At 62.4% G+C, this 115343-nt stretch carries 106 protein-coding genes, 2 tRNA genes and 2 pseudogenes (1 of these 110 only partly in view); 37 read left to right on the top strand and 73 right to left on the bottom strand.

Annotated features, from left to right (window positions below):
• Positions 1-54: 54 nt before the first annotated feature.
• The 37 genes and pseudogenes from CBB62_13355 to CBB62_13175 all read right to left on the bottom strand — a co-directional run bounded on the left by CBB62_13355 (position 55) and on the right by CBB62_13175 (position 32739).
• Positions 55-354: a hypothetical protein gene (locus CBB62_13355; GenBank protein OUT39373.1), complete on the bottom strand. Its 300-nt coding sequence runs from the start codon at positions 352-354 to the stop codon at positions 55-57.
• Entirely contained in the window at positions 263-520 is a 258-nt protein-coding gene (locus CBB62_13350; protein OUT39372.1) for a hypothetical protein, read from the bottom strand. Before CBB62_13350 ends, CBB62_13355 begins: the two co-directional genes overlap by 92 nt.
• Positions 517-1191 (bottom strand): peptidase M15, encoded by a 675-nt coding sequence (locus tag CBB62_13345; protein ID OUT39371.1) that lies wholly within the window; start codon positions 1189-1191, stop codon positions 517-519. The genes CBB62_13350 and CBB62_13345 overlap by 4 nt, the downstream gene beginning before the upstream one ends.
• Positions 1192-1265: 74 nt before the next feature.
• The gene (locus tag CBB62_13340) at positions 1266-1556 is read right to left on the bottom strand and encodes a hypothetical protein (protein ID OUT39370.1); all 291 of its coding nucleotides are present in this window, start codon (positions 1554-1556) and stop codon (positions 1266-1268) included.
• 18 nt (positions 1557-1574) lie between these two features.
• Positions 1575-2855 carry a hypothetical protein gene (locus CBB62_13335; GenBank protein OUT39369.1) on the bottom strand — a complete coding sequence of 427 codons (1281 nt, stop codon included), beginning with the start codon at positions 2853-2855 and terminating at the stop codon, positions 1575-1577.
• Positions 2855-6358 carry a hypothetical protein gene (locus CBB62_13330; GenBank protein OUT39368.1) on the bottom strand — a complete coding sequence of 1168 codons (3504 nt, stop codon included), beginning with the start codon at positions 6356-6358 and terminating at the stop codon, positions 2855-2857. Before CBB62_13330 ends, CBB62_13335 begins: the two co-directional genes overlap by 1 nt.
• A 6-nt stretch (positions 6359-6364) precedes the next feature.
• Entirely contained in the window at positions 6365-6829 is a 465-nt protein-coding gene (locus CBB62_13325) for a hypothetical protein (GenBank protein OUT39367.1), read from the bottom strand.
• The gene (locus CBB62_13320) at positions 6819-8429 is read right to left on the bottom strand and encodes a hypothetical protein (GenBank protein OUT39366.1); all 1611 of its coding nucleotides are present in this window, start codon (positions 8427-8429) and stop codon (positions 6819-6821) included. Before CBB62_13320 ends, CBB62_13325 begins: the two co-directional genes overlap by 11 nt.
• A complete protein-coding gene (locus CBB62_13315) occupies positions 8426-9028 on the bottom strand; it encodes a glycoside hydrolase family 24 (protein OUT39365.1) in 603 nt (200 codons plus the stop codon). The genes CBB62_13320 and CBB62_13315 overlap by 4 nt, the downstream gene beginning before the upstream one ends.
• Before the next feature lie 27 nt (positions 9029-9055).
• The gene (locus CBB62_13310; protein OUT39364.1) at positions 9056-11545 is read right to left on the bottom strand and encodes a phage tail tape-measure protein; all 2490 of its coding nucleotides are present in this window, start codon (positions 11543-11545) and stop codon (positions 9056-9058) included.
• Positions 11546-11767: 222 nt separating this feature from the next.
• The gene (locus CBB62_13305; protein OUT39363.1) at positions 11768-12205 is read right to left on the bottom strand and encodes a hypothetical protein; all 438 of its coding nucleotides are present in this window, start codon (positions 12203-12205) and stop codon (positions 11768-11770) included.
• A 10-nt stretch (positions 12206-12215) separates the two neighbouring features.
• Complete coding sequence (locus CBB62_13300; protein ID OUT39362.1) at positions 12216-13487, bottom strand: hypothetical protein; 1272 nt, start codon at positions 13485-13487, stop codon at positions 12216-12218.
• Between the two features lie 39 nt (positions 13488-13526).
• The gene (locus tag CBB62_13295) at positions 13527-13961 is read right to left on the bottom strand and encodes a hypothetical protein (GenBank protein OUT39361.1); all 435 of its coding nucleotides are present in this window, start codon (positions 13959-13961) and stop codon (positions 13527-13529) included.
• Positions 13958-14617, bottom strand: a complete 660-nt coding sequence (locus CBB62_13290; GenBank protein ID OUT39360.1) for a hypothetical protein — start codon at positions 14615-14617, stop codon at positions 13958-13960. Before CBB62_13290 ends, CBB62_13295 begins: the two co-directional genes overlap by 4 nt.
• Positions 14614-14925: a hypothetical protein gene (locus tag CBB62_13285; GenBank protein OUT39359.1), complete on the bottom strand. Its 312-nt coding sequence runs from the start codon at positions 14923-14925 to the stop codon at positions 14614-14616. The genes CBB62_13290 and CBB62_13285 overlap by 4 nt, the downstream gene beginning before the upstream one ends.
• The gene (locus CBB62_13280; protein OUT39358.1) at positions 14925-15260 is read right to left on the bottom strand and encodes a hypothetical protein; all 336 of its coding nucleotides are present in this window, start codon (positions 15258-15260) and stop codon (positions 14925-14927) included. Before CBB62_13280 ends, CBB62_13285 begins: the two co-directional genes overlap by 1 nt.
• An 86-nt stretch (positions 15261-15346) precedes the next feature.
• Positions 15347-17386 (bottom strand): peptidase U37, encoded by a 2040-nt coding sequence (locus CBB62_13275; protein OUT39357.1) that lies wholly within the window; start codon positions 17384-17386, stop codon positions 15347-15349.
• A 4-nt stretch (positions 17387-17390) separates the two neighbouring features.
• Positions 17391-17984 (bottom strand): annotated as a pseudogene (locus CBB62_13270) (portal protein).
• Positions 17974-18231, bottom strand: a pseudogene (locus tag CBB62_13265) (DNA methyltransferase). Before CBB62_13265 ends, CBB62_13270 begins: the two co-directional pseudogenes overlap by 11 nt.
• 1 nt (position 18232) lies before the next feature.
• Positions 18233-19609, bottom strand: a complete 1377-nt coding sequence (locus CBB62_13260; GenBank protein OUT39356.1) for a DNA methylase — start codon at positions 19607-19609, stop codon at positions 18233-18235.
• A 471-nt stretch (positions 19610-20080) separates the two neighbouring features.
• On the bottom strand, positions 20081-20599 hold the full coding sequence (locus tag CBB62_13255) for a GNAT family N-acetyltransferase (protein ID OUT39355.1): 519 nt from the start codon (positions 20597-20599) through the stop codon (positions 20081-20083).
• Positions 20596-20871, bottom strand: coding sequence for a hypothetical protein (locus CBB62_13250; protein OUT39354.1), 276 nt, complete (start codon positions 20869-20871; stop codon positions 20596-20598). Before CBB62_13250 ends, CBB62_13255 begins: the two co-directional genes overlap by 4 nt.
• 54 nt (positions 20872-20925) lie before the next feature.
• A complete protein-coding gene (locus tag CBB62_13245) occupies positions 20926-21381 on the bottom strand; it encodes a hypothetical protein (protein ID OUT39353.1) in 456 nt (151 codons plus the stop codon).
• The gene (locus tag CBB62_13240; protein ID OUT39352.1) at positions 21378-21575 is read right to left on the bottom strand and encodes a hypothetical protein; all 198 of its coding nucleotides are present in this window, start codon (positions 21573-21575) and stop codon (positions 21378-21380) included. The genes CBB62_13245 and CBB62_13240 overlap by 4 nt, the downstream gene beginning before the upstream one ends.
• On the bottom strand, positions 21572-22105 hold the full coding sequence (locus CBB62_13235) for a hypothetical protein (protein OUT39351.1): 534 nt from the start codon (positions 22103-22105) through the stop codon (positions 21572-21574). The genes CBB62_13240 and CBB62_13235 overlap by 4 nt, the downstream gene beginning before the upstream one ends.
• 434 nt (positions 22106-22539) lie before the next feature.
• Positions 22540-24873, bottom strand: coding sequence for a hypothetical protein (locus CBB62_13230; GenBank protein OUT39350.1), 2334 nt, complete (start codon positions 24871-24873; stop codon positions 22540-22542).
• Positions 24825-25592 (bottom strand): hypothetical protein, encoded by a 768-nt coding sequence (locus tag CBB62_13225; GenBank protein ID OUT39349.1) that lies wholly within the window; start codon positions 25590-25592, stop codon positions 24825-24827. The genes CBB62_13230 and CBB62_13225 overlap by 49 nt, the downstream gene beginning before the upstream one ends.
• Positions 25592-25798: a hypothetical protein gene (locus CBB62_13220; protein OUT39814.1), complete on the bottom strand. Its 207-nt coding sequence runs from the start codon at positions 25796-25798 to the stop codon at positions 25592-25594. Before CBB62_13220 ends, CBB62_13225 begins: the two co-directional genes overlap by 1 nt.
• Before the next feature lie 207 nt (positions 25799-26005).
• A complete protein-coding gene (locus CBB62_13215; GenBank protein OUT39348.1) occupies positions 26006-27709 on the bottom strand; it encodes a helicase in 1704 nt (567 codons plus the stop codon).
• A gap of 7 nt (positions 27710-27716) precedes the next feature.
• On the bottom strand, positions 27717-28301 hold the full coding sequence (locus CBB62_13210) for a hypothetical protein (GenBank protein ID OUT39347.1): 585 nt from the start codon (positions 28299-28301) through the stop codon (positions 27717-27719).
• Between the two features lie 17 nt (positions 28302-28318).
• Positions 28319-29206: a hypothetical protein gene (locus CBB62_13205; GenBank protein OUT39346.1), complete on the bottom strand. Its 888-nt coding sequence runs from the start codon at positions 29204-29206 to the stop codon at positions 28319-28321.
• Complete coding sequence (locus CBB62_13200; protein ID OUT39345.1) at positions 29206-29502, bottom strand: hypothetical protein; 297 nt, start codon at positions 29500-29502, stop codon at positions 29206-29208. Before CBB62_13200 ends, CBB62_13205 begins: the two co-directional genes overlap by 1 nt.
• Complete coding sequence (locus CBB62_13195) at positions 29499-29987, bottom strand: hypothetical protein (GenBank protein ID OUT39344.1); 489 nt, start codon at positions 29985-29987, stop codon at positions 29499-29501. The genes CBB62_13200 and CBB62_13195 overlap by 4 nt, the downstream gene beginning before the upstream one ends.
• A gap of 11 nt (positions 29988-29998) precedes the next feature.
• Positions 29999-30208 carry a helix-turn-helix domain-containing protein gene (locus CBB62_13190; GenBank protein ID OUT39343.1) on the bottom strand — a complete coding sequence of 70 codons (210 nt, stop codon included), beginning with the start codon at positions 30206-30208 and terminating at the stop codon, positions 29999-30001.
• Positions 30209-30375: 167 nt separating this feature from the next.
• Positions 30376-31314 (bottom strand): hypothetical protein, encoded by a 939-nt coding sequence (locus CBB62_13185; GenBank protein OUT39342.1) that lies wholly within the window; start codon positions 31312-31314, stop codon positions 30376-30378.
• Entirely contained in the window at positions 31298-32485 is a 1188-nt protein-coding gene (locus CBB62_13180; protein OUT39341.1) for a hypothetical protein, read from the bottom strand. The genes CBB62_13185 and CBB62_13180 overlap by 17 nt, the downstream gene beginning before the upstream one ends.
• 11 nt (positions 32486-32496) lie before the next feature.
• A complete protein-coding gene (locus CBB62_13175; GenBank protein OUT39340.1) occupies positions 32497-32739 on the bottom strand; it encodes a hypothetical protein in 243 nt (80 codons plus the stop codon).
• Positions 32740-32879: 140 nt separating this feature from the next.
• Here CBB62_13175 and CBB62_13170 point away from each other — a divergent pair, with 140 nt between their 5' ends.
• The 5 genes from CBB62_13170 to CBB62_13150 all read left to right on the top strand — a co-directional run bounded on the left by CBB62_13170 (position 32880) and on the right by CBB62_13150 (position 36776).
• On the top strand, positions 32880-33197 hold the full coding sequence (locus CBB62_13170) for an XRE family transcriptional regulator (protein ID OUT39339.1): 318 nt from the start codon (positions 32880-32882) through the stop codon (positions 33195-33197).
• On the top strand, positions 33197-34129 hold the full coding sequence (locus CBB62_13165; GenBank protein OUT39338.1) for a hypothetical protein: 933 nt from the start codon (positions 33197-33199) through the stop codon (positions 34127-34129). The genes CBB62_13170 and CBB62_13165 overlap by 1 nt, the downstream gene beginning before the upstream one ends.
• Before the next feature lie 414 nt (positions 34130-34543).
• Entirely contained in the window at positions 34544-35053 is a 510-nt protein-coding gene (locus CBB62_13160) for a hypothetical protein (GenBank protein ID OUT39337.1), read from the top strand.
• Positions 35050-36387: a recombinase family protein gene (locus CBB62_13155; protein ID OUT39336.1), complete on the top strand. Its 1338-nt coding sequence runs from the start codon at positions 35050-35052 to the stop codon at positions 36385-36387. The genes CBB62_13160 and CBB62_13155 overlap by 4 nt, the downstream gene beginning before the upstream one ends.
• A complete protein-coding gene (locus CBB62_13150; GenBank protein OUT39335.1) occupies positions 36384-36776 on the top strand; it encodes a hypothetical protein in 393 nt (130 codons plus the stop codon). Before CBB62_13155 ends, CBB62_13150 begins: the two co-directional genes overlap by 4 nt.
• Here CBB62_13150 and CBB62_13145 read toward each other — a convergent pair.
• The 5 genes from CBB62_13145 to CBB62_13125 are packed head-to-tail and all read right to left on the bottom strand — an operon-like array spanning position 36773 to position 40620.
• Positions 36773-38221 carry a mercury(II) reductase gene (locus CBB62_13145; GenBank protein OUT39334.1) on the bottom strand — a complete coding sequence of 483 codons (1449 nt, stop codon included), beginning with the start codon at positions 38219-38221 and terminating at the stop codon, positions 36773-36775. The two genes, CBB62_13150 and CBB62_13145, sit on opposite strands and share 4 nt — an antisense overlap.
• Before the next feature lie 20 nt (positions 38222-38241).
• Positions 38242-39597, bottom strand: coding sequence for a hypothetical protein (locus CBB62_13140; GenBank protein ID OUT39333.1), 1356 nt, complete (start codon positions 39595-39597; stop codon positions 38242-38244).
• Positions 39598-39602: 5 nt separating this feature from the next.
• Positions 39603-39845 carry a hypothetical protein gene (locus tag CBB62_13135; GenBank protein OUT39813.1) on the bottom strand — a complete coding sequence of 81 codons (243 nt, stop codon included), beginning with the start codon at positions 39843-39845 and terminating at the stop codon, positions 39603-39605.
• A 20-nt stretch (positions 39846-39865) separates the two neighbouring features.
• Positions 39866-40198, bottom strand: a complete 333-nt coding sequence (locus tag CBB62_13130) for a heavy metal transporter (protein ID OUT39332.1) — start codon at positions 40196-40198, stop codon at positions 39866-39868.
• Between the two features lie 23 nt (positions 40199-40221).
• Positions 40222-40620 (bottom strand): mercury transporter MerT, encoded by a 399-nt coding sequence (locus CBB62_13125; GenBank protein ID OUT39331.1) that lies wholly within the window; start codon positions 40618-40620, stop codon positions 40222-40224.
• A 78-nt stretch (positions 40621-40698) separates the two neighbouring features.
• Between CBB62_13125 and CBB62_13120 the strand changes: the two genes are divergently transcribed.
• On the top strand, positions 40699-41112 hold the full coding sequence (locus CBB62_13120; GenBank protein OUT39330.1) for a MerR family transcriptional regulator: 414 nt from the start codon (positions 40699-40701) through the stop codon (positions 41110-41112).
• Positions 41113-41462: 350 nt separating this feature from the next.
• Here CBB62_13120 and CBB62_13115 read toward each other — a convergent pair.
• A tRNA-Ser gene (locus tag CBB62_13115) sits at positions 41463-41553 on the bottom strand.
• Positions 41554-41890: 337 nt separating this feature from the next.
• Between CBB62_13115 and CBB62_13110 the strand changes: the two genes are divergently transcribed.
• The 7 genes from CBB62_13110 (at position 41891) to CBB62_13080 (ending at position 50372) form a co-directional block, all read left to right on the top strand.
• Positions 41891-42202 carry a 50S ribosomal protein L21 gene (locus CBB62_13110; GenBank protein ID OUT39329.1) on the top strand — a complete coding sequence of 104 codons (312 nt, stop codon included), beginning with the start codon at positions 41891-41893 and terminating at the stop codon, positions 42200-42202.
• 31 nt (positions 42203-42233) lie between these two features.
• Complete coding sequence (locus CBB62_13105) at positions 42234-42506, top strand: 50S ribosomal protein L27 (protein OUT39328.1); 273 nt, start codon at positions 42234-42236, stop codon at positions 42504-42506.
• Between the two features lie 169 nt (positions 42507-42675).
• Positions 42676-43746 carry a GTPase ObgE gene (obgE, locus tag CBB62_13100; GenBank protein OUT39327.1) on the top strand — a complete coding sequence of 357 codons (1071 nt, stop codon included), beginning with the start codon at positions 42676-42678 and terminating at the stop codon, positions 43744-43746.
• A 158-nt stretch (positions 43747-43904) separates the two neighbouring features.
• Positions 43905-45602, top strand: coding sequence for a hypothetical protein (locus CBB62_13095; protein ID OUT39326.1), 1698 nt, complete (start codon positions 43905-43907; stop codon positions 45600-45602).
• A 44-nt stretch (positions 45603-45646) separates the two neighbouring features.
• Complete coding sequence (locus tag CBB62_13090; GenBank protein ID OUT39325.1) at positions 45647-46810, top strand: glutamate 5-kinase; 1164 nt, start codon at positions 45647-45649, stop codon at positions 46808-46810.
• On the top strand, positions 46788-47570 hold the full coding sequence (locus tag CBB62_13085; protein OUT39324.1) for a hypothetical protein: 783 nt from the start codon (positions 46788-46790) through the stop codon (positions 47568-47570). Before CBB62_13090 ends, CBB62_13085 begins: the two co-directional genes overlap by 23 nt.
• A 147-nt stretch (positions 47571-47717) precedes the next feature.
• A complete protein-coding gene (locus CBB62_13080; GenBank protein OUT39812.1) occupies positions 47718-50372 on the top strand; it encodes an aminopeptidase N in 2655 nt (884 codons plus the stop codon).
• Between the two features lie 72 nt (positions 50373-50444).
• On the opposite strand, the gene CBB62_13075 is transcribed toward CBB62_13080, so the two are convergent.
• From CBB62_13075 to CBB62_13020, 12 genes are all read right to left on the bottom strand, one after another.
• Positions 50445-52721 carry a hypothetical protein gene (locus CBB62_13075; protein ID OUT39323.1) on the bottom strand — a complete coding sequence of 759 codons (2277 nt, stop codon included), beginning with the start codon at positions 52719-52721 and terminating at the stop codon, positions 50445-50447.
• Positions 52722-52870: 149 nt separating this feature from the next.
• The gene (locus CBB62_13070) at positions 52871-53347 is read right to left on the bottom strand and encodes a hypothetical protein (GenBank protein OUT39322.1); all 477 of its coding nucleotides are present in this window, start codon (positions 53345-53347) and stop codon (positions 52871-52873) included.
• Positions 53348-53420: 73 nt separating this feature from the next.
• Entirely contained in the window at positions 53421-54947 is a 1527-nt protein-coding gene (locus CBB62_13065; GenBank protein ID OUT39321.1) for a hypothetical protein, read from the bottom strand.
• Positions 54947-55654: a hypothetical protein gene (locus CBB62_13060; GenBank protein OUT39320.1), complete on the bottom strand. Its 708-nt coding sequence runs from the start codon at positions 55652-55654 to the stop codon at positions 54947-54949. Before CBB62_13060 ends, CBB62_13065 begins: the two co-directional genes overlap by 1 nt.
• Positions 55655-55713: 59 nt before the next feature.
• Positions 55714-56196, bottom strand: coding sequence for a hypothetical protein (locus tag CBB62_13055; protein ID OUT39319.1), 483 nt, complete (start codon positions 56194-56196; stop codon positions 55714-55716).
• Complete coding sequence (locus tag CBB62_13050; GenBank protein ID OUT39318.1) at positions 56193-57575, bottom strand: hypothetical protein; 1383 nt, start codon at positions 57573-57575, stop codon at positions 56193-56195. The genes CBB62_13055 and CBB62_13050 overlap by 4 nt, the downstream gene beginning before the upstream one ends.
• Before the next feature lie 193 nt (positions 57576-57768).
• The gene (locus CBB62_13045) at positions 57769-58104 is read right to left on the bottom strand and encodes a thioredoxin (protein OUT39317.1); all 336 of its coding nucleotides are present in this window, start codon (positions 58102-58104) and stop codon (positions 57769-57771) included.
• Positions 58105-58323: 219 nt separating this feature from the next.
• On the bottom strand, positions 58324-61932 hold the full coding sequence (locus CBB62_13040) for a double-strand break repair helicase AddA (protein ID OUT39316.1): 3609 nt from the start codon (positions 61930-61932) through the stop codon (positions 58324-58326).
• Entirely contained in the window at positions 61899-65021 is a 3123-nt protein-coding gene (locus CBB62_13035) for a double-strand break repair protein AddB (protein OUT39315.1), read from the bottom strand. The genes CBB62_13040 and CBB62_13035 overlap by 34 nt, the downstream gene beginning before the upstream one ends.
• Entirely contained in the window at positions 64994-65764 is a 771-nt protein-coding gene (locus CBB62_13030; protein ID OUT39811.1) for a hypothetical protein, read from the bottom strand. The genes CBB62_13035 and CBB62_13030 overlap by 28 nt, the downstream gene beginning before the upstream one ends.
• Before the next feature lie 102 nt (positions 65765-65866).
• Entirely contained in the window at positions 65867-66997 is a 1131-nt protein-coding gene (locus tag CBB62_13025) for a hypothetical protein (GenBank protein OUT39314.1), read from the bottom strand.
• Positions 66994-67482, bottom strand: coding sequence for a tRNA (adenosine(37)-N6)-threonylcarbamoyltransferase complex ATPase subunit type 1 TsaE (locus CBB62_13020; protein ID OUT39313.1), 489 nt, complete (start codon positions 67480-67482; stop codon positions 66994-66996). Before CBB62_13020 ends, CBB62_13025 begins: the two co-directional genes overlap by 4 nt.
• A gap of 138 nt (positions 67483-67620) precedes the next feature.
• Here CBB62_13020 and CBB62_13015 point away from each other — a divergent pair, with 138 nt between their 5' ends.
• On the top strand, positions 67621-68658 hold the full coding sequence (locus tag CBB62_13015) for a ferredoxin--NADP(+) reductase (GenBank protein ID OUT39312.1): 1038 nt from the start codon (positions 67621-67623) through the stop codon (positions 68656-68658).
• 47 nt (positions 68659-68705) lie between these two features.
• Here the strand turns inward: CBB62_13015 and CBB62_13010 are convergent, their stop codons facing one another.
• The 4 genes from CBB62_13010 to CBB62_12995 form a co-directional block, all read right to left on the bottom strand.
• A complete protein-coding gene (locus CBB62_13010) occupies positions 68706-70016 on the bottom strand; it encodes an adenosylhomocysteinase (protein OUT39810.1) in 1311 nt (436 codons plus the stop codon).
• Between the two features lie 169 nt (positions 70017-70185).
• Entirely contained in the window at positions 70186-70470 is a 285-nt protein-coding gene (locus CBB62_13005) for an HPr family phosphocarrier protein (GenBank protein OUT39311.1), read from the bottom strand.
• The gene (locus CBB62_13000) at positions 70470-70877 is read right to left on the bottom strand and encodes a PTS fructose transporter subunit IIA (protein ID OUT39310.1); all 408 of its coding nucleotides are present in this window, start codon (positions 70875-70877) and stop codon (positions 70470-70472) included. The genes CBB62_13005 and CBB62_13000 overlap by 1 nt, the downstream gene beginning before the upstream one ends.
• Positions 70878-70986: 109 nt before the next feature.
• A complete protein-coding gene (locus tag CBB62_12995; GenBank protein OUT39309.1) occupies positions 70987-72171 on the bottom strand; it encodes a hypothetical protein in 1185 nt (394 codons plus the stop codon).
• A gap of 198 nt (positions 72172-72369) precedes the next feature.
• On the opposite strand from CBB62_12995, the gene CBB62_12990 reads away from it, so the two are divergent.
• Complete coding sequence (locus CBB62_12990) at positions 72370-73209, top strand: hypothetical protein (GenBank protein ID OUT39308.1); 840 nt, start codon at positions 72370-72372, stop codon at positions 73207-73209.
• A gap of 6 nt (positions 73210-73215) precedes the next feature.
• On the opposite strand, the gene CBB62_12985 is transcribed toward CBB62_12990, so the two are convergent.
• The 3 genes from CBB62_12985 to CBB62_12975 are packed head-to-tail and all read right to left on the bottom strand — an operon-like array spanning position 73216 to position 74761.
• A complete protein-coding gene (locus tag CBB62_12985; protein ID OUT39307.1) occupies positions 73216-73614 on the bottom strand; it encodes a hypothetical protein in 399 nt (132 codons plus the stop codon).
• A gap of 8 nt (positions 73615-73622) precedes the next feature.
• Positions 73623-74210, bottom strand: a complete 588-nt coding sequence (locus tag CBB62_12980; protein ID OUT39306.1) for a CoA pyrophosphatase — start codon at positions 74208-74210, stop codon at positions 73623-73625.
• A gap of 11 nt (positions 74211-74221) precedes the next feature.
• Entirely contained in the window at positions 74222-74761 is a 540-nt protein-coding gene (locus tag CBB62_12975; protein OUT39809.1) for a hypothetical protein, read from the bottom strand.
• A gap of 304 nt (positions 74762-75065) precedes the next feature.
• Between CBB62_12975 and CBB62_12970 the strand changes: the two genes are divergently transcribed.
• The 11 genes from CBB62_12970 to CBB62_12920 all read left to right on the top strand — a co-directional run bounded on the left by CBB62_12970 (position 75066) and on the right by CBB62_12920 (position 91898).
• Positions 75066-76049, top strand: coding sequence for an AAA family ATPase (locus CBB62_12970; protein OUT39808.1), 984 nt, complete (start codon positions 75066-75068; stop codon positions 76047-76049).
• Between the two features lie 57 nt (positions 76050-76106).
• Positions 76107-77090 (top strand): hypothetical protein, encoded by a 984-nt coding sequence (locus CBB62_12965; GenBank protein ID OUT39305.1) that lies wholly within the window; start codon positions 76107-76109, stop codon positions 77088-77090.
• Between the two features lie 12 nt (positions 77091-77102).
• The gene (locus CBB62_12960; protein OUT39807.1) at positions 77103-79925 is read left to right on the top strand and encodes a hypothetical protein; all 2823 of its coding nucleotides are present in this window, start codon (positions 77103-77105) and stop codon (positions 79923-79925) included.
• 26 nt (positions 79926-79951) lie between these two features.
• Positions 79952-82033, top strand: coding sequence for a hypothetical protein (locus CBB62_12955; GenBank protein OUT39806.1), 2082 nt, complete (start codon positions 79952-79954; stop codon positions 82031-82033).
• 150 nt (positions 82034-82183) lie between these two features.
• Positions 82184-84001: a hypothetical protein gene (locus CBB62_12950; protein OUT39304.1), complete on the top strand. Its 1818-nt coding sequence runs from the start codon at positions 82184-82186 to the stop codon at positions 83999-84001.
• 46 nt (positions 84002-84047) lie between these two features.
• Entirely contained in the window at positions 84048-85847 is a 1800-nt protein-coding gene (locus CBB62_12945; protein ID OUT39303.1) for a thiol reductant ABC exporter subunit CydD, read from the top strand.
• On the top strand, positions 85844-88093 hold the full coding sequence (locus CBB62_12940; GenBank protein OUT39302.1) for a thiol reductant ABC exporter subunit CydC: 2250 nt from the start codon (positions 85844-85846) through the stop codon (positions 88091-88093). Before CBB62_12945 ends, CBB62_12940 begins: the two co-directional genes overlap by 4 nt.
• Before the next feature lie 82 nt (positions 88094-88175).
• Entirely contained in the window at positions 88176-88880 is a 705-nt protein-coding gene (locus tag CBB62_12935) for a hypothetical protein (protein ID OUT39301.1), read from the top strand.
• Positions 88877-89824 carry a hypothetical protein gene (locus CBB62_12930; protein OUT39300.1) on the top strand — a complete coding sequence of 316 codons (948 nt, stop codon included), beginning with the start codon at positions 88877-88879 and terminating at the stop codon, positions 89822-89824. Before CBB62_12935 ends, CBB62_12930 begins: the two co-directional genes overlap by 4 nt.
• Positions 89821-90768 carry a multidrug ABC transporter ATP-binding protein gene (locus tag CBB62_12925; GenBank protein OUT39299.1) on the top strand — a complete coding sequence of 316 codons (948 nt, stop codon included), beginning with the start codon at positions 89821-89823 and terminating at the stop codon, positions 90766-90768. Before CBB62_12930 ends, CBB62_12925 begins: the two co-directional genes overlap by 4 nt.
• A complete protein-coding gene (locus tag CBB62_12920; GenBank protein OUT39298.1) occupies positions 90765-91898 on the top strand; it encodes a mannose-1-phosphate guanyltransferase in 1134 nt (377 codons plus the stop codon). The genes CBB62_12925 and CBB62_12920 overlap by 4 nt, the downstream gene beginning before the upstream one ends.
• A gap of 27 nt (positions 91899-91925) precedes the next feature.
• Here the strand turns inward: CBB62_12920 and CBB62_12915 are convergent, their stop codons facing one another.
• Positions 91926-92636 carry an MltA-interacting MipA family protein gene (locus CBB62_12915; GenBank protein ID OUT39297.1) on the bottom strand — a complete coding sequence of 237 codons (711 nt, stop codon included), beginning with the start codon at positions 92634-92636 and terminating at the stop codon, positions 91926-91928.
• Positions 92637-92806: 170 nt separating this feature from the next.
• Between CBB62_12915 and CBB62_12910 the strand changes: the two genes are divergently transcribed.
• Complete coding sequence (locus tag CBB62_12910; GenBank protein ID OUT39805.1) at positions 92807-93391, top strand: TetR family transcriptional regulator; 585 nt, start codon at positions 92807-92809, stop codon at positions 93389-93391.
• Here the strand turns inward: CBB62_12910 and CBB62_12905 are convergent.
• Entirely contained in the window at positions 93388-94200 is an 813-nt protein-coding gene (locus CBB62_12905) for a hypothetical protein (protein ID OUT39296.1), read from the bottom strand. The two genes, CBB62_12910 and CBB62_12905, sit on opposite strands and share 4 nt — an antisense overlap.
• A 144-nt stretch (positions 94201-94344) precedes the next feature.
• A tRNA-Gln gene (locus tag CBB62_12900) sits at positions 94345-94419 on the bottom strand.
• Between the two features lie 300 nt (positions 94420-94719).
• On the opposite strand from CBB62_12900, the gene CBB62_12895 reads away from it, so the two are divergent.
• The gene (locus tag CBB62_12895; protein OUT39295.1) at positions 94720-97017 is read left to right on the top strand and encodes a hypothetical protein; all 2298 of its coding nucleotides are present in this window, start codon (positions 94720-94722) and stop codon (positions 97015-97017) included.
• A gap of 6 nt (positions 97018-97023) precedes the next feature.
• Here the strand turns inward: CBB62_12895 and CBB62_12890 are convergent, their stop codons facing one another.
• The 3 genes from CBB62_12890 to CBB62_12880 all read right to left on the bottom strand — a co-directional run bounded on the left by CBB62_12890 (position 97024) and on the right by CBB62_12880 (position 101568).
• The gene (locus tag CBB62_12890) at positions 97024-97977 is read right to left on the bottom strand and encodes a 4-(cytidine 5'-diphospho)-2-C-methyl-D-erythritol kinase (GenBank protein OUT39294.1); all 954 of its coding nucleotides are present in this window, start codon (positions 97975-97977) and stop codon (positions 97024-97026) included.
• Between the two features lie 7 nt (positions 97978-97984).
• Positions 97985-99778: a hypothetical protein gene (locus tag CBB62_12885; protein OUT39293.1), complete on the bottom strand. Its 1794-nt coding sequence runs from the start codon at positions 99776-99778 to the stop codon at positions 97985-97987.
• A gap of 161 nt (positions 99779-99939) precedes the next feature.
• Positions 99940-101568, bottom strand: coding sequence for an electron transfer flavoprotein-ubiquinone oxidoreductase (locus CBB62_12880; protein OUT39292.1), 1629 nt, complete (start codon positions 101566-101568; stop codon positions 99940-99942).
• 139 nt (positions 101569-101707) lie between these two features.
• On the opposite strand from CBB62_12880, the gene CBB62_12875 reads away from it, so the two are divergent.
• The 4 genes from CBB62_12875 to CBB62_12860 all read left to right on the top strand — a co-directional run bounded on the left by CBB62_12875 (position 101708) and on the right by CBB62_12860 (position 106543).
• Positions 101708-102571: a hypothetical protein gene (locus CBB62_12875; protein OUT39291.1), complete on the top strand. Its 864-nt coding sequence runs from the start codon at positions 101708-101710 to the stop codon at positions 102569-102571.
• Between the two features lie 116 nt (positions 102572-102687).
• Positions 102688-104766: a hypothetical protein gene (locus CBB62_12870; protein ID OUT39290.1), complete on the top strand. Its 2079-nt coding sequence runs from the start codon at positions 102688-102690 to the stop codon at positions 104764-104766.
• Positions 104696-105283: a molybdenum cofactor biosynthesis protein B gene (locus CBB62_12865; GenBank protein ID OUT39289.1), complete on the top strand. Its 588-nt coding sequence runs from the start codon at positions 104696-104698 to the stop codon at positions 105281-105283. Before CBB62_12870 ends, CBB62_12865 begins: the two co-directional genes overlap by 71 nt.
• 102 nt (positions 105284-105385) lie before the next feature.
• Positions 105386-106543 (top strand): radical SAM protein, encoded by a 1158-nt coding sequence (locus CBB62_12860; protein ID OUT39288.1) that lies wholly within the window; start codon positions 105386-105388, stop codon positions 106541-106543.
• Here the strand turns inward: CBB62_12860 and CBB62_12855 are convergent.
• Both CBB62_12855 and CBB62_12850 read right to left on the bottom strand, forming a co-directional pair.
• Positions 106540-107349, bottom strand: coding sequence for a hypothetical protein (locus CBB62_12855; protein ID OUT39287.1), 810 nt, complete (start codon positions 107347-107349; stop codon positions 106540-106542). The two genes, CBB62_12860 and CBB62_12855, sit on opposite strands and share 4 nt — an antisense overlap.
• A 73-nt stretch (positions 107350-107422) precedes the next feature.
• Positions 107423-107917, bottom strand: a complete 495-nt coding sequence (locus tag CBB62_12850) for a hypothetical protein (protein OUT39286.1) — start codon at positions 107915-107917, stop codon at positions 107423-107425.
• Positions 107918-108060: 143 nt separating this feature from the next.
• Between CBB62_12850 and CBB62_12845 the strand changes: the two genes are divergently transcribed.
• From CBB62_12845 to CBB62_12825, 5 genes are all read left to right on the top strand, one after another.
• On the top strand, positions 108061-109008 hold the full coding sequence (locus CBB62_12845) for a LysR family transcriptional regulator (GenBank protein ID OUT39285.1): 948 nt from the start codon (positions 108061-108063) through the stop codon (positions 109006-109008).
• An 8-nt stretch (positions 109009-109016) separates the two neighbouring features.
• Positions 109017-109637, top strand: a complete 621-nt coding sequence (locus CBB62_12840; GenBank protein ID OUT39284.1) for a ribonuclease HII — start codon at positions 109017-109019, stop codon at positions 109635-109637.
• A 167-nt stretch (positions 109638-109804) separates the two neighbouring features.
• Positions 109805-110938 (top strand): modification methylase, encoded by a 1134-nt coding sequence (locus tag CBB62_12835; GenBank protein ID OUT39804.1) that lies wholly within the window; start codon positions 109805-109807, stop codon positions 110936-110938.
• 14 nt (positions 110939-110952) lie between these two features.
• Positions 110953-112050, top strand: a complete 1098-nt coding sequence (locus CBB62_12830; GenBank protein ID OUT39283.1) for a sarcosine oxidase — start codon at positions 110953-110955, stop codon at positions 112048-112050.
• Positions 112051-112118: 68 nt separating this feature from the next.
• Positions 112119-112559, top strand: a complete 441-nt coding sequence (locus tag CBB62_12825) for a hypothetical protein (GenBank protein ID OUT39282.1) — start codon at positions 112119-112121, stop codon at positions 112557-112559.
• A 15-nt stretch (positions 112560-112574) separates the two neighbouring features.
• Here the strand turns inward: CBB62_12825 and CBB62_12820 are convergent, their stop codons facing one another.
• The 3 genes in view from CBB62_12820 to CBB62_12810 are tightly spaced (each overlapping or abutting the next) and all read right to left on the bottom strand, a layout consistent with a single transcriptional unit that may run on beyond the window.
• Positions 112575-113540 carry a hypothetical protein gene (locus CBB62_12820; protein ID OUT39281.1) on the bottom strand — a complete coding sequence of 322 codons (966 nt, stop codon included), beginning with the start codon at positions 113538-113540 and terminating at the stop codon, positions 112575-112577.
• Entirely contained in the window at positions 113528-114430 is a 903-nt protein-coding gene (locus CBB62_12815; protein ID OUT39280.1) for a hypothetical protein, read from the bottom strand. The genes CBB62_12820 and CBB62_12815 overlap by 13 nt, the downstream gene beginning before the upstream one ends.
• Positions 114288-115343 carry the 3' portion of an A/G-specific adenine glycosylase gene (locus CBB62_12810; GenBank protein OUT39279.1) on the bottom strand. Its footprint extends 108 nt past the window's final position, so the window shows 1056 of its 1164 coding nt (coding positions 109-1164); the start codon falls outside the window, past its right edge — the gene reads right to left on this strand; the stop codon is at positions 114288-114290. The genes CBB62_12815 and CBB62_12810 overlap by 143 nt, the downstream gene beginning before the upstream one ends.

Raw genomic sequence — 115343 nt, 5'->3', positions numbered from 1 at the left:
GCTTTGATGTCGGCTGCCGCAGTCTGCGGTGAGCATGATCGCCTTCGTCCCGACCTACGTGCCGCCACCTCCGATTCGGCCCGGCAGCACCGAAGTCGGTCGAATCCGGCAGGCCGAGGCCTGAGTGCGCAGGACGACATAGTCGCTCAGCATGTGGACCACCGCCGAGCCCGGCGGCAGAAGCGCCACCTCTTCGGCCGCGCGCGCCTGAAACTCCCTGCCGTACTCCACGACCGGCGGACACACCGCCCGCTTGCTCGGATCAGAACCGACCGTTGCGCAGCCGGTCAGCCAGCTCATCGCGATCGCGAGGACGGCGAGCCGCCGCCTCCAGCATCCGGCGTTGGACGTCATTGGCCTTCTCCGTGGTCTCAAGGCGTTCGGCGAGGCGGCCCGTGCGTTCTCCGGAGCGCCGGAGTGAGAGCAGGAACAGGATCACCGTGAGCGCGACGGTGCCGTAGCGAAGCGCCGCCCGGCCCCATGGGCTGGCGGGGAACCAGCCGAGCAAACCGCCGATCATCGCTGCCCTCGCTTCCAGTCGTCGAGCCGGGCGTAGATCGTGACCGCGATTCCGAAAAGCGCCACGGCAATGAACACCCAGCGGAGCGTATCGAGATACGGCACAAGGGGCAGAATGGCCGATTGCGTCTCAGCCAGGACGCTCTGCGCGATCTCGACCCCCGCAGCGCCCAGTGTCGCCACGCCTGCTGCGCCGCTGCCCTTCATCGTGCGGCTGTCTGCCAGGACCTCCCGCACGGGCGCCGTTTCCGCGGCGAACGCCGTCGCCCGCACCGGGAAACGCTCGCCCCATTGCCGAGCCGGGCCGAGATCGATGTGCATGAAGCCCGAGCGCGGATAGTAGCCAAAGCCGAGGAAGCCAACGGCTCGGGCGGCAGCCTCGAAAGCCACCGGATCGTGGTTCGCCATGGTGATGTCAAAGGCCGTGCCGTCCATGTGCTTTGAGCGTGGCGCGCCGCCGACGGCCCGGTTGTGCGCCGGACTGCGGTAGGCCGAACGGACGATGAGGGGCTTGCCAAGTCGGTCGCGCAGCGCCTGGAGCTTGTCGAGCGCTTCCTCGTTTATCCGCAGGGAGCCGCTGCCCCGGCAGGCGATCTCGGCGGGGGAGAAATTCTTCCAGCGCCATGAGCGCTCGGGCACGTCGCGCCAGTGTTTGTAAGTCATGGTCGTCATCGCAGGTCTCCAGGCACAAAAAAGCCCGCTCCTCGGCGAGGGCGGGCGGTGGTCTGATGGGGCGGGCGGATGGGTTAAGGCGTCGGCCCGAAGAGCTTCAGCTTGATGGCGATGCCGGCCATCAGGGCGAGCAGGACGCCGGTGGTGATCAGGCGCACGGCGGTCTGGACGGCCGTCTGTTTCGCGAGGCGGAAACCCGCGAGCAATGAGCGAAGATCGCGGATGTCCTCGGCGGCATCCTGACCATCGAGGCCGACCTCATGCAGGGCGCGCCGCGCCCCTGTTTCGGCCGCGCGCTCCAGCAGGGCTTCAAACTCGGCGGCCGGCAGCGCGATCAACGCCCCGCTTTCTGGTTCCTTGTCCATGACGCAATCCGGGAGTGATCAGAGGACCAGCGTTCCGGCCAGCGTGAACCCGATCCCTGCGAGGGTGGCGTCGGGCGTCGATGGCGCGACTACGCTGAGCACCTGGCCGGGCTCCAGCACGGTTTCGCTGGCGGCGATGAAGGTGGCGCTCGTGGCGGCGGCGGCGAAGCGCATGGTGGCGCTGCTCACGCCATCGACCCGGATGTCGAAATCCGCACTCGCGGTTGCGGCGGACTCGGCGCTGGCATGGCTTCCGGCAAGATCGATCTTCAGCCGGGTGCGTCGCGCCACCGGCACCCGCGCTATCACCTCGTCCGCTGCCGGCTGCCCGGCCTTGTAGCCGCTGATGTCGGCCGGGGGATCGGCCGCATCCGCAGTCTCGACGACCTCGATTGCCAGCCACGTGCGCTCGAGGCCGCGCAGCTCCCCGGCCGTGCCGACATAGACGGCCAGCTCGAACCAGTCGCCCGCCGATACCGGAAGGACCGCGCTCGACAGGTTACGCATCTGGTTGGAGTAGCCGCTGTCGCCGCGCACGATGAAGGACCCGCCGCCCAGCACGCTGTTGCCGTTCTTGCGCACCTCGACCAGCTGACTGGTCGGCGAGGTCTGCCACTCGATGTTGCCGACGATCCGAACCTTCGTCACCCCGGCGGGAATGGTCAGGCGGGAGGGCTGGCCGGCATCCCAAAATGCGTCGCTGTCGTACTCGGCGCTTTGCCATGGCACGGCGACGTAGACGCCGGTCGTCGCGACGCTGAAATTGGTCGAGCGTCGCAGCAGCGCGCCCCGGAAGGGCAGCAGAGCGCGGTTGAAGATGCCGACGCCTGTGGCGCCCCACGCGGCTCCATCGAACTGGAGGACGTCGCCATTGGCGGCGCCGGCGATGGAGACGTCGGTGAGATCACCCAGCGCGCCAGCGCCGCCGCCGACCCCGTAGAGATCGCCGCCATTGCCCTGAACCAGCACCGTCGCGCCCGGAACGATGACGACCTCCGCGCCAGAGCCTGCAAATCTGGCGCGGACCTCCTGGCCGCCATTGGTGGCGTTTCGGATCGCGAGCCGCCGGTGATTGGCGGGCAGCGTCAGGGTCCGCGATGCTGTCAGAGTGCCGGTGAGGATGATCAAGCCGTTCCGGTTGGCTTGGGTGCCAGTCAGCGTCAGGTTGGCGTCGGCCATCGCCAGCGACAGGGCCCGGTTCATGGCGTTGTCGAGGGCATCGACCGCGTCGTTGATCGTGACCTCTTTCTGGTTCTGGGCGGCCGCGACATGGGTCACGGCCAGATTGGGGCTGGGCATCAGTTGATCTCCAAAGTGACGGTGCGCGGGAAGCCGCGGCCCGCGACGGCGCTGATCTGGAAGACGGTGACGGTCAGGGACGACGGGACGGCACCGAAGTCGGCGAGGATGTCGGCATTGGCATAGACGACGCTTGGGCTCGTCGCGGTGAGCGTCCGTTTCACCGCGCCGCCAGGTGCGGAGAGGATGTCGACCTCGTAGGCCTCGTAGGTCTCGCCAAGCGGCACGAGGCCGGTGCCGTCCTTCAGCTCGCCGCCGATCCGCGTCCGTCGCACCCATGAAAGGCTGATGTTGGCCGGACTGCCGGTCAGAGCCGCCTGCACGTTCCAGGGCGCGTAGGGCTTGAGGTCCCGGCCGGTGTGGCTGGCGACCAATGTTTCCGCATCCTCGAAGATCGTGCCGAAGCCGACCGCTCTCCAGGACCGGGGGAGATCGAGATCGCCGAGCGAGGTGACTATGGTCTCGACATCGTCGGGGTCGAGGAGGACAAACAATTCGCCGGCCTCGTGCCCCTCCACGAAGACGTCGGTGCCACGTCTGCCGCGCAAAAGCCCGAACAGGGTATAGGAGCCGTCCGGGTTCAGCGTCACGTCGCGGAACTGGATGATCTCGGGCTCGCCGTTGGCCTTGAGGACGAGGGCCGCGTTGGCGCCGCTGAGCATCGAGTCCTGTGTGACGCTCTCCAGCCGTTCGCCGCCGGTGGTCATAAACACCGTCAGGCTGTTCGTCTCATCGGTCGCGAACGGGGATGTCGGCGTGCCGAGGGCATTCGCCGTGGCGCCCCAGGCCGCCTCGCTCAGGGATCGCCCGACTTGTGCCCACGCCGTGCCATCGGCGCTGCGGTAGAGAGATGCGCCGGGCCAGCCCGGGCCTCCGAAGCCGCCCATGAAGTAGTAGATCCGCGACCCCGGCCCGCCGGTGTCATCGGTGTCGCGCAGTAGCGGAAGATCCGGCAGGATCAGCCGCGTCGCGGCCTGACTGCCGACGATTTGGACCGGTTTGCCGGAGCCGCCATCGGCAGCCACGTTGGAGACGTAGGTGGCGGCAGCCTCCGAAACCCCTTTCACGGCGAGCGAGAAATCGGCCCCGACATCGAGACGGGTGATGCGGGTCCGGAAGGTCGAGCCCGAGGCAAAGACCACGTCCACGACATCGGTCGGATCGAGGCGTAGCCAGTCGGCCGGCAATTCTGCCTCGTAAGCGCTGCGTTCGATCCAGGCGCTGTAGAGCGTCTTGGCTGCGATCTGCTTGGCCGTCGTCGCATCAAGCGCAAGGGCCAGCTCCACGCTGGACTGGTTGCGCGAATGCATGGTCGGCAGCGGCAGGGATGTGCGCTTTTCGCTCTGCGTGCCTTGCTGGTAGTCGGCTTGCGCGTCCATGTAGACGACGCTGACCCGTTCCGGCAGTTCGACCTCCTGCGTGCGACGCTCACGCCAGCTCTCGCCCGTGCGCTCGTCTAGCGGCAGCAGAAGATCCGCTTCGATGGTGGCGGCGGGTGGTCGTCCCCGTGTCCGGAAACGCAGGGCATCGTCGCTTTCCGCAGCATCAAAGAAATAGGCCTGCGCAAGCGGCTCGATCGCGCCCCGCACGGTGGTCTGTCGCCCGATGACATAGCCGGGGACCGTCGCCCCGAGATCGGCGACGTCGATATCGGACAGACCAAGGCCGGCACGGGCGCAAAGGTCGGAGACGATGCCGGAGAGAGTCTCTCCACCACCACCGCCGCGATTGAGGAAGAGTTTCGCCCAGCCCTGGCTGCCGCGAACCAGATGCGTGTCGGTGACGGCATCGTAGACCTGAGCGCCGCCTTCGCTGACGGCGCCCGGCCAGATCTCATTGAGAACGAGAGCTCCCGTGGCGGTGTCCAGCTGGATGACGCGCGTGGCCCGCATCAGCGTCCAACGCTGCCCGCGCAACCGGCTCTGACCGTAGTAAGGCCCTTCGTAGTTGATCTGGATCGGAACGACCGTCTTCCAGACGATGCCGGTGTCGCTGCGCCATTTCAGCGTATAGATCCCGCCGGGTGATCCCCCGTTCGAGATGCGCGCCTGAAAGATGACGCTGTCGTCGGTCGTGTCGTAGGTGAGCCCGCCCGCGCTGCCGTAGAAGCCAGTGGCGCCGCTCTCGACATCCGATGGCGAGAAGGTGGCAACCTTCTCGAAGGTGACGCCGAGGGATTGGCCGGTGAGGCCGTCGTACCCTGCAAGCGCAGAGACCCGCAGGCGATAGAGGCCGAGGCTTTCATGGTTCGTGCTCGTCCCGCTGCCGAGGATCCAGCCATCCCCGAAGCCTTCTCCGACCGCACCACCAATGACGCCTCGAACGCGAGGCTCCGTGACGCTCTGCCCGGCGCCCCAGACATAGCTCATGGTGTCGGCGCGGATGAGTCCGACATCGTCGAAGAGCGATCCGGTTAGAACGAAGTCGACCCGGCCAGAGGGGCCGTAAGCGGAGACCATCCCCATCCACGTCGTGGCGACGAACCGCAGGGTCGAATTGGTCAGGCCGCTGCTGGTGGAGCCAAAGCGGCCGACTTCCTTGATGGCGTTCGGTTCGATGCGCAGGATCGGGCGTGAGTTGCTCGATCCGGTCACGACATAGAGGTGACCGTCCTCACCGCAGAACAGCGTGCTCGGGAAGTTGTTCGGCGCGACGGCCGTGATGTCCGTCATCCGCGCCTGGCGGTCTTCTTTCATGGTCCGCAGGCTGAAGCGGCGGATCCCGGCCTCGGCGGCGTTGACGTCGCTGTCCAGGAAGTAGCCGTATCCGCGCCGCCAATCGACTGCCAGGTCGTCGATCTGGTAGGTCCCGAAATATCCGCCTTCGCCCGTCGTGATGAAATCGAGCAGCTGGTAAGGCTGCTGCGCCGCCCGCTGGTAGGTGATCTCGGCCGTGATGTTCGGGATGCGGTTGCCGAAGTCCGCAAGCGCGAGGTCTTCGAAGACGATGGTGGCAAGACCCCGATGGGCGGGCGCACGGCCCGCGCCGACGTGCGTTTCGATCAGCGGATCGGCCAGCTGATCCTCCGCCCCGGAATGGAAACGGAACTTGAGATCCGGTTTAGCAACGTCGGGGCTCGCGCCGGTCTTGTCGTAGATGAGTTTGCCGTCCGCCCAGATCCGAAGCACGTCCTCGGCCGGCCCTTCGCCGAAGCTGAGGGCGAAGGACGCGAAGTAGGAATACGTGACCGAGGTCTGGGTGGCTCCGCCGCCGCCCTTGCCGCCCGAGCGGGTCCGGGTGACGTTCTGCTGCTCACGGATGCCGGAGGACCAGATCATGTTGCCGGCCATGCGCAAAGTGCCGTAGCCGATGGCGATCGCTGCGCCATAGGCGGACGAGGAAACGGTCAGGTCTCCGAGTCGGGGGCCTTCGGTGGTGACGTTCTGCCCCTTGGCCGGGAACAAGAGGCTGCCGACCACCGAGCCGACGAGCCATCCGGCCTGCCAGCCGACGCCGACCGCGGAGCCGAGCGCGGCTCCGCCCACTGCAACGAGAATGGCCATGGGAGGTCAGGATCCGAGAGAGCGAAAGCGAAATGCGAACTTGATCTTGGCCGGCCATTCGCCGACATAGGGTTCCTCGATCACCTGCCTGCGCGTGGCGTGCGCGTGCAGGAGATGCAGCCGTCCGAGCCGTTCCGTCAGAAAGCCGCAATGGCAGGGATAAGCCTGATCAGCGAAGACGAGGACGTCACCGGGCTTCGCTTGTGTGACAGCAATGCCGTCCATGTGCCCGCGAAAGTGCTCGACGAAGCCCTGTCCCTGCGCGCGGCGCCCATAGGCCGTGCTGTCGTGGTCGGCGAGTTCGAGCGCCCGCGCGACAAGGACCACGAGCCCCGCGCAATCAACACCGGCGCGGCTTCGCCCCTGGTGCCGCCAGGGAACACCCAGCCATGTTCGCGCTTCGGCGACGATCGCATCGGCCAGATCCCCGATCGCGGTGGCGGTCGCTGATGGTGGGCGGTCAGCGTGCATCGGGATAGCTCATCATGGCATCCTGGCCCGGCACGTAGGGTTCGCCGCGAAAGTTCAGGACGTTGGCGAAGCGGTCGATGCAGGTGTCGAGCCGCTTGTCGCAGCCGGGATGAACGCGGAAGGCGTCGCCGGGCTCGATCGCGTATCCCAATGGCAGGAACAGCTCGATCCACCCGCTGCCTTGGATCCAGCCCTTGACCTCGATGGAGCGACCGGCATTGGCGCCGGTCTCCCAGGTCAGCACACCGCCAGCAAACCAGCCATCAACCGCTCGCGGTTCATCGAGCGTGGCATTGAAGACGGCCCGGTCGGTGACTGCCGTCACGATGCCCGACCGGCTCCAGGCTTCCTCGGCCTCGAACACCGCACCGCCATCGGCGGTTTGCGCGCCGATGGCGGTGTCAAAGGTCGGTGGCTCGGATGCGGTCGTTCCGGCCGTCACGCAGCGATAGACGCGGTTCTCGAAATCCGCCGAAGTTGGTACTGATGCCGTCGTGTCCGTGATCGTTGCCATGACGGCGTCGAAGGCCGCGTTCGACTGGCTGCCGGCCGCGAGCTGGTGCAGGAGCCGGAAGCGGAGAAACCTGGTTCCCACCAGCAGCTGCGCCTGCCAAACGCCCCGCTGAACCCAGCTGTCTTCGGGCAGGATCACCTCGAAGCCCGTGTCGAGAAGCGTTGAGAGCAGGTTCGACGAGCCGTCCAGAGCTTCGATGACGACCCGCCCCAGATCGTCCGGGAACGAATTCGCCCGGCTCACCGATGCGTCCAGCCGGTAGGCGTCGCCGTCGATCTGCAGAGGATCCAGTCCCGCGACGAGGAGGTCGAGCGACTGGGTCAGTTCCCCCGATGCCGAGCTTCCGCCTTCCAAATAGAAGCTGCCAACCGCAGGGGACAGACCGCCGTTGGCAGCGTCGTGCACGTCCCAGTCGCCGGACACCTTCGTCCATCCGGTGGGCGTGAAGCTGGAGCCGTCGCCGGCGCCATCCGCCTCGAAGCTGCCGTTGACGATCGGCAGTGCGAAGCTGACCGGCGTGCCGGTCGTGCGCACGCGCACCACGTCACCGACGGAGTACGCCGTCGACCGGGCGATTTCTGGCGGATTGACCGGCACCTTGCAGCGGTGATCTCCGAGATCGGCGCGGCATTCGGGGCTGTAGAGTTCGCCGACGCGTTGCTGCAGCGCTTGGGTCATGCCACGCAGTTCGGTCCGGAAAATGCCCTGCTCGGTCAGAACGACCTCGCCGAACCAGCCGCGGCGCATCCGAAGAGCGCCCATGGCGGGGTCCGCCCAGTTGACCAGGAAAATCCGCACCTCGGCCTGGTCGAAGAGACCCGCGCGCAGCTCTTCCTCGGTGATCGACGCGCTGTCGAAGACGCCCTCGACGTCGAGATTGTCGACGCTCAGGCTCGCATCGTTGGCAATGGCCGTGCGCGAATAGCCGGAACTCGCCTTGTAGACGTTGCCCTCGAACGACAGATCCCGGTCGTGGTCGGTGAAGAAGAACTCCTTGCCGTCAACGCGCGAGATGCGCCAGCAGGTGGCGAGTGTCGTCACCGGTCCGGCGAGGTGCGCCGCGAGGGCTGCCGAAGTCGATTTCATGGTCTGATCTCCAGCACCGGGATCTGGCCCCAACTGCCGAGCTGATAGGTTTCGATCGTGAGGTCCATCTGATCGCTGTCGAAGCGGACGGGCACGTCGAACTCGAAGTCCGCCGTCACTTGGACGCCGGATGCGGGGGCGACGGTGAAGGTCACGAGCCCGGTCGCCGTGTTGACGCTCCAGCCAGAGGACGCCTCGACACCGTCGCGGTAGATCTTTACTGTTCCGGGAACGGGCTTGGTGATGACCCGGGTCTCGACCTCGCCGCCGCTCGCGTAAGTCTTCACGAGCTGGAACGTCTTGCTCGCGCCGTCGCCTTGACCGAGCAACTGGGCGAGCGCCTGGTAGTCAGTCCAGTCCTTGAAGCGGAAACCGTAGGCCCGCCCCCGTCGCGCGCGAAAGAAGGCGATAAGGGCGGCCACCTGATCGCGTTTCTTCAGGCCGTGCGCCACGTTCCATTTGCCCCGCGCGGCGGCCCAGTTGGCGTTGCGCCGCTCGTGTCCCGAAACCGTCGTCACCACGGTGGTCGAGTAGCCGGGGCCGCCGGACGCCCCGTAGGAGATGTCCGGCGGGAACTGAACTTCGTGAAAGCCGCTCATCTGTCGATCCGTCAGAGATTGCCCAGTTCAGAGATTACGTCGGGCCCGCTCCATGGCGCGGGCGGCGTCGGCGGCGATCTGCCCTTGGGCGTAGCGAAAGCTGCCAGCGTCAGGGGTGGAGATGTTCATCACCACGTTGACCGGTGGACGGGTTTCGCGTGCGGCGCCGATGGCGGCGAGCTGAGCCCGTGACAACACCATCTCGCCGCGCTGCAGGATCGCGGGCACCTCGTCGGCACGAAGCCCCGCGACGCCGCCGTCGTGGAAGCGCGGCGCGCCCGCAAAGGCGAGTGCCGGGACGAGCCGCTGCTGGGCGGGACCCCCGGCGACGCCGCCTTGATGGAAGATGCCGGCAAACAGCCCGCCTCCGCCGCCGAAGAAGCCGCCGAGCAGTCCGCCGCTGCCTCCGCCAAGTGCATTGGCTAGAGGCCCGAGGATCGCGGAACGAACCGCGATGCGGGTGATGTCGGCGAGGATGCTGTCAGCGAGCGCCTTGAAGTCGATCTTGCCGCCGGTCACGAAGTTGGCGATGGCGTCCTCGGCGCTGCGAAAGGCGCTGGTGAGAGCGCTGCCGAGACCTTTGCCCCAGTCCATCGCCTCGCTGGCATAGCGGGATAGCTCCTCGCGAACCGCCGCCCAGCCGGTTGCTGCCTGTGTGGCCGACGAAGCCGCTGCTTCCCCGGCGGCGCGGCTTGCCTCCGCGGCTCGTGCGGCGGAACCGGCCGAGCCTTCGCCGTCTCCTGCGGCATCGCCTCCGGCGCCGCCGATGGCTGCGAAGGCGTCATCGAGGCGCTCCGTCGCCCCGGCCGCATTGTCGATTTCAGTATTCGCGCCCGCCATGGCCTCCCGGAGCGCCGCGATGGACGCGAGGGGCGCACCCGCCAGCTCTCCCAGCGCCGCTGCCGTTTCTCGCGCACTGTCAGCGGCGGCGCGCGCATCCCCGGCGAAGGCCGACAGACCGAAATCCGGTGCCGCGAAGGTGTCCGTTTCGAACGCGGCGGCGAAGGCATCACGCGCGGCGTTGCCAGCCAGGCTCGCGGCGCCGGCAAACTCGTTCTCGATCCGGCCGAGATCGACGTCCGGCACCAACTCGATCGCCCGCTCGATGCCGATAGCCGACAGACCGGCATTGACGCCCTCCAGGAGGCCGTTGATGCCGTCGACCGCGCCGTTCAGCATCGACTCCAGCCCGGCGATCAAGGCGTTCGCCGCCTGGATCGTCAGATCGCCGATGGCCCGGGGCAGGTTGCTCCAGATGACGACCATCGCTTCGAAAGCACCCTGAAACGTCCCAATGGTGCGATTGCCGAAGGCGACGACGGCCTCGAGCGACGCCTGCAGCGCGTCGGCGATGCTTGCCTGAATGCCGCTCCAGGCAGCACTGACGCGCGCTTTCAGGACGCCAGCCAGCAGACCGATCCTGTCCCAGACCTCGGCTGCCACGTCACCCAGCAGGCCGAGCGCCGCGCCGAAGCCACCGGTCGCCTGCACTAGGCGACCGAACTGGTAGATCAGCTCCCCAGCAGCCACGATGAGCGCGCCGATGCCGGTTCGGATCAATGCGCCGCGCAGGAAGACCAGCGCGGTGGCAAGACCGCGAACCGAGGCGGCGGCCACAACCATGCCGGCGACCCAGCGCCCGGCGATGAAGGCGGCGAAAGCAGCAGCGATCGAGGCGAGGCGGCCGATGTTGTCGAACAGACGCCGGATCGCCTGCCCGAGCGGGCCGGTCGAGCGCGAGATTGCCGCCAGCGCGTCGGCCACGGCTTCGAGCGCCGGGGCGGCGGCAACGGCAAGCTGGTTCGACAGCCCGCGCCAGATCAGACCGAGGCGGGAGATCGCATCGTTCGTCCGCTCGATCTGATCGGCGTCCTGCTCGGAGACGACCACGCCGAAGTCGCGAACGTCCTGTGTCGCCTGCCGAAGCGTCGTCGTGTCGATCCGGGAGATGGCGATGCTGCCTTCCTCCCCGAACAGCTGCCCGGCGACCGCTGCACGCTCAGCCGCGGGCACGAAGTCTTCAATCGCCTGATTGATACGACCGACACGCTCATCCAGCGGCAGGGCCAGCAAGGCCGAGGCCGAGAGCCCGAGCCGTTCGAGCGCCGCGACGGCAGGACCGGTCCCGGCGGCCGCCTGGCTGAGGCGGCGGGTGAGGTCCTTGGTCGCCTGCTCGATGCCGGACATCGACACGCCGGCCAATTCGCCGGCTCGTTCGAGAACCTGAATGCTCTCGACGGTCGTCCCGAGCGATTGGGCGAGCTTGGCCTGTGCGTCGACGACCTGAAGACCGGAGCGGATCATGACCGCAGCGCCCGCGGCGAAGGCGGTCGCCGCAGCGGCGGCTGCGATCTGCACGCGCCGATAAAAGGCCGCGACACGGCTGTTCGCAGCGTCCATCTCCCGCGATAGCCGACGGAAGCCTTGCTCCCCTGCGTCGCCGATGCCCTGCAGCTCGGCACGGACCTCGCGCCCTCCGACCACGGCAAGGCGAACGGAGACGCGTTTCTCAGCCATCTTGATCAGTCCTGATTTGCGCGTTCAGTCCGCGCACCATCATGCCCTCCACCTCGGGCAGCAGTTCCGCGCAGACGAGGGTGTCCACTCCAAGCGCATGCGCGCAGGCGAGCGCGGCCGTCATGTCGAGGCCGAGGACCGCACCGGGGACGGCGCGCAGTTGCCCCGTGAGCCGTTTGGCAAGATCCCAGACCTGCCAGCCTTCGATCGTCTGCGGACGATTCAGGACGGCGGGGCATTCGCTGCAGGTGCCGCGACAGGATCGGCAATACTGGTCGCCCCCGCTGAAATGCCATTCGGCGAGGGCGCAGAGCCGTTTTTTTCCGCTTCCAGCAGCAGGCCCTTCGACACGTAGCGGAGTTGGAAGGCCTCGAAGATCGGCAGGATGTCCAGCAACGCGTCGATGCCTTCCGGTGTAACGGGCACCGGATTGCCTTCAGCGTCGCCCACCCCTTTCCATTCCAGCACGACCAACCGTGCCAGGGCCTTGGCCATGGTGACCGCGATGGTCTCGTTCGACGCGCCTTCGGGCAAGGCAGCTACCGCCGGATCACTGCGGGCGGCGGCCATGAGCGAGGTGGTCAGGGGAGCGACGCGCACGCGCACGTCATGTCCGAGGTCGAGCCAGATCGGCTCGCGCGACAGGTTCAGGCGGATCATGGGAATGGCCTCAGGTGTAGCTTGTGACATCGTTCAGGAGGTGGGCGCGCAGCATCGTGCCTTCGCTGTCATCGTAGGCGGCGCGCCAGTCGAAGCTCGCCTCGACCCCGCCGGGGCCGGAGACGGCATATTTGGGTTTGGGCAGAAAGACGCGCGGCAGCTCGAAGCGGAGCGCGTAGCCTTCCGGAAAGGTGAACCCGTATTCGAGTCCCACGGGATCGCCATTGGCGGCCTCAGCCACGAGCGTCGCGCCATCGAAGCGTACCGACATCGATCCCTCCGCCGAGGCAAAAGTCGGATCGGCCGCCTCGATCTTGCCGTCCTCGCGGATGACCCGGACGCGTTCGAGATTGTTGGAGAAAGTCAGACTGCCGCCCGTAACGCCTGCGAGCGCCGCACCGCCGCGTCGGATGAAGCCGCGCCCTTGGCTGAAGCGCCGGAGCGCGTAGGCCGTCGGATTGGCGTCGACCGTCGCCGAGAAGCGTTCCTCGCCTTGGGCCACGAGCTGGAGACGGGCATTTGCCGGTCCCTCCTGGCCCATCTCGAAGTTCAGGCTCTCCATCACCGTGCCGAGGTGACGGAAGAACACCGGCGTCGTGAGCTTCGGATGGCCGACCTCGATCGTGTAGCTCGGGATGTCGTCGGCGCCGCTCTCCCAGACATGGGCGTAGCCACCGCCGGTCAGCGTGGGACCCGAGACGGCGCCAGCGGATGCAGCAAGGGTGAAGCTGTTGCCGGTCGGGCCTGACGCGTCGAACACGATCACGAGCGTCTGCGTGCTCGTCGGCCGCGAATAGGTGCAGTTGGCGATTTCGGGGTCGGCCGATGCGTTGAGGTCGCTGACCAGCTGATCGACGGTCTGTGTGGCCGTTCCCTGGATCTGCGTCTCCGCTGTTCCCGCCGTTCCGGAGACGAACGTCCAGACCGTACCGTTCAAGGTGATCGTGTCGCCCGCCGTGGGATTGACGGCGAAGACGATCGAGCCGCTGGCGTTCGTGGGCGTGGTCACCGGGTCTCCGAACAGGCCCGTCAGCCAGAAGCCCGTTCCACGCAGGTCGAGCGGGATGTCGAGCTGGCCCTCGTCGGTGATGAGACCGCGATAGGGATCCTGCGCGTTGCGCCCGCGTCCCAGCAGCGGGTCGTCCCCGAGCGGCTGGGCCGAAGACAGATCGGTCGATTTGAAATCGAGGCTCTGATAACCGGTGAGCGGCGCGACCCCGTAGCTTGCCTCCCGGCACGCCTTGAGGGTGGCGTCCGCGCCATATGCGCGCGCCTTGGGCATGGTTGACTCCCGTCTTGTCGTGATTGGGTCGTGGTTGGGTCAGGCGGTGAGCGGATCGCTCACCAGGTATTCGATCGTGACGATGATCCGGGCGGTCAGCATCGGCGGCGCTCCTTCGAGAGCGAGCGCACCCGTTTCCGGGGCTGACGGCGTCAGGTTCTCGGCGAGGCCGCCGAGCGTCTCATCGACACGCAGGGCGGCCCCGATCGCACCAAGCAGCTGATCGAGCGCCGCTTCGCCGCCGCCGCTTGGATCTCGCGGCACATAGACTTCGAGCTCGACCCGGTGCGCGTAGAACTCGGTGCGGGGATTGAGGGTGATGTCGGGTTCGCCGGGTTCGCCATCGCGCAGGATGACGAGACCGACAGCGGGCACCTTCTCGGGCAGCACCTCGTTGCGCCGCACCGGCGCCGCCAACTGCCCCGCGAGAACAACCGAAAGCGCGGCGAGGATCTGTTCACGTCGAGACATCAGCGGCTCCCGTCCTCATCAGAAATCCAGTTGCGCACGACCAGGCTGGGTAGCCGGCTCACCCAGCGCTCGGCGGCGCCGGCCACCTCGAGGCGCTTGGCGAGGGTGACCTGCGGAACCAGGATGAACATCGGCACGGTCACCAGTCCTCGGCCCGTCCGGTGTGCGGAAGCGCTCGCGCGCGAGAAGCCACCTCGCTTGCCTGTCCGGGCACGCATCCCGTCGGCCACGAGGAGAGAGGGGCCGCGTCGTCGGTAGACGAAGCGCAGCCGTTGCCCGGTCCGCCGCTCCCATCCACCCGGCGTGATCTTCCGGCCGCCATCCCCGTACCGGCCAGCGGCCGCCGTCGGAATCGCGAGGAAGAAGCCGCTTTTCGAGCGAATGGTCGCGCCGTCCTCGTAGATGCGGATGATGCCCGGCGCCTTGGACCAGACGAGTCCCGCCGCCCGGATGCTGTCTTCGCCCTTGGGGTAGACTTGTCCGCGCCAGGTGCGCGCCAGTCTCGGACCCAACCCCGCCGAGGTGACCTGCGTCCGAAGATCAGTCTTCAGGCCTTCGGTGGCCTGTGAGATCCCGGCCGTGACGGCCTTCTCGGCGGCCTTGATCTCGTCGCTCATCAGCTTGCCGAGGTCGCCGATCGTGCTGACGGAGAACCTCATGCCTCGCGCAGCTCCACCGTCCAGATCAGTCGCTCCGCGTCCCGGCGCGGTTCCCCCTGGACGACATAGGAGACACCGTCGAACAGGAACCCGTCGCCTTCGGCGAGACTGGGCGCATTGGCGACGCGAATGTCGAGCAGCGTCGTGGCGGCATGAAGCCGGGTCTCGCCGAACTCGAAGACCCGGTCGGGCCGGCGCAAGACGACCCGGACGGAGACGGCGCTGCCGCCCTTTGGCGTGTAGGTCGCGTCCCGCGCCATGTTCGGGTCGGCAAACAGCGACTGGAACGCAGCGGCGATGGCCGACATCAGAAGCTGCCATTCAGGCGAACCCGCCCGATGACGTCACCGGCGCCACCGGCGACGGCTTCGGTCGCAACACCGATCAGCGTATTGGCGGTGGCGGTCTTCGTCGCTTCCTTGTTGGTGTTGTCCCAGTAGACCTTGTCGCCCGCGGTCCACGCCTGCGAGGCGACCTTCTTCAGGTCGAAGACACCGACGAGCGCGGCTTCGACGGTCTCGCCGAGGGCAGCGCTGCCGGCTGCGACGCCGAAGATGGAGCCGACGAGCAGGCCGTCGCCGGAGACGACGGCATAGGGCGCGGTCAGGGTGATGGTGTTGCCGGGCTGAACGTAGTTCTTCATGGCCTTGATCCTCTTGGAAAGACGAAGGGCGGCCCGTCAGGACCGCCCATCTCGTCAGGGTTCAGTTGTCTGGGGAGTTGGCCGGATCAGGCGCCCGGGTTCTTATAGAGGCCGCGCCAGTCAATGGCCTTGGCGCCGAAGTCGAGGCGGCATTTGATTTCGACCCCGTCGACGTCGAAGCCATTGCGTGTCTCGATGTAGGCGCCTTGCTGGCCTTCGAGATAGGCGTACTCGATCGTGTCGATCTGGTTCGGGCTGGCCGCCAGATACCAGGCTGTCTCGCTGGCGGCATCGAGCCGGGGTTCACTGATCGGTGCAAGCGTCCGGATCGACTGCGGCACCACGTTGCCGCTCGACGCTGGCACAAGGTTCTGCGCGACCAGCTGCTCGGCCTTCAGTTCCAGAGATGCCGGCACGATCAGGAAGGCGGGGCGGATGTTGAGCACCGTCTTCTTGTCGAGACCCGTCTGCTTGGCCATGGCGGCGCGGGCTGCACCCACGCTGGTGACGTCGAGCGCCGCGCCGGTGCCCGCTAGGTTCTTATGGGTGGTGTGGAACAGCGCATTGCCATCGGCCATGGCCGGGTTCGAGGTGATGATGCCCCAGACCACGTCACTTTCGAGCTGGGCGATCGAGTTGCCGTACATCGCCGGGATCCGGGTGAAGGCGTCCAGATCGTCGTTGATCAGCACCTGCCGGGTGATGGCGACGACCCGGCCGTAGGTCTTCACGCGGTAGCTTTCCTTGCTCTCGCCGAGCGTTCCGCGCTTGAATTCGCCGCTCTCGCCCACCTCCAGCAGCTGCGGCGCCTCGCCGAGCTGCACGCGGTGCATCGCCTTGAAGTCGGTCGCCAGCACCTGACGGCAGAAGAGCGCGAAGGTCCGCGGATAGGCATCGTAGGCCTGGCGCAGGGTCTTGTTGGTGACGGCCGCGAGGATTTCGGGGAAGTCCGAGGTCGAATGCAGCGCGCGCGTCGCCACCTCGTCACGCGAGAGCCCCCGCGTATTCACCCCGGCATTGCCGAGGCTTTCGCGGGCGAGTTCCAGCAGCGTCATACCGCGATACTGACGCGCAGCGTCCTCAAGCGGGAACAGCGTGGGGCTGTACCGGTGCAGCAGCGCATTGGCCACGGCATCGCGGCGGGTGATGCGCTCATCCCGGCCGCCGAGCGGGACGGAGACTTGGCCGAAGGTCCGGGTCTCGTCCGACCTCAAAGCGACCTGATCGAGGATCAGGCGACGCGCTTCGTCGAGACCAGTGCCGCGCTTGACCAGATCCTCGGCGAAGCCGCGCTCGAGGTTCAGCCGACCGGCCAGATCGTAGATGGTCGAGACACGCTCTCGTTCGGCTTCGCGGGCGCGGTTCGCTGCGACATCGGGATCCGGGGTATCGGGCTTGGCGGTCTTCGGACGCGCGCGGGTCTGCGTGTCGGCCGCGCTCGGGGGCGTGTCGGTCATGGTGGTCTCCTCGGTCGTTGCCGTTTCGCTCGTCTGGTCGTCCACGACCTCGTCAGTCTGGGCCGGGGTCTGGGTCTTCTCCGTCATCGGGGATGCTCCTTGCGGGTTGGAGGGCGCGTCCCGGCGGCGAAGGACGCAGGTTTCAAAAGGGCTCTGGCTGCGGAAGCCCGCAGCGGGGTCAGCCCCGACCGGGACCGCTGAAATCTCGAAGGGGGTCCAGTCCACCGCCCGCCATAGTTCTCGGCCGCCGTCGGGCTTGGAGATGTCGAAGCGATGGACCTGGTAGCCGATGGAGACCGCGCGGATGTGCCCAGCCTGGATGTCGCGCCAGATCGGCTCGACATCGGCGCGCTCGCTAATGCGGACCTGCGCGATGCCGCGGCCGTTCTCGATCCGCGCCGAGCCGGGCACCACCGAGCCGATGACGGCGTCGAGCGTGTCGATCTCATGCACCTTCAGGAACGGCGCGCCCGCGTTCAGCCGATCGAGGCGCACATGGGCAGGGTCGAGGCTGAGTTCCTCGTCATAGGGCTCGCCGAAGAAGCTCGCCCGCCGGACGCGCGCGCCCGCCGACCAGATCACCTCGACTGTGCGTGCGTCGGCATCGACGGTGTTCGGCGCAAGCTCCGCCGACCGGCGAAGCGCCGGCAGTTCGATCATCGTGTCCATGAAGTCAGTCCTGTTGGGCGGTGTCCGGCTGCCCCGTGTCGGGTTCCGGATCGGTTGCCGGGTCGCTCGATTGCGCGCTGCCCGTCTTGGTCACGCGGCGGGGGTCGCTGTCGAGCACAAGCCCGAGAGCGTCGAGCTTGGCGTTGGTCGCGGCGATCTCAGCCAGCACCGCGTCAGGATTGCGGCCCTGCCGGGCGATCACCTCGGCCAGTGTCATCGTTCCCGAGCGGATCGCCAGAAGGTTCGCCATCGCATCCTTCTGTGGATCGACCGCCTCGAACTTGGGCGGCGACCATTCGACCGGGACGTCCGGCGTCGGGATCTGTCCCGCGGCCCATGCGGCCTCGGTGAACCAGCGCCAGACCGGGGTGCAGAGCATCGGAATGAAGAGCTGCCACTGGACAGCGTCGATCATCCGGCGGAACTCGACGAGCCCCGCCCGGATAGAGGAGTAGTTCACCTGGCTGAGATCGCCGGTGAGTAGCTCGTAGGGCACCCGGAACCCGGCCGAAATGGTATGCAGGCTCGCGCGCTTATACTCGCCGTAGCCGCCGGTGGCCGAGGGCTGGTTGAAGCGGATGTCCTTGCCGCCGCGGGCGGCCATCGAAGGTGGCAACATCGTCCCAGACAACAGCCTGATCCAGGGACGCGTCTTCCATCCGCGCCACGAGAGTGGCTGCGGCGTAGGTTTCCCGTTCGACATGGCCCACAGCACGATATCCGGGGATGGCGAGGACGAGCCCGAGGTCGAGCCCGCCCGCGCCGGAGCAGAGCGAGAGGCCGAACAGGCATGCGTCTCCGGCTCCGGAAGCGCGTCCGGAGGAAGGTAAAGCCAAGTCATGCATGTCACGCGGCGGTCTTGCGCTTTCGCGCGGGTACGGACACGGGTTTGCTGTCGGTCGTTTCCGTGGATGCGGTTTCGTCGCCGCCCAACCGTTCGGCCTTCACCTGCACGAAGGTCCGGCCGTCGCCGTCGAGGACCGCCTCGCGGCCCGTGTCCGCCTGCCAGCGCTCCACGGCGACATCGACATAGGCCGGGCTGATCTCCATTGCGAAGACACGCCGGCCGTTGGCCTCGCCCGCCATGATCTGCGAGCCGGAGCCAGAGAATGGCTCGTAGCAGAGCCCGCCGCGAGCCACATGCTGGCGCATCGGTATCCCGAAGGCGTCGAGCGGTTTCGGCGTCGGGTGGTCGGGGCGCTCATCCTTGGCGAAGGACGGCATTTCCCACGTCGAGGGCAGCGTCTCCTCGGCGACCTTCGGCGGACGGTTCGGGCGCCGCCAGCCCATGAAGCAGGGCTCGTGCTTCCAAAGGTAATGGGACCGGGTCAGGACGCCGCGGTCCTTCACCCAGATGATCTGCTGATGGACGAAGGCGCCGGCCTTCTCCCAGCAAGCCTCCAGCATCGCTTGGCGGCGAGAGGCGTGCCAGCAATACCAGGCGGCGTCCTCGGTGATCGCCTCGGCCACTGCGGCGGCTATGAAGCCGTCGTAAAGCTCCGCGCCCTGCGAACTGTCGTCCCAGGTGACGCCGTAGGATTGGCTCCAATCCTTGTTCCGCGTCGGGTGGTTCGAGCCGTCGTAGTCCACGAGATACGGCGGGTCGGTGGCGAACAGGACCGCACGCTCGCCGTTCATCAGACGGCGTACATCCTGATGGTTCGTACTGTCGCCGCAGAGCAGCCGGTGATCGCCGAGGATCCATAGATCGCCCGTGCGCGAGGCCGGATTGCGCGGCGGCTCGGGGATGGTCACGGGCGGCACCGAGCCGCCAACCCCGCCGTCTTCATCGTCCGCGTCCGGATCGAGCGCGAGGAGCTTGTCGAGTTCGCCGTCGGAGAATCCGACCAGCGACAGATCGAAGTCCTCGGCCAGCAGTCCCTGCAGCTCGGCGGACAGCAACGCCTCGTCCCAGCTTCCGAGTTCCGTCAGCTTGTTGTCCGCGATGCGGTAGGCCCGGCGCTGCGCCTCGGTCAGATGACCGAGCACGATCACCGGTGCCTCCGTCAGCCCCAGCTGCGTCGCGGCAAGCACGCGCCCATGGCCTGCGATCAGCTCCCCGTCCTCGGCCACGAGGCAGGGCACGGTCCAGCCGAACTCGGCCATGCTGGCGGCAATCTTGGCGACCTGGTCCGCGCCGTGCACCTTCGCGTTCTTGGCGTAGGGCTGGAGGCGCGCAAGCGGCCAGGTCTCGATCCGCTCGGGGGCGAAGCTCAGCGTCATGGGTCGGATGGGTCCGTGGATCGAAGTGGACACCTGTGGTCCTGGACTCCGGAGACCGCGCTGGACTCCGTGCGGAGTCCAGCGGGCGCGACGGGCGTCCGGCCATCAGGCGCGTGTTCGTTGGTGGTTTCTCGGGATTGGCGTGGATCCGGATACCGGGTGGCTTCCCAAAAATCCGGCCCTGTCGCTGGCGATCCATCGCGCCTCGCCCGCCAGCATACGATTTCCGCCAGGAAGGACCCGCGAACTCGTATGCTCAGGCGATGTTGACGTGAACGGTCATCGATCCATAACGAAAGGATCAGCGCGGATCCTTTACTTGGATCGGTTCCAGCGAAAGGATCCGTGCGCTCGTGATCGCGACGCGCGCGCCTCTCCCGAGGATAGCCAGAATTTACCCAAGAACCGGGGTTTTCGTCTCTTCGAAAAGTGTCCGGCGGACACTTTCCGCTTCGCTTCGCGAGCTTGCGATCACTCCCCGAGGAGCGCCCGCAAATCTTTCATCAGCAGGAAGAGATGATAGGGGTCGGTCGGGCTCGGTTCGAAGTCGAACTGCTCGTACCAGGCGCGCGCTTCATCATCCTTGGCATGAACGAGAAGCGCTCGGATACCTGCAATGTCGGCAGCTTGAGCCGTGCGCAGCAGTGCATCCTTGAGCAACGCTTTGCCCAGCCCCTTTCCCTGCTCGGCTCGGTCGATGGCAAGACGCGCGAGGAGCATTACCGGGATCGGATGACGGGCAAGCCCTTTGCCGACACGACCGGGAGCGTCGGCATGTTCGACGGCGCCGACCGCGAGGCTGTAATAGCCCGCGACACGCTGCTCCCCGCGGCACACGACATAGGTCTGAACGCTGCCCGCTTTCTGGTTGACCAGAGCGTGGCGTTGCAGGAAGCGGTCGAGAGGTTCCTTGCCGCAATCAAACGCGTCGACGTCGTGGGAGGCATCGAGCTTTTGGACGGCAGAGAACGCTTGGTTCTCCACTGTCACTCAAGCACGCTCTTTTCGGCGAGCAGTCTGGCGAGGCGCGGCTTGCTCTGGACGGGGCGGTCGAAAACATCCTGGAAGGCTTGCCACTGGGCGTCATCCAGCCGGAACATGCGCCGATCGATCAGCGCTTCCTCGGCGGCATTGATGCCCGCCTCGAGCAGGAATTCCGTCACGTTCTTGTGCGAAAACGTCGCCGCACGCTGCAGCAGCGCCTTCATGGCCGGCGTGGTGCGCACCTCGATACGTTCGGACTTGGCTTCCGCTGCGGGCATGGCTGATCTCCTGTCCCAATTTCTGTATCATACGGACAATGTACGGACAAGAAGTTAATTGGGATGGCCGGTCGGGTTTTCGCAAGCCCCCTTGACCATTTCAATCACGTAGCGGCGCGAGCGGAGCCGGGGAACTCTACGGCGGTTCAGCCGCCATGCGATCACGCAGAGCGCGTAGAGCCAGTGCTCGTGCGCCGCCGACCGCTGCAATCCGACGGTCCAGCAGATGGTTTTCCATCGCTCGCCGTAGGCGCGCAGCCAGACGATCTTGCCGTCGATCGGATCGAGCCCCACCGTCCAGCTGAGCGTCTCCTCCATCCGGCTGATCGCGGCGGGTGACGGGATGACGCGCATCGGCTTTGGCTCCTGTCCGACCTTGTCGGCGAAGCTATGGATGACCTCCGGCCAGACGCTGAAATATCCCTGCCGCCGGGGTTCGGGTAGGCGCTTGAGCACGAAGGCCGCTTCCGCGAGACGTTCCTCGACGAGGCTCGGTGTCCACTGGGTCATCGACGCGCCTCCTTCGCCTGATCGCGGTCGCCATAGAGCTTCTCGCCGAGTTGCCGAACGAGCTCACGCTCGGGCCAGGTCAGCCGGTCGTCATCGAGAGAGACCGCGAGGACACGCTGCTCGCGCCAGCCATCGCGCTTGACTTGATCGGGGGTGCGGCCCTGGCCGCCACATCCGCGTGGCGTCCACCTCACAGCACACCTCCCCGGGTCTCCATCGCCCAGAGCAGGATCGCGATCGCGTCGGCCTCGTTGTCGTCGGAGGGTTGGAACCCGCGCTGGCGAATGGCAGCGACGACAGCTTCCTTGCCGGCGTTGCCCTTGCCCGTAGCGAAGCGTTTGATGGTGCCGACAGGAACGCCCTGATAGGCGACGCCCTCACGCTCGCACCAAGCGGTCAACGTCGCCAGGAAACCGCCGTAGAGGTGGGCGGCGTCAGTGCCGATATGGCGCCGGACCTCCTCGAAATAGATCGCGGCCAACCCACCGCTGTCGTCGGCCAGTTGTTCGAGCCAGTGCTGGAAGCGCAGGTAGCGCATGCCGCCGCCGTCGTAGCGGCCTGAGCGGAAGCTGGCGGTTCCGCTGTGCACGATCCCGCCCGCCAGGCTCGCCCAGCCCGTGGTGGTGCCGAGATCCAGGGCGAGAATGGCGCTGCCCGCGGATGTCGAGATGACCGGAGCCGGATGGGGCGCGCTCTTGGGGAGGGGTGACGGGCACTGGCTCATGGTGGTGGGTCCTTCTCGTCTGATGTCGGTGAGGGGATGGACGGCACGGCGACCGCGCGCGCAAAGCCCCTGGGGGTGGGAGTGGGAGAACCCGCTCAGCGCGGTTCTCCTCCACCCCCGAAGGGGGTGGCTTTCACCCCCACAACTTCGAGAGCGCATCAACAAGTTGAATTTGTTGGAGAAATCGAAGTTGGGGCGGCCCATTGCGTGGGTCGCGTTCCCAACTTGAATCTGCGAAAGGCCGCGCAGCGGAGCGCGCTGGAGCCAAGGTAGTTGGGACGAGCTTTCCCAACTTGAATCTGCGCGGGACGGCTGGGCGGAGCGCGGCGGCGCGAAAAGCAACGAAAGTAGTTGGGAAGCTGGCCGCCCAGCTCGCCGCAACTTGCCACAACTTGATTCTGCGTAAGTCCGCGTAATCGGGATGAACTGGCGCATCACGAGGTCTCCTCCGTCTGATAGACCCAGACCAGGGGGTTCTCGACCGGCAGCGCCGCGCCGCTCTGCGGGCATTTGTAGGTGCTGGGAAGGACCGGGATCCGGACGGGCACGACCTCGCCGGTGTCGGGGTCTGCCGTCTCTTCTCCGGTCGGGAACGTCATGCCCTCGACGCAGAGATAGCCGAACTTCGAACGCGAGGTGGGTAGACCGAACGGCGCGCCATCGCGCACGAACTTGATGAACCCCTTCGTGGCCAGCACGCTGATCCGTTCGCGGATCGTGTCCTTGCCGCCGAGCCCGGCCTGGTTCTCGAAGCTCTCGGCGAACTGCAGCGCGGTGTAGAGCCGGCCGGCCTCGGCCTCATCGAAGAGCAGTTGAAGGATCACGTCGTGTTTGCGTGCGCGCTCGGCGTCGAGCTTCTCGCCGAACTCGCGACGCACCAGCCTTGTCTCCGAGCGGTCGATCGCGATCCAGCGTCCGTCCGCCTTGTCGACGATCATCGGCTCGATGCCGGGGCCATTGCGCAGTTCGAAATGCAGCATCCGCTCCGGTCGGTCCTCGTCGGGCCGGTGCATGATAACGCCGGAGGTGTAGAAGCTGCGGAGGCTGCCTGCGCCCGAGAGCGCCATGAACGGGTCCTCGACGAGCTGCTTCTTGGTGATCTTGCGGGTGTGGTGGCAGAGGATCAGGCCGGCATCCGGGGCTACGGCGTCCCGCAGCGCTTCGACCCGCTCCTGCAGGAAGAAGAGCATTGCGGTGTTGTCGTTCTCCCCGCCGCCGTCCGGGCCGCCATCGAAGAGATTGCGGATCGGGTCGATGCAGAGGATGTCGGGCGCGCCATGGCCGTAGTGGGCGCGGACCGCGGCGATGGTCAGGCCCACGCCGCCGGCGTCGAGCAGCATGCGGACCTTCGGCGTGGCGACGAGATTGTCGCGCGCCGCGGCCAGGAGCGCCGGCTCGATCCGGATGGCCTGGAGGCGCTCCCGGAGGTAATGGTACTGGATCTCCGCTTGCAAATAGAAGATCCGCAAGGGCCGGCTCGGCGCAAAGCCGAGGAAGGGCACCCCCGCCGCCATGTGGACGAGCAGACTGATCAGGAAGTCGCTCTTGCCGACCTTGGGCGCGCCGCCGAGCACCAGCATCCCGCCGGGCGTCAGCAAACGCGGCGCGATGATGTCGTCGGGCATCGGGCTCACGTCGTCGAGCAGTGCGCCGAGCGTGAAAACCGGCAGCGCGGACATCGGCGGCACGGCGATCCGTTCGAGGGCCGGCCCATGGCGCTCTTCGTGCAGCCGCCAGAGGCACTGTGCTTCGGAGGCGAGACGTTCGAGCGGCCAGCTGGGACGGAGCTGGGCGGCGTTGTACTGGCAGATCGCCTCCCACGCGTCGTCGCGGCTCATGCGGCCCTCATGCGCCATGCGGACGTAGTGGCCGATCGCGGCGCTCGCCCCCTGGAAGCGCGTCCAGTCGTCTTCGCCGCCTTCACGGACCGGGGTGGTCAGGATCTCCGTGATCGAGGGTTTGTCGCTCGATGGTCCTGGCTCTGATCCCACGCCGGCAAGCGGCGGCATGTCGGCGACTGCTTCCGCGAAGTCGCGCAGATGGACCTCGACCCGCGGGCTATGGCGGCGGATGTTGACCAGCCGCTTGAACCCGCCCTTGTGATAGACCGAACCAGCCAGGCGGATCGGCTGGTGGGCCGATCGGAAGTGCGTGTCGCCGCCGACCTTGACCGCGATGTCGCCGCGCAGCCGACAGAGAAGCGCGATATCCTCGCCCTCGGCCGGTTCGCTCAAGCGCCACCAGACATGAAGCTTGTCGAGACCGTCTGGCGTCCGGCCGCCACTTTCGACGAGCAGTGTCGGCTCGCCGAGGTGACGGATGAGGTGGTCAAGCTTGGCCGCAATGTCTCCGGCGTCGAGGTCGACCAGGACCGTCTGCATCTGCTGGATATCGGCGGCCTTGGCCTTGCCGGTCTCGGCGACCGTTCCTGGCACCACATAGAAGGCCGCCCCTTCGCGTGCTGCCCAACCGGCAAAGGAAACCGCCTTCTCCAGCAAACTGTCGTCGATCTCGATCCAGGCGTTGTGGGGTCGGCCGTCGATGCCCTGGCCCTTGTCCACGAACCCGCGCAGGGGCACCCAGCCCTCGCAGTAACCGAAGACGACGTCGAGAAAGACGGCGATCTGCTCTGGATCCGGCTCGATGTCGAACGGATCGGCCTGCGGCGCGGCGTCGTTGAAGTCGCGCCAGGCATCGAGGGAGACGACCTTGTTCCCGCTCATGCCGGCAGCCCCCAGCAGCGTTCCGCCCACGGGCACATTCGGCACTCGTGGAAATCCCGGGTCGTGGCGATGCGCGGCAGCAGATCCCCTGCATCCGTCGCTTCAAGGATCCGCACGGCGCGATCGCTCATGCGTTGGGCGAGCCCCGCGTCGAACGGCACGAGTTCGTGGTGCAGTTCGGCGGTGTCCTTGTTGATGGCGGTGAAGAGCGCGGGATTGTCGGAGATGCCGGGGACCTGCGCTTCCATATAGGCTTGGTAGAGGGCGATCTGGGACGCGTAGACGGGCTTCGCGACAACCACGCCCTTGGCCACGGTCTTTCGCCAGTTCCTGGCGTTCATCGTCTTGCATTCCCAGAGCGCGGGAACGCCGATGCCCAGCAGCTGGGGTGCGGCGGCGATGATCCCATCGACATGACCGCGGATGCGGCCACCAGCGACCGAGAAGCCGAATTGCTCGCCATCTGGACGGTTGCCCTTGCGGGTATAGAGATCGAACCCGGCACCGCGCAGCCAGCGGATGGCAAGATCTTCGAGCGCGTGTCCGATCTCGAAGATCCGCAGAGTCTGGCCAGAGAACTCCCGGCCCTCATCCTTCGGCGCACCCGCGAACTCGAATTGCAGAGCGCGCTCACAGCCGTGTCCAAGGCGGGAGCCGCCGAGGTAGGTCCTGGGCGCAACCGCCGCGCGTTCAGCGGCGATCGCCTTGTCGATCACCGCATTGATGCGTTCGGCGCAGGTGGGGCGGTGGTTGTAGTCGAGCATCAGAACGGCACCTCCGCGTCGGCGTCGGCTGCCATGGCGTGCATGGCGTCCTGGAAGCCGCCGACGGCGACCTCGATGAGCGTGAGCACCTGCGCCTCCGTGAGGTCGGAGAAGCGCGCCTGCCAGCCGATTTCCTCCATGATCTCGGCGACCGGCTTCATGGCGGCGCGGATCGCCGCCTTCTCCTGTTCGGTGAGATCAACCATGGCCCAGCGCTCCCGCGCCAAGCGCGTCCAGAAGCCTTGGCAGGCCATCGAGCAGAACCAGACCGAGGGGCGCGGTTGCTTCGACCGCACCGGGTCGAACCAGCCAAAGCCACGGGAGGGTCGCCGGCAGACAGCACAGAGCGTTCCACGCGGATGCCAGAGCCGCCGCCGGTCCTCGGCCGTGGTGGGGGAAACAGATGCCATGGCTCATGCCGCCCTCCCTATGGCTGCTTCGGGCGCGGCATCGGCCGCCCCGAAGACGAGGGAGCGGATGGCGTCGCGGTTGAAGCGGAAGGCCAGCAGCGCCGATGCCTGGTAGCGGGTGAGCCCGAAGTCCTGCCGGTACTCCGGCGGCAGGAAGGCGAGCTGCCGGTCGGTGGGCGGCTGGTTCAACCAGCGGCGCGTCTTGTGCGCGCTCTCGTCGCTCTCATGCTCGTTGAGCCAGTCGTCCGCCGCCGCCAGACAGACAGTGCGCTCGCCCATCGCCAGCAGATGAGGGCGCTGCTTCTGCAGACCGCCGATGCCGTACCAGCGGCCGTTCAGGAAGAAGACGCCGCCCCACGCGTTGAAGCCGTTGGCGATGAGCGCGGCATCGTCGCCGAAGAGGTCGCACCAGCGGAAACTCGACCGCTTCAGGAGGTCGATCTCGGACATCACGAAGTCACCGAGCGGCGCTGCTTCGCCGCCGTCGGGACGCTCCCAGAGGTGCCCACACAGCGGGCATTCGGTGGTGGCGAGCGGCACGATGGCGCCGCAGTCGGGGCAATCCTTGGTCGGCGCCTCGCCGGAGCGTTCGCGACCGTCCAGGTCGACATCCTGCTCCAGCGAACCGTGCAGCAGGGTCGAGGTGCCGAAGTCGAGCACGATGCAGTCGGTCTTGATGACGCCTGGATGTTCCTCGGGCGAGACCGTGCGCAGACCGCGCCCGACCATCTGAATCATGGTCGACTTGTAGGAGCTCGGCCGCAGCAGCACGACGCAGCCCGTCGGCGGATGATCCCAGCCCTCGGTCAGCACCGCGACATTGACGACGACCCGCAGCTCTCCGGCGGCGTAGGCGTCAAGGGTCGTCTTGCGGTCGGTATCGGCCATGTCGCCGTGGATCAGCCCAGCGGCGACACCGGCCGCGTTGAAGGCGGCTGTCACGTTGCGCGCGTGGTCCACGGTCGAGCAGAACACCACCGTCTGGCGCTCGCCCGCCTTTTCCCGCCAGTGGCGGATGACGGCGTCCGTGACCGGCGACCGGTTCATGATCGCGTCGACCTCGGCCATGTCGAAATCGTCGGCCGTGCGGCGCACCTTGGTGAGCTGGTCCTGGACGCCGACATCGATGACGAAGGTGCGCGGCGGCACGAGATGGCCGGAGGCGATCAGTTCGCCGATCCGGATCTGATCGGCGACGTTGGAGAACACCGGGCGCAGACCGCGCTTGTCGCCCCGGTTGGGCGTCGCGGTGACGCCATAGATCCGGCACATGGCATTGCGCTGGAGCGCGGTGTCGATGATGCGCCTATAGCTGTCGGCTGCCGCGTGATGCGCCTCGTCGATCACCAGGAGGTCGAGCGCGGGCAGCTGGTCGAGATTGCCCGCGCGCGCCAGCGTCGGCACCATCGCGAAGGTGACCTGTCCAGCCCACGACTTCTCCTTCGCATCGACGACCGAGGTCGTGATCTTCGGGTTCACCCGGCCGAACTTGCTGCGGTTCTGAGCGGTCAACTCGTCGCGGTGGGCGAGCACGCAGGCCTTGGCGCCCGTGCTCTTCGGGGTTTCGCCGACCATGCGACCGACGACCCCCGAGAGCATGATCGTTTTGCCGGCTCCAGTCGGGGCCACGCCGAGGGTGTTTCCGTGTTCGTCGAGCGCGCGGACGCTGCGCTCGACGAACTGCTTCTGGCGGGGACGCAGCAGCATGGCAGCCTCACTGCGCCCAGGACGGGCGCGCGCCCGGCTGCGGCATGGAGGGCTGGGACGGCTGAGCCTGCGGCTGCGCTGCCACACCGGGCACGCCGCCCATGAGAGCGGCATAGTCCTTGTGATCCGGCGTAACGGCCGCGCGGATCTCGTTTTTCTCCTCGCCGTTGGTGTCGGTGCCGATGTCGATCCGCGCCACGAACTCGAGCCCGTCGAGATCGGCAAAGCCGCTGATGCGACGCGCGGCCTGGGCCTGAGCGGACGTGTCCTTGTCCGAAATGCCGCGCGCGGAGTTGAGCATGCCGCGGATCAGGCTGCGGCCCATGTTCGCCCAGTCCGGCCCCTTGGGGCTGTACAGCCCGATCAGGGTGAAGATCTTGCGCCGTGCGTAGGGCCCTTCGAGAACCGTGAACTCGCCCGAGAGATAGACCGAGCCGGTGGTCCCCCGCGTGGCGTATCCGCCGGTCCAGCCCTGCGCCGGATCGTCGAATCCGCCCGGACGGATCGTCAGGCGCACCTTGGCCAGCGTGCCCTTGGGGATGATGTTGCTGTTCTGCTTGGCGTCGTTGAAATCGTTCCAGGATCCAGTCATGGCTGGGGTCTCCTCGTTCAGGCGTTTTCGGAATGGGTGGGGGCGTCCGAGGTCGGCACCGTCGCGGCCGGGGGCGGGCTGCGATAGGCAAGCCGCTCGGAGGCAGGCTTCACGGGGCCGCGGATCTTGGCCATCAGGCGGCCGAGATGCGGCTCCTCGATCAGGTCGAGACGGCCGGAGCGATCCTTCGCCGGGAAGTTCCAGGGGTTGATCGTCTGGCAGACGAAGGCACGGTACGGCGCGCCGGATTCGTCCTTGATCTCCGCCATCGTCAGGACTTCATCGACGATGCCCGGCAGCTCGAGGCCGGTCTTCGAGCCGTCGATCTGCGGCTGGAAGATGCGCCGATTGAAGTCATCGAGCTTCTCGTCGAGGATCCCGACGAACCAGACGTTCTTCGCCCGCGTGTGCTGGAGATGCGTGAGCCACGCGATCATCTCGCGGCCGTGCAGGCCATAGGCGCCGCGGACATCGGGCTTGCCGGTCTTCTCCGAGAACGCCTCGGGCTGCCCCTTGCACCATTGGAAGCAGAGCCGCCCGGCGACGGTGATCGAGTCGATAAAGACCGTGTGGTACCGGTCGAGCGCCGCCGGATCGCCAAAGCGCTCACACACGGCTGCGAAGTGGGCCTCGCTGTAGACCTGGTCGTCCCGCAGCGCCGGGTTGGGGCCGCCGATGAAGAGCGCGAAATCGCGGCACTCGGCCCATGTGCGCGGCCGGACGCTGTCGCCGGACCATCCCTCGATGGCGAGGTCGCCGGCCTCCAGATCGATGAACAGCGTGGTGGCGGGGTCGAGCGTCCACAGAAGGCTGGTCTTGCCGATGCCCGACTTGCCGAAGATCGTGCCCTTGATGCCGCGCGGCTCGGCGAGACGCTGATCGGCGGAGATGATCGGGAGGGCCATCACTTGCCTCCCTTCGCCGCGATCAGGGCGTCGATCGCGACGTCCGCTCCCAGCGCGCCGGCCTTGCGGGCCTCGTCGTGGAGGGTGCGCACCGCATCGATCTCGCGGTAGAGCGCCGATGCCTGCTCGTTCAGCCCGATGAGGGCGAAGGCCAGGTCATCGATCGAGGCCGCCCCGACCGGCTTGACGGTCTCGTCGCGACGCTCGCCAAGGGCCGGCACCCGGATGGTCTCGGGCAGCTTGTCCAGCCCGTAATGGTGCTCGCGGAGCACCGCGAGCTTCTTCGTGATGCTCATGACGTCACCTCGGTGTTCAGGGAAAGACGGAAGCTGGGCTTGCCGGTGCGGACGGTGCGCGCGTCCTCGAAGGCGGAGCGGATGTGGCTCGGCCAGGCCGCGTACTTGCGCTCGGACACCTTGATCGCGACATCGACGTATTCGGTGGGGTCGTCGCCCTCGGCCCGGATGCGTTCGACGAGAGCGGTGAGCTTGTCCTGGTCCCAGTCGACGCGCTTCGGCAGGTCGGCGATCACGGTGACCGCGCCGTCGTCGAAGCGGATGGTCCCGGTGTCTTTGCCGGCGGCCTGCCGTGCGGCGTGGGCACGATCGCCGTACTTCAGCGCGACGGCCCCATCGAGCCAGTCGCAGACGGTCTTGGCGCGGCGCAGAGCGTCGGCGGCCTCGTCCTGCAGGAGGGCGAGCTGCTCGGCGGACAGAGCGGCGATGTCGCCGACAGCCATGCGACGGAGCTCATCGAGGGAGATGCGGTTGGAGATCGTCATGACCGCCCCCCTCACGCCGCAGGCTTGCTGGGGTGGTCGGCGGTGCTCGCCCGGATCTGCTCGCGCTCGTACTCCTCGACGTCTTCGAGGCGATACACGACGCGACCGCCGAGCTTGACGAAGCGCGGGCCTTCGCCTGTCCAGCGCCACCGCTCAAGCGTGCGGTGACTGATGTTCCAGCGCGCAGCCAGGTCGATCTGGTTGAGGTGTTTCGTAGCCATTTGTGTCTCCTTGGGTTCCTGTCGAAAACCTGCGGAGAGGATGGCTGCCGGGCGGGTAGGAGCCGGGAAGGAGCCAGGTAGGGCTCAGGGTAGGAATCGGGGAAAGCGGCTCAGAAATGAAAAAAGCCGCCCACCGGGCGGCCTTTCAGATGAGAGAGTTCAGGTCATCAGAGGAACATCCAACAGCGGCCATGCTCCTCGCTGATGAAATCACGCCATTCAGATCTTCCGGAGAAAGCCTTGGCCAGCGTGTTGACGCTGGTGCTGTATCCGGCGCTCTCCAGAACCTCGGCGGTCAGAAGTTCCGGGTTGCCCGATTTCCAAGCGTCATAGAGTTGCCGGATGATCGCGCGCTGTTTCGATCCAGAGAATGCATAACGTGTTCCGCGAACGGTGAGGGATGCTCCGTCGGCCGCCATGGTGATCAAGTCGTCGTTCAGCTGTGAGCCCGTCGCGACGCGGGCGGCCAATAGCTCGGGAGCGATGGCAAGACCGTTGTGATCGGCAACGTCTCGAACGGCGATGAGCGTATGACCGAGGTGCACGTCAGTCGGCAGGCGATTTCCAGCTGTGAAGCTCAGGACAACTCGCAAGCCGGGTGCCGGACGCTTGCGGGCAGCATCGATGAAACTTCTCCATATCGTCGGATCGCCGAGCCGACGGCCAATCCATACGGAACTGCGTTTGCTGCGTCCCGGTAGTCGCGCGTCGCCCACTTCCCAGAGAAGATCGGGCACGAGTTCGACTGGGTCTGATCGCGGCGACAGATCCAGCCGCTCCACCAACTGGCCGATCAGCTTGCTGAAATTGACGCGGAACGTCGCCAACTGATCACCGGGAACACTCACCCACCCAGCTGTCGGGCTGAAATACCCATATGCCCGATGTTCAGGTGACCAGATCAGATTGACGGGCTCGTCCTCGTGGTCGACGAGTGAAACGGCTGCCCGCGAGTGATCTTTCGGCTGAAGGATCCCAGCCGCCTTCAGCGCTGGCGCGACCCGCCCATAATAGCCGTCGAGGACCGAGCCGCTGATGACCGCATCCGGCGTCTCGATCACCGACAGCAATAGGTCCGCCGCCCTCCGATCAATCGACGACGACACCGCCGTCTCCGGAAAGGATGCCCCAGCGCCGGAGATACTTCTCGCCGATCAGCTGCTCCTCTTCGGTCTGGTCCTTGAGATTGCAGCCATGCGGCATCGTGATCGTCAACGGCAGCGTCCGACCGCGTTTGGCATCGCCCTTGGGATGGAATTTGATGGAGAGTTTGGCCTGTGTCGCCACCCAACCGCCAGCCAGCGGATCGTTGGCGCCGAACCGCTCCGCCGACATGCTCCAAATAGTGCGGTCGGCCTTCCGAAGACATTCCAGCGTGACGCGCTCGCCCACATTGTCGATGGGCATCAGACGCAGCTGCTTGACCTCGACGGACTCGATCCCATCCTCCGGGTCGGTCGGAAAATCGAAAGGATGAAGCAGAACTGCGAGGTCGTAGGTGCGGAAGGGCACCTTCTCGCTCTGGAACTCGATCCCCAGCAGGTCGCGCGCCATGAAGCGGACCATCTCCTCGCGGCTCTCGCGGTCGTTGGCGACGACTTCGATGACGCCGGTCGCCGGTTCATACGTCATGGCCGCCTCGAAGACGGGACGGCGGGCGCGGCGGACGAGCGTTCCCGCGTCATCGAACGCCAGGAAATCGTCGAGGAGGCCTTCGCGGTAAATCGCGATCTGGACAAGCTCGCAATCCTCGCCGTCGAGGGTCGGCCGATAGCGCCCGAAGATGTCGATGTGGATGTTGTTGGAAGCGAACCGATCGCGCAGTGCCGTCTTGAAGGCATCGATGGATGCCTCGTCCCGCCGCAGATCGAGGTTCGGCTCGCCGATGAACCCGTCCCAGCTCCGACCACGGCGCCGCTCATCGGTGTAACGGACCTCCTCAGCATGGCGGAACCGAACCGGTTCGTTCAGGAACATCCAGAGCGAACGTGCATGGCCATTTGCCAGATCATCGAGCACCGTGCGGTCGTCGATCACGCTGTAGAGTGCGGTCTGCCCCGCATCATCGGCCAGGGCGCTCACCCGCTCGGCGTCATTGACGATGCGGGCGCGGGCTTCGTCGTCCATCTCGTCAACGGCGCGAAGCGTGACGCGAACCACCTCGGGCTCGGGCGCCTCCCAATCGACCTCGGTCGGAAGCTCGATGCCGGTGTGGTGGAAATAGGCCTGCAGCGACGAGGCAGGCACGTTGCGGATGAAACTCGTCACTGAGGCCATGGCCGATCTCCTTAGCCCTTGATGTTGCGGGGGTCGTTCCCGTGGGAATCGGACTGGCCAATCCGGCCATCCTGGTTGTGGATCTTGAATTCCGTCCCGGCGTTGCGGCTGATCTCTCGCCCACGGTCGATCGCCTCCCGCTTCGTGTCGAAGTGCCCGCTGGCGCGCTCGGCGCCGCCGCGGCGGACATCCCATCCGCCATTGGGATTGGGGACCACGTGATGGGTGCCCGAACCGTTACCTGCTTTAGCCATGACGGCCTCCTGTCTCGTGAAAGCGCGAAAGCGGGTTCGTTACTACGAACTTGTGCGCAAGATAGGTATTGCAGGTACGGCGTGTCAAGGACTAGATGTATCGCGATAACGAACCCGGCGGACAAACAGGAGAACACCCGGTGCCAACACCCTTGGGAGAGCGCGTTCGCGAGCTCAGACTGAAGCGAGGACTGACCCTGGAGGCGCTCGCCGAAAGGGTCGGATCCAGCAAGAGCTACATGTGGGAGATCGAGAACAAGGACGTCGCGCGCCCTTCGGCGGAAAAACTTGCTCTGATCGCAACCGCAATCGACACCACCGTTGAGTACCTGCTGGCAGGTGACGGAGAGAAGGAAGAAGACGCAGAGGACATCGCATTCTTCCGAAAATACAAGAAGATGGATGCTCCATCGAAAGAGCGACTCCGTCGCATATTGGACGCGTTGGACGACGACTAATGAGCAATGGAAAGCGCAAATCCCCTCAACAAGAGGCGAACCGTCTTTCGATCCTGCTACGTCATGTTCTGGGAGAGGACCGCTTTCCGGTGGACGTCGAAGCGCTTGCCCGCGAGGTCTCCAAAAACAACGAGGATCCGATCACTAAGATCGTGGGCGGGGATCTACCCGGCTTCGAGGGTATGCTCAGGCCACACAGGAAGAGGCCGGAATGGCACATCGTCTACAACGACGATCCGCGGTATCGGGGCCGGGTGCGGTTCACACTCGCGCATGAATTCGGTCATTATCTGCTTCATCGCCCGACCTTGACCGCCCAAGACTACAATTCGGGCATTCTCGATCGCGATTGCGATTTCCAGTGCAAACCACTGCTTCCCAATAGCTGGCAGGAGGAGGAGAAGCAGCGGGAGGAGGAAGCCGACACGTTCGCGTCTTTCCTGCTTATGCCGCTCGACGATTATAGGGCTCAGGTCGATGGACACGAGATGACCGTCGATCTCCTGAACCACGTCACGGATCGCTACGGCGTGTCGTTGATCGCCGCTTGCCGGAAGTGGATCGATTTCACGGATAGGCGAGCGGCGATGATCGTGGCGCGCGACGGCCACGCGAAATGGGGACGCGCCAGCAAAGCCGCCCTAAAGAGCGGGATCTTCGTTCGATCGGGGATGCCGATCCCGGATGACGCGCTGGCCGCCATCGGCGCTGCCGAAAGAGGATTCGTTTCGGACAGGCCAGTCGCCCGGCCGAACGGCGTTTGGAACTTCAGCCGCGGCTCGGAGCCAGTGCGCGAATTGGCGATGGTGTCCGAGTTTCTCGACATGTCTCTGACCATTCTCCAGTTCGATGACGCCTTCGATGTTTGTGAGATCGAAGAGGATACGCCCTGGGACGCGTACGACCAGTTCACCCGTGATGATTCGATGTAACGACCCAACAATGCTGCGGGCAGCGCCGCTCCGGGCGACTTGCACAGATGTTCACGCTGGAAAGGCCTGACGAACGGCTTCGATCTGCTTCTAATGATTCCGCAGAAAAGCGATAAGTCATTGAATATGATTGCATATCGTCGTTTTGCGACTACCGTTTCGCCAGTCATCTTCTGTTGCGAACGGTCTCATGCAAGACGCCCGATCTGGCCCGAACCCGCTGCTGCCCGTCCGTCTGTCGACGGGCGAACGCCTCGATGAACTCGCGTTCATTTTTGCCGCGGGGCTGAGGCGTATACTGCCGGAACAGTCCAGTTCTTTATCTGCACCTGGCGAAGACAGTTCATTCGACATTCTCGCCCTCAAACGCCGTGTTGGTCGTCGCAAACCGAGCAACCGAGTTGGAGGGCAATAATGCCAGGAACAAAGAGAAAGACTGACGCCGCGCCATGGCGGGTGGGCGAACGCGACGCGGCGGACGCGAGCGTGGTCACGCAGCTTGCAGCGCTGAAACGAATGACGGTGGTCGAGCTGAAGGCGAAGTGGGAAAGCATCTTCGGCACCCCCGCTCCGAACAACAGCCGCAGTTACCTCGAGCTGAGGCTCAGCTACCGGGTCCAGGAACTGACCCTCGGCGGCCTGTCCCGCGAGACGCGGCGGACGCTGGACTTGCTGGCTGACGAAATCGAGGGCCGGGCCGGGCGCAAGACGATCATCGCGGATCCCCGCAACCCCGTGGTCGGAACCCGCCTCGTGCGCGAATGGGACGGGGTAGAGCACACCGTCACGGTGATGAAGGACGGCTTCGACTGGCAGGGGCGCAAGTTCAAGTCGCTCTCGGCGGTGGCGCGGGCGATCACCGGCACGCAGTGGAACGGCTACCGCTTCTTCGGCTTGCGCGAGGCGCGGAGGGACGACCGATGAGCCGTCATCAGGAAGCCGTCGCGGTCGTTCCGCGCCGCCAGCGCTGCGCCATTTATACCCGCAAGTCGAGCGAGGAAGGGCTCGACATGGAGTTCAACAGCCTCGACGCCCAGCGCGAGGCTTGCGAGGCCTTCGTGACGAGCCAGAAGGCGGAAGGCTGGGCCACCATTCGCGAACGCTACGATGACGGCGGCTTCTCCGGTGGCACGCTGGAACGGCCCGGCCTGAAGCGCCTCATTCAGGACGTCGAGGCCGGTCTGATCGATGTGATCGTGGTCTACAAGATCGACAGGTTGTCGCGCTCGCTGATGGACTTCGCCAAGCTGGTCGAGATCTTCGACCGCAATCAGGTGACCTTCGTTTCGGTCACGCAGTCGTTCAACACCACGACCTCGATGGGCCGCTTGACCCTGAACATCCTCCTGAGCTTCGCGCAGTTCGAGCGGGAGGTGATCGGCGAGCGCATCCGCGACAAGGTCGCGGCATCCCGCAAGCGCGGCATGTGGATGGGCGGTCACGTCCCGCTGGGCTACGACGTGCGCGACCGCAAGCTGGTGGTCAACGAGGCCGAGGCCGCGACGGTCCGGATGATCTTCGAGCGATTCGTCGCCATGGGCTCCGCCACGACGCTGGCCAAAGCGCTCGCGGCTGAAGGCGTGCTGAACAAGCGCGGCAAGCCGATCGACAAGGGCTTCCTCTACAAACTGATCAACAACCGGGTCTACCTTGGCGAAGCCGTGCACAAGGGCACGGCCTATCCCGGCGAGCACGAGGCCATCATCGATCAGACCCTCTGGGACAAGGTGCATAGCATCCTGCAGGAGAGCCCGCGCCTGCGGGCGAAGAATACTCGCCGCCAGACGCCGGCCCTGCTGAAGGGGATCATCTTCACCGAGACAGGCACGGCGATGACGCCGACCGCGACGAAGAAGGGCACGCGCCTCTACCGCTACTACGCGTCGATGGACCTGATCCGAAACCGCCCGACCGGAGACGCCTCGGGTCCGCTGCGCTTGCCCGCCGGCATGGTCGAGGATGCCGTCGTCGGCGAAATCCGCCGCATGATCCGCGCACCCGAAGTCGCGGCGCGAACCATAAAGGCCCTGCGCGACGAGAGCCCGACCATCGATCAGAAGGCGGTCGTCACGGCGCTCGGCGAGTTCGATCAGCTATGGGCGGCGCTCTATCCGGCGGAGCAGACCCGCATCGTCCAGCTTCTGGTCGAGCGGGTGACCGTCGGCGAAGACGGCATCGCCGTCGATCTGCGCCACGACGGGCTGGGCTCGGTTCTCCGGGACATGATGGCGCCCCGCCAGACGGAGGCCCACGCATGACCGACTCGACGAACACCATCCGGGTCGTCATCCCCCTGACGATCCGCAAACGCAATGGGCGGCCGAAGATCCTGCCGCCCGACGAGGTGACGGTTCGGAACGGCCGGTCACAAGACCCTCATGTGCTGCGCGCCATCGCCCGCGCCTGGAGCTGGCGGCGGCAGCTGGAAACGGGCGCCGCTTCCACGATCCAGGACATCGCGGCGGCCGAGAAGGTCTCCGACCGGTTTGTGAGCCGAATGATGCGGCTCGCCTATCTGTCACCCGAGGTGCTTGAACACCTCGTCATCAGGCGCGTCCCACCGGCGCTGTCATTGAACGACCTTGTTTCGGTCGCCGACCGGCCATGGGCGGAGCAGATGGGGATAGTGTTTGAGGGACTGGCTTAACCGGCACAGCAGGAGAGTTTTGCCACATCCTTGTCGAATGTCTGGGCGGCCAGCTTCAACCCTTCAACAGTGGTCAGGTAGGGGAAGATCATCTCTCCGAGTGCCTTCGTGGTCATGCCGAACTTGAGCGCCAGCGCCAGCGTCTGGATGCTGTCGGCGCCCTCGGGCGCCATGATCACACCTCCCAGAAGCCGGTCGGTTTTCGCGTCCGCCACAAGCTTGATGAGCCCACGCGTGTCGCGCGCGGCCAGCGCCCGCGGCACGTTGTCTAGCGTCAGGACGCTCGTCTTGACCTCATGCCCGGTCGCGCGCGCCTCCGCTTCGGTCAGGCCGACACCCGCCACTTGTGGACCCGTAAACACGACCCACGGCATGGTTCCATTGTCGTAGACGAGGCTATCGCCATTCAGCGCGTTCTTCGCGGCGAGCTTTGCGCCATAGGCCGCCATGTAGACGAACTGGTCCCGGTTGGTCACATCGCCCGCCGCGTAGACGCCGGCTTTCGAGGTGCGCATGTGGTCATCGACCACGATGGCGCCGCGAGCGTCTTGCGCCACACCGGCCTCCGCCAAGCCGAGGGTTGCGGTATTGGGGATGCGTCCCGTCGCGACCAGCAGCCGCTCCGCCTTCAGCTCGACCGTCTTGCCGCCTTCGCTGACGCAGACGGTGACGCCGGTCTCATCTTCACAGCAGGCATCGTAGGTGATGCCGCAATGAAGCGTGATGCCTTCGGCGCGGAAGGCCGCAGCCAGCGCGTCCGACACTTCCGGTTCCACCTGCGGCAGCAGGCGCGACCGGCAGATCACCGTCACCTCAACGCCCATGCGCGCCATCATCTGGGCAAGCTCCACGCCGATATACCCGCCGCCGATGACAATCAGGCTCCTGGGCAGCGTCTCCAATTCCAGCAGTGTCGTGCTGGTCAGGTAGGCCACGGTCTTGATGCCGGGAATCGGCGGCACGGCAGGTCGTCCGCCCGTAGCGATGATGATATTGTCGGCGGCGACAGGGCCGTTTTCGACGAGCACGCCGGCGCCGTTCAACCGCGCCGCGCCCTCCAAATAGGTAATCCCGTCATACTCGGGCAGCAGGTCGGCGTATTTCTTCTGCCGTAGCGTCGAGACGAGATCGTCCTTGGCGGCGATCAGACGTCGCCAATCATTCACCTGCGCGTCGCCGGTCAGGCCCGGGAACCGGCCCGCCGCCCTTGCGCCATGTAGCGCCTCGGCGGCGCGGATCATGGTTTTGGACGGCACGCAGCCGACATTGACGCAGGTGCCGCCAATGGTGCCGTGGCCGATCAGGGCGACGCTCGCCCCTTGCTCGGCCGCCGTGATGGCAGCGGAAAAGCCTGCCGAACCCGCGCCGATGACGGCGAGGTCGTAGGTTGTCCGGGATCGTGCGTTGGGGGTGCAGCAGTGGCTTGGCTTGAGGCGTTCGTTCATGTCCGTCTTTCTTTCTGTTCTCAGACCATCGACCCGAGGTCCGAGGCGTAGCTGGGATAGGCGAAGATCGCCGCCTTGATCCGGTTGGCGGTCAGCCCCGCACCCATGGCCATCGCGAAAAGATTGATCTGTTCCTCCGTTCCCGGACCAATCAGATGCGCGCCGAGGATGTGGCCGGTCTCACGCTCCACCAAAACCTTGAAGCCGCTGGCCACGGCGCTTACACGTATCGAGGAATACCATCGCTCGGTCCGCTCGAAATGGACGTCGAAGTCGTGTCCCGCCTCCTTCGCTGCGGCCTCGGACAGGCCGACGCTGCCAAGCGGCGGCAGGGTGAAGACCGTGCTCGGGATCGGCGGATAGACGATCTTGCGTTCGTCCTGGTTCGCCAGCAGGTTCTTGGCCGCAATGCGCGCCTCGTTGGCCGAGACCGGCGTCAGGTTCGGCCCGCTGTCGGCGCAGTCGCCCGCGGCGAAGATCGCCGGGTTCGACGTGCGCATTGCGGGGCTGACCTTGATGCCGCGTTTCGTTGCATCCACCCCGGCGGCCTCGAGGTTCAGATCCTCGATGTTCGGCACCCGCCCGGCCGCATGAACCGCAACGTCGCAGACGACCTTCTTCGGCCCATCCGGCGTTTCGTACTGCACGGCAAAGGCGTTACCCTCGCGCGCGATGCCGCTGACCGCGGCCCCGGTGTGGACATCGACGCCCAGCGCCTCGGTCGCCTCGGCCAGGATCGCCGTCAGGTCGGGATCGAAGTTCGGCAGGATGCGGGGCCCGCGTTGCAGCACGGTGACCGTCTCGGCCCCGGCGCGCGCGGCGATATGCGCAAATTCCAACGCGATATAGCCGCCGCCGACAAAGACGATGCGCCGCGGGCATTCCGGCAGCTCCAGGAAGTCGGTGCTGGTGATCAGATGCTCCTCGCCGGGGATCCCCAGCGTGGCAGGCCGCGCGCCCGTGGCGATGTGGAAATGCCGCGCTCGCCAGGCCCTGCCGTCGATCTCGACCGTGTCGGGCGCGGTGAAACGCGCCGATCCTTGGAGCGTGGCGATGCCGGCCCTGTCGTGTCCGGCCTCGATCCGGCCCGGCATGGCGTCGGTGAAGGTCCGCTTGAAGGCCATCATCTCGGCCCAGTCGATCCGGGGCTCGGCGATCAGCCCCTTGCCGTCCATCGCCCGCGCCCGTTCGACGCCTTCGGTCACGCCGACCAGCATCTTCTTGGGATCGCACCCCCTGAGCGCGCAGGTGCCGCCGTAGGGAAGCCGGTCGACGATGGCGACCTTCCAGCCCTCGGCGGCGGCCATGCGCGCCACGCCGTTGCCGCCCGTTCCCGCGCCGATGACGATGAGGTCGAACTCAAATCCGTCGGACATGAAGGTTATTTATCTCTCTGAAAATTAATCGTCTGGACATCGTCCCTATCGCAGCAAGCCGCCGCGCGGCTCTGCCGCCACAGGCCGTAGGCCGCCACGCCGAGGAAGAGGACGAGCGCGGGCAGCAGCACATAGTCGAGACCGCCAATCCACGCCGAAAGGCCGACCGCGCCGAGGGCAATGACAAGCACCGGCGTGGCGCAGCAGATCGCGGCGATCGCGGCCCCGATGATACCGGTCTTGAGGATCGTTGCGTCCTTCATCGGCCTCAGCCTCGGACCGAGGCCGGATAGCCCGCGTTGGTCGAGGCCGCGGCGATGGCGTCTGCGTTCGTCACCGATGGGTCGAAGACCACGGTTGCTGTCTTGGCATCGAAGTCGATATTGACCGAGCGAACGCCCTCTACGCCTTCCATGGCGCGTTTCACGGTCACTGGGCAGAGCGCGCAGGTCATGTTCTGGATGGCGAAGGTCCGGGTCTGGGCGGCCGCCACCTGTTGGGAGGCGGACTGGGCGGCGGCCGGGGCCACGGCCGTTCCGATGGTCCAGCCGAGTCCGCCGAGGGCCAGCAAGGCAGCAGCGAGGATAAGGGGGCGTCTCATGGCGGTTACTCCTATGTTTGGTCTCAGTAGAAGAGCGGCGCCCACCAATTGATGGTCAGCGCGAGCAAGATCACCACGGTGGAGAGGCAAAGCGCAGTCTTGGTGATGACGGCCGACTGCGGCTTGGCGCAATAGGAACCGTCCACACAAGCGGGCTTGGCTTTGAAATAGACCTGCCGGAAGCCGAGGCCGATGAAGACAAGCGCAATGCCTGCGAAATACGGCTTGTAGGGCTCAAGCGCGGTAAGGTTGCCGATCCAGGCCCCGGAGATGCCGAGCATTACGAACAGCAGCGGCACCACGCAGCAGGTCGAGGCCAGAATGGCGCCGATCACACCGCCCGCCGCAAAGATGTTCCGCTTCCGATCGTCTGCATCTTCAGCGGCTTGTACCGTCTGGATTCCTGCTTCGGGTGTGCTCATGCGTCATCGTCCTCGCCTTGGTTCTGATTTTAAGATAAGGTCTGTAGTGACTACAGACTCAAGGGGGTTTTTGACAGAATGGGAGATCACGTTTCCGGGAAGGGACTGAAGCGCGCGGACCTTGCGCGGCGCACGGGCTGCAATCTGGAGACCATCCGTTATTACGAGAAGATCAGCATGATGCCCGATCCACCGCGCACCGCATCCGGCTACCGCGTCTATGACGAGACCCATGTTGGGCGTTTGCGCTTCATCCTGCGCGGCCGGGAGCTGGGCTTCTCCATCGAGGAGTTGCGCGGGCTCTTGCAGCTCGTAGATCGAGGGACTCAGACCTGCGCCGAGGTGAAGGCGCTGACGGAGCAACATCTTGCGGACGTGCGCGCCAAGATCGCTGACCTCAGGCGCATAGAGAAGGTGCTCGCCGCCACGGCTGCGCAGTGCTCGGGCGAAGAGGTGCCGGAGTGCCCCGTGCTGGAGGCGCTGGCATCGTGATCAAACGGATCCACAAGTGTGCGCATCTGCGCGATTGATTTGGCATTTGATGGTTCGTGTGAATACGTCGCACAACGCCTATCGCGCGTTCTCAGGATGGCGACGCCAGCCGGGATAACTGCCGCAGAAAATGCCCTGGTGCGATGGGCGGAACTACCTGAAAACGTAGACTTTCACGAAGCCGAACCGCTCGGCATGAGGTTCGGTCGGTTAGAGACGGAGGGCCGTTTAGAGACGGAAACTGGACCCGGCGTCAGTCTCCGAGGTTCGGATGCCTCGGCTAAACGCCTTTGAAACAAAAAGAAAAAGGCCCGCGGGTGGGGCCTCATCTCGGGTTCGCTACAAGATAATGGCGGAGAGAGAGGGATTCGAACCCTCGGTGCGCGTGAAGCGCACAACGGTTTTCGAGACCGCCCCGTTCAACCACTCCGGCATCTCTCCTTGTGTCCTGAGGGGCGGTGCTTATATTCTTGTGCCGTCAGATGTCAATAATGGCCGTGCCGGAATACCGCCCGGGGGCGGTGCATGGCCGGGTATCGTATTTGTTGGCTGCCATGAATTGACAGAAAGCGCGCATACCTATATTACCTGCGCACTCGCGTGATATGGCTCATTGCGGCGTGGTGTTACACGGGGCCTGCACGCAAACAGATTTCATGATCTAGAAACGATCGGTCGGCACGAATGGCGGCTCGCCTCCATGCTTGTGAGCGGTTTCGATCGATTGGATAAACCGGACAGGCGGTCAACAACCGCCAGATGAGTTGGAGTTAGTACGATGTATGCGGTTCTGAAAACCGGCGGTAAGCAATATCGCGTTGCCAAGGGCGACGTTATCAAGGTCGAGAAGCTGGACGGCGAAGCCGGTGGCAAGATTGAGCTCGGCAATATCCTTATGGTTGGCGACGGCAAAAAAACCACCGTTGGCAGCCCACTCGTTGATGGTGCCAAGGTTACGGCCGAAATCCTCGGTCAGGACCGCGGTCCGAAAATCATCGTTTTCAAGAAGAAGCGTCGTCAGAACTATCGCCGCAAGAAAGGTCACCGTCAGGATCTGACCGTTCTGCGCATTACTGATATCGCAGTTTAATTGACGTTTAAGCCAGGACAGGAAGAGATCGATGGCACATAAAAAAGCAGGCGGTTCATCCCGTAACGGTCGCGACAGTGAAGGCCGCCGCCTCGGCGTAAAGAAATTCGGTGGTGAGAGCGTTCTCGCAGGCAACATCATTGTTCGCCAGCGCGGCACCAAATTCTATCCGGCCAACAATGTCGGCATGGGCAAGGATCACACCCTGTTCGCGCTTACCGATGGCGAAGTGAAATTCCACAAGATCCGTGGCGGCAAGAACGCCGTGTCGATCCTGGAAACCGCTGCGGAAGCTGCCGAATAAGCAGCCGACCGTTTTACGGTCCTGCCGGTAACTGAATTCTCTTTAGCGAACGTGTGCCCTCGTGCCCGTTCGCTAAAGTTGTTTTTGATCCCGGCCAACCGGACAACACAACTGCAGTCCCCCATATAGCAGCCACCACAGCTACGAGAGCGCCCCGGCGCACCACCCCATGAAATTTCTCGACGAAGCCAAAATCTTTTTAAAATCCGGCGATGGTGGCCACGGCTCCGTCGCGTTCCGGCGTGAGAAATATGTCCCGCGCGGCGGTCCTGCCGGTGGTGATGGCGGGCGTGGTGGCCATGTTATCTTCAAGGCGGTCCCGGCCCTCAATACCCTGATCGACTTCCGCTACCGCCAGCATTTCAAGGCCGAGCGCGGCGAAAACGGCATGGGCAGCAACCGCAGCGGCAAACAGGGCGAAGACCTGATCGTGCCAGTGCCGATCGGTACCCAGATACTGGATGAGGACAGGGAAACCCTGCTCGCCGATCTGAGCGTGGAAGGCGACAGCGTCCAGCTCCTGCGGGGCGGCGATGGCGGCTATGGCAACAGCCATTACAAGACCTCGACCAATCAGGCACCGCGCTATGCCCAGAAGGGCTTCGAGGGCGAGGAATGCTGGGTCTGGCTGCGTCTGAAGCTGATCGCCGATGCCGGGCTGGTCGGACTGCCGAATGCCGGTAAATCAACCTTTCTGGCTGCCAATTCTGCTGCCAAGCCGAAGATCGCCGATTACCCCTTCACCACCATTGCCCCCAATCTCGGCGTGGTCGAGACCCAGGATGGCAGCTTCGTGCTCGCCGATATTCCCGGCCTGATCGAGGGCGCATCCGAGGGCAAGGGTCTGGGTGACCGTTTCCTTGGCCATGTGGAGCGTACCCGTATCCTGCTGCACCTGATCGACGGCACCGCCGAGGATGTGGTTGAGAACTATCGAATCGTCCGTGGTGAACTCACCGCCTATGGCAATGGTCTGGCCGACAAGCCGGAGATCGTGGCACTCAACAAGATCGATGCCCTGAGCGAGGAAGAAATCGCCGAGAAGGTTGCCGCCCTGCGTGCGGAGACCGATGCCACGGTGTATGAGCTGTCTGGTGCCACCAGTCAGGGTTTAAAACCAATCATTTACGCCCTTGAAGCCGCCATCCTCAAAGCCAATGCAGTCCCGGAAGAGGAAGATGACGCCCCCTGGGAGCAGGAAGCGGCTGTCACCGACACAGCGCAGGACAGCGAGTATTGAGACCAAAACCCGTGTCGGGCATTGGCACCACACCATTAACGACGATACTGTAACCAATGGTATTTGCCCTACTGCCAGTGGCTTCAAAGTATATTTCACCCGATGTTGACATCTATGGTGATCCAAATCGCAGGCACCGCCCGCCTACAGGTCCGCACATGAATGATGCAGCGCGCTTCTTTGCCGGAATCGTCCTTTTGATCTTCTTCGGTTATGCCGCCTATGCCGGTGTAACCAGCTATATGGCCGTGACGGAGGCCAATGAGGAACTGGATCGACAAATCGCCGCCGCCGACCGGGAGACCGAAATCGTCGCCCGCATCGTGCGCTATGCTGATACCTATCAGGCGGTCAGCAGCGTCTATGCCTCCCGCGATTATTATTACCGGCTGATCCTTGGCAATGCGCCACCGGAACAGGCTCTGGTGCTAGATCGCAACCTCGATCAGGCCCTGACCGACTGCATCACCCGCCCCCATGAGGACTGCCTGTATCCGTTAAGCGAACAGGCCGGTGCCGATGCTCAGGATATTTTCCTGCGCGACGCCCACCGGGCATGGCTGGTTGATTTCTATGTCCGGCGCGGCGAACTGAGCACCGCACGCGACACGGCTGGCCGGATCGCCACCCCGATCATTCGGGCTGCCGCCTTTGAACAGGTGACCCTGCAACTGAATGCCCTCGGCCAGGATGAACCGGCACTGGAATCTGCTGCTGCGGCGGCACAGGCTCTGTCGGAAGCCGATGGCAACCTGATCCGCGCTGTTGCCACGACCCAGCTGGCACAGATGTTCATCGAGATCGGCGAGCCGGGTCGCGCCCTGACCATTCTGGCGGAAGCACCGCCGATGATCCTCGCTCAGGGTGAGCAGGCAGCCGCCCTGGATCAGACCCTTGGCCTGCTGCAGATCGCGGCGACAGCCAGCCTGATCGGCGATATCAACACCATTGCCGTTACCGCCAAGGCAATCGAACAGATCGATACCATCGACAGCGGCCCGGTGCCGCGGGCCCGGATCAATGCCCTGCTTGTCGCCGATATGGCCCGCATGCAGGGTGTTGAGCCAGCCATGACAGCGCTGGCAGCACTGACCCGCGACATCGACCGGGCCTTTGCCCAGATGCTGCTGGCCCAGAACCTCGCCCTCGGTGGCGAATTGCTGGTGGCCGATGAGGTACTGCAGGCCGGTATCGTGCTCAGCCAGAGCCTCGGCGTTACCCTGCCAGCGGAACTGCTGGTCGAGGTGGTCGGCGCTCAGGCAGCACTCGGTTATTTCCCGGCAGCAACCGTGACCCTCAGCAATATCGATGTCCCGACCCTGCGTGAGGAAGCCCAGTACCTGCTCGCCCGCTACTATCTCTATGCCGGTCGCGATGAAGAGGCCCTGCCACTGATCGAAGAACTGGAAGGCAGCTATTTTGCACCCGGGCTGGAGGCATTGCTGGAAGCCGACCCGGAAACCCGTGCCCGTGAGTTTGCCAGCGTTGACATGGCCCAACGACTGCTGCGGTTTTTCCGCCGTGGCTGGACTACACAGCTGAGCAATTTTGAAAAACGGCTTGAGGATCGCAATGCCCTCAGCGGCATGCGGCCGATTGCCCAAGCGGCTGATATCTTTGCCCAGTTGCCAAGCGCCGATATCAATGCCGTTAATGCGAGTGCCCTGCTTGCCCTCGGTATGAGCATCCGCGCAGGCGTTACCCCGCTGCCGGTAGAGCAAATCATCGCCAATGCCTGTGAAGGCCAAGGCGAGCAATGCCGGGTGGACTTACCGTTCCTGCGGGGGTATGCCTTCCGCACCTATATTCTGCCGGTGCTGGCCGATGTGGATCTGGCTGTCACCGCAGCAAACTAGCAGCCACTCAACCGGTCCCTGACCGTTCTACAGAACAGATCACAATGCGACACCTTGATGCCGCCAGACGCTTTGTCGTCAAAATCGGCTCAGCCCTTCTCGTAGATGATGAAACCGGCACGATCCGTCGTGCCTGGCTTGAGAGCCTTGCGCTCAATATCGCCGATGCCCGCAAGGCTGGTCAGGATGTAATTATCGTTTCCTCCGGCGCGATTGCCCTCGGCCGCCGTCTGCTCGGACTGCCAACCGGCAAGCTGAAGCTCGAGGAAAAGCAGGCCGCCGCCGCTGCCGGTCAGGTACTGCTAGCCCATCACTATCAGGCCGCCCTTGCCGCCCATGGCGTACCGGCGGCACAGCTGCTGCTGACCCCCGACGATACCGAGGACCGCCGCCGTCACCTCAATGCCCGCGCGACGCTCTCGACCCTGCTGTCGCTCGGCGCGGTGCCGGTAATCAACGAGAATGATACGGTTGCTACCGCTGAAATTCGCTTCGGTGACAATGATCGGCTCGGTGCCCGTGTCGCCCAGATGTCTTCTGCTGATACCCTGATCCTGCTGAGCGATGTGCAGGGACTCTATACTGCCGACCCGACCAGAAACAGCATGGCAAAACGCATCGGCCATATTCCGCGCATCACACCGGAGATCGAGGCCATGGCCGGTGGCGCACAGTCCGGTGTCGGCACCGGTGGCATGGTGACCAAGATCGCCGCCGCCAAGATCGCCACGGCTGCCGGATGCCACGTCCTGCTCGGCAATGGCCATGCGCTGTCACCGCTGAGCCAGTTCCGCGAAGATCACGCAGCGGCAACCGGTGAAGCACCGTTCAGCTGGTTCGAAGCGGTTGCGGAACCTATCCGGGCACGCAAGAGCTGGATTGTCGGCCATGTGGACCTTGCCGGACGCATCCGCGTTGATGCCGGTGCGGTCCGGGCACTCAATAATGGTCGCAGCCTGCTGCCCGCCGGTGTGGCGCTGGTAACCGGCAGCTTCGAGCGCGGTGACATTGTTGCCGTGGATGGCCCGGACGGTATCGAGATCGCCCGTGGCATCACCGCCTATAGCAGCGAGGACGCCATGCTGATCGCCGGTCACCACAGTCAGGAGATCGAGAGCATTCTCGGCTTTGCCGGACGTGAGGAAATGATCCACCGCGACGATCTCGCCATGACACAGCAACAGGATGGGGCAAACCATGCCGATTAAGGCTATTCTCTGGGACTGTGACGGCACGCTGGTCGATAGTGAGCCACTGCATCAGGAATGTATCGGCGCGGTCGCGGCGAGCCATGGCGCACCGCTCAGCCATGCCGATATCAAACGCTTCCTCGGTCGCACCACGGCGGAAATCTGGGATTACCTGAAAACCGAACGCGGGCTGACCCTCGACTTCAATGGCTGGCGCGATGCGGTACATGCCTATTACGACGCCAATGTCATGGAGAAGGTGAAAACCCGCCCCGGTGTCGACAGCCAGATCATGATCTTTGCCGCCATGGGGTTGCGTCAGGCTGTGGTCTCAAACAGTACCCGCCCGCTGGTCGATGCCAGTCTTAAGGTCATTGGCCCTAACAACCTGCTCGAATTTTCCCTCAGCATGGATGATGTGGGCAAACCCAAGCCCGACCCCGAGCCGTATTTCCGGGCCGCCTTGAAGATGATGCTGCCACCGCATCAGTGTCTGGTGCTTGAGGACAGTCCGGCAGGTGCCCGTGCCGCGCGTGCCGCCGGCATGCGGGTCATGGTCTGGCCACAGGACTCGGAACTTGTCTATGACGAGATCGACTATATCACTGACAGCCTGACCACCCCTGACTGGGTGCGTATCATCCGCAAGCGGCGCAAGCCGAAGCCGCTGATCGCCCGCTCATTGGCCGCTGGCATACCGCCGGATCAGGTGGATCAGGAAGAGCCGGACGACGCCGAGCTGGAGACCCACCCGGCAGCCGCCCCGAAATCCGACTGACCGGTCGGACAGAGCATAACTTTCACAGATCAGCTATGGGCGAAGTCCTGATTCGGCGCTATGGTGATTGCAAAATCCGCCACCGCCATTGGGACTGTCTGATTTATGGCTCTGCTCCTTGCCGCTGCAAACGCTCTTGACGCAAGCATGCTTGCGACCCCGAAAGCCACCTATCTCAAGGATTACCAGCCACCGGCCTACATGGTTGATAAGGTCGACCTGACCTTCAAGCTGTTCGATGATTATGCGCTGGTCGACAACACCATGTCGCTGACCCGGAATGGTGAGGGTGCCGCGCCGATCGTGCTCGATGGCGAGGAACTGGAGCTGGTCAGCATCATCATGAATGGCGATGCCCTCGGCCCCGACAGCTATACCGTCACCGATCACGACATTACCCTGCCCGCATGTGACGGCACGGTTGAGCTGACCATCACCACCCGGATCAAACCGCAGGAGAACACCCGGCTGGAGGGTCTCTATCGCTCGTCCGGGAATTTCTGCACCCAGTGCGAGGCCGAGGGCTTCCGCCGGATCACCTATTATCCCGACCGGCCCGATGTGCTGGCCCCGTTCGTGACGCGGATCGAGGCTGATCTGGAGAGCTGCCCGGTACTGCTCGGCAATGGCAATCCCGTGGAACAGGGCAATGCCGGACCGGGCCGCCATTACGCCGTCTGGGACGACCCGCATCCGAAGCCCTGCTATCTGTTCGCCCTCGTCGCCGGGCATCTGGTCGAGGTCCGGGACAGCTTCACGACCCAATCCGGGCGCGCGGTACAACTCGGCATTTTCGTCGAGCCGGGTAATGAGGACAAAACCGGTCACGCCATGGCGTCCCTGAAAGCCTCGATGCGCTGGGATGAAACCGCCTATGGCCGCGAATACGATCTCGATGTGTTCAACATCGTGGCGGTCGGCGATTTCAACATGGGGGCCATGGAGAACAAGGGCCTCAACATCTTCAACACCAAATATGTTCTAGCCAGCGAAGACACAGCCACCGATGGCGATTACGAGGGTGTCGAGAGTGTCATCGCGCACGAGTATTTCCATAACTGGAGCGGCAACCGGGTTACCTGCCGTGACTGGTTCCAACTGACCCTGAAAGAAGGCTTCACGGTCTTTCGCGACCAGCAGTTCTCCGCCGATATGAATGATGCGGCGGTCAAGCGGATCGCCGATGTGCAGGCTCTGCGCGCCGCCCAGTTCCCCGAGGATGCAGGTCCCCTCGCCCATCCGATCCAGCCAAAAAGCTATATTGAAATCAACAACTTCTATACTGCCACCGTGTATGAGAAGGGTGCCGAGGTCATCCGCATGATGCACGGCCTCGTCGGACCGCAGGCATTCCGTCAGGGCACCGATCTGTATTTCGAGCGCTATGACGGCCAGGCCGTGACCTGTGAGGATTTCATCACCTCGATCGAGGAGGCCAGTGGTCACGATCTGGGCCAGTTCCGTCGTTGGTATGATCAGGCCGGTACGCCGGTCATTCTGGCCAAGGGCAGCTATGACGAGGCCAGCCACAGCTATACGCTTGTGCTGACCCAACAGCTTGCCGATACGCCCGGCCAGACGGACAAGAAGCCCATGGTCGTACCGGTCCGCATGGGGCTGGTTGCCGGTAATGGGCAGGACCTGCCGCTCTATCTCGATGGCGAGGACAATACGGCGATCGGCTATGGCGACACGACACGGGTGATCGAACTGACCGATACAACCCAGAGCTTCCGCTTCGTCGATGTGTCGGTGCCGCCGACGCCATCGCTGTTCCGCGGCTTCTCCGCCCCGGTGACATTGAAGCTCGAGACCGGCAATGACCAGTTGGTCACCCTCGGCAGCCATGACAGCGACCCGTTCAATCGCTGGGAAGCCGGGCAGACCCTGACCACGCGGCTGATCATGGATGCCTATGACCGACAACATGACACACTGGCGGAGAATGGCAGCACGCCGAAGCTGATTGCCAGCCTGTTCCGCGCCAATCTCGATGCGCCGGATACACCCGACCGGTTCCGCGCCAAGCTGTTGTCCCTGCCGCCGGAAAGCTATCTCGCCCAGCAATGCGAGAATGTTGACCCGCTGCGCCTGCACAATCTGCGCGACAGCCTGTATCAGGGGCTGGCCGAGAGCTTTGAGGGCAAGTGGCAGGCGCTCTATGACCGGCTGTCCCTGAACGCCAGCCCGGCACCGGTGGCCGAACAGATCGGTCGCCGCAGCCTGCGCAATACCGCGCTCGGCTATCTCTGCCAGCTGCCCGATGATCATGGCATTTCACTGGCCAATCGCCAGTACCAGACCGCCGACAACATGACCGACCGCCTCGCCGCCCTGTCCGAACTGGTCGATGCTGGCGGGATTGAAGCCGATACCGCGCTCAACGACTTCTATCAGCGCTGGCGGCATGAGGATCTGGTGATCGACAAATGGTTCATGATCCAGGCCCGTTCATGCCACCCGGATACCCTCAGCAAGGTCCGCTCCCTAATGGAGCATCCGGCCTTCACGCTGAAGAACCCGAACCGCCTGCGCTCACTCGTCGGTGCCTTTGCCGCCGGTAATCCACAGCACTTCCACGCCCCGGATGGCAGCGGCTACAAACTGCTGATCGATGTGGTGATCGAGTTGAACAGTCTGAATCCGCAGACCGCAGCACGCCTGCTCGCGCCGATGCGGCAGTGGCGGCGCTATGAGCCGACACGTCAGGCCGCCATGGCAGCCGAGCTGAAACGCCTGCTCGACCAGCCGAAGCTGTCACCCGATGTCTATGAGGTCGCAAGCAAAAGCCTGGATGGCTAGACCGATCCAGGCTTTCGCTCGTCCTCGCGTGGGTAGTGGCATTGCGAGACTGATACGTGTAGTTAGCGGGGCTTAACTCGCCTTGAGCACGCCCATCTGACCGACAGCGCCCATATCACCGGTTACCGGCGTATTGGTCAGAGTCATCAGGCCACGGGTCATTGCCTTGTGCGATACCGGCTTGGTGATCAGCAGGCTGAACCCGGCAGCCACCAGATAATCCCGGCTGAGTTCGCTCAGATCCTGCTCGATCAGGCCAATAACCGGCACCTTCTGCGTTGCGTTACGAAGCGCGCGGATGGTTTTCAGCGCATCACGCTGACCAGCCTCGCTGGCATCAATCGCCACAAGGATAAGCTCATGCTTGCTGTTGAAACGCGCCAGCAGATCGGCTGACAGGGCAACCGTAGTGCTGCGCCAGCCCTGCCCGGCGAGCAGGTCGGTCAGGTGCTGACGATCCGCCGTATTCGGTTCCAGCACCAGCGCCGATGGCAGCGCATCATGGGGATCTATGCCGCGCGCTGCCGAGAGCAGGTCATTCATGCGAGCATCGGTCATGCGCTCACGCTTGTCACTGGTGACCGGATCAATCACCCGCAGACGCAGGACCGCGAGGAAGTCCTCGGTGGTCAGCGGCAGTGGCAGCACATGGTCGGCAACCTCCATCGCCAGCGCATCAACCGCCGACAGGGCGTTGTCGTCCTGATAGGCGAAGGCGATCCGGCGCGGCGGGTTCTTGCCCTTGCGCAGGCGTTCGGCGAGACGGAAGCCACGGGTGATATTGCGGTCGGCAACGATCAGCGCCATGTCGAAGGCGAGAGACGCGGTATTGACATTGTTCACCGCATCCATAGCGGTCAGCTCATTATCGGCCAGCAGCACATCGGCACCGAGGGCACGTAGTTGATCTGCAATCACCTGACCGCGCACCGGGCTGTGATCGATCACCACATAGGCACGGCCATGCAGCTCAAGGCTGGATGCAATCGGCGGGCCGGGATCACGGATTGGCAGGGTCACAACAAAACGGCTGCCGAGACCCGGCTGGCTATAGGCACGGATATCACCGCCGAGGCGTCGAGCAAGGTTACGGGCAATCGACAGACCCTTGCCATGTCCCTGCTGGTCAGCATCAAACGGTACGACAGCGGAACCGCGACCGGGCTGGACCTGCACCTGATCGTGGAAGATCAGATCGCGGTCTTCGGCGGCAATACCGATACCGGTATCCAGCACGGTGAGACGCAGACGCTTGCTCAGACCGTCATGGATGACATCGGCATTGATGACGACACCACCACAGGTGGTGAACTTGAAGGCATTACCGAGCAACTGACGCAGGATGGTCGAGACGGCCACCGGGTCGAGGTTGAGTTGGCCCGGTACGGTCGGCTCCACATGGCTCGCAACAACGATGCCGCGTTTCGCCAGAGCCGGTGCGGCCTCAAGGATTGCCTTGTCCAGCAGCGGCACCAACTCCACCACCCGACGGTCGAGCAGTGCCGGGACAGCCGGCGCTTCCATGGCTGGTGGCGGGGTTGGCATCTCGGAAATGGCTTCCTTCCAACCGTCGTCTTCCTTGAGTTCGGCCTTCGCCTGATTGAACACATCGGCGACCACGGCACGCACGCGGTCAACACCGGGAGCGGTTTTCAGATCGGATTTCGCAGGCTTGGGCGGGAGCAGTTCTGCCTCGGCGGCCTCAAGATCATCATCACTGCGCTGGCGCAGAACGAATTGCTGGATCGCGAAGGCCGGGGCGCTGTTCCGTAGCACCATGAAAAACAGCATGAACTGGGCAAGCGCACTGATCGCCAGCGCCGCCAGCATCAGCCTCTGATGCCATGCCTGATGTTCGAGAAGGGTACGCTGACGGTTATCCACAAACTCACGGCTGTCGCTGACCAGCGCATGCATGAGTGGCAACAGACCGTCGAGACGATCCAGCACCAGCGTGGCGTCGGGACCGGCCACCGGACGCAGTTCGCGGATTTGCGGATCGAGGCGGGTCAACTCACGGTTCAGGCGATCAATGGTTGCAGCACCGCTGAACACATTGCGGATATTGGCCGCCATGTCCGGATCCTTGGCGACGGCAAGCTGGGCCCAGACATCATCGACAGCACGATTCAGTTCAAGCTCGGTAACAGTTGCCGTATTGGCCCGGCGCTCGACCGTATTGATCAGGCTTTTCACTCTGGCTTGTGTGCCGAGACTGATGACATAGGGGTTGGCCCGCCAGTCGAGCGACAGATTGGCCATAACCGCCCGGTTTTGCCCGGCAAAATGCGCCAGCATGCCGGTTGCCAGAAGGCTGGTCGCCATCAAAATACCAACGATTATCCGCATCGCGGTTACTCCTCATCCCTGTCGAAGCGTGATGCGAGCGGCAGGTTTTGCCGTTCAGACACATCAAATGCCTTCGATCTCAATGGAGAGTCGCAAAGGGCGTGCCAGTTTTAGGAATTTATGACTCTTGTTGTGCCGGATATGGGGGCCTAGCGCGGCATCCGTTCCTTGATAATCCGGGTCAGCATGCGCTGCAGACTGGCCGCCTGACGGTAGATATCACCGCCAAGCCGGTCCACCTCCTGATAAATCGCGGTACCGTCAGCGGATTTGACCACCAGCCATTCATCCTCGGTCCGTCCGATCACGAGACAGTCAGCGCCGGACAGCCCATCCGGCAGCTCCTTATTGGCTGAGACCAATGACGGCACGGTAAAGCCGCGTGGACGCGGCAGGTCCTCGGTGCCGAACAGCTGGATACCGTTCCAGAGCAAACCGTTGGTCAGCTTGAGGAATGCCATGTAGTCGGCAGGCATATCCGGTTTGCCAATACCGGACAGGCCGCGCGTTGTCTGCTGCAGTGCCGATAAATCAGCCGGTTCAAACCGGACCGCGTATTGCGCGATACGGGTCAGCAATTCCTCAAGCGAGGGATCATCGGACCGATTGGCAGATATTTCCGACATGAGACAACCTCGGGGACAACCTCAACAGATACAGCAGCGGCAAACAGATACCGGCAAGCACTGTCATAGCGCTCTAGGCGCTGCGTTGCCAGCCCGGACCAGACCGAGGTGATGGATTGTCATTGCCGCTGGCGTTTTGGCCATTCTTCGGCTCGTCGTCGCATTTTGGCGGACCACTGCGAACATGCGGAGTTGGCGGCTCATACCAGTAGCCTTCCGGCCATGGCACCTTCACCTTGCGGGTTTCGCCGGGTTTCAGATGTTGAATCTGTGGATCCAGATATTTGTGAATAGCCGTATGATACGGCTCCATCTGGATCAGGGTCAGATTGTCAAAATCATTGGCCCGGGCCGCAAATGTCGGATCACCGGCACCACCGAGCGGATGCTTGTGGTGTACGGACAAGCCCTGCGGGGTGAAACCCTCACGCATGCCATCAATCTCGCACTGTTCCAGCTTGAACACCCGGCGCAGCTCTTCGCCATGCTCGTCGGCAAGCATTTTCAGGAACCGCTGTTTCGCCAGCAGCCCCTGATAGCGGAGCACATCGACCTTCTCGCCATCAATCTCGCGATAGGTCTTGATCCGGCGGGTATAGTCGATCTCGGCAATCGGCATATCGTAGGTATCAACATTGCCCGGACCGGACGGCAGAATCACCCGCTGCTTGGGCTTTGGTGCACTGGCTGTATTATGGCCTTTGCCTTTGCCCTTATTCGGGTTCTTGCGATTGCCCTTGTTGCGTTTCTTCCGACCGACAATCTCGAAATGGTCTTCAAAGGCCATCGCCTGACGGATCAGATCGCGGTTCCACTCGGCGTCAATGCTGTCCTCGACGCTGTGATTACCGGGGATGCTGACCGGCTTGACGGCCTCGTCAGGATCAATGTCCATCTGCGCCGCCAGACGGCGAATGTCCTGAACCGTATAGCCCTTGGGCGGCCACGCCGCACGTTCGGCCATTTCGGCCTCATGCTCGGCATCTTCCCGAGCCTGTTTCTCAAGGCGGCGCTGTTCTTCTCTCTGTTCGCGCTCGAGCTTCTTTTCTTCGCGGATTTTGAGGCGCTTTTCGGCCTCTTCCTCACGCTCCTCAGCAAGCTGGAAACGTGCCGTGGTAATCGCGGCGACACTCTTGCGCGGCACTGGGAAAATCGGTGTACGCAGCAGTGGCAGTTTGATCTGACGGGAGCGCCCGGCCTTGTCGGTACGCATGCCCTTCAACTGCTTGGCAAGATACTCATCAATCGCCGAATTGTAGGGCTGCTGCGGGATCAGGATCAGGTTACTGAAACTGTTGGTCGACCCTCGCGCGGCCATGGGCGTGATGTGGCGCACCACGAAACCAACGGGAGCAACCCCATCCTCGCGCATCTGCGCAATCTCTTCCGGCTGGATACCAATGCTGGCGAGACGCTTGGGCTGCTTTTCAGCCAGCATCTTGATGAATTTGGGATGTACATCCCGAAATTCACGCCGGAACTGCTTGATCTCTTTTCGTCCCTTCTGCTCAAACTTGAAGCCAGTATGAGCAAGACCAAAGGGCGGGTCTTCCTTGATCAGCGTATAGCGTTGCTTGGTATCGGACCTGTTCTCAGTCATCAGCCAAGCCCCACATGACGTGGCTGAATACTGGCTGGCGGCACAAAACCGGCGACATCATTGACCGCCCGCTGAGCCTGCCGGTTGGCGCGCCATGTCTCACGTCGGGCGGTGGCATATTCGGCGATGGCCTCGGCACCTGGCTGATAGATCGGCCCCTTGACGACCGGCAGCTTTACCGTGCGCTTGTTGCCGATCGAAATACCGGCAACCTGCGGGTTCAGATAGGCATGGATTGCGTCGTGATATGGCTTCTGCGGGATCAGCACCAGATTCTTGAACTCGTTTGTACCGCCAGTAGAGTCGAGCGGCTTGATGTGATGCACGGAGAAACCCTCCGGCACCATGCCCTCGCGCATCCCCTGAATCTCGTCATCGCGAATACCCCAGGCGCGCAGTTCCCGTTGATTGAATTGCGCCAAGTCGGCGAGAAAATCACCACGGACCTTGGTAAACTGGTTTTTGATCGCGCGGTATTCTTTGCGGCCACGGCGGCGGTACTCATACTCCGTCCAGTCCAGCCCGAGGGGCGGATCTTCCTTTGGTGGGACAAAATGAGTACGGCGTCGCGCCATACCGGCATCTCCATCGGTGACGAGGTCGAAATCAGTTCCTGTTTCGGCAACCTTGGTCTGGGGGAGAGACCGTATCCGTGAATTCAATGCCTTGGCGCGAAATCCATGACTGCCGTGTAACTTATAGTTCATAATCTACACGATGATCATGAAAGTAAGCCGCAGAAATCAATGGTTTGCACCGCACAGCCTCAAGGCAGATCGCCCCGGCAGTCATGAAGCCGCAGCATACCCGGTAAAGTCGCTGGCCAGACTATATCGTTGAATGTACAACCATCGAATTGTGCCCCGTCCATCAGCGCCTGTGACAGGTCGAGACCCGTCAGTTCGGCCTTGAGCCAGAATGAGCCACGCAGATTGGCCGCGCCTATCACACAACCGGTGACCCGGCTTCGATTGAACATCGCATCCACCAGCTCGGCGCCAGTCAGTGTGCAGCCATTGAGACGGGCATCGGTAAAGCGGCAGGTATTTAGCCGGGCTTCAGAAAAATCGCAGTCTTTCAGATCGGTTTTGCTGAAATCAACGCTGTCGAGTATGGCCCTACGGAAATCGCCGCCCGCAACAGCGCAGCCGGTCATGGTCAGCAACTGGCCACGGGCACCTTGGGACTTCATCCAGTCATCATGCGCTGCCAGCATCAATGTCAGCGATGAGGCATCAATCAGGCTCATGGAGCAGGCCCGGGAGAAGATCTTGGAGCGCCACGATCATTGCCTGGCGCTGGTGCTGTTTCCGGCTCAAGCATAAGGCGCTTCTCGGGAATCGACATAACCGTTACCCGCTGCCTCTGTTCCTCGGATAATCTGGTCTTCAGCAGGGTATTCAGGGACTTGTAGTCCATGGTGCTCAGATATGTGGTGTCGACAACAAGTGACACATCCTGCCGGAGATGGGTCACCGGATTGATGGCATGCTGGTTGAGCTGTCGTTCAATGCCGGCAAATGCACGTTCTGCATCAAACCGCCAATTATCCGACATGGATGCCGACATCGGGATATTGATTTCAATCGGGCGACCAACGGCGTCGACAAAATCAATGGTGCCGGACCGCGGCCGCATGAGCGGTGCCTGAAAGATACCGGTTCGCTCGATCGCCAGCGCGGTCATCGCCTCACGGATCGAATGCGGTCTGATCTGGCCGCTATGTCCGGAATCCCGGGCAAGGGTCTCGAAACGCGGATCGTCCCGATAGCTTTGAGTGACGTTTTCAAGCCGGTCAAATTCGCTGTGCAGGCCAATCGCATTGCCCGGAACATGACCGATAGGTTCCCTGACCATGTTGTATTCAACGCTCGACAGCCGCTTCCACCAGCTGTTGTTCCGCCAGACATTGAAATCCTTCTGCATCCGGTTTGCCGGGATCGAGGTCTCAATCACCCGCGCCCGTTCGGCAGGTGACAGCTGCTCGTGCATGGCCTTGGCGAGTTGCTGGTAATGTTCTTTCGAGAGGAAGGTTGTATCAAGCAGGACAACCACGCCTTCGCTCTGTCCGGTCAGCGTATTGGTTGCCGACAGGGCAAGTTGGCTGCGTATGGATGCCATTGGTTCCGAAACATCAAACGTCCAATGCTCGAATGGGCTGGGCGATTTGGGCGATTTCACATCAATCGGCGTGCCCTTGGCATCGACGAAATCCAGCCCGGCATCGGGGGAGCGCATGACCGGTGCCGCGATCTGTCCGGCCCGTTCCGCCGCGATGGCAACCATGGCTTCCTGAATGCTGTGCGGGCGTATCTGGTTGTTATGGGCCGGATCACTGGCCAGTTTCTCGAACCGGGGGTCGTTGCGATAGGTGGTATCAACCGCCGCCATTGAGGTCAGGAAGTTATGCATCCCGACCATGCGACCGGGGATTTTGCCCCTCGGCTCACGGGTCTTGTCGTATTCGGTCTCCGCAACCAGTCGGCGCCATTTGGCGTCGCGCCAGGCGGTCAGATCAATTGCCCCGATCACCGACTGCGCCAGCGTCGGCGAATTAGCCGTCCCGCGCAACGCGAGAGCGGCAGCATCCGGCTCATCATCTGGCTGTTTGTCGGGTTGGGCGGACATAAAAGCCTGTCTTGAGGGAGAAAGGACAGTGGTGCAAACGGCCTAACGTAATGCACGTATCCAAACTGCCCCGAACACCTGAAAACACCAAGGCAAACTGCGGGTAAATTTCGCAAAATCAAAAAATTAGCCGGTCCCGACTGCTATGCGGAACCGGCTGATTTTGATAACTGGTTTATCCGTGTGGATCGTATCAGATGGTATCGTCAACCCAGCGAACGAGGTCGGTCTTCGGCAGGGCACCGATCTTGGTGCCGGCGACCTGACCGCCCTTGAACAGCATCAGGGTTGGAATACCGCGAACCCCGTATTTGGTCGGGATCATCGGGTTTTCATCGATATTGACCTTGGCAACGCGGATTTTCCCGCTCATTTCCTCGGCCAGATCCTCAAGGATCGGGGCAATCTGTTTGCATGGCGCACACCATTCCGCCCAGAAATCAACGAGCACAGGCTCGCTGGAATTAAGTACATCGGTTTCAAAACTGTCATCTGTAACACTGGCAGTCAGTGTCTGATCGTCGGCCATATCTGCCTCCGTTTCCTGTTGTTATTTATTAACTCTTGGTCGTGCCGAAAGGACTGTCGGTAAGCGTATAACACAGGCTGGCAACTTCTTTGGCCACGCCGCACGATACCTGACCAGAGCCTAGCCAGCAAAACCCTGCAGGGTCAAGAACCCTGCGCTTGCCCATTAAGGTGGGGAATCATGCTGTCGGGTACAAGAACCAAGCGTTCCCTGACCACCTCAAAACACGGAATATTGATCCAGAACCGGTGCCGGAATCGCCATGATCCGGCTGTCTATTGTCCACAAAAGCGCCGTTTCCACCGGCTTTTCCGGGTAGAGCCGCTGTACCAGCAGCCGATACATGGCAAGCTGGCGGAGATAGGCTGGCGGCACCGCCTCAATCGTGGTTGGCGGGGGGCGATTCGTCTTGTAGTCAACAATCAGCACCCGGTCCGACAGCACAACCAGACGGTCGATCTGGCCATTGACCGATACCCGCGTGCCATCCGCCTGCACGATCTCCCCCGTCACTGACACCTCGGCCCGGCTGTCAGGCCCGAACAGCGGCGCATAATCGGGATGGTCGAGGATGGCCAGCACTTCACCGGTCAGCGCTGCCTGTGCCGCTGCATCGAGATCATGGACCGGCTTGGCGAGGTATTCCGTCAACCGCTTCGCCCGCACGGCAATCGGTGCGGCGGGCAGCCATTGCAGCAGGGTATGAACCAAGCGACCACGGGCCAGCGCGGCATTCACACTGTCATCTGCACCGATGGGTGATGCTGCTGCGGGCTGGGCATGGGTTTCATCCTCACCGCCACCGGACGGGGTCAGCGCCAGTTCCCGCACCTGCTCCATCGCGGCAAGCCGTGTCGCCCAATCGGGCAGCGCATCCAGCGGGTCGCCATCATCAAACGGGCGGGCATCGGGTTTTGGCGCGGCACTCTGAACGGAGGCAAACTCCCATATCGCGCTATCACCCTCGCCGGTTTTGGTGACCTGGTCAGTTTCCGCCAGTGCCTCGAAACCGGCCTTGATCCGCTCATACCAGCTCTTTTCCGGCAGGTTCTTGCCGTTCCCGTGCTGCCAGCCACAAACCAGCAGCCAGTCCGCCGCTCGGGTCATGGCGACATAGAGCAACCGGTTATATTCCTCGTTCTGCCTGACCTTTATCTGATCGTATCTCTCCTGCGCGGCACCGGCATAATCATCTGTACTGCCTGCAAACAGCGGTGCACCGGAATGGGCCAACTCAACCGGCCAGAGCGGCTGGGAACCCGGCGCATTCGGCGGCTGGGTGGTATCCGGTAGAATGACAATCGGCGCCTGCAGCCCCTTGGAGCCATGCACGGTCATGATGCGTATCTGGTCGTGCCCGCTCTCCTGATCCCGCTTGATCTCCGGCGCGCCGGTCATCAGCCAGTCGAGGAACTGCTGCATGACACCCGGTCGCTCGCGCTCGAATGCCAGACAGCGGTCCAGAAACTCGTCAATCGGTTCCGCCGCATCAACGCCGAGCCGCCCGAGAATCGCCCGTCGCCCGGTGCCATCCGGCAGGGCCGGACAGGATGCCGCCAAGACCCCGGCGAACAGCTGATACGGGCTCATGAAATCCACGCGTCCGAGCCAATGGGCCAGATAGCGCGCAACCGCTCCGAAAGGCGTATACGCCTCGGCATGGCTCTGCAGACTGCGCCACAGGGTACCCTGCCGACCGATGGCAAGCTCGGCCAGTTGCGCCTCATCCAACCCGATCAATGGCGATTTCAGCACACAGGCCAGCGTCAGATCATCCTCGGGCAACAGCAAAAACTCCGCCAGCGCCAGCAGATCACGCACGGCCAGCTGTTCCGGCAGCACCATCCGGTCAGCACCGGCCACCGGGATATTGCGCGCCTGCAATGCCCTGACCAGCGCAGGGATGAAGGCTGAGCGGCTACGCACCAGCACCATGATATCGCCGGACCTGATCGGGCGGTTATAGGGCTCCAGCAGCGTCTTCTGATCGAGCCACTCCCGTATCTGTCCGGCTATCCGTTCGGCCAGCCGCTGTCGGGCCGAGCGTTGATCGACGCGGCTCAGTGGCGGCAATTCCCATGGCTGCGGGTCTTTCACGCTCTCCGGCTGTTCATCGCCCTCGAAGCGCGGCTCGGGCTGCCAGAGGATGATCCGACCGGCATGACCGGCACGGGAGGAAAAGTGCTGTACGCCTGCGCCATCATCGGGACGTACACCGGCAGCAGCGATGTCATCGGCAAAGACCTTATCGACCAGTTGCAGGACCGGTGGCGAGGTACGGAAGGAATGGGATAGTTGCAGCGGACGCCATGGACGCTGGGCTTCCTCGACCTGCCGGGCAAAGGTGGTGCGCATGGATTTGAAGGTTTCCGGGCTGGCCCGCTGGAAGCTGTAGATCGACTGCTTTTCGTCACCGACCACGAACAGGCTACGCGGCGGGATCAGATGCCCGTCCGGCCCTTCCCGTCCCTCGGCCACCCCCATGCCGGAGAAGAATTCATCGGCAATGGTCTGCACAATATCCCATTGCTCGGGATTGGTATCCTGTGCCTCGTCAATCAGCAGGTGATCCAACCCTTCATCCAGCTTGTAAAGCACCCACGCCGCCTTGCCGGTACTGCGCAACAGGTCACGGCTGATCAGGATCAGGTCACTGAAATCGAGATAACCCAGATGCTGTTTCAACTGCTGATAGCGCCGAAGGATCGCCTCACCCACAGTCAGGAAATGGCAACTCGCCTCGGCAATCCTCGTCCCCATCCACCGCTCACGCCACGCTTCCAGACGCTCGGCTTCAGCACGCATGATCGGCAGATGCTCTTTGAACGCCGCGGTGACCATCGATTTATCAGCTTTCTGTGCCCCGCTCTTGATGAAGAAAACCCCGAGATAATCATCAAGCAGGGCGAGACGCTTTTCCGGTTCAGCAGCAAGAAAAGCTTCCATCGCCGGCACGTGCTTTTTCTCTGTCGCTTTGGCCTTGGGATTATTCGCAAAGTCTGACAGCGCCTGACGCAAACCGGCTTCATCTATTGCCGGATCGGTGCAGGCAGCAAGGCGTATTTCGCGCTCACTCTGTCCGACAGTCAGACCAAAAAGATCGTAAATTTCCTGCTGTAGCGCCGTTACCGACCCGGCCCGGCGCAACTCACGTGCGAGCCGTCCACGCTCCTCGATCAAGGCGTTCATATTCTTGGAAAACCGATCGGCATCGAGCAGCGCGGTCAGGTAGTCGAGCGCCTCCCCCACCGCCTGATCATCACTGCGTCCATTCAGGACATAATCACGGGCCTGATTGAGCGTGGTATGGGCCGCATCCTCCTCGATCAGCCGGAAGCCGGGGGCCACCCCCGCCTCAACCGGGAACCGGCGCAGCAGTCCGGTACAGAAGGAATGCAATGTCTGGATCTGCAAGCCGCCCGGGGCTTCCAGCACAGCAGCGAACAGACTGCGCGCCTGACTGCGCAAGGCGAGATCAGCAGTTGGGTAGCCATCCGCGCCGAGCAGGTCGCGCAGCTGGGCATCCAGCCTGGCATCATCGGCCACCATCCAGCCACCGAGCCGCTGCTGCATACGGATCGACATTTCTGCAGCCCCTGCCTTGGTGAAGGTCAGGGCCAGTATCCGTGTCGGGCGCACACCAGCGAGCAGCAGTCGCAGGATGCGGTCGGTCAGCACCTTGGTCTTGCCGGTACCGGCAGAGGCATTCACCCAGACGCTCGCATGGGGATCGGCAGCGTGACGCTGCACCACACTGGCATCAAGCGGCGGATTGGTATTGGTGCTGTCCGGGCTCATGATTGCCCCTCCAGCAGGCCGGGTGCCCATTCATCGTAGCGGGCGAGATGGCGATAATCATCATAGCGGGGTGCCAGATCGGGGCGCGGCGAGGCCAGATAGGGCATATCCGCCGCCGCGAAGGCCTTCAGCAATTCATTCAGCCCCTGATTGGCATAGGTAATCAGCGCCTCAGCCTCATCACCCGTATAGGCCTTGACCTCACCGGGCGTGCTCGTCCCGCTCAGCCGGATATATTCGAGGCTGGCAGCCTGCTGCGCGTCAACCTCCTCGAAACCGCCATCGGCAACGATCAATGCCTCCACCGCCAGTTGCGGTGACAGGCCACGGCACACATCCTTCCGGTCCGGCACCGATCCGGTTTTGTAGTCGATAACGGACAGCGCGTTGTCGGTGATGGCACGGTCAATGCGGTCGGCGCGTCCGCGTAATGTTATGTCACCGGTCGATAATGGAAATACCGTCTTGCCCTGTACCTCCATGGCACGTGGTCGCCATCCGGCTTCACGCCGCTCGGTCTCATGACCGACAAACCAGTTGGCAATGCGGATAAACCGCGCCCACCAGAAGGCATGGACCTCGGGACGGTCGGCCACGTCGGCAAACACCTCGTCACCAATGGCAATCAACTGCTCCACCGCATCGGGCGGCAGGCGGTCCGGAAACTGTTTGGTGAACCGGTCCAGCGCCTTGTGGATGAAGGAACCACGCTCCGCCGCGCCTGGATCAAGTTCGAGGTCATCCAGCGCCCGCAGCTTCAGCACATGCCGGGCATAGAAACCGTAAGGATTGCGCATCAGCAATTCGACATCGGTTACGGACAGAGAGGTCGGTCGATCAGCCTCAGCCGGTGTCGGGGCCGGCTCGTCAATCGGTACCACGGCATCCGGCTCGTCGAGCATGACCGCCCAGCGCTGGTAATTGCTTGTACGGCGCAGCATCCGGCTGAACCCGTTATCAGCCTTGTGCTGATCGGCATCGCGCCAGCGCTGGAACATCACATCGAGATACTGCATCCAGCGCGCCGGAATGGTCGGTGCCCCGCCCTGCTTGCCAGCCCGCAGCAGAAATACCTCGGGCGCGCCGAGTGCTGCGGCGAAGTCATGGGCGGTCTGGCCCAGCCGCCGTTCCGGTGTCGGCAGACCAAGACGCTTGCGCATCGGACGCGAGAGCCATGGATCGGCGCTCGGTTCCGGCGGCCATGTGCCCTCGTTCAACCCGGCCAGAATGACCCGATCAGCCTCAACCAGCCGCGCCTCAAGCAGGCCGAGAATGGTCAGGCGTGGATGCGCGGCATTCTTCGGACGCACCACCCGTGTCGCCATCAGGCTGGCAAGAAAATCGGCATAGTGATGGGCTGCCATCGGCGGGAAGCCGTCACCGGCCAGCAGCAGATCATTGATGAAGGAGGCTGCCATTTCACCCGCCTCATCGACCCATAACCGGTAGGCACCCGCCATATCCGGCACGGCGGCCAGTTGCTCGGCCAGCCGGATATGGGTGGTGATCAGGGTTTTCAGGCTGTGATGGCCCGTCTCCGCCGCCGCCAGTGCCAGAACCGGTTCAAGTACGGCCTCCAGATCGGCGACAAAACCATCGGCACGGGCCAGCAGCCGTATATCCGGCGGTCGTTCCTCATCATGGCGGCGGGCATCCAGCGCCAGTTTCAGCCCCTCGATACCCGGCGCCGGGCGCGGACCGCGCAGCACCAGCATTTCCAGCAGGCGGATATTCTCCCGACACTCAGCCGGGTTGCGGCCAAGGGCGGCCAGCGGATGCTTGAACACACTGAGCAGATCACGCGGCCCGAACCGGTTGGCGACCAGCACCGCCGTCAGCCGCAGCCAGATGCCGACCGGGGTATCGGCCAGCGCCTGTCCGGCACTGTCATTGACGGTGATGCCATAACGCCCGAGCACGGCGGCGACCCGGTTGGCGATATTGCGGTCGGGCGTGACCAGCATAGCGGTATTGGCCGGGGTATCGGGCTCCAGCACTTCGCGCATGGCAAGGGCCGCGACCATTGCCTCATGCTCCGGCCCGCTGCAGGTTACCGGCGTGACCTGATCCATCACCGCAGGATCGGCATCCATGCCCGGATCAATGCCGGTCAGCACATCAATCAGCACCTGACGATGATGCGCTGCCTTGGCATCCAACGCGCTATCGGGCCACGGTGCGGGCCAATCTTCAGGCGTCGCGCCCAGCTCATTGACCAGCTTCAGCAACTGATACTGGGCATGGCTCTCGGGCAGGGTTTCACCGACAATGCGGCGATCAAAACCCGGCAACAGCACTGTGCCGCGCGGCAAGTCGAGTACGGCTCGCATCAGGGCGGATGTCGCCGGGATCGACCCGGTGGACCCGGCAATGATGACCGGATCGGTCGGTCGCTGGCTGGCCATGAAATCCGCCGCCCGGCGCAACCACCGGTCGCGATACTTGCCGGGATCGGTCGCCCCGCGTTCGGCCAGAACACCCGGCCAATGCTCGCCGAGAATGTCGAGGAACTGGAGCACTTCCTGCCAGTGATGGGCGTAATCATCAGGAACCAGCCCGGCCAGCGCCTCAAACGGAACGCCCTCGATGTCGAGTTGGTCAAGCAGGCGGGCAAGTTCGGCGGCGAGATCAATCGCTCGCTCCGGCGTCGGCTTTTCATCCGCCGGGGCCGCCGCCATAATCGCCCGCGACAAGCGCAACTGCCGCTCAAGACCACCGATCGGCGGTGCCAGCGGTTCCAGCCCCGGATCGTCGCTGGTCAGGATCAGCTCATCCTCATCCACATCGCCAATCGGGCGCAGGATCGGCAGCAGGATTGACTGCTCGCGCCCATCATCGCCCGGTTGCAGCGCGCGGAAATGCTGATGCGCCTCCAGAAATGCCGAACGCATGGCCCGACAGGCACGCCGGGTCGGCAGCATGATGGTGATCCGGGCCAGCGCCAGCGGATCATGGCGACAGCGATAGGTCAGCCCATGGGCGAGCGTGGTCAAGAGAGGCTGGGTCGGCGGCAGGGTATAAAGCCCGGAAGGCCAGTCATCTGGCCAAATGGCGGCCGCATCTGATGCTTGATCACTCACAACCCGGCCACTCAAACCATATGCAGCGGGTCGATCCAGCGCGCCCGTTCAGGGTGCAGCTGCTCATCGGCGAAGTCGAGGCCTTCCGGTGTCCCCACATGGAACCAGACACCGTCATGGGGCATACCATAGAGCCGCCCCTGTTCAATCGACCGATCCCAGTATTTGTTGAACGAGAAGGCTTTGGCGGGCGGGTCGGCGAGGATGGACGGGCTGACCAGCTGCACACCGCCATAAACAAAGGGTGCTATACCACCCTCGATCCGGCGGGACAGCTTGCCATCCGGCTCCAGATTGAAGTCGCCATCACCTTCATAATCGCCATGAACCCGCACCGATGGCTGGACCATCAGCAGCGCATCCATATGCTCGGGCTGCCAGAGTTCGGCCAGCCGCCGCAGCAGCGGGCTGGGTCCGTCGAGCCAGAGGGTGTCGGCATTGATGACAAAGAACGGCTCGTCGCCCAGATGCGCGCGGGCGTTATAGACACCGCCGCCGGTCTCGAGCCGCTCTTCCTCGGGCACCAGCACAAATTCCGCCTCATCGCGCTTGCTCAGGTGATTGATGATCCGGTCTCCGAGATAACAGGTATTGACGACAATTCGCTCGATACCGTTCTCGACCAGCCGGGCAATGACCCAGTCGATCAGCGGGCGACCGGCAACCTCAAGCATGGGTTTCGGCGTGTCATCGGTCAGATGGCGCATCCGCTCACCGCGCCCGGCCGCCATGATCATGGCAACCCGTGGCATGGTAACCTTAGGCATGGCAATTCCGGGCATAACGGGGTTATCGGTGGTGGAACTGGCAACCATGAGGGCAGCCTCGGATATCTCGGAACGGGAAATCAGGCCATCAATACCAGATCAGGCCCGTGAAGGTAATCACGCAACGAGGCCTGCGCGGAATTCGCTCGGGATATTCCGATCGAACCATGCCCGCACGCCGTCGAGTTCTGGCTCTGCCTCCAGCACCTCTTCGAGCAGCTTCCAGCAGCGCGGCAGGTGCTGCATATAGCGATCATCGCCCTCATCGATGGCGAGCCGGGCAAAGACGCCGAGAATGCGCGTCAGGCGCTGGGCCTTGAGGATATTATAGGCGGTCTGGAACTTTGCCGGATCAATGTCGGGGAAGGATTTGAGATAGCCCTGACACATCATGCGTACGAGGTCCGGCGATACATCGCGCCGTACGTCCTCGAGCAGTGAGACGAGGTCATAGATACCGGGACCGATACCGCCATCCTGAAAATCAAGCACCCCGATCCGGCGCAGGCTGTTATCGCCAAGCTCCGCCGCCGGATCATCCGGCACCTCGAGCAGCATCAGGTTATCAACGATGTAATCCCGCAGGATCAGCGAATTCGGCATCTCACAGGCCGGTTGCAGGGCTGCTTCCCAGACCTGCAGGAAAATCTCGACCAGTTCCTGCAACTCCATCGGATCCTCGGGCAGCAGGTCGGCCCCGCGCATGTAGGCATCCATGAACAGGGCAGCCTGATCCGCAAATGTCGCGGCATCATAGGTCTTGAGACCACGCCCCATCGGCGCGTCGAAGCGTTTATGCAGGGCGATCAGCAGCTTGGTCGCGCGGGTCAGGAGCGGTTTCGGATCCTGACCACCATCAATCAGCTTGGAAAACACGTCATCGCCGAAATCCTCGACCAGCATGAAGCCGTTTTCGAGGTCACGGGCCATCAGTTCCGGCGTGGTGATGCCGAGATTGCGCAGCAATTCATGAATCCGCACGAACTGGTTGAGCACAACCGGTGAGGCTGGCCAGTCCATGAAAATCGCCTGGCTGGGCGGATCGACCGCGTTATCGGTCAGGCGGACCAGCGTCTTCTCTGACGCATCGCTCGGCAGCAGCGCGCGCTCGGCCTCGGACCAGCCGTATTTGTCGACAAAGGCCTCAGCCAGCACTGAGCGATCGGTTTCAGCCGATTCAGTGGTTGCTTCAGCGATTTGCTGATCGTCCTGATCCAATGTTCCTGCCCTTATGACTGGCGCTATTATGACGACAGTTTCTGCAACAAGTCATCCATTCGGTTACCCCAGTCGCCGTAACCATGCAAATACAGTTGCCGTTCGAGATTATTTTCACCTGTATCTATCTGCAGATGCAACACATTACCCACAGGCATCTCGCCAATCCGGTTCGGCCATTCGATCAGGGCAATGGTCCGGTCGCTGCCAACCTCGTCCCAGCCAAGCTCAATCAGCTCTTCCGGCTCCTCAAGGCGATAAAGGTCATAGTGCAGCAGATCATGCCCCTCACCGGTCTGGTAGGTCTGGACGAGGGTAAAGGTCGGGCTCGGCACATCCTGTTCGGGATGGGTCAGTGCCCTGATCAGCGCACGGGCCAGTGTCGTCTTGCCCGCCCCCACCGGCCCGTCGAGCAGGATTATGTCGCCAGGCTGCAGGCTTTCCGCCAGTGCAGTACCGAATGACATGGTTGCCGTCTCGCCGGGGAGAGACATTGTGCCAGATGTTTTTTGCATAATGAGACAGATAGCGTAGGTTGCGCCCGGCAAACATAAAAGGCCGGTCAGGCGAAACGTCACGAATACGCCAACAATCTGACACGGTCACCGGCTAACAACAATGCCGTGCAGCAGCAGGGGAGCAAAGAACAGGCGATGAGCGAACAGGCACCCATCATGACAGAGAGCAAAAACACCGACGTCATTATCATCGGCGCGGGGCCGGTTGGCCTCTACGCCATCTTCCAATGCGGCATGCTCGGCATGAAAACCGTGGTGATTGATGCGCTCGACGATATTGGCGGCCAATGCACGGCGCTTTACCCGGAAAAGCCGATCTATGACGTTGCCGGCTTTCCGAATATTGAGTCGGCCCATCTGATCGCCCGGCTGGAACAGCAATCGGCACCGTTCCACCCGGAATACCACCTCGGCCAGCAAGTAACGGGGCTTGAGAAGACCGATACCGGCTGGACCGTCACCACCGGCAAGGGCCTGACCGTCAGCGCCAAGGCGATCATTATCGCCGCCGGAGCCGGTGCTTTCGGCCCGAACCGACCACCGCTCGACGGCATCGAGGATTATGAGGGCAGCTCAGTATTCTACGCCGTGCGTCGGCGCGAGGATTTCGCCGGGCGCCGCATCGTCATTGCCGGTGGCGGCGACAGTGCTATCGACTGGGCTTTGTCACTGCAGGAAGTAGCAGCCCGCATTTCGATCGTCCACCGCCGGGCAAAGTTCCGGGCCATGCCCGACAGCGTCGCCAAGATGGAGCGGCTGGCGGACGACGACCGCCTCGACCTCGTCACTCCGTTCCAGCTGCATGGGCTGGAGGGCAAGAATGGTCAACTGCAATCGGTAATCGTGCAGTCGATGGAAGGCGAGGAAAAGCATATTCCGGCCGATATCCTGCTGCCATTCTTCGGCCTGTCCACCGATCTCGGCCCGCTCAAGGAATGGGGCCTGAGCTTTGACCGCAGCCATATCAAAATCGACCAGAGCACCTGCGAGACCGATCTTGAGGGCATCTTCGCCATCGGCGATGTGGCGACCTATCCGGGCAAGCTGAAACTGATCGTCAACGGCTTCGGCGAGGCCGCCACCGCCGCGCACAAGGCACATTCATACGTCTTCCCGGACAAGGCCCTGCATTTCGAATACTCAACAACAAAGGGGCTGCCGGGCGCTGCATAATGCGCCCAACAGCCCCTTGATTGCTGTTGTCAGAGAACGGTTATCGCTTAGTAGCGATACTGATCCGCCTTGAACGGGCCGAATTCTGGTACGCCGAGATACTGGGCCTGTTCTTCGGTCAGCTTGGTCAGCTTGGCACCGATCTTGGCGAGGTGCAGGCTGGCAACCTTCTCATCGAGGTGTTTCGGCAGGACATAGACCTTGCGCTCGTATTTATCATGATGCTGCCAGAGCTCGATCTGCGCCAGCACCTGATTGGTGAAGGATGCACTCATCACGAAGCTCGGGTGACCAGTGGCGCAACCGAGGTTCACGAGGCGCCCCTTGGCGAGAACGATCAGGCGCTTGCCGTCAGGGAAGATGACCTCATCAACCTGCGGCTTGACCTCTTCCCAGACCATGTTGGACAGAGCACCGACCTGAATCTCGTTATCGAAGTGGCCGATGTTGCAGACAATCGCCCGGTCCTTCATCTCACGCATATGATCGATAGTGATGATGTCCTTGTTACCGGTGGCGGTAACGAAGATATCGGCGCGCGGGGCGGCGTCTTCCATGGTGACGACTTCATAGCCTTCCATGGCGGCCTGCAGGGCGCAGATCGGATCGATTTCAGTGACCATGACGCGGGCACCGGCATTGCGCAGGCTGGCGGCAGAGCCTTTACCCACATCACCGAAACCGGCAACCACGGCGACCTTGCCAGCCATCATCACGTCAGTTGCCCGGCGGATGCCGTCAACGAGGCTCTCGCGGCAGCCATAGAGGTTGTCGAATTTGGACTTGGTCACGCTGTCATTGACGTTGATCGCAGGTACCTTGAGGGTACCGGCCTTCGCCATTTCATAGAGGCGGTGCACGCCGGTGGTGGTTTCCTCGGAAACACCGAGCACGTCTTCCAGCAGTTGTGGATACTTGTCGTGCATCAGGATGGTCAGATCGCCGCCATCATCGAGCAGCAGGTTCGGACGCCAGCCATCAGGGCCGCTGATGGTCTGTTCGACCGCCCACCAGTATTCTTCCTCGCTCATGCCCTTCCAGGCAAAGACCGGGATACCGGCAGCAGCGATAGCAGCAGCGGCATGATCCTGGGTCGAGAAGATATTACAGGAAGACCAGCGCACCTCGGCACCGAGTTCAACCAGGGTCTCGATCAGCACGGCGGTCTGGATGGTCATGTGCAGACAGCCGGTGATGCGGGCACCCTGCAGCGGCTTGGACGCGCCGAACTCCTCACGCACCGCCATCAGGCCGGGCATTTCGGTTTCGGCAATGGCAATCTCGCGCCGGCCATAATCGGCAAGGCTGAAGTCTTTGACCTTGTAGTCGGAAAAATTCGCTGGCGCTGCGGCTGACATGGACATGGGCGGGTATCGCTCTTCGGTTATGGTCGATTTCATGTGATCGGACGGCCTCGGCCATCGCGTGGCGCTATACATAGGCGGTCTGACCGCGTGGGCAAAGCCAAAATGTCAGGAAATCAAACCGGGAGCGTGCGGGTTGCAGACCGGCCCTAGGAGCGAGCGTCTAGACTTCCTCGTGGAACCGGTCATTGACCAGTGTTTCGATGGCGTCGAGCAGTGCCGCCCCATCCTTGCCGCTGGCGACCAGCTCCAGTTCGGTGCCCGGCCCGGCGGCCAGCATCAGCAAGCCCATGATGGAACTGCCGATAACATCGGTATCGCCCTTCCAGACGACGACTTCGGCGTCATATTCCTCAACGGTACGGACAAATTTTGCGGCCGCACGCGCATGCAGGCCACGCTCGTTGCAAATGGTCACAACGCGCCGCATTTCACGGGTTTCAGACATTATCGATTGGCATCCTGCAGCAGGGTCGAGGCGACACTGATGTATTTACGGGCAGCCTCGCAACCGGCGGCAACCGCCTTTTTCAACGGCTGGTCGCCGCGCACGCTGGCGAGTTTGACCAGCATCGGCAGATTGACCCCGGCGATGACCTCGATCGGCCCCTTGTCCATGATAGAAATCGCCAGATTGGACGGGGTGCCACCGAACATATCGGTACAGACGATAACCCCCTGCCCCTGATCCGCATCGGTCACGGCATCGATAATATCCTGACGCCGAAGTTCCATATTGTCCTCGGGACCAATATTGATCCCCTTAATGGCTTGCTGTGCACCGACCACATGTTCGAGTGCGGCGATCAACTCATCCGCCAGACGCCCATGGGTAACAATTACCAGTCCAATCATCGGCCATCACCCGTGTTTGATGCCTCATTACACCCGGCATAAGGTAAAGCGGGTTGAACAAAGCGCCAAGGCGTTAAAACCATCATGTCACAGGTGAGCACCGTCAGCGTTACCCGGAAGCCTCGGCAACCAAGACCTTTGCATGGTCGAGTACCCGCGCCTGATCATCCGGGCAATCATGTGCGAACCACCAGTCTTCAAGGCTGTGCAGCACCTGCTTTATCCCCGGCCCCGCTTCCATGCCGAGCGCCATCAGATCATGACCGGAAACCGGCAGTTGCCGCGGGCTGTAGCCATCGATCACGCCGAGGATGCGTTGCCGTTCATCATCCGGCAGGCTGGCCGCCGCCAGCCAGAAACGATCACGCACCGCCTCTTGCCCGTCACGATAGATGGCAAGCGCCAGTTCCTGCGCCGACAGGCCGGGAGGCAACGGTTCGGCGCTCTGATGCAGGCGACGCATTTCCCGGTTCGAGAGGCGCAAACGGTCTGCCGCCGCTTTCAGCACCGCCGGATCATCCGGCAGGAGCAGACGCAAAGCCAGCAAGGCATCATCCGTTGGAAAGCCCGCAACCTCTATGGATCGGGCCAGACGCGACAGATCGGCAGGCACCGGCAGGCAATGAGCCAGCACCCCGGCATCCTGCATCAACTCGAGCATCGCCATGACCCGGTCAATCACCAGAATGCGCAACAGCTCATCGCGGATGCGTTCGGCGGACAGCTGCGATATCAGATGCGCCAGCGCCGTACAGGCGGCGAGCGCGTCACTATCTGGTTCGGCACCACCGAAACGGCCATGAAACCGGAAGAAGCGGAGAATGCGCAGCACATCTTCACGGATGCGCTGTTCCGGCTCACCGATAAACCGCACATGATGGTGTTCAAGGTCGGCGAGGCCATCGGTCAAATCCTCGACCAGACCGTCAGACGTGGCGTTCAGGGCATTGATCGTGAAGTCCCGGCGCGCGGCGTCCTCGGCCCATGAGGTGGAAAACGCCACCGTCGCCCGGCGGCCATCGGTCGCCACATCCCGGCGCAGGGTGGTGATCTCATACCGGCGTTCATCGAGGAGTGCCGTTACCGTGCCATGTTCGATCCCGGTCGGAATGGTCCTGATACCGGCGTCACTCAGCGTGGCCATCACCGCCTCGGGCAACATATCCGTTGCGAGGTCGAGATCGCCGGGTTCGAGCTTCATAACGGCATCACGGACACAGCCGCCGACAAAGCGCAGATCGGCACCGGCTGCCGCGAAGACGGCAAACAGCTTTCTGGCGCGTTCATCACGCATCCAGTCGGGTGGTTCTATCTGCAGATGCCTGATCACGAGACGACGAGCCGCTTGTTATTTTCCGCACATGGTTGACTTATATCAACGCAACTATGCTCAACCATTCTAATGTACCATCATGGCAGGAGCCGTTTTACGGCTGCGGTATGATATTTAATGCACAGTTCTGGTGCGCAATGCTCGGGGTTTGGCGACCACATGGCAACAACGCTGAAAACATCGATCGGACACAACACCACAGACAGCCTCTCACAACTGCAACCCGGCGCGCTCGATCTGAGCCATCTGCCGGTAACGCGGCTGGAGCGCATGGCGCGGGCCGGACAGGAAATCCTCAGATGGCACGATATCCTGCACCGCTCCGGCGATACGGTGATCACCAGCATGCTCGCCGATGCCATGCAACCAACGGCATGGGACCATATTCCGGCAAATGATGTGGTCGACAACACCAGCGGCAGCCAGTTCTTCTTTCACCTCCATGGCGAGGAAGAGGATGATGGAGGTAATGGCCATACCGACCATCGGGACATCGGCGAAACCGGGCACTTCCACTGTTTCCAGCGCCTGAAGGATCCCGAGGGCGGCATGATCCGGTTCGAGCCGGTATCCGCCGCACGCGGTCATGCGGTCGCCGCACCAGCCCAGCGCGAGGACGGTACCGGCATTGCCCATCTGGTTGCCCTCGGCATCGATGCTTTCGGCCTGCCGAACCGGCTGTTCACGACAAATCGCTGGGTGACCGGCGAGACATGGTGCCCGGCGGCGGAACTGATCCCGCAGATTGATGCCTTCGAAATCAGCCATGGCCAGCCGAATTTCATCGTCAACCAGTGGATGACCGAGATGATCCGGCTGTTCCAGCCACAAATCGCCTGCCTGCTCATGGCCCGCGACCAGATGCTGAAGGATCATGGCGGCGGCAAGCTGTCACCCGCCCTCAATGACCGCTCTATCGAGGTAACATCGGAACTGCCGATATCGGTTCCGGCACAGACCGCAGCCGTTGCCGCAGCGCTGGAGCAAAACCGCAGCTGAAGCGGATCAGCACTGATAGGCTTCCTGAAATGCCTGAACGATCGACACAATCGGCGGTCCAACAACCAGATACGGGTTGCGATCGGTCCATTTCAGATAGGCTATCCGCGCCTGATCGGCACTGACGAACAGGGGCGGGCAGAACAGCGCGCCATCAAATCCGGCACGTTTGATATGCCGCTGCAGATCGAGAATACCGCCGAGATAGGTAATACAGCGCTCACGCTCTGCGCCACCGCTCTGCTGGCAGTCATATTTGAACTGCGGCGCGCTGTAGGTTGGCGGTGGCGGCATCTGGGCCTGTACAGAAACGGGCGGTATCAGGGCAAAGGCGGCGAGCGCAAGGGCGCCAAGTACATAAGTGCTGACAATCCGGCCAAACACCCGTTTCGATATAGCTGACATGAGAACCCTTAACTGCTGGCCGATAGTACCTGAGACAAATTCTTTAGCATCGCGGCGGTCGCCCCCCAAATAAAACGACCGTTATAGGGCACAGCATAGAATGACCGTTGCCGACCATCCACCACATGATCATGGCGCTCGAAGTTGCCGGGCGACATGAAAAACGCCAGCGGCACCTCGAAAATATCCTCGACCTCGGACGGATCGGCCCGCAATTCACCGGGATCGCGCACGAGGCCGACAACTGGCGTAATCCGGTAATTGGTGACGGTCCGGTAGTCATCCAACTGACCGATCAGCTCCACCCGGTCCCGCATCAGGGCAACTTCCTCTTCCGCCTCACGCAGGGCAGCGGCAACCGCATCGGCATCGCCCGGCTCGACCTTGCCACCCGGCAGGCTGATCTGTCCGGCATGATGGGTCAGATGGCTGGTGCGCTGGGTCAGCAGCACATGCCAGTCGCCATTGGCACCGCGCGCGATCAGGGGCATCAGCACACCGGCCGGGCGCATCTCCACAAGCGACGCATCGCCCGCCAATGGCCGGGGCCGATAATCGGCGAGAAGGGAGCGAAGTTGCGTATCAGTCAGCGGCATATCTGTGCGTATCACTTCCTTATCGCGGCGCTGCTATCGGTTGCCATCTCTGTCGGAATATCATCATCAGATACCTGTCCGAGAGAGAAAAACACACCGTCACTGACCACGCCCAGCTCGGCAACATCATCCGTACTGCTGCGGGCAACCGCATGATCCACTAGCTCATAAAATACCGTACGGCCAAGACGGGCCGATAGACCACGCGGCATCTCGACATAGGGCGTCACCTCACCGGTCACCGGACTGGGGCGCATGACCAGAGGCGTGTCGACAGACAGTGTCAGATCATGGTCGAGATTGGTGATAAAATGAATTGTCTGATCCTCGCGACCGGCATTCTCAACCCGCATCGCCTGTACGACGAAGGGCGCGTCCTCGACCTCAATGATCCCCTGTTCAGCAGGTGTCTTGAGCCAGTATTGACCATCATCACGGCGGCTCAACACGGTCGAGAACAGTTTTACCAGCCGATGCCGCCGGATCGGGTCGCTCTGATGAAACCATGTGCCATCACGGGCAATGCGCATCTGATAATCGCGCGGGATCATGCCCGGCTTGAATTCCTCATCACTGCCCTGCGTCATTGTTTCGTCCAAAGTCCCCTATGGGCTTCAATATGATTACCCCTATATGGATTATCAGAAACATGCTCACAATGTCGTTTACGGATGCTGCCATAGACCCGACATAGTGCTAGGCTAGATATGTTTCTGAATTGAATATTATTTCCAAACCACTCGGAACATCAGACGCATGGCCTTGATCACCGGACGACTGACTGAAACGCACCCCTTTCTGCCAACCGCAGCACATGCCCCTGCAGGCACCAAAACCGCCACACCGCCCAAGCCGATGGAGGCCGCAGCCATTGCAGCCGAGGCCGAACGGCTCGGCGAGGTGCTGGGACAGGCGCGAGACCAGATCGGCACGGTTATTTTTGGTCAGCGTCAGGTCGTCGACCTCAGCCTGATCAGCATTCTGGCTGGTGGTCACATCCTGCTGCTCGGCGTGCCCGGTCTGGCGAAAACACGGCTGGTTGAAACCCTTGGTTCGGTTCTTGGCCTCGATTACAAACGCATCCAGTGTACGCCTGATCTGATGCCCGCTGACATTCTCGGTTCCGAAGTGCTCGATGAGGGCAAGGCTGGTAAACGCGCCTTCCGCTTTATCGAGGGGCCGATCTTCACCCAGTTGCTGATGGCCGACGAGATCAACCGCGCCAGCCCGCGCACTCAATCCGCCCTGCTGCAGGCGATGCAGGAAAACAGCGTCTCGGTCGCAGGCCACACCCATGCCCTGCCGCAGCCATTCTATGTACTGGCCACCCAGAACCCGCTTGAGCAGGAAGGCACCTATCCACTGCCGGAAGCCCAGCTCGACCGTTTCCTGATGCAGATCACCGTGGATTATCCCGACCGTGAGGCCGAGCGCGCCATGCTGCTCGCCACCACCGGTACCGATGTTCAACAGGCGGCCTCGGTCCTGTCGGAACAGGATCTGATGATGGCCCGCCATGTGGTGCGCGCCCTGCCGGTCGGTGAACAGGTGGTTGAGGCAATCCTCGATCTGGTGCGCATCGGACGCCCGGAAGACAGCAGCCTCGCCGAAGTCACCAAGCATGTTGCCTGGGGGCCCGGCCCGCGTGCGGCACAGGCGATGATGCTGGCCTGTCGCGCCAAGGCATTGCTCGAAGGACGGCTGTCACCATCGCTTGATGACGTCCGCGATCTGGCCCGCCCGATCCTGCAGCACCGCATGGCCCTGAATTTCGGTGCCCGTGCCGATGGTCTCGAGCTTGATGATGTTATCGAGCGCATGCTGACCACCGTGCTGTAAACGCATCCGTCAGCGCCCACCGGACATCAACGGAAAGCTTCAGGCAAAACAACACCTATGTCGCAACCCACGCCACAGACACCACAGGGTAAAGCCGCCCAAGGCAATGCCAACCGGGCATCGCTTCCGGCCGGACGGCGTCTGCTGAACCGGGCAGCGGCAACGGCAGAGCCATTACCCCCGCTGCTGCTGGATGCCCAGCGGATTGCGGAAACGGTTCGGCAGGGTCTGCACGGTCGCCGACGGGCCGGGGCCGGTGAAACCTTCTGGCAGTTCCGTGACTATGAGCAGCATGACGGTCGTGACCGCATCGACTGGCGGCAATCGGCCAAGGGCGAGCGTCTCTATGTCCGCGATGCGGAATGGGAAGCATCCCAGACCGCCTATCTCTGGGCCGACCGTTCGGCCTCGATGGTATTCCGTTCATCGAAGAACCTGCCGACCAAACGGACCCGCTCGATGCTGCTGCTGCTGGCTACCGCCAGCCTGCTGATCCGACAGGATGAACGTATTGCCCTGATGAGCCGGATTGACCGGACCCGCCCGGCCAATGGCCGCGCCGGGCTGATCCAGATCGCCAATGCCCTAATCCCGCCCGACGGGGCCGAGGATCATGAGCGGGACGAGGATAATCCCTATGGCAACCTGCCCCCGACCCATCCCCTGCCACGGCATTCGCAGGTGATCTGGTTCGGTGACTTCATCTCGCCCTTGCAGGACATTGCCGATGTGATCGGTCCGCTGGTCAATATGGGCGTGCGCGGCCATCTGGTTCAGGTCACCGACCCGGCAGAGGAGAACCTGCCTTATCGCGGTCGTACCCGGTTCAAGGATCTGGAGAGCGGCGACCGCCTGCTGATCCCGCGGGTAGAGAATATCAGCGAGGTCTATGCCGAGCGGATGATCCAGCACCGCGCCGGGTTACAGGCACTGGTCCGCAATGCCGGATGGGACATGACCACGCACCACACCGACCAGCCACCGGAAACATGCCTGATGGCGCTCTACACCCAGTTGAGCGATCAGGGGAGAGGTTTCTAGCCCATGTTCAGCATGTTTGGTGGCACATTGGCATTCGGCACGCCCTGGGTTCTGACCGGGCTGCTGGCGCTGCCTGCCCTGTGGTGGATATTGCGCCTGCTGCCGCCCCGCCCGCGCCTGATCCGGTTTCCGAACCTGCTGCTGCTGCGTGACCTGCTGCCCAATGAGCAGACGCCGTCGCGCCTGCCGCTCTGGCTTTTGTTGCTGCGCATGGTGTTTGCCGCCCTGCTGATCCTTGCCGCATCCCAGCCGACCCTGAACCCGCGCGATCCGCTGCCGGGTGCCGGGCCGATCATCATGGTGGTGGATAATGGCTGGGCCAGTGCCCCGAACTGGTCCGACCGTATGGCCAAAATCGATGCCCTGCTGAACCGCCCCGGCATTGATGACCGCGAGGTGCTGCTGGTTACCAGTGCAGCACCGGCCAATGGCGACCCGATTGATATTCTCGGCCCCTTCACCGCTACGCAGGCCCGCGAACGGCTGGCCGGTCTGCGGCCACAGCCATGGCGCGATGATCTGCCGGTCGCCATCGACCGGGTCAGTGACTGGATCACCGCCCAGAGCAACATGGCAACCCCGACGATTTACTGGCTGTCCGATGGTCTCGCCAGAACCATGCCCGCCGAACGCGCGGCACTCCGACTGATAGCCAATCTCGGCGATGTCATTATGGTCCGTGCCGGTGACAACAGCCTGCCCGTGGTCATCCGCCCGCCAAGTGACAATGCGCTGGACGATCCGATAAACGATGGTGACAGCAACATGCTCGCGGTGACACTGGAGCGCGTCATTGATGATGTCGCCCTGCCGGTCCGGGTGCAGACGCTCGGCAGCGATGACCGCCTGCTCGGGGACCAGACCGTGATCATGGAAACCGGTATCAAGGATATGCGGCTGGAACTCGACGTACCAACTGAACTGCGCAGCGATATCCGGCAAGTACGCATCATCAATGCCAATCATGCCGCCTCACGGGTACTGCTCGATGATCGCTTTGTCCGCCGTCCGGTCGGGCTGATCGCCGGTGGCGATGACCGCAGCGCCCAGCCGCTGCTCGATCAGCTGCACTATCTGCGCCAAGCATTCGAGCCCTTCGCCGAGGTGCGGGGCGGCACGCTGGAAAACCTGATCCAGCAACCGCTGTCGGTTCTGGTCATGGCGGATATCGGTACCCTGACACCGGACAGCATCGACCGTCTCGACACATGGATCCGCGATGGCGGCCTGCTGATCCGCTTTGCCGGACCGCAACTGGCCAATGCCAGCGGCGGCGACAGCCTGCTGCCGGTCCGCATCCGACAGGGTGATCGCGCCCTCGGCGGTGCCCTGTCATGGACCGAGCCGGTCAAGCTCGCGCCCTTTGCCGATAACAGCCCGTTTGCCGGTCTGACCATCCCCGATGATGTCACCATCGAACGCCAGATACTGGCCGAGCCGGAACTTGATTTGAACGAGCGAAGCTGGGCGCGACTTGCCGATGGCACACCACTGGTCACGGCGGAAGCACGAGGCAAGGGCTATCTCGTCCTGTTCCACACCACCGCCAGCCCAAGCTGGTCAAACCTCGCCCTCAGCGGGCTGTTCGTCGAGATGCTGCATCGACTGATGCCACTCAGCGCCGGGGTTGCCCCCGGCCAGTCGGCAGAGAATGAGGCCCCGGCCAATCTCGCGCCGATCCGCTCGGTTGACGGGTTCGGTACCCTGACCGAGCCGGGCCCGATCGTGCAGCCGCTGCATCTGGCCAGCTTCGAGGATACCGAGATTGATCCGCACCACCCGCCGGGGATATATGGTCGCGAGGCAACGCGCCGTGCCCTCAATCTCTCTGCCCGTCTGCCCGAACTGACGCCCCTCGATACGGTCCCGTCCGGTATGCGCCTTGAAAGCCTGAGCATTTCACCCCAAACCGCCCTGTTCCCATGGCTGCTGTTTGCAGCCCTGATGATCGGTCTGGTCGACTGGATGCTGGCCCAGTGGATGAGCGGTGGCCTCAGTGGCCGGATGGATGAAATCAGCAATCGCTGGCGTCCGACCCGCGCTGCCGGGATCGGCATCGCGCTGGTGCTGTCCGCAGTCGCCACCCATGGCGCGCAGGCACAGGCGCTGACCCTTGATGAAGAGCGGGCGATGAAGGTCACTTCAGGCACCTATCTGGGCTATGTGCTGACCGGTGATCGCCGGGTCGATGAAATCAGCCATGCCGGGCTGGATGGCCTCGCCGGTATCCTGCGTCGCCGGACCGCCGCCGAGGTCGAGGGCGCTATCGGCGTCGATATCGACCGTGATGATCTTGCGCTGTTCCCGCTCCTGTACTGGCCGATTACCGAGGTGCAAGCTGATCTCGGCAGTGAGACCGTGGAACGCCTGAACCAGTATATGCGCCATGGCGGTATGATTGTGTTCGATACCCGGGACAAGCTCGAAGGTGGCCTCGAACAGGGTGGCCCCGGCGTCCAGCGCCTGCGTGAGTTGACCCGTAATCTGGACATGCCACCGCTGCAGCCGATCAATCCGCAGCATGTGATGACCCGATCATTCTATCTGCTGCAGATTTTCCCCGGTCGCTATGCCGGTGGCGAGGTCTGGGTCGAGCGCACCGATGAGCGCCGCAATGACGGTGTTTCATCGGTCATGATCGGTGCCCATGACTGGGCTGCCGCATGGGCTGTCGGACCCGACAACCGCCCGATGCTGCCGGTGGTTCCCGGTGGCGAACGCCAGCGTGAACTGGCCTATCGCTTCGGCGTCAACATGGTGATGTACGCCCTGACCGGCAACTACAAGGCCGATCAGGTCCATGTCCCCTATATTCTGGAGCGCCTTGGCCAATGACCGCGAGCAGTGCTACAGATACGGCGATGATTGATGCGGTAACCTCGGTTATCTGGTCACCGATCCTGCCATGGTGGGCGATCATCTGCCTGGGGCTGGCCATTCTTGCCCTGACCGCTACCGGGTTGGTTGGACGACTGCGCGGCACGCTCTGGCGTTTTGCCCTGATGAGCCTGCTGCTGCTGGCACTCGCCAACCCGTCACTGATCCGAGAGCAACGGGCACCGATCCCGGATATCGCCCTGCTGGTCTATGACAACAGCCCGAGCCAGCAACGCCCGCTCCGACAGGAGCAACTTGAAGCCGCCCGCGCCCATCTGCGCGCCACCATCGGCGATATCGAAGGACTAGAGCTACGCGAGATCACGGTTCCCGGACCGGGCAATACCGGTCGTATCGATGAAACCCAGCTGTTCGGTGCCATCGAACAGGCGCTGGGCGATCTGCCCCGGCGTCGGATCGCCGGTATCCTGCTGCTGACCGACGGGCAGGTGCATGATGTGCCGACCGATCTTGCGGCATGGGATGATCTCGGCCCGATCCATACCCTGCTGACCGGTGAAGAGTCTGAAACCGACCGACGGCTGACCGTGGTACAGGCACCCGGCTTTGGCCTTGTCGATAAGCAGGTAACGGTTACCATCAAAGTCGAGGATCTGCCCGGCGACGAGATGGATCGCCAGCCGGTCCGAGTCACCGCACGCAAGAATGATGACGAACCGATCAACTTCACCGTCGAGACCGGCACGCCACAGGATCTGAGCTTCACCATCGATCATGGCGGCCCGAATGTGGTCGAGCTGAGCGTCGAGCGCCAGCCGGGAGAGATCAGCACCGAGAACAACCGCGCGGTGATCGTGGTCAACGGTGTTCGCGACCGCCTGCGGGTGCTGCTGGTCTCCGGCGAGCCGCATCCGGGCGAACGCACATGGCGCAACCTGCTGAAGGCCGATCCCTCGGTCGACCTCGTCCACTTCACCATTCTGCGGCCACCGGAAAAACAGGACGGCACACCGATCCGCGAACTGTCCCTGATCGCCTTCCCGATCCGCGAACTGTTCGAGATCAAGCTGAACGAGTTTGATCTGGTGATCTTCGACCGCTACCAGCGTCGGGGCGTGTTGCCGCGTATCTATCTCGAGAATATTGCCGATTATGTCCGCAATGGCGGCGCGCTGCTGAGCGCGGAGGGACCGAGTGCGGCAACCCCGCTCTCCCTGCATCGCTCGCCTCTGGGTCAGGTTCTGCCCGCAAGCCCGAATGGCGAGATCGATACCGCCCCGTTCCGGCCACAGGTAACCGATCTCGGCAACCGCCATCCGGTAACCAGCAATCTCGGCCATGACAGCCTGACCGCCGGGGAATGGGGCCGCTGGTTCCGCCTGATCGAAAGCCGGGTCAGCGACGGACAGGTGTTGATGACCGATCAAAACCAGATGCCGCTGCTGGTCATGCAACGGGTCGGCGAGGGCCGGGTTGCCCAGTTGCTGAGCGATCATATCTGGCTCTGGGATCGTGGCTTCGAGGGTGGCGGCCCGCAGGCCGAACTGCTTCGACGCCTCGCCCACTGGCTGATGAAGGAACCGGCGCTGGAGGAGGAAACCCTGAGCGCCGTGGTCGAGGATGACCAACTGGTCGTCGAACGCCACAGTCTTGGCGATATCCCGGAGACCGTGACCGTGACCCGCCCTGATGGCACGCGCGAAACGGTCACCATGAACACGCTGGATAACGGCGTCGGACGCGCCACGCTGACCGCCGACAGTCCCGGCCTGTACCGGGTCACCGATGGTGATCTGAGCGCGGTTGCCCTGGCCGGACGGATCAACCCGAAGGAACTGTCGGATTTGCGCTCCGGCGCTGAAAAGCTGGAACCGATCATGGCCGCCACCGGTGGTGCCGCCAAACGGCTGGAGAGTTTGCCGGCCCCGGCCATCCGCCACGTTGCAAACAGCGACAATTATGCCGGTGGCAACTGGCTCGGCCTGCGTGACAACAACAACTACCGGGTCATCGCTGTCACTGACGCCCCGCTACTGCCCGCTCTGGTGCTGCTCGGGCTGACCCTGTTGTTGCTGCTCGCCGGTTGGTGGCGTGAATCCCGATAGCGCCACCCGGTAGCACATGTCTGCAACTATGGTGCAAATTCAGGCAGCTAAAACTTGGTAGTTGCGGCATGTCATGTCATACCGATAGCAACTGATCAGTAAGAACAAGGCCCTGACGGCTGATATTATCGCCAGAAACAACCAGAGACCATGGCGTCATTCATTCACATAGCCGATACCGCCCATGCCTTTGAGGGCGAACGCAAGACCACCGAGCAACGGCTGGATGAATGGCGTCTGCAAACCTATTATCGTGGGTTGCCGCTGGTTCTGCTCGGACTGTTTGCCGGGTCTTTGCTGGCGGTTTACGCGTTGCTCGGCAGCTTTGACAACACGCTGATTGTCGGCTGGCTATGCCTGCATACCGCCATGCTCGGCTATCGCGCCCAGCATTATTTCATGTATCGCCATAACGGCATCGAGAACCACACCCTCGCCTGGTGGCAGCGCCATGCCCTGATGGGACCGATCGCTGGTGGTGTGGTCTGGGCCATCGCAGTAATCGTCTTCATGCCGACGCTTGAGCTGCCGGGACGCATGCTGCTGATCTTCATTATCGGTGGTTTCTCAGCCGCCGCTGTCGGCATTACCAGCGCCTATCTGCCCAGCCTCTATGCCTGGACCCTGACAGCACAGCTGACAGTAACCCTCATGACCTTCGCCACGGCGGACGGACCGACCGAGTTCAGCATGGGGGTCATGCTCACCTTCTTTACCGTCGCACTCCTGTTCTTCGGCAACAGCAACAGCCGGAGCATGCAGAAATCTTTCGTCGATGCGACACGGCAGGCAGCGCTGCAATCGGAAGTCAGCATGCTAGAGGCGCGCACCCGTTCCGCGATTGAGCATATCCCATCGGCGGTGGCGCTGTTCGATGGTGAGGATCGGCTGGTGATCTGGAACCACCATGCCGTGTTGCTGTTCCCCGAATTGCGGAGCAAATGGCAGATCGGCACGCCGTTCATCGAGATCATCAAGTCATCCCCCGCCTGGTTATCGCTCGGTCATACGGAAGAGAATGGCGGCACCACCAAACCCGTGCTGGATGTCGACCAGCGTCTTGCCCAGCACAACAAGCCGCAAGGCACATGGGAAGTCGCTCTCCATGATGGACGCTGGCTGCAGGTTCAGGAAGCACGGATGCCCGATGGCGGCTATATCACCAGCTTCATCGACATTACCAATCTGAAGCGCGAAGAGATCGTCCTGCGTGAAGCGAAGAACGAGGCCGAACGCGCCAACCAGGCGAAATCGCAGTTCCTCGCCCTGATGAGTCATGAGCTACGCACGCCACTAAACGCCATCCTCGGCTTTGCCGAAGGCATCAAGAGCCAGCAGTTCGGCGACCTCAAGGAAGAGTATGTAGAATACGCAACCGTGATCAAGGAGAGCGGCAACCACCTGCTCGCGGTCATCAACGATATTCTCGACCTGTCCAAGATCGAGGCCGGACAGATGACCCTGATGCCGGAGAAGATCGATCCCGGCCGCTCCCTGCAATCGGCCCTGCGCATCCTGCAGGAAAAGGTTCGCAATGCCGAACTCGAGGTTCTGGTCGAGATCGAGGACGACCTGCCAGCGCTCATGGCCGATGCCCGTGCGGTGCACCAGATGCTGCTCAACCTGCTTGCCAATGCCATCAAGTCCACCGCCCCCGGCGGCAAGATCACGATGGAAGCCAAGCGTCAGGGCGATGACCTGCTGCTGGTCGTCACCGACACCGGCATTGGCATTGCGCCCAAGGATATCGAAGCGGTCCTGCGCCCGTTCGGGCAGGTTGAGGATACCCTGCGCCGTACCGAACAGGGCACCGGTCTCGGCGTGCCGCTGACCAAATCCCTGATGGAACTCCATGGCGGCAAGCTGGAGATTTTCAGCAAGCTGGAACACGGCACGCGCATGTGCCTTGTCTTCCCGCCCGACTGCATCGTGCCCGCCAGCGAACGCACCCCGGAAACTGCGTCCTGATAGCCCCTTTCGCCACTCTGCCTGACGCGGTATAGCAGCCCCCATTATGAGCAGTTCTCCCGCACATGCCGGGGCCAGCAGCCCCGAGCCCCCCAGTTTTGAAGCCATGAAGGCGCGTCAGAAGCGTCAGCAGGGCTGGCTGCGCGACCGGATACGCCCGATCAAGCCGCGGGTATATATCTCGGTCGGCCTCGGCTTTACCGGTGGGCTGTGCCTGATCCTGCAAGCCTGGCTGCTCGCCACCATCCTGCATGGTGCCGTGATTGAGGGACGGGCAATCACGGATTTTGCCCGCGAGATCATGCTGGTGATTGCCGCCGTACTGATCCGGGCTGCCATGCTCGGATTGGCCGAGCGGGTCGGCATGGCCAATGCGGTAGCGCTCAAGACCGGGCTGCGCCGTGAGCTGATCGCCAGAATAACCGCAGCCGGACCAGATTTTATCGCCAGCACCGGCAGCGGTCCGATCATCACCGCCGCCTATGACCAGATCGAAGCGCTGGACAATTATATCGCCCGCTATCTGCCGCAACGGATGCTGGCCGGGCTGATCCCGCTCGCCATCGTCATAGCGGTCTGGCCGGTGAACTGGATTGCCGCCCTGATCCTGCTGGCGACCGGGCCACTGATTGTCATGATGATGGCGCTGGTCGGCCTCGGTGCGGCGGCGGCGAGCCGCAAGCAGATGGTGGCGCTGGAACGTCTCGGCGGTTATTTCGTCGACCGGTTACGCGGCCTTGATACCCTGCGCCTGTTCGGTCAGGCGGAAGCGGAGATGGCGCGGGTACGCATGATGGCGGATAATTTCCGGGGCCGCACCATGAGCGTGCTGCGCCTTGCCTTCCTGTCTTCTGCCGTACTCGAGTTCTTCAGCTCAATCGCGATTGCCATTCTGGCCGTCAATATCGGCCTTGCCCTGCTCGGCCTCGTCAATGTCGGGCCACTGGCGAATATCAGCCTCTTTGCCGCGCTGTTCATTCTAATACTCGCACCCGACTTCTATCTGCCATTGCGTCAGCTCGGCCAGTATTACCACGACCGCGCCACCGCCCTTGCCGCCGCCGAAAGCCTGATGGATATCGAACAGCGCGCCGGTGATTTCATCGTCTCGACCGGCGTAGCCGCTGAAACCACACAGACAAATACCGACAGCGCCATCACCTTCAACGCGGTCTCGCTGAACTATGATGGCGACCGGGCAGCACTGGAAGAGGTCAGCCTGAGCGTTGCCGCTGGCGAAACCATCGCCCTGATTGGCCCGAGCGGCAGTGGCAAGAGCAGCCTGCTCAAGCTCTTACTTGGCTTTGTCACCCCGGGCAGCGGCAGCATCACGATCAACGACCGTGTTCTTGGCCATGATTTGCCGATCGAGGATTTCCGCCGACAATGCGCCTGGGTGGGCCAGAAAACCCATCTGTTCCGCGGTACCATCGCCGAGAATATCGCACTCGCCCGACCGGGCGCCGACCGCGCCGCCATCGAAGCCGCTGCCGGGAGTGCGGGTGTCACCCACTTCACCCGCCACCTACCCGATGGCCTCGACACAGCACTGGGCGAACAGGGGCATGGCGTCTCCGGCGGTGAGGCCCAGCGCATTGCTATCGCCCGGGCGTTTCTGGCCGACCGTCCAATCCTGCTGCTTGACGAGCCGACCGCGCATCTCGACCGGGAGACGACCGAGAGCGTGCTTGAAGGCCTGCGCAAACTGATCCCCGGTCGGACCGTGATTGCGGCCACTCACACACCGGCATTGCTCGCCCTTGCTGACCGGACCATTGCACTCGATCACGGTCGGATCAACGAGGCTGCGGATGCCAAACTGTTGCTCGATGAGGCCCTGCCATGAGCAACGAAAAGCAAATCAGGCAGCCGGTAATCCGCACCCTGCTCGGCCAGATGACCGGCAGGCGCGGCTGGATGATCGGTGGTGCACTGCTGGCCCTGCTGGCGACGCTGTCGAGCATCGGGCTGTTGATGACGGCGGGTTGGTTCATCACCGCCACCGGTATTGCCGGGTTCGGCGTAATCGGCGGTGCCATCGCCTTCAACTTCCACTTTCCCGCCGGGATCATTCGCGGCTTTGCGCTCAGCCGGACGGCGGGCCGCTATACCGAACGGATTGTCACTCATGAAGCCACGTTCCGGGCATTGACCGATCTGCGGATCTGGCTGTTCGGCAAGCTGATCCCGCTCGCGCCCGGTCGGCTCGGTGACTTGCGCATCGGCGATGTGCTGACCCGCCTGACCAGCGATATCGACCAGCTTGATGCGATCTATCTGCGCCTGCTGGTGCCGAGCTTCATTGCCCTGATCATAGCCCTGCTGCTGGGCGGCATTATTGCGGTGTTTGAGCCGGTGATCGCCGTCACGGCCCTCGCCCTGCTGGCACTTGCCGGGATTGCCGTACCGATGCTGAGCAACCGTCTCGGCCGCCCGATTGGCGAGGCACTGGTTGACCAGCGGGCCAGCCTGCGTGGTGATGTCAGCGATACCATCGACGGCCTTGCCGAATTGCTGGTCTATGGCGCGGATGAGCGGATGCAGGCACAAATCATGACAGCCCAGGACCAGCTGGGCCAGCAGCAGAAGCGCATGTCTACCATCACGGGTTTCGGCAGCTTTGCCACCAACGCCCTCTCCGGCTCCGCCATGATTGCCGCCATGGTGCTCGGCCTGATCGCCGTGACCGAAGGCCGGATCGAGGGGCCGATACTGGTGATGATCGTCTTTGGCATCATGGCCGCATTCGAGGTTGTCGCCCCGCTGCCGCTCGCCTACCAGATCCTCGGCCAGACCCGTGCCGCCGGTCGCCGGATACTCGACCTCGCCGGTTCCGCGCCGGGCGTTGCCGAACCGGCCAGCCCTGCCACCTGCCCGCAGGATGGCGTGTTGACGCTCGACGGCCTCCGCTTCACCTATCCCGGCAGCAACCGGGCGGCGATTGATGGCCTCAGTCTGACCATCCAGCCGGGCGAGCATGTGGGCATTGTCGGCCATAGCGGCGCCGGTAAATCCACCCTGTTCGCTCTGCTGCTCAAGACCCAAACGCCGGATGCCGGTCATATCCGCTGGCATGACACCGACTTCACCCGGATCGCCAGCGATGAACTCTATCAACAGATCGGCGTGCTGACCCAGTCGCCACGCCTGTTCGCCACCAGCATCCGGGACAACCTGCTGCTCGGCAAACCCGATGCCAGCGATGCCGAACTGATGGAGGCCTGCCGTCTGGTTGCCCTTGATGGCTTTGTTGAGAGCCTGCCGAACGGGCTGGATACATGGCTCGGTGAGGCCGGGGCGAAAATCTCCGGCGGTCAGGCGCGTCGTCTGACGCTGGCCCGGCTGCTCTTGAAAAATCCGAAACTGATCTTGCTGGATGAACCGACCGAGGGCCTCGATCCCGTGACCGAGCGTACGGTGGTCGAGCAGATGCGCAGCGCCCTTGCCGGTCGCACGGTGATCCTGATTACCCACCGCCTTGCCCCGCTCGGTGCCACCGACCGGATCATCCGGCTGGAACAGGGACGGATTACAGAAGACAGTGACGCCGACAGCTTCATCGCCGCCGAGCGTGAAAAGATCACCGCCGCACTGACCGCCGATCAACCAAAACTGACCAAAGCCGCGCAACCACTCGCCATGCCAGCCGAGCCGGTTGTCAGCGAAGCAGCACCGGAGGAACAGCAACCAGACACCACCGTAGCGGCCAAACCGACCGCCCGCTGGTATCTGCGCCCGCTCTATTTCACCATTGCGCTGGTCTCGCTCATCCTCGGACTGATTGGCGTAGTGGTACCGGGAATGCCGACCACCATCTTCATGATCATTGCACTCTGGGGCTTTGCCCGCTCATCGACCCGGTTCCATGACTGGCTCTGGAACCACCCGCGTTTCGGCCCCATGCTGAGCGCGTGGCAACAGCACCGGGTCGTCCCCCGCCGCGCCAAATGGGCCGCAACCCTGATGATGACATTAAGCATTATCATCATGGCCGTCGCCGGTGCGCCACCCTCCGCCACCGCCTTTACCGCTGTGGTCTGCCTCTGCGTCCTCGCCTATCTCTGGCCGAAGCCGGAAGCTGTTTCGCCATAAATCGCCGCTGTTGCAGGCTCGTTCATCGCCGGGCGCGACAAATTCAATCAATCGATTGAATTAAATCCGTATCGGTGTATGTATGTGGCAACGACACAGGGACAGCGACATGGTTGCCGCGAAAGCAAAAATACCGACCAGGGACGCGAAGGAGCGGTTGCTCGACGCCGCCATATGCGTGTTTGCGCGCTATGGCTTCGAGGCGGCCTCGACCCGAATGCTGGTCCGGGAAGCGGGCGTCAACATCTCCGCCATCCCGTATTATTTCGGCGGCAAGGATGGCCTCTATGAGGCAGTGATCCGCCAGATAATTTCCATCGGTCTTAGCGAACTCGGGCCACAGGCGGAGAAGCTGCGCACCGCACTTGCCCGTGATGATCTAAGCGAAGCCGAAGCACGGCAACTGCTGCATGCGTTCATCACCGCCATCGCCGGTTTTCTGCTCAGCGGTCGTGCAACCCTGCATATGGCCCAGATCATTATCCGTGAGCAGATGCAGCCCTCACCGGTGTTCAACATCCTGTACGAAAACATGATGCAGCCGATGCACCATACCGTGACCCGGCTGATAGCCTTTCTGCTCGGGGTCGATGCCACTACCCAAGACGCCATTCTCTGCACCCACACGGTTCTCGGCCAGTTGCTGATCTTCAAGACCCATAAGGAGTTCGTGCTGCGCAGCTCCGGCTGGACCGGTTACGGCGAGGAAGAAACCGCCGCCATCGTCAGCCGGATCATCCGCAATACCGACGCCATTATCGCCGCCCATAAGGGATACCAGTCATGAAACCGTATTTCCTGCTCGCCCTCGCCATTCTGCTGGTGGCCTGTGAACCGGCTGATGATGGCATTCACGGCTATGTTGAAGGCGAGTTCGTCATGGTTGCCCCCACCAGCGCCGGCATCCTCGAAACCCTCTCGGTCGAGCGGGGCGAGGATGTCGACGCCGGTGCCCCGCTGTTCTCCCTCGACCTCACCGACCTGACCGCCCAACGGGACCGGGCCGCCGCCGATCTCTGGCGCGCGCAGGCCGAGCTTGAAGACCTGACCAAGGGCGAGCGGCCGGAGGAAATCGACGTGCTGCTGCAACAGCGTGAACAGGCCCGTGCCACCCTGATCAATGCCGAGAAGGAATATGACCGCATCCTGCCCTTGAGCAAGACCGGCGCTGTCACCATCGCCCGCCGGGATGACGCACGGGCAGCACGCGATACCGCCAGAGCGCGGGTTGATGAGGTCGAGGCCCAGCTGCGGCTCGCCAATCTCGGGGCCCGGGTCGATCGGATCGAGGCGGCACGCGCCGCCGTCAAGAGTGCCGAGAACCTGCTGGCACAGGCTGAAAAGCGGCTGAACGAGGCCGCTCCTGTCGCCACCGCCGACAGCACGGTTGAGGATACCTTCTTCCGCGCCGGGGAGTTCATCGCCGCCGGGCAGCCGGTGGTCAGCCTGCTGCCACCGGAGAACATCAAGATCCGGTTCTATGTTCCACAGGCCATCGTCCCGCAGATCAAGCATGGCCAGCCGATCAGCATCAGCTGTGACGGCTGTTCCGGCACCATCGCGGGCAAGGTCAGCTATATCGCGCCGCAATCGGAATACACGCCACCCGTGATCTTCAGCGTGGAATCCCGCGAGAAGCTGGTGTTCCTGATCGAGGCAACACCCGATGCCTATCACAGCGAATTGCGCCCCGGCCTGCCGGTCGATATCGAACTGGGGCAGCCTTCATGAGCGATGCGCCACTCGCCATCGATGTCCGGGGCCTGACCAAGAAGTTCGGCGACAAAACCGTCGTCGACAATTTCGACGTGCAGGTGCCCAAGGGCCAGATTTACGGCTTTCTCGGCCCCAATGGCAGTGGCAAAACCACGACCCTGCGCATGATCTGCGGCTTGCTGGTCCCGGATGAAGGTGAAGGCACCGCCCTTGGCCTCGACATTCACACGCAATCGCTGGAGATCAAGAAACGGGTCGGCTACATGACCCAGAAATTCAGCTACTGGGAAGACCTCAGCATCCGCGAGAACCTGACCTTTGTGGCCCAGCTCTATGGCCTCGACCGGGTTCGTGAGCGGGTGGATCAGGCGCTGGAGCATCTCAACCTGAAGGACCGGGCGAAGCAGTTGGCCGGGCAGCTTTCCGGCGGCTGGAAACAGCGCCTCGCACTTGCTGCCTGTATCCTGCACGAGCCGGAACTGCTGCTGCTCGACGAGCCAACCGCCGGGGTCGATCCGAAAGCCCGGCGCGAGTTCTGGGACGAAATCCACCAGCTTGCCGCCAAGGGCCTGACCGTCCTCGTCAGCACGCATTACATGGACGAGGCCGAGCGCTGCCATGCCATCATCTATATGAGCTATGGCCGCCTCGTCACCCAGGGCAGGATCGAGGATGTGATCGCCGGCGCCGGATTGACCACATGGGTCGTGCGCGGGCCGAAACTCATGGAACTGGCCCATGAACTTGAGCAGCAATCCGCCGTCACCACCGTCGCCCCGTTCGGTGGCAGCCTGCATATCAGCGGCACCGACAGGGACGCTCTGGAAGCCGCCCTCAAGCCCTATTTCGACAAACCGAACTATGACTGGCAGGAGGAACAGCCGACCTTTGAGGATGTCTTCATCCGCTATATGGCCGATGCAAAGGACAACTTCAAAACCGAGGAGCCGGTGGCATGAGGCTGTTTTCGCTCCGTCGTGCCCGCGCCGTGCTGGCCAAGGAATTCATCCAGCTGCTGCGGGATACTGTCACCCTGCGTATGATCATCATGGTGCCGATCATGCAGATGCTGCTGTTCGGCTATGCCCTCAATACCGACCCGAAACACCTGCCGACCGCAGTACTTTCACAGGACAACAGCGCCATGTCGCGGGCGATTGTCGCCGGGCTGAAAAACACCGAATATTTCTCGATTGATCACGACATTCAATCAGACACAGAGGGCCGCGAAATGCTGCGTCGGGGCGATGTGCTGTTTGTCATCAGCATCCCGGCCCATTTCCAGCGCGATGTAATCCGGGGCGAGAACCCGCATATCCTGATCGAGGCCGATGCGAGTGACCCGGTTGCCGCCTCGGGTGCGCTCAGTGCCGCCAACGGCATGCTGACCCGCATCTATCAGCTGGAATTGCGCGGGCCGCTCGCCCATCTGCGCACCCAGCCTCCCGCTTTCAGCCTGCGCACCCAGCGGCTCTATAACCCGGAGGGCTTCACGCGCTACAACATCGTGCCGGGATTGATTGCCGTAGTGCTGACCATGACCGGGATCATGATGACCGCCCTGTCGATGACGCGGGAGCGCGAACGCGGCACCATGGAGAACCTGCTCGCGATGCCGGTCTCACCGATCGAGGTCATGGTCGGCAAGATCACGCCCTATGTGATTATCGGCTTTTTCCAGTCGGCCATGATCGTGCTGGTCGCACGATTGTTGTTCGATGTGCCGGTGGTCGGCAGCCTTGGCCTGCTGGCGCTGGCAACGCTGATCTTCATCACCTGCAATATGGCCATCGGCTTTACCCTGTCAGCCGCCGCACGTAACCAGACCCAGGCATTGCAGATGTCGATCATGGTGCTGCTGCCCTCGATCCTGCTCTCCGGCTTCCTGTTTCCATTCCGCGGGATGCCGCTCTGGGCGCAGGTAATCGGCAATGTCTTTCCCGCCACCCATTACATCAATATCTCGCGCGGCATCCTGCTCAAGGGCAGTGACCTGATGGAAATCTGGCCGCATCTCTGGCCGATGATTGTTTTCATGGTGATCATCACACTAATCGCCATGAAGCGCTACCGCCGGACATTGGACTGACGGAAGTTCAACAGGATTGAACTGAGATCAGAATGTATAGCTCACGCCCAATACCGCCTTGAGCGAGGCTTCATCCTCGACCAGCGGGCTGTCGGCGGCATCACCGATCAGTTGGGTGACACCGATCAGGCCAATGGCGTTGATGCTGTCGGTAATCCGGTAGCGCGCCGTGATGCTGGCCTCGACATCCCGGAAACCGCCGGATGGCTCATAAAAAGCCAGACCGGATGCCGCTGCTTCCGATGCGTTGATACCGAAATAGCCGTCCATATATTTGCCATTGGCCCAGCTGGTACCGATGCCCGGTGACAGGACCAGACGGTCGGTGACATGGATCGGATAACCGATACCCGCCTCGATCAGTAGGCCACGATCGGTTTCGGTCACCGCCTGGGTTGCCGTCAGCTTGCCCTCAAAACCGTAGAGTTCCGTTGAGACAAACAGGCTGACACCAAGCGAACCGTCCACTTCCTCGATCCCGGTCGGCACGTCATCATCATCATAGCCCCCCATCCAGTTCAGCGCGGCACCAGCGGTGAATTGCGGGCTCTCATAGGCGGTGAAGCCGATACCGTCGCCGGTATTGGCGAAGAAATGCCCGTATTTCACATCAACCAGCGGAACGGGCGAAAACTCGTATTCATCGGAACCGAGAAACTCCGGCCCATAGGCAACACCGGCACCGAGTGTCCAGTAGTCATCATCCCCGGCCTGTGCCGGAGATGCAGCAGAGATCATAGCAAGTGCAGCTGCAGCACAGGCTCCGGCGGCGAAACGCTTCCCGTATCTGGAAGTCCTTGTCATAGTTGGTACCCTTCGGAATAAGGTGCGTTGATGAATCTTACGCCCTTGTAAGTGCAGCACGCTCAGGGAGTCAAAATGCATTAATGCATCTTAATGGGATAACAATAATGAAAACACGTCGCCGCGGGGCCGAGCTTGAGGAAGCACTGCTGGAAGCAGCCTGGCAGGAGTTGGAGGAACGGGGGTATGCCGGGCTGACCATGGAAAATGTCGCCACACGGGCAGGCACCAGCCGCCCCGTCATCGCCCGTCGATGGCGCAGCAAGGCCGAGCTGACCATTGCCACCCTGCGTCATCAGATCCAGAAGCGGCAGATTGTCATTGCTGATCAGGGTGATTTGCGCACCGAACTGCTCGACTATCTGGCGCAGGCATCAAAACGCATCACTGAAATCACGGCCCTATTCAGCCTGTTCTCCAGTGAGTTTTTCAGCGAAACCTCAACCACGCCGCAGGATTTGCGCAATGCAATGGTCGGTAATCGGCCAACCATTGCAGGTCCGATTCTGGAGCGCGCAGTTGCGCGTGGCGAGATAGATGCCGGCAAGCTCAAGCCACCATTTATTGACCTTCTGGCCAATTTGTTCCGCGGATATGCCGTAATGAATTTCGCCCCACCACCACCCGGCCTGCAGGAAAGCTGGGTCGATGACATCTTCCTGCCGCTTGTAAGATCGAAAACGATCTAGGCAAACTCGACAGGTGCGCCATCGGCTGTCAGTTCAAGGTCATTCGTATCGGAAAAGGTCAGGGCAATGTGCGAATTGCTGCGGCTATCCCCAAACAGATAGCTGTATTTCGCTATAATGGCATCCACGGCAGCCTTTGAGGTGGCGGCGGACACTTCCTCCAGATATGGCGTCAGCTTCTGCAATTCTACGTAATGGCTGGCAATGCCATTAAGACTGCTGAGTTCGTGCGCAATGCCGGGATTTTCCGCCAATGCCTGCATCAACTCATCGGTGTATGGATAATCTGCCGGCAACTGAATTTCTCCGCTATCACCATAGGTAATTTCTGCAGGGGCTTCGTGAATATCGTATGCGGCGAGCATTTCCTTGAACCGTGCGGAAACATGCTCCTGAAGCGCTTGCACATTCGCCCCTGACGGTAAAATCAGGTTATGGGCCCCCAACTCTATATCGAGCGGTCCCGGCTCTGGCCGATCATTTGAAAAATATGCATCGAGATCAATGCTCTGGCCATTCGCAACCGTAATAAAACCACTTGGTGGCTCGGTGCCTGCAGCCACTTCCTGCCTCCCCGAGCCTTCCTGCAGCTTCAGAAATGTCGAATATGCCTGATCCGAAACCTTGTTCGGGTTCTGTGTCGCGTTACCGTCGATAACATCATTTGTCTGACCAATATCCCCGGAGGCATAGGCAGCCACCGACTGGAGATTTCCAATATGGTCGGCTCGCGTACGGGTAAGGGGCAAAAGCTGGCTTGCATCGCTGTGTACAGCATTCACCATGATCCTGGTGCTCCATTCAGTCATTCAAGGCTGTGAACAACGAAGCAAGCTGCATGCCAGATGAGCCAAATCGGCCATATCATCCGACCAAGCGCAACGACCAACTGCCCCATATGAAAAGCGTCAAAAGCTCACGGGATAACAGCAATATATGGGGAAATTCGAGAATGGCTGGGGTGGTAGGATTCGAACCTACGCATGGCGATACCAAAAACCGCTGCCTTACCGCTTGGCTACACCCCAGCATGGATTGCGGTGCCGAATGGGCTGCCTCAATCCGAGAGCGGTTATTTAACGCCTAATAGCTCCGGTATCAACCACTCTGATAAAGATTTTTTATCAGATCGCATCGGGCCGGTTTTAGGACTCCCTAACCGTCACATGATAAGATTGTAGTCAGAAGCCGGATGCGTATCGCCCGCCCGTTTAAAAAAGTTAAACAATCGACCGCAAACGCGCAGCAACCAAGGCAACTGACAAGAGCCGCGATGACAGAAACATCGCCGGAATAACGGAAACAAGCCACTTACAAACCAGTATCCGATGACTGACAACATGACCGATGACACATTGTTGCTCGAAGATGAAACCGAAACGGCGGATGCGAATCCTACCGATCGGCAGCCCCGGAAACCCGTTGCGCGCGACGAATCGACCGATACGGAAAGTGCCTTTGACCGCCTGATGCGCTCACTGCGCGCCGACCTCGAACACGAAGATGTGGATGAAACCGACAATCTGCTGATCGAGTGGGATGACGTCGACGATCCGTTCCACGACATCAATGACGATGACATTGAGGCAAGCCTGTCCAATCTGAACCTCGCCATTGATATGGATGACCGGACCCTCAAACAGGCGCCGCCATTCAGCAATCTGCATGATGAGGTACAGGACACAATCCTGCGCAACCGCGCCGAACAGGGTGAGGCGCTGAGCCTCAATCCACTCGGTATCGAGAAGCCCGACCATCACCTGAACCAGATCGGCCATATGCTGCAATCGGGTCAGGTCCAGATCCGCCGTACCGCAATCGGCGCCCTGCCCCTGATCCTGCCGGAACCGGCTGGCACCTCGGCAGGCCTGAGCAATCTCTATGACGCCGCCGCCTTGTCGACACCGCGCGGCAAGCTGCAGACCAAGCCATCGGCACAGGCAATCTCGAAAGCGCTGCTCGAAGAACAGCCACCAATCGCCCTGCCCGATATTGAGGTTATTGCCGAGCCCGAGATCGAAGCGGAGATCGAGGCTGTCGCAGAGGTAGAAGAAGCAGAAGCTGAAACCCCTGTTGTCATCGAGGCTGAGGTCGAGCCGGTAGAAGCCGCCATAACTGATGAGACCGAGGTTGAGGAAGATACTGCCGAAGCAGCCGAGACAGCCGAACAGGCACAACAACCATCATGGATGATCCCGCCTGCGGATATGGCAGAGCAGGTGCAAGCGGAACCTGTCGAAGAGCCGGTCAAAGATATTGCAGAAGAGGCAGTACGGGAAGAAGTCGAGAGCGCCGATGAAGCGGTTGCCAAGCCTCCTTTTGCACCGAAGCTCAACCTGAAACCGGCAGTTGATCCGGTGGAGGCCCTGCAGCCATCCGCCAAGGAACTGCGCCGACAGGAAAAGCAGAAGGCCAAAGAACTCGCCAGAGAACAGGCCGAGCGCCGCAAGGAAGAAAAGCAGGCCGAGAAGCTCGCCGCCCTGCAGGCGAAAGCCGAAGCCAAACAGGCAAAGGCCGATGCCGTTGCCCGGGTCAGAGCGGCAAAGGCAGCCAATGCCAATAACCGTTCAGCTACCGCCGCCACTCCGGCCCAGAAGTCGAGCAAAGCTGGCCCGATTGCCGTCGCCGCCTGTCTGACCCTGATGGTTGGTGCCGGTGTTACCCTGATCGTATTCAACGAGCATCCCCATGTGCGTAAGCTGGCCGAGCAACTGAACGCCCTGCGCCCGGCACCGAAACCCGCGAGCACCGCACCGGATTCAAGTGCGGCACAGATACCGAACCTGAATATGGCAACCACCGCGCCGACACCGGATGCGGTTGTGGCGACGGAACCGCCACCAATGGATGCCGAGGAACTGGCCGCCCTCGCCGAGCAACCACCAGCCATCCCGGCTGCACCGGCTGTTGCCGCAGCACCGCCCCCCCCTACGGCACCAGCGCCTGTAGCTGAAACGCCAACTGAAACGGCAGAAGAAGAACCACCGGTCCCGGCAGAAGAAACACAGGTAGCCGCCATCCCGACGGTCAATGCCGCCGAGGCACCAGCTGCAACCGAAGCCAAGCCGCAGCGCCTGACCGCACCGGCACCGATCCCGTTGCCAGCCGAGCTTGAAGCGTTGCGTGAATCCGCCGTTGCCGGTAACCGTCAGGCCCAGCATGACCTCGGCGCCCACTTTGCCGCTGGTCGTCTGGTCACTCAGGACTTCGCCCGCGCCGCCTATTGGTTCCAGGAAGCAGCCATTCGCGGCGTTGCCAACGCCCAGTACAATTTCGGCGTTCTGCTGCAACAGGGTCTCGGCGTCGATCCGAACCCGGAACTGGCGGTTCAGTGGTATCGGCGCGCCGCCGAGAACGGCCATGTGGAAGCGCAGTATAATATGGGTGTTGCCTATGCTGATGGCATCGGCACCCAGCGCGATATTGCACAGGCCGTGCGCTGGTTCGAGCAATCGGCCGCCGCCGGGATCGCCCGCGCTGCCTTCAACCTTGGTGTGATGTATGAGGTCGGCATGCTTGGCAGCCGGGACATTGATGCAGCCCGCCAATGGTACCGTCAGGCCGCCACCAGTGGCGATCAGGACGCAACCAAGGCACTTGACCGCCTGAACAGCCAGAGCAACTGATAGGCCTCAGAAGCCGGTTCCGCGCAGGGTTGTCGGCACTACCCACCAGTCGGGCTGTGCCGCGGCAATCCGGCTGGCTGCCGCCACCGCTGACGCCTGATCGGCAAACAGTCCGAAACAGGTGCTGCCACTGCCCGACATGCGCGAGAGCAAGGCACCATCCTCGATGCCGATGCGGGCGAGCACATCACTGACAACCGGCGTCAGTTTGCGGGTCGCAGCGGTCAGTCCGTTGGCGGTCTCAGCCACCAGCCATTCGGCCATATCAGTCGGGGTGGCAAAGCCCTCCTCCGGCAATTCCACCGGATCATCATAGGCACCCTGCGCAAGTTCAGCCCGGGTTTTGAAGACAATCGGGGTCGGTTGTGCAATGCCGGGATTGACCAGCACGGCTGGCAGATCCGGCAGCATCGGCGGGACGGTCAGCACCTCACCGATACCGAACATCACCCGTGGTTCGGACTTGATGCAAACCGGCAGATCAGCCCCAAGCCCCGCCGCCAGCGCCATCACGTCACGGCTTGCTGGATCAAGTGACCAGAGCGGACATAAGAGCCGGATCACGGCACCGGCATCGGCAGAACCGCCACCGATACCACCACCCAGCGGCAGGTTCTTGACCAGACGGATCACCAGATCGTCACGGGGCTTGCCTGCGAGGTCAGAGAGCGCCGTAACGGCCCGGATAATCAGATTATCCTGAACCGGAAATGCCTTCAGCGCCTCGGCATAGGGACCATCAATATAGAGGCCCGGCTGGTTCCCATGGGTCTGGTCCCCATGGGTGTCCGCAACCGTCAGTGCCAGTTCATCCCCGACATCAGCGAACATGGCGAGGCTGTCGACCATGTGATAACCGTCATCCCGGCGTCCGGTGATGTGCAGGTAGAGATTTACCTTGGCCGGGGCCAGCGTTGCCGAGAGGGCCGACAGCGGGGCCGATGGCGGTGCGGCAGCCATGGAAAGATCAGCCGTCCGAGGCTATGGCAGCACTTGCCGCCTTGTCATCACTCGGCGGTTCCACCGTTGATTCCGCAGGTGGCAAACCGTTTTCCAGCTTGTGCCGGGCGGCCTCGGTCACGGCATCATCATCGCCAAGATCAATCGCGCGCTGCCACTGGAAGCGTGCCTCAATCCGCCGACCGACCCGCCAGAGCGCATCACCCAGATGGTCATTGATCGTCTGGTCACCCGGTGACAGGGCCACTGCCCGCTCCAGTATCGGGGTTGCCTCCTCGAACCGGCCGAGGCGATAGAGCACCCAGCCCAGACTGTCGACGATAAAGCCGTCATTGGGGCGCAGAATAACCGCCTCACGGATCATGTTTTCGGCCTGCTGCAGATGCAGCCCCTGATCAGCCCAGCTATAGCCGAGATAGTTCAGCACGAAAGGCTGGCTTGGCTGCAGTTCGAGAGCACGTTTCAGATCGGCCTCGGCCTCCGCCCATTGGCCGGAACGCTCATGGGCAATGCCGCGGGTATAGAAGAGTACCCAGTTGTTCGGCTCGATACGCGGCAAGAGGTCAATCGCGCGGTCATAGGCGCTGATCGCCTGATAGAACTGCTCTTCCTGACGATAGAGGTCACCGAGACGGCTGTAGAGCGCATATTCATTCGGATATATCCGTGCCGCCTGACGCACCACACTCAGCGCATCGTCATGGCGGTCAGCATCCTCATACATCCGTGACAGGCGGATTCTGGCAGCCAGCGCGATATTGCTGTCGTCGATGATCTTGTCATAAACCGCTTCGGCAGCGGCATATTGCTTGCGCTGGGACAGAAGATCGGCGAGCAGGAGTTGCGCCAGGGAGAAGTCCTGATCGGCATAATTGGCGATCTGCGCCAGCACCAGCGTCAGTTCCAGCCCGAGATCAACCTGCAGCACGCTGGCAAAATCGAACAGCATGGCGCCGATACCGTCACTGAAATTTTCAACGCCGCCGTCGGGTTCACCGCCATCGGCAAGATTGCGGATACCGGACGCCAGCAGGGTTGAGCCATCACGGCCATTATACCGGCTGTAGACTTCAAGCGCCGCTTCGGTCTCGCCCTGCCGCGCCAGAAATGCGCCATAGGCCTGACCGGCCCGCAGGGTTGAGGACAGGGTCATCGCTTCGAGATAGGCGGCACGGGCCGCCTCGATATCACCGGCATATTCGAGAATATAGGCGCTGTGGAGCGCGATCAGCGGCTCGAAACCGCCGAAACTCTGAAACTTCTCCAACTCGGTCAGCGCTGCTTCCGTCTCGCCACGAGCTGCCAGTTCCCACGTCCGGAAGCCCGGCTTCAGAACCGTTTGCAGACCGTCATCACTGAGACGATCCAGCAATGCGTCAAACCGGTCAAAATCATTATTACGGGCCGCCTCAGCCATCAGCAGCACGAGAGCCAGATCCAGCGGCTCATCATGCGCGGCAATCTCCCTTGCCTGCTCCAGTGCCGTTTCATAATTGCCGGAGCCGATATTCAACAGATAGGCACGGCGCAACAACTGGCCATTATCCTCGTCACGCTCCAGCGCATCATTCATGAAGACGGCAGCAACACCCCAGTCACCGGCCCCCTGCGCCAGATGTCCGGCCAGATAGTCACCGGCAGCGGTCCGGCGCACCGGTGCGCCCTCGAATTCCGCACGCGGTCCGATGGTATCGCCGACATTCAGCGTATTGCCCGGCTGCTGGTTGGCGCAGGCGGTAAGCGTGGCGAGCATGAACAGACCGGACAGAACGGAAGCACCGGCAGAACGGACAACACCCATCCGCCGCTTCTGACGACAGTTATCGATAAGGTAATGGAACAAAGCTAAATCCGCAGAAATCGGCTGGCCGGAATGGGAAACCACCCACAGCCTGATCAACCGGGTTACTAGAACACAAGCCAAAGGTTGCAGCAACTGGCGGCACCCTGACCGGCAGGTTTTTACATCATCGCGTAGTTCGGGCCACCGCCTCCTTCCGGCACAACCCAGTTGATATTCTGGGTCGGATCCTTGATGTCGCAGGTCTTGCAGTGAACACAGTTCTGCGCGTTGATGCGGAATGTCGGTTCGCCGTTTTCCTCAACCACCTCATAGACGGCAGCCGGGCAGTAACGCTGGGCCGGTTCGTCATATAGCGGCAGATTGTGGGCAATCGGCACCGACGGGTCCTTGAGCTTCAGATGCGCGGGCTGGTTCTCCTCGTGATTGGTATCAGAGATAAAAACTGATGACAGCCGATCAAAGGTCAAGACCCCGTCCGGCTTCGGATAGTCTATCTTCTTGCTGACAGATGCCTCGCGCAATTGTTTGTGATCGGCATGATTTTTCAGCGTCCATGGCGCACGACCACGCAGAATGATCGTATCGAGCGCCGAATAGAAGAAGGCTGCGATAAAACCCCAGTGGAAGCTCGGCTTGATATTGCGGACCTTATACAGCTCATCCCACAGCCAGCTTTGCTTCAGCGCCTCGGGATAGGCCGTACATTCGTCACGCCCCTTGTTAGCGGCCAGATGCTCAAACAGCGCATCGCCCGCCACCATGCCCGATTTCATGGCGGTATGGTTGCCCTTGATCTTGGGCACATTAAGGAAACCGGCACTGTCACCGACCAGCACGCCGCCGGGCATGGTCAGCTTCGGAATTGATTGATAGCCGCCAGCGGACAGGGCGCGGGCACCGTATGAGACGCGACGCGCGCCCTCGAACAGCGGCGCGATGGCCGGATGGGTCTTGAACCGCTGCATCTCCTCGAAGGGTGAGAGATAGGGGTTCTTGTAATCGAGGCCGACCACAAACCCGACCGACACCAGATTGTCCTTGAAGTGATAGAGCCATGACCCGCCATAGGTCTCGTTATCCATCGGCCAACCAGTTGTGTGCAAAATGGTGCCGGGGCTATGCTTGGCTGGATCAATTTCCCAGATTTCCTTGATCCCGAGAGAATAGGTCTGGGGGTCACAATCCTTGCGCAGGTCAAACTTCTCGAACAGTGTCTTGGTCAGGGAGCCGCGGCAGCCTTCGGAAAATACCGTCTGCTTGGCATGCAGTTCGACACCGGGGGTATAGTTGGCGGTCTGCTCGCCATCCTTGCCGATCCCCATATCGCCGGTGGCCACGCCCATCACCCGGCCTTCGTCATCATAAAGCACTTCGGCAGCGGCAAAGCCGGGATAGATTTCAACGCCGATGGCTTCCGCCTGCTCGGCCAGCCAACGGCCCAGTTCGCCGAGGCTGATGACATAATTGCCCTTATTGTGCATCTGCGGCGGGGTCGGCAGACGGAACGCTTTGGTTTTGGTGAGGAACAGGAACTTGTCGCTCTTCGCCTCAACGGTCAGTGGTGCCCCCTTCTCTTTCCAGTCCGGGATCAGTTCATTGAGCGCACGCGGTTCAAAAACCGCACCCGACAGCAGATGGGCACCGACCTCCGAGCCCTTCTCGATGACACAGACCGACAGCTCGCTGCCCGCCTCATTCGCGCGCTGCTTCAGGCGGATGGCGGTTGACAGACCGGCAGGCCCGGCACCGACAATCACCACATCAAATTCCATGCTTTCGCGTTCCATCGGCTTCCTCGTCCCAATCTTCCGGCACCTTGAGCAGTCGGTGCCTTGTATTCGTTTTCTCGCTGCTTGTATTCAGCCGCGACGCTGACTACGGTAGGCGTTCTATTTCAACCATATAGTTTCTGATCGGCTTTCGGCCATGACGCAAGACAGTGCGGTCAATTCCGGCAAAAAAGCAGGCAGCAGCAGCGATTTGACCGCAGCTGAGGCACTGGCGGCACTCGACTGGTACCAATCGGTCGGGGTCGATGTGCTGGTCGCCGACACGCCGATCGCCTGGACCGAACACCGCCCGCCGAAACCGGCCACCCAAAACCAGCCGACCGCCGCCAGACCTCAAGCAGGAGCACAGGCCGGAGCCGCTGGCACCGGCCCGCTCGGTACCGCCGAGGCGGTGATCGAGGCACAGAAACTGGCCGCCACCGCCGACAGCCTCGAGGCATTGAAAGCCGTGCTGGAAAAATTCGATGGGCTGAGCATCGCTAAGACCGCACGTAACATGGTCTTTGCCGACGGCAATCCGGAGGCGCCGCTGATGATCATCGGTGAAGCACCGGGCCGGGAGGAGGATGAGAGCGGCCTGCCCTTTGTCGGTGTCAGCGGCAAGCTGCTCGACAAGATACTCGCCGCCATCGGTCGCGACCGGACCAGCACCTATATCAGCAACATCGTCAACTGGCGGCCACCGGGCAATCGCAAGCCGTCACAGGGCGAGATCGATGTCTGCCTGCCCTTCATCGCCCGGCATATTGCGCTGGCCAAACCGGAAGTGATCGTCCTGCTCGGTGATGTCGCGGGCAAGGCACTGTTGCCGGTTACCCAGGGCATCACCCGCTATCGTGGGCAGTGGCATGACTACCAACCGGCACCGGAAAGTGACTCCATTCCGGCCATGGCCAGCTTCCACCCCAGCTTTTTGCTCCGCACCCCGGCCAAAAAACGTGAAAGCTGGCAGGATTTTTTATCTGTGAAGGCGCGTCTTTCCAGTGCCACAGACAGCTAATCATCTGATAAAAAACAATTATTTTAAAACTATCTAAAACTTGCATATCAGTTGGCCAAAATTTGTCATAAACGCGCGCTTGCTGCCTACTTCGGCACAAGGTATTTCTTACGGTCATGAAACAGCTGGCGATAGGGGAAGGTCGCTTGGGCAAGGGGCGCAACGTTTTGGCTGGTACGGTTATCGCCGTGCTTGCTGTCAGCCTCATCGCCGAAGGACCGCACAGCGCAGTTGCCGACGAGATATCGTCAGGCTTGCCAATTCCCCAGGAAAAACCTGATCTTTCGAGCGCGCACAGTGCGACGATCGAACAGCGACCATTCTTTGAGATGGCATCGCTTAATTTGCGCACGCTTGTCTCCAAGGTCAGCACAGGCGAGTTATTCGACGACGAACTGCCACTGTCCCGCGAAGCCTTCGACAAGGCCTATAACAGCAGCAACCGTCCAGCCTTCTCTCTGGCCACGCTCAATCTTCGTACCTTTGCCCCGCCGGAGCGTGAGGTCGCACCGATCCATGTGATGGGCGATGCAGATGCCAAGCGCTACCGCCTGATCTTTGATCTGCAGGCCGTCGGTGACTGGGAAGCCGCTGATGCCCTGATCGACCAGCTCGATGACGATATCCTGATGGGGCATGTGCTGTATCAGCGCTATATGCACCCGACCGCCTATCGCTCCAGCTTTACCGAACTGCGCGACTGGATGGATGAATACGCCGACCATCCGGGCGCCCAACAGATTTACGATCTGGCGCTGAAACGCCGTCCGGCCAATGCCCGCGCGCCGAAGCGCCCGGTTCGCCTCCGTGTCGTCAGCGGTGCGATGGAAAGCTATGGCTTTGTGCCACGCCGGTATCGCTCGGACCGCAACCGCAGTGCCGAAACCCGCCGCTATGTCTCCGGCCTGATGCGCGATATTCGCCATGTTGCCGAACGCGGTCGCCCGGATGAAGCATTCCAGACCCTGTCGAGCAACAGTGTCAAAGAGGCACTGGACAACAACGAATACAATCTGCTGCGTGCCGATGTGGCGGAGAGCTATTTCTATCAGGGCGAATATAAGCGCGCGGTCGAACTCGCCAGCGCCAGCGCCAAATCCGACCTTCATTATCTCGATGATGTCGACTGGACCATTGGCCTGTCCTACTGGAAGCTGGGCAAAAGCGCCAAGGCCGCCAAGCATTTCGAACTGGTCGCCAATTCCAACAACGTATCACCGTGGAAACGCGCCGCTGCTGCCTTCTGGGCCGCACGCAGTCACAAGGCGCAGGGCAACAATCGTGCCGCCGACAAGTGGCTTGAAGTGGCAACCCGTTATCCCGGCACCTTCTATGGTCTCCTGAGCGCCGCCACCCTCGGCATCGATGCCAAATTCCACTGGGGCACACCAACCCTCGATCATGACCGTATTTCGGTTCTGAAGGAAAATCCGCTGGCCCATCGCGGCATGGCGCTGATTCAGGTCGGTCAGAGCGAACTCGCGGTTCAGGAACTGCGCCGGATCAATCCGCGCCGCGACCGTGACCTTGAACAGGCCCTTGTCGCCATTGCCGAGGATGCCGGCCTGCCCGACCTCGCGGTCCGCGCCGGCAGCCGCTTCCGCGCCGATAATGGCGAGCGGTTCGACACCGCGCTTTATCCGATCCCGCCATGGCGTCCGGATACCGGCTTTGAGGTCGACCGCGCGCTGGTCTTCGGCTTCATGCGACAGGAATCCCGTTTCGACCGCACGGCACAGAGCGGCGTCGGTGCCTCCGGCCTGATGCAGCTGATGCCACGCACTGCCAAGTACATGGGCGACGAGAACCTGTATGACGGCAGCGACCACAGCCAGCTGTTCGACCCGTCGGTGAACATTGAGCTTGGCCAGCGCTACCTCGCCTATCTGCTGGAGAGCCGGTTTGTGAACAACGACCTGCTGCTGCTCGCCGCCGCCTACAATGCTGGCCCCGGCAACCTGCAGCACTGGCGTCGCAAGGTCAGCTATGAGGCCGACCCGCTGTTCTTCATCGAGAGCATTCCGATCAAGGAAACCCGTGACTTTGTTGAGCGTGTCCTGACCAACTTCTGGGTCTATCGCCTGCGTTTCAACCAGCCGCTGCCATCACTTCAGGCACTTGCGGATGGTGAGCAGCCGATGTACTCACGTCTGGACACTCAACAACTTCAGGTTGCCTCCCGTGGCCGGTCTTGATCATTCAATCGCCTTTATCCCGCTGAACATCGCCATCATCACCGTATCGGACAGCCGTGACGAGAGTACGGATACCTCCGGTGCTTTGCTGGTCGAACGCCTTGAGGCAGCGGGACACAATCTCGCCTCGCGCCAGATCATTCCCGATGACCGCCAGCGTCTCGCAGATACCTTCCGCAGCCTGTCCGATGATGACGGTGTTGATATTGTCATTTCCACCGGTGGCACCGGCCTGACCGGGCGTGACGTAACACCGGAAGCCCTGACCGATGTCATGGACAAGGCCATCGACGGGTTTGGTGAGCTGTTCCGCTGGCTCAGCTATGACAAGATCGGCACCTCGACCATCCAGTCACGCGCCATGGCCGGTCTCGTCGGCACGACTTATGTGTTCTGCCTGCCCGGCTCCACCAGCGCCTGCCGCGACGCCTGGGACGGCATTCTCGCGACCCAGCTCGACAGCCGTTATCGACCCTGCAACTTTATCGAACTGATTCCGCGACTTAACGAAAAATAGCCGATCCGGCACGGGAACAACGCAATATTTGTTCTCTTTTTGTTCTTGTTAAGCTCGGCAGATTTGGCTAGCCTCTCAGCATCATTGAGCGGGGAGGCTTGCATGACCAATACAGCGACAGAGACAGAACTGGACAACGGTCCGGCGGCGATCATGCCCCGGCCACGCGGGCGCGGTGCGTTGAGCAATCGCAGCGGCCGGTTCGAGCCAACCACAACGGAACTGGTTGATGATGGCTGGCGCTCGCTGGAGGGTGATCCGGAGCATGAGATCGCCCCGGAAATCGGTGCCCAGCTGCAGACCATCATCGGCATCGATACCAGCCGCACCATCATCAGCCGGAATGACAGCCCGGATATCGGTTTTGACCGCTCGATCAATCCGTATAAGGGCTGTGAGCATGGCTGTATCTATTGCTATGCCCGCCCAACCCATACCTATCTTGGGTTTTCCGCCGGGGTGGATTTCGAGCGGCGCATCTTTGCCAAGCCCAATGCCCCCGAATTGCTGCGCGAGGCTCTGGCCAAGCCGGGCTACAGGCCACAGGTAATCGTGATCGGTGCCAATACCGATCCCTATCAGCCGATCGAGCGCCAGATGGCAATTACCCGTCAGATCCTGCAGATCATGGCCGAGACCCGGCATCCGGTCGGGCTGATCACCAAATCCGATCTGGTGACCAGGGACATTGACCTGCTGGCCGATCTCGCCCGGGACAATCTGGTGCATGTGGGCATGTCGGTTACCACGCTCGACCCCAAACTGGCGCGGATCATGGAGCCGCGGGCTAGCACACCGGCCAAGCGTCTCGCCGCCATCCGCGCCATGAGTGAGGCGGGCATCCCGGTCAGGATCATGACCGCCCCGATGATCCCCGGCATCAATGATGATGAGATGGAAAAGCTGCTCGCCAGCGGTTCGGAAATGGGCGCAGACTACGCCAGCTACACCATGCTCCGGGTACCGCTGGAGATCGAAGAGCTGGTGCGGGAATGGCTCGATGCCCATTTCCCGAACAAGGCGGACAAGGTGTTCAGCCTGCTGCGCGGTGCCCATGGCGATCGCAACAATCCCGACCGGGCCTATAACAGCCAGTTCGGCGTGCGGATGCGCGGGGCCGGTGCCTATGCCGACATGCTGCGCCAGCGCTTCCGCGCCACCGTCACCCGCCTCGGCCTCAACAGCAGAACCGCCGCCATGCCCACCGACCTGTTCCGCCGCCCGACCGACAACCCCGACCAGATGGGCTTCGGGTTCTAAGCTGCACGATCAAACCGATAGGTATCCATGGCGATCACGCCGTAGGTATAGCTTCGGTGCAGCGGTGTACCGGTCCATTGCTTGCCGCTTGCTGTTGCGGCACCGAGGGCGACGAAGAAGGGCAGGAAATGCTCGTCGGTCGGGTGATTGCGCGCCGCTGAGGGCGACCGGTCGAGAAAATCAAGCAGGGCATCTGTATCACCGGCAGCAACCCGGTCAGCGATCCAGTCGGCAAAACCGCTCACCCAGTCCGGGGCCGGGCTGTTGACCCCCTGTCCGCGAAATTCACGCAGGTTATGGGTCATCGAGCCTGAAGCAACGATCAGCACATCCTCGGGCACAGCGCGGGCCAGCGCCTGACCGAGCCGGAAGTGATGGAGCGCATCCTGCTCCGGCTGGATCGAGAACGGGATGACCGGAACATCCGCCTCCGGCCAGACCAGTGCCAGCGGCACCCAGATACCGTGATCCAGCCCCTGATCCCCGGCGACCAGAACCTCGACACCCTCTCCCGCCATGGCATCGGCGATTGACCGGGCAATATCCGGGCTGCCGCTCACCGGATACTGAAATTCATGCAGCGAGCGGGAGAAGCCATAGAAGTCATGGATTGTCTCCGGCCCCGGATCGGCACCGATTACCGGACGGTCGGTCTCAAAATGCGCGGAGACCGCAACGACAGCACGCGGACGCGGCAGATCAGCAGCCAGACCACGCAGGAAATGATGCGCGGGCACATCGGTCTCCAGCAGGGTCGGGGCACCGTGGGATATGAACAGGCTGGCGGGTTGTTTTTGCTTGGGCATGGGTACGGCTCCTGACAGCACTGCCCGGCGGCCAGTCACGGCAACCGGGACAATGCCTGTGGTTCTTCTGTTATCAGATGGTGGCGGCTTGCGGGTCCTGCAGCCCGAATTGACCAAGCAGACGGTTCAGAACACCAATCCGCAGGGCAACAAGACCGGGGCCGAGCAAGGATTGCACCAGCAACAGGACGGTCCAGAGTGCCGGAAACTCCCAGCCACCACCCTCGGCGCTGAATACCCAACCATTCGGAACATGCTGCAGCGTTGCACCGATCAGCACCGGTACCAGCGCGAGGGAGACCGCCCGGGTCTGCACCCCGAGCAACAGGGCGATGCCGCCAAACACCTCGGCAAAGATCACCGGATAGGCGAGAAAGCCCGGATAGCCGATGCTCTCGAAATACCCGACTGTCCCCGGAATGGTGAACACAAACACCTTGAGCAGACCATGGGCGAGGAAGACCACCCCAAGGCTGAGCCGCAACAAGGTGGTTGCGATATTCACCTGCAGGGCATGGCGGTTGACTAAAGCCGGATTGGCTGCTGTATCGTTGTTGTGACTGGACATGACTTTTTCTCCGTAAGCTGGCGGGACAGGGTCAGTTCTGCCCGCGTTTGATCTTTCCCGAAGATAAGCCAAGCCAAATCATTTTATAATCCACTCGTTTTTTGATAAATTGTTTATCAGAAACAAACAATAATGGTGCCGCAATGGACCGTCTCATCAGTATGGAAGTGTTTGTGCAGGTTGTGGATCAAGGCAGTTTCGCCGGGGCCGCACGCCAGATGTCCATGTCACGGGCCATGGTGTCCAAGCATATTCAGGCCCTGGAAGAGCGTCTCGGCGCCCGCCTCCTGAACCGCACCACCCGTACGGTCTCACTCACCGAGGTCGGCACCGCCTATTACGAACGCTGCCAGACGGTGCTCAATGATGTGGAAGAGGCCGAATGCGTTGTCGATGAACTGCACCATGCACCCAAGGGCACGCTGAAGATCAACGCGCCGATGACATTCGGAGCCCGCCACCTCGCCGAGGCCCTGACCAGTTTCAAGGATGAATACCCCGACGTTACCATCGACCTGTCGCTCAATGACCGGCTCGTCGACCTCGTCGAGGAAGGCTATGACGTGGCGATCCGCATCGGTGAACTCGCGGATTCCAGCCTGATCGCCCGCAAGCTGAATGTCTGCCGCCGGGTGCTGTGCGCTTCGCCCGACTATCTGCAGAAACACGGCACACCGGAGAGCCTGCGCGATCTCGGACGCCACAACTGCCTGCTCTACACCCTGTCACCCAAGCTGAATGAATGGCGCTTCATCGATGCCGAAGGCACCGCCCATTCGGTCCGGGTCGACGGCTCGTTACAGGCCAATAACGGCGATGTTCTGCGGCTTGCCGCCATCGGCGGGCATGGCATTGTCCTGCAGCCGACCTTCATCGTCGGCCCGGACATCAAGAACGGCAAGCTGGTACCGATCCTGACCGACTACATGCCGACCGAGATCAACATCCATCTGGTCTATCCGCATAACCGCTACCTGACCGCCAAGGTGCGCAGCTTCATCGACTTCATGGTCGCCCATTTCAAGGGCGCGCCACCATGGGATGACTGGCTGAAGGATTACCCCGATCACGCCGTTGCCAAACAGAGCTGATCGCGACCATGCCCGATTTCCTGCTCGAACAGCAGGCCCGCCTCAAGGGCGCAGGGATTATCTGCGGCGTTGACGAGGTGGGGCGCGGACCTCTCGCCGGACCGGTGCTGGCCGTCGCGGCCATTATCCCGACCGGGGCCGATGGCAGACCCGCCCTGCCCGATACCGTGCTGAACCGTCTGAATGACAGCAAGAAACTCTCGCTCAAGACCCGCGAGGCGCTGTTTGACCCGCTGGTCGAGCATGTCCCCCATGGCATCGGCATGGTGGAGCCAGCCGAGATCGACCGGATCAATATCCTGCAGGCAACCTTTGTCGCAATGACAGAGGCGGTCGGCAAACTGCCAACCGCCCCCGATCTTGCATTGATTGATGGCAACAGGGTGCCGCCGAGGCTGACCTGCCGCGGCGAACCGGTGATCAAGGGCGATAGCAAATCGCTGTCGATTGCTGCCGCCTCGGTCATCGCCAAGGTTCTGCGCGACCGCATCATGGTCGAGCTTGCCGCAACCTTCCCCGGCTATGGCTGGGACCGCAATGCCGGTTACGGCACTGCCGAACACCGCACCGCCATCGCCAGCCTCGGCCTCACCCCGCACCACCGCCGCAGCTTCGGCGGCTGTCGGTGACCTGAGCAAACTGCGGCAGAATTGAATCACTTTTGCGAATCGAAAACGAATCGAAAGATTTGGGTTTGACTGCGCAAGCGGATTCGACAAAGATTCAAGCACTTAGCGGCAAAAATTTTAAAGGTTTTAAAATGGGGAAGGCCAGTAAGGCTCAGCCGTCAAAGGCTGTGGGGAAAACGCCGGAGATCACATCCAGCTCGCAGGCCATGAAACCATGGCTGAACCAGATCGTTCTCGGCGACTGTATCGAGGCCATGAACGCCATGCCGGCGAATTCGGTTGATATGGTCTTTGCCGATCCGCCCTATAATCTGCAACTGCGCGGTGAACTCGAGCGCCCGGATATGAGCCGGGTTGACGGGGTTGACGAGGCATGGGACCGGTTTGATGACCTCGCCGCCTATGACCGTTTCACCACCGAGTGGCTGACCGCCGCCAAACGTGTGCTGAAACCGACCGGTACGCTCTGGGTAATCGGCAGCTATCACAACATCTTCCGGGTTGGCGCAACGCTGCAGGATATCGGCTACTGGATCCTCAATGACGTGATCTGGCGCAAGACCAACCCGATGCCGAATTTCCGTGGCCGTCGCTTCACCAATGCTCATGAGACACTAATCTGGGCCGCCACCGGACCGGATGCGAAGTACACCTTCAACTATGAGGCGATGAAGCGCCTGAATGATGACCTGCAGATGCGCAGCGACTGGCTGCTGCCGATCTGCAGCGGTGCCGAGCGCCTGAAAGATGCCAATGGCAAGAAGGCGCACCCGACCCAGAAGCCGGAAGCCCTGTTGTTCCGCAGCATTCTGGCGGCAACCAATATCGGCGATGTCATTCTCGACCCGTTTTTCGGCAGTGGCACCACCGGTGCGGCGGCCAAGCGTCTCGGTCGTCACTTCATCGGCATCGAGCGCGAGACCGGTTACCGCCAGTTCGCCCTCGACCGCATTGGTGCCATTGAGGCGATCGACGATCCGGACCTGTTGAAGCTGGAGAGCAAACGTCAGGCCCCGCGCATTCCATTCGGCATGCTGGTGGAGCAAGGCCTGCTCGGTCCCGGCGAGCTGGTCTTTGATGAACGCCGCCGCCATCATGCCCGGGTTCGTCCGGACGGCACCCTGATTGCCGAAAACAATACCGGTCGCATCACCGGCTCGATCCATCAGGTCGGCGCTGCGGTTCAGGGGGCACAGGCCTGCAATGGCTGGACCTTCTGGCACTATGAGGAAAAGGCGAACAAGGTGGCACCGATTGACGCCCTCCGCCAGCAGATCAGACAGGAACTCGGCCTGCACTAAGGGAGCAATCCCCGATGAAAATAGGCATTGTCGGCGCAGGCATTTCAGGCCTTGCAACCGCCTGGGCACTGACCAAGGTCGGCCATCAGGTCAGCCTGTTTGAACAGGGACCAATCCCCAACCCGCCCGCTGCCTCCGGCGACCAGCACCGGATTATCCGCCGTGGTTATGGCAGCCTCGACGGTTATGCCCGTACGATCAGTGACGGCTTTGCCGCCTGGGATCGGCTGTGGGACGACCTCGGTGCCGAGCATTACCGCAAGACCGGCGTGCTCTGTCTCAGCCAGTTCCCCGGTGATGAAGCCGATTACTACACACAAGGCTATGAACGCACCGGCACGCCCTACAGCCGCTTCACCCCGGATGAGGCAGCCGAGCGCTACCCGTTCCTCGACCCTGATAATCTGCACTATGTCACCTATGCCGATGATGGCGGCGTGCTGTTCTGCGAGCGCATTGCCCGGGACATGCTGGCATGGCTGCGGCGCAGCGGGACCGCCATCCACGAGCATGAAGTCGTAACCGGCATTGATACCGCCAGCGGCCTGATCCGCACGACCCAGCGCGAAGCAAGTTTCGATCAGGTGGTGGTGACCGCCGGTGCCTGGACCACGGAACTGTTCCCGTCACTTGCCGACAGCCTGACCAGCTACCGGACGGCGGTGGTCTATCTAACGCCACCGCCCCGCTATGCCGAGGCATGGGCAGAGGCCCCGGCGTTTCTGAGTGTCGGCGCGGATGACATCGATGGCTACATCCTGCCGCCGGTCGACGGCACCGGGCTGAAGTTCGGTGCCGGGCGCAACAAGCGACAGGCACCAGCCGGTGCTGATCAGGTACCGGATGAGGCGGAAGGCATCATGATCCGCGACTATTTCGGCAAGCCGTTCCGTGATCTCGACCAGTACAGCGTCGATCGGGTACGCAGCTGTGCCTATACCTTCACCAGCGATCTGCACTTCTTTGGCCGCAGAATGGGTAAGGCCTGGGTGATCTCCGCCTGCTCCGGCCATGGTTACAAATTCGGCGCGGCGGTCGGTGAGCATGTCGCGCGGGCTGTGGAAAGCGGGGATGAAACAGCCCTGCTGACATGGCTGGAGGCGCGAGACTGAGATATAATCGGATATCCGGGCGCATTCGGGCTTGGCGTGACCGGGTGCCGGTGCTACTCCCTCACCCCATGATCTCGCTCATCTCAAAAGCCACGAAAACCAGCCATACCGGTCATGCCGGTGACGGCAGCCACGTCAACACGCAGCCTGTCGGCGATACCCGGCGCATGTTTCTGCGCGACCTGATCATCGATTGCGAAATCGGCGTCTATCCGGAAGAGCGGGACCGCAAGCAACGGGTCTGTTTCAACATTGATGCCGTGGTCAGCGACCGTCAGGTCAGCGGCGATGATATTGCCGATGTGGTATCCTATGAGCTGCTGCGCGATGCCGCCCACCGGGTGACAACCGGCGGCCATACCAATCTGGTCGAGACCATGGCCGAACGTCTGGCTGCCCTCTGCCTCGTCCATCCGGCTATTCTCGAAGTCACCATCCGGGTTGAGAAGCTCGATGTGTTCGAGGATTGCGCCGGGGCCGGTATTGAAATCACCCGCCGTCGCGCCTGATCTGCGACAATTCCCCTAGAATGAGGGTCGATAGATTTTATAGGTCTCGACCTCGACATTGCCCTGCGTGGTCTGGAACACGAGCGGGAATGTCTGGAAACCACTGCCATTGGGGAGTGGGCTGGAGATATGCACATGCAGCATCGGCTCCGTCACATAGCCTGAGGCACCGGAGAGGGCGATTTCCTGACCGGCAATCACCGCATCGCCGAACTCGACCTGCTGGCTGTCCTTCAGCAGGTGGCGATAGGTGGCAACCGTACCGTCCAGATGCTGAATCCAGATATAGTTCTCATGGCCATGGGCAGCGGTCCGTTCGCCACCAGCCCCCTGATCCATGCGCATGCCAACCACAAACCCGTCCCGCATAGCCCGGACAGAGGTTCCGGCGGAAACGGCAAAATCAACGGCATTTTCCAGCATGCCTTCATGATCGGTCATGCGATCCTTGGCCTGCAGCACCCGGTAACCACGGTTCGGATCAAGCGGCAGCACCACGATATTGGTCTGCGGTTGTGCAGGCGGTGCCTGGAATTGCGGCATGACCGACAGATAGGCCAGCCAGTCCTTGTCACTGGCATCCTCTGGAATTTCAAACTGGATCAGGCGGCGGGACGGCCCGTCCTGCAGCACCAGATAGAACGGATCGGCAAACCCGATCAGCCCCTCCTGATGCGGCTGGATCAATAGCCCGATATCGGCACCGCCCGGCTTTTTCTCGGCCCAGTACTCGACGCATTTCGAGGATCGCATCTCCTGCAGACAGAACATGTCGCCATGGCAGATTTCCTCATGCAGCAGCGCTACCGGCGCATCGCTGCAATCGGCAGCCACATCACGACTGATAATGGCATAGAGGATAAAGACGACCAGAAAGATGCCGCCCAGCAATATGCTCAGGCGTTTGAAGGCTTCGGGGTATTTCTCGAAAATGGAGAGGTTCTCGACCTCGCCCAACTCGTCTTCTTCTATTTGTCCCATGCGGCAACTTCTCGAACATCAAGGGGCCGGGCCGACAACTCCCGGACCAGTTTGCGCAGCAGGGCATCGGCATAGTCCCGTTCACGCCCCGCCGCCATCACGAATGGCGCCATTCCAACTACCACAGATTCACTGAAATATCTCTCCAGCCAGTCATATTCATCAAGAATCACAATGGCGTTGACTTCAATGCCATCCTCGGCGAGCGGCGCGCGGACAGCTTCGGGTCGCGGACCGATATTGCTGAACCCGTTGGACGAAATATCGATCACCAGCCGATCAGCCCGAAACGGTGCCGTCATCAGGTGGCGGTGCCCGGCGATCATGGCAGCGCCGAGACCGGTTGACCCGGCCCGCTCGGCCCGCGGCAGGGCATCGATACTGGCGGCGAAGGCCCAGGCATCCTCCGGCGTTCGCAGCACCCGCCATGGAATGGTCAGCCGGGTATCGGTCGGGTTGGACCAAAGCATGACCCCGACCCCGATCCGGCCATGGGGGCCGGAACGCAAAGCCGCCTGCACCAGCGGATCACGGAAGGCGGCGGCATGTCCCGTCAGTTGCTGTTTCAGCACCGTGGTGGTGACACTGGCCGAGGCATCGATGGCGAGCAACAGCAGCACATCAATCGGCTGATCCGCATCGGCAGCCTGCGCGCGCGCCTGACCGGGCAAGCCAAGCATCAGGACCATCAGGGATAGCAGCAGGAAGAGCAGGAGGCGATTACGCATGAACACAAGCTGAAACCCGTTACCCGAACAAATCAACAGTCTTTTTGGTATCAAGCTGCATAGTCGCGCATTCGGCCATGGCGTGACGGACCATTTTGGCACTGACCGTCGGCAGGGCCATATCGCCGAGCCGGTCCAGATCGATCCAGCGCCAGTCATCATCCGTATCCGGCATGGCCGTCAGCGGCGAACTGGCAAAGCTCGGGATCGCGATCCGCACGGTCAGATGAAAATGCGTGAAGATGTGGCTGACCGTTCCCGGCAACAGCCGCCATTGCCCCGGCAATGGTCCGGCCTGCCGCACCAGCGCCTTGAAATCGGGCTTTTTCTCCAGCGGTTGCCAGTCGAGACCGGGCAGTTCCAGCATCCCGCCCAGCAACCCCTGCTCGGGCCGACGCCGCATCAGCACCTCGCCCCGGTCATTCACATACCAGTAGTGCAGGCCATAGCGTTTCGGCTTGGCCTGTTTCGGTGCCTTGCGCGGCAGTTCGGGCGCAATGCCCTGCGCCAGTCCGCGACAATCCTCACGCCATGGACAGACACCACAGCGCGGGCGGGCCGGAACACAGACCGTCGCGCCAAGGTCCATCATTGCCTGGGCAAAATCCCCCGGCCGCTGCCGGTCGGTACCGAGAAACAGCGGCTCGGCAAGCTGGCGCAGATATGGCTTTACCGCCGGCATCGGCTCTTCGACCGCATTCAGCCGTGCTACGATCCGCTCCACATTGCCATCGACAACACTGGCCGGGCGATCAAAGGCGATGGCGGCAATCGAGGCCGAGGTATAGGCCCCGATCCCCGGCAGGGTCGCAAGCCCCACCTGCTGATCCGGGAATTTGCCGCCATGATCGGCCAGCACGGCACGGGCACAGGCATGGAGATTTCTGGCCCGGGCGTAGTAGCCAAGCCCGGCCCATTCGGCGAGCACATCATCAAGCGGTGCCCGCGCGAGATCGGCGACAGTTGGCCAGCGGTCCAGAAACCGTTGAAAACGGGGCGTCACGGTAGCCACCGTGGTCTGCTGCAGCATCACTTCAGACAACCAGACCGCATAGGGATCGGGTGTCACACCGGG

The sequence above is a fragment of the Micavibrio sp. TMED2 genome, from assembly GCA_002168225.1.
In the GTDB taxonomy this organism is placed as follows: domain Bacteria; phylum Pseudomonadota; class Alphaproteobacteria; order TMED2; family TMED2; genus TMED2.
This window is presented reverse-complemented; position numbering and strand designations above follow the sequence as displayed.

What these genes read in the sequence shown, in the direction of transcription:
- CBB62_13070 (OUT39322.1), bottom strand. Translation starts at nt 53,347, where the DNA reads ATGTCGGAAATATCTGCCAATCGGTCCGATGATCCCTCGCTTGAGGAA.
- CBB62_12945 (OUT39303.1), top strand. Translation starts at nt 84,048, where the DNA reads ATGAGCAGTTCTCCCGCACATGCCGGGGCCAGCAGCCCCGAGCCCCCC.
- CBB62_13195 (OUT39344.1), bottom strand. Translation starts at nt 29,987, where the DNA reads ATGACGATCTCCAACCGCATCTCCCTCGATGAGCTCCGTCGCATGGCT.
- CBB62_12975 (OUT39809.1), bottom strand. Translation starts at nt 74,761, where the DNA reads ATGATCCCGCGCGATTATCAGATGCGCATTGCCCGTGATGGCACATGG.
- CBB62_13260 (OUT39356.1), bottom strand. Translation starts at nt 19,609, where the DNA reads ATGACGCTGAGCTTCGCCCCCGAGCGGATCGAGACCTGGCCGCTTGCG.
- CBB62_13165 (OUT39338.1), top strand. Translation starts at nt 33,197, where the DNA reads ATGAGCAATGGAAAGCGCAAATCCCCTCAACAAGAGGCGAACCGTCTT.
- CBB62_13090 (OUT39325.1), top strand. Translation starts at nt 45,647, where the DNA reads ATGCGACACCTTGATGCCGCCAGACGCTTTGTCGTCAAAATCGGCTCA.
- CBB62_13330 (OUT39368.1), bottom strand. Translation starts at nt 6,358, where the DNA reads ATGGCCATTCTCGTTGCAGTGGGCGGAGCCGCGCTCGGCTCCGCGGTC.
- CBB62_13340 (OUT39370.1), bottom strand. Translation starts at nt 1,556, where the DNA reads ATGGACAAGGAACCAGAAAGCGGGGCGTTGATCGCGCTGCCGGCCGCC.
- CBB62_12825 (OUT39282.1), top strand. Translation starts at nt 112,119, where the DNA reads ATGATCTCGCTCATCTCAAAAGCCACGAAAACCAGCCATACCGGTCAT.
- CBB62_13350 (OUT39372.1), bottom strand. Translation starts at nt 520, where the DNA reads ATGATCGGCGGTTTGCTCGGCTGGTTCCCCGCCAGCCCATGGGGCCGG.
- CBB62_12920 (OUT39298.1), top strand. Translation starts at nt 90,765, where the DNA reads ATGAGGCTGTTTTCGCTCCGTCGTGCCCGCGCCGTGCTGGCCAAGGAA.
- CBB62_12905 (OUT39296.1), bottom strand. Translation starts at nt 94,200, where the DNA reads ATGACTGAATGGAGCACCAGGATCATGGTGAATGCTGTACACAGCGAT.
- CBB62_13030 (OUT39811.1), bottom strand. Translation starts at nt 65,764, where the DNA reads ATGCCCGGAATTGCCATGCCTAAGGTTACCATGCCACGGGTTGCCATG.
- CBB62_13220 (OUT39814.1), bottom strand. Translation starts at nt 25,798, where the DNA reads ATGGTTGATCTCACCGAACAGGAGAAGGCGGCGATCCGCGCCGCCATG.
- CBB62_13300 (OUT39362.1), bottom strand. Translation starts at nt 13,487, where the DNA reads ATGCCCAAGGCGCGCGCATATGGCGCGGACGCCACCCTCAAGGCGTGC.
- CBB62_13215 (OUT39348.1), bottom strand. Translation starts at nt 27,709, where the DNA reads ATGCTGCTGCGTCCCCGCCAGAAGCAGTTCGTCGAGCGCAGCGTCCGC.
- CBB62_13175 (OUT39340.1), bottom strand. Translation starts at nt 32,739, where the DNA reads ATGGCTAAAGCAGGTAACGGTTCGGGCACCCATCACGTGGTCCCCAAT.
- CBB62_13335 (OUT39369.1), bottom strand. Translation starts at nt 2,855, where the DNA reads ATGCCCAGCCCCAATCTGGCCGTGACCCATGTCGCGGCCGCCCAGAAC.
- CBB62_12840 (OUT39284.1), top strand. Translation starts at nt 109,017, where the DNA reads ATGCCCGATTTCCTGCTCGAACAGCAGGCCCGCCTCAAGGGCGCAGGG.
- CBB62_13310 (OUT39364.1), bottom strand. Translation starts at nt 11,545, where the DNA reads ATGGCTGAGAAACGCGTCTCCGTTCGCCTTGCCGTGGTCGGAGGGCGC.
- CBB62_13050 (OUT39318.1), bottom strand. Translation starts at nt 57,575, where the DNA reads ATGTCCGCCCAACCCGACAAACAGCCAGATGATGAGCCGGATGCTGCC.
- CBB62_13285 (OUT39359.1), bottom strand. Translation starts at nt 14,925, where the DNA reads ATGTCGGCCATCGCCGCTGCGTTCCAGTCGCTGTTTGCCGACCCGAAC.
- CBB62_13105 (OUT39328.1), top strand. Translation starts at nt 42,234, where the DNA reads ATGGCACATAAAAAAGCAGGCGGTTCATCCCGTAACGGTCGCGACAGT.
- obgE (OUT39327.1), top strand. Translation starts at nt 42,676, where the DNA reads ATGAAATTTCTCGACGAAGCCAAAATCTTTTTAAAATCCGGCGATGGT.
- CBB62_13145 (OUT39334.1), bottom strand. Translation starts at nt 38,221, where the DNA reads ATGAACGAACGCCTCAAGCCAAGCCACTGCTGCACCCCCAACGCACGA.
- CBB62_13290 (OUT39360.1), bottom strand. Translation starts at nt 14,617, where the DNA reads ATGAGGTTCTCCGTCAGCACGATCGGCGACCTCGGCAAGCTGATGAGC.
- CBB62_13250 (OUT39354.1), bottom strand. Translation starts at nt 20,871, where the DNA reads ATGCCCGCAGCGGAAGCCAAGTCCGAACGTATCGAGGTGCGCACCACG.
- CBB62_13205 (OUT39346.1), bottom strand. Translation starts at nt 29,206, where the DNA reads ATGGCCCTCCCGATCATCTCCGCCGATCAGCGTCTCGCCGAGCCGCGC.
- CBB62_12965 (OUT39305.1), top strand. Translation starts at nt 76,107, where the DNA reads ATGTCGCAACCCACGCCACAGACACCACAGGGTAAAGCCGCCCAAGGC.
- CBB62_13000 (OUT39310.1), bottom strand. Translation starts at nt 70,877, where the DNA reads ATGATTGGACTGGTAATTGTTACCCATGGGCGTCTGGCGGATGAGTTG.
- CBB62_13190 (OUT39343.1), bottom strand. Translation starts at nt 30,208, where the DNA reads ATGGCTACGAAACACCTCAACCAGATCGACCTGGCTGCGCGCTGGAAC.
- CBB62_12985 (OUT39307.1), bottom strand. Translation starts at nt 73,614, where the DNA reads ATGTCAGCTATATCGAAACGGGTGTTTGGCCGGATTGTCAGCACTTAT.
- CBB62_13065 (OUT39321.1), bottom strand. Translation starts at nt 54,947, where the DNA reads ATGACTGAGAACAGGTCCGATACCAAGCAACGCTATACGCTGATCAAG.
- CBB62_13120 (OUT39330.1), top strand. Translation starts at nt 40,699, where the DNA reads ATGGGAGATCACGTTTCCGGGAAGGGACTGAAGCGCGCGGACCTTGCG.
- CBB62_12820 (OUT39281.1), bottom strand. Translation starts at nt 113,540, where the DNA reads ATGGGACAAATAGAAGAAGACGAGTTGGGCGAGGTCGAGAACCTCTCC.
- CBB62_13110 (OUT39329.1), top strand. Translation starts at nt 41,891, where the DNA reads ATGTATGCGGTTCTGAAAACCGGCGGTAAGCAATATCGCGTTGCCAAG.
- CBB62_12925 (OUT39299.1), top strand. Translation starts at nt 89,821, where the DNA reads ATGAGCGATGCGCCACTCGCCATCGATGTCCGGGGCCTGACCAAGAAG.
- CBB62_13080 (OUT39812.1), top strand. Translation starts at nt 47,718, where the DNA reads ATGCTTGCGACCCCGAAAGCCACCTATCTCAAGGATTACCAGCCACCG.
- CBB62_13355 (OUT39373.1), bottom strand. Translation starts at nt 354, where the DNA reads ATGACGTCCAACGCCGGATGCTGGAGGCGGCGGCTCGCCGTCCTCGCG.
- CBB62_13015 (OUT39312.1), top strand. Translation starts at nt 67,621, where the DNA reads ATGAGCGAACAGGCACCCATCATGACAGAGAGCAAAAACACCGACGTC.
- CBB62_12870 (OUT39290.1), top strand. Translation starts at nt 102,688, where the DNA reads ATGAAACAGCTGGCGATAGGGGAAGGTCGCTTGGGCAAGGGGCGCAAC.
- CBB62_13040 (OUT39316.1), bottom strand. Translation starts at nt 61,932, where the DNA reads ATGGGCACCCGGCCTGCTGGAGGGGCAATCATGAGCCCGGACAGCACC.
- CBB62_13315 (OUT39365.1), bottom strand. Translation starts at nt 9,028, where the DNA reads ATGAGCGGCTTTCACGAAGTTCAGTTCCCGCCGGACATCTCCTACGGG.
- CBB62_13130 (OUT39332.1), bottom strand. Translation starts at nt 40,198, where the DNA reads ATGAGACGCCCCCTTATCCTCGCTGCTGCCTTGCTGGCCCTCGGCGGA.
- CBB62_13200 (OUT39345.1), bottom strand. Translation starts at nt 29,502, where the DNA reads ATGAGCATCACGAAGAAGCTCGCGGTGCTCCGCGAGCACCATTACGGG.
- CBB62_12955 (OUT39806.1), top strand. Translation starts at nt 79,952, where the DNA reads ATGATTGATGCGGTAACCTCGGTTATCTGGTCACCGATCCTGCCATGG.
- CBB62_12880 (OUT39292.1), bottom strand. Translation starts at nt 101,568, where the DNA reads ATGGAACGCGAAAGCATGGAATTTGATGTGGTGATTGTCGGTGCCGGG.
- CBB62_13325 (OUT39367.1), bottom strand. Translation starts at nt 6,829, where the DNA reads ATGCACGCTGACCGCCCACCATCAGCGACCGCCACCGCGATCGGGGAT.
- CBB62_12875 (OUT39291.1), top strand. Translation starts at nt 101,708, where the DNA reads ATGACGCAAGACAGTGCGGTCAATTCCGGCAAAAAAGCAGGCAGCAGC.
- CBB62_13045 (OUT39317.1), bottom strand. Translation starts at nt 58,104, where the DNA reads ATGGCCGACGATCAGACACTGACTGCCAGTGTTACAGATGACAGTTTT.
- CBB62_12855 (OUT39287.1), bottom strand. Translation starts at nt 107,349, where the DNA reads ATGCCCAAGCAAAAACAACCCGCCAGCCTGTTCATATCCCACGGTGCC.
- CBB62_13345 (OUT39371.1), bottom strand. Translation starts at nt 1,191, where the DNA reads ATGACGACCATGACTTACAAACACTGGCGCGACGTGCCCGAGCGCTCA.
- CBB62_12845 (OUT39285.1), top strand. Translation starts at nt 108,061, where the DNA reads ATGGACCGTCTCATCAGTATGGAAGTGTTTGTGCAGGTTGTGGATCAA.
- CBB62_12885 (OUT39293.1), bottom strand. Translation starts at nt 99,778, where the DNA reads ATGGGTGTTGTCCGTTCTGCCGGTGCTTCCGTTCTGTCCGGTCTGTTC.
- CBB62_12930 (OUT39300.1), top strand. Translation starts at nt 88,877, where the DNA reads ATGAAACCGTATTTCCTGCTCGCCCTCGCCATTCTGCTGGTGGCCTGT.
- CBB62_12950 (OUT39304.1), top strand. Translation starts at nt 82,184, where the DNA reads ATGGCGTCATTCATTCACATAGCCGATACCGCCCATGCCTTTGAGGGC.
- CBB62_13280 (OUT39358.1), bottom strand. Translation starts at nt 15,260, where the DNA reads ATGAAGAACTACGTTCAGCCCGGCAACACCATCACCCTGACCGCGCCC.
- CBB62_13210 (OUT39347.1), bottom strand. Translation starts at nt 28,301, where the DNA reads ATGACTGGATCCTGGAACGATTTCAACGACGCCAAGCAGAACAGCAAC.
- CBB62_12980 (OUT39306.1), bottom strand. Translation starts at nt 74,210, where the DNA reads ATGCCGCTGACTGATACGCAACTTCGCTCCCTTCTCGCCGATTATCGG.
- CBB62_12865 (OUT39289.1), top strand. Translation starts at nt 104,696, where the DNA reads ATGGTGAGCAGCCGATGTACTCACGTCTGGACACTCAACAACTTCAGG.
- CBB62_12990 (OUT39308.1), top strand. Translation starts at nt 72,370, where the DNA reads ATGGCAACAACGCTGAAAACATCGATCGGACACAACACCACAGACAGC.
- CBB62_12890 (OUT39294.1), bottom strand. Translation starts at nt 97,977, where the DNA reads ATGGCTGCCGCACCGCCATCGGCCCCGCTGTCGGCCCTCTCGGCAACG.
- CBB62_13085 (OUT39324.1), top strand. Translation starts at nt 46,788, where the DNA reads ATGGGGCAAACCATGCCGATTAAGGCTATTCTCTGGGACTGTGACGGC.
- CBB62_13320 (OUT39366.1), bottom strand. Translation starts at nt 8,429, where the DNA reads ATGAAATCGACTTCGGCAGCCCTCGCGGCGCACCTCGCCGGACCGGTG.
- CBB62_13225 (OUT39349.1), bottom strand. Translation starts at nt 25,592, where the DNA reads ATGCTCGACTACAACCACCGCCCCACCTGCGCCGAACGCATCAATGCG.
- CBB62_13245 (OUT39353.1), bottom strand. Translation starts at nt 21,381, where the DNA reads ATGACCCAGTGGACACCGAGCCTCGTCGAGGAACGTCTCGCGGAAGCG.
- CBB62_13020 (OUT39313.1), bottom strand. Translation starts at nt 67,482, where the DNA reads ATGCAAAAAACATCTGGCACAATGTCTCTCCCCGGCGAGACGGCAACC.
- CBB62_13155 (OUT39336.1), top strand. Translation starts at nt 35,050, where the DNA reads ATGAGCCGTCATCAGGAAGCCGTCGCGGTCGTTCCGCGCCGCCAGCGC.
- CBB62_12850 (OUT39286.1), bottom strand. Translation starts at nt 107,917, where the DNA reads ATGTCCAGTCACAACAACGATACAGCAGCCAATCCGGCTTTAGTCAAC.
- CBB62_12915 (OUT39297.1), bottom strand. Translation starts at nt 92,636, where the DNA reads ATGATCTCTGCTGCATCTCCGGCACAGGCCGGGGATGATGACTACTGG.
- CBB62_13160 (OUT39337.1), top strand. Translation starts at nt 34,544, where the DNA reads ATGCCAGGAACAAAGAGAAAGACTGACGCCGCGCCATGGCGGGTGGGC.
- CBB62_12970 (OUT39808.1), top strand. Translation starts at nt 75,066, where the DNA reads ATGGAGGCCGCAGCCATTGCAGCCGAGGCCGAACGGCTCGGCGAGGTG.
- CBB62_12995 (OUT39309.1), bottom strand. Translation starts at nt 72,171, where the DNA reads ATGCGTGATGAACGCGCCAGAAAGCTGTTTGCCGTCTTCGCGGCAGCC.
- CBB62_13060 (OUT39320.1), bottom strand. Translation starts at nt 55,654, where the DNA reads ATGAACTATAAGTTACACGGCAGTCATGGATTTCGCGCCAAGGCATTG.
- CBB62_12895 (OUT39295.1), top strand. Translation starts at nt 94,720, where the DNA reads ATGACTGACAACATGACCGATGACACATTGTTGCTCGAAGATGAAACC.
- CBB62_13180 (OUT39341.1), bottom strand. Translation starts at nt 32,485, where the DNA reads ATGGCCTCAGTGACGAGTTTCATCCGCAACGTGCCTGCCTCGTCGCTG.
- CBB62_12860 (OUT39288.1), top strand. Translation starts at nt 105,386, where the DNA reads ATGACCAATACAGCGACAGAGACAGAACTGGACAACGGTCCGGCGGCG.
- CBB62_12830 (OUT39283.1), top strand. Translation starts at nt 110,953, where the DNA reads ATGAAAATAGGCATTGTCGGCGCAGGCATTTCAGGCCTTGCAACCGCC.
- CBB62_13125 (OUT39331.1), bottom strand. Translation starts at nt 40,620, where the DNA reads ATGAGCACACCCGAAGCAGGAATCCAGACGGTACAAGCCGCTGAAGAT.
- CBB62_13235 (OUT39351.1), bottom strand. Translation starts at nt 22,105, where the DNA reads ATGAGCCAGTGCCCGTCACCCCTCCCCAAGAGCGCGCCCCATCCGGCT.
- CBB62_13005 (OUT39311.1), bottom strand. Translation starts at nt 70,470, where the DNA reads ATGTCTGAAACCCGTGAAATGCGGCGCGTTGTGACCATTTGCAACGAG.
- CBB62_13055 (OUT39319.1), bottom strand. Translation starts at nt 56,196, where the DNA reads ATGAGCCTGATTGATGCCTCATCGCTGACATTGATGCTGGCAGCGCAT.
- CBB62_12940 (OUT39302.1), top strand. Translation starts at nt 85,844, where the DNA reads ATGAGCAACGAAAAGCAAATCAGGCAGCCGGTAATCCGCACCCTGCTC.
- CBB62_13095 (OUT39326.1), top strand. Translation starts at nt 43,905, where the DNA reads ATGAATGATGCAGCGCGCTTCTTTGCCGGAATCGTCCTTTTGATCTTC.
- CBB62_13150 (OUT39335.1), top strand. Translation starts at nt 36,384, where the DNA reads ATGACCGACTCGACGAACACCATCCGGGTCGTCATCCCCCTGACGATC.
- CBB62_12960 (OUT39807.1), top strand. Translation starts at nt 77,103, where the DNA reads ATGTTTGGTGGCACATTGGCATTCGGCACGCCCTGGGTTCTGACCGGG.
- CBB62_13305 (OUT39363.1), bottom strand. Translation starts at nt 12,205, where the DNA reads ATGATCCGCCTGAACCTGTCGCGCGAGCCGATCTGGCTCGACCTCGGA.
- CBB62_13275 (OUT39357.1), bottom strand. Translation starts at nt 17,386, where the DNA reads ATGGACACGATGATCGAACTGCCGGCGCTTCGCCGGTCGGCGGAGCTT.
- CBB62_12935 (OUT39301.1), top strand. Translation starts at nt 88,176, where the DNA reads ATGTGGCAACGACACAGGGACAGCGACATGGTTGCCGCGAAAGCAAAA.
- CBB62_13140 (OUT39333.1), bottom strand. Translation starts at nt 39,597, where the DNA reads ATGTCCGACGGATTTGAGTTCGACCTCATCGTCATCGGCGCGGGAACG.
- CBB62_12815 (OUT39280.1), bottom strand. Translation starts at nt 114,430, where the DNA reads ATGATGACTGGCGCTGGATCGATCTGGACCGGCTCGGCGATATGGCCC.
- CBB62_13010 (OUT39810.1), bottom strand. Translation starts at nt 70,016, where the DNA reads ATGTCAGCCGCAGCGCCAGCGAATTTTTCCGACTACAAGGTCAAAGAC.
- CBB62_13075 (OUT39323.1), bottom strand. Translation starts at nt 52,721, where the DNA reads ATGCGGATAATCGTTGGTATTTTGATGGCGACCAGCCTTCTGGCAACC.